The sequence below is a fragment of the Sphingopyxis sp. MC1 genome (assembly GCF_000371385.1).
Taxonomy (GTDB): Bacteria; Pseudomonadota; Alphaproteobacteria; order Sphingomonadales; family Sphingomonadaceae; genus Sphingopyxis; species Sphingopyxis terrae.
This window is the reverse complement of the sequence record NZ_AOUN01000015.1, coordinates 1-99,272: the sequence shown is the minus strand read 5'-3', so window position 1 is coordinate 99,272 and position 99,272 is coordinate 1. Positions and strand designations below refer to the sequence as shown.

At 62.7% G+C, this 99,272-nt stretch carries 97 protein-coding genes and 1 tRNA gene; 40 read left to right on the top strand and 58 right to left on the bottom strand.

All coding sequences use genetic code 11. The annotated features are described in order from the left end of the window. Positions 1 to 261 precede the first annotated feature (261 nt). The 5 genes from EBMC1_RS14960 to EBMC1_RS14945 all read left to right on the top strand — a co-directional run bounded on the left by EBMC1_RS14960 (position 262) and on the right by EBMC1_RS14945 (position 3,136). Positions 262 to 708 carry a hypothetical protein gene (locus tag EBMC1_RS14960; protein WP_040590520.1) on the top strand — a complete coding sequence of 149 codons (447 nt, stop codon included), beginning with the start codon at positions 262 to 264 and terminating at the stop codon, positions 706 to 708. Positions 709 to 795: 87 nt separating this feature from the next. Then, the gene (locus EBMC1_RS18530) at positions 796 to 1,074 is read left to right on the top strand and encodes a hypothetical protein (protein WP_156001366.1); all 279 of its coding nucleotides are present in this window, start codon (positions 796 to 798) and stop codon (positions 1,072 to 1,074) included. Further along, complete coding sequence (locus EBMC1_RS14955; protein ID WP_040590517.1) at positions 1,067 to 1,435, top strand: plasmid mobilization protein; 369 nt, start codon at positions 1,067 to 1,069, stop codon at positions 1,433 to 1,435. Before EBMC1_RS18530 ends, EBMC1_RS14955 begins: the two co-directional genes overlap by 8 nt. Beyond that, positions 1,432 to 2,733, top strand: a complete 1,302-nt coding sequence (locus EBMC1_RS14950) for a relaxase/mobilization nuclease domain-containing protein (RefSeq protein WP_003049638.1) — start codon at positions 1,432 to 1,434, stop codon at positions 2,731 to 2,733. Before EBMC1_RS14955 ends, EBMC1_RS14950 begins: the two co-directional genes overlap by 4 nt. 229 nt (positions 2,734 to 2,962) lie before the next feature. Continuing rightward, positions 2,963 to 3,136: a hypothetical protein gene (locus EBMC1_RS14945; protein WP_156001363.1), complete on the top strand. Its 174-nt coding sequence runs from the start codon at positions 2,963 to 2,965 to the stop codon at positions 3,134 to 3,136. A gap of 33 nt (positions 3,137 to 3,169) precedes the next feature. Here the strand turns inward: EBMC1_RS14945 and EBMC1_RS14940 are convergent, their stop codons facing one another. The 9 genes from EBMC1_RS14940 to EBMC1_RS18520 form a co-directional block, all read right to left on the bottom strand. Further along, positions 3,170 to 3,376, bottom strand: coding sequence for a hypothetical protein (locus EBMC1_RS14940; RefSeq protein ID WP_003049633.1), 207 nt, complete (start codon positions 3,374 to 3,376; stop codon positions 3,170 to 3,172). A 288-nt stretch (positions 3,377 to 3,664) separates the two neighbouring features. After that, positions 3,665 to 4,432, bottom strand: a complete 768-nt coding sequence (locus EBMC1_RS17970) for a DUF7662 domain-containing protein (RefSeq protein WP_003049631.1) — start codon at positions 4,430 to 4,432, stop codon at positions 3,665 to 3,667. A gap of 64 nt (positions 4,433 to 4,496) precedes the next feature. Then, the gene (locus EBMC1_RS14930; protein WP_003049628.1) at positions 4,497 to 4,805 is read right to left on the bottom strand and encodes a hypothetical protein; all 309 of its coding nucleotides are present in this window, start codon (positions 4,803 to 4,805) and stop codon (positions 4,497 to 4,499) included. A gap of 251 nt (positions 4,806 to 5,056) precedes the next feature. Next, entirely contained in the window at positions 5,057 to 5,983 is a 927-nt protein-coding gene (locus tag EBMC1_RS14925) for an ArdC family protein (RefSeq protein ID WP_003049626.1), read from the bottom strand. Between the two features lie 216 nt (positions 5,984 to 6,199). Next, entirely contained in the window at positions 6,200 to 8,341 is a 2,142-nt protein-coding gene (locus EBMC1_RS18205; RefSeq protein WP_040590515.1) for an ATP-binding protein, read from the bottom strand. Beyond that, complete coding sequence (locus EBMC1_RS14915; RefSeq protein ID WP_003049622.1) at positions 8,338 to 8,763, bottom strand: hypothetical protein; 426 nt, start codon at positions 8,761 to 8,763, stop codon at positions 8,338 to 8,340. The genes EBMC1_RS18205 and EBMC1_RS14915 overlap by 4 nt, the downstream gene beginning before the upstream one ends. Continuing rightward, positions 8,760 to 11,207 carry an integrase catalytic domain-containing protein gene (locus tag EBMC1_RS17960; protein WP_196795434.1) on the bottom strand — a complete coding sequence of 816 codons (2,448 nt, stop codon included), beginning with the start codon at positions 11,205 to 11,207 and terminating at the stop codon, positions 8,760 to 8,762. The genes EBMC1_RS14915 and EBMC1_RS17960 overlap by 4 nt, the downstream gene beginning before the upstream one ends. A 167-nt stretch (positions 11,208 to 11,374) precedes the next feature. Then, the gene (locus EBMC1_RS18525; protein ID WP_156001360.1) at positions 11,375 to 12,139 is read right to left on the bottom strand and encodes a hypothetical protein; all 765 of its coding nucleotides are present in this window, start codon (positions 12,137 to 12,139) and stop codon (positions 11,375 to 11,377) included. Further along, positions 12,136 to 12,285, bottom strand: a complete 150-nt coding sequence (locus EBMC1_RS18520) for a hypothetical protein (protein WP_156001357.1) — start codon at positions 12,283 to 12,285, stop codon at positions 12,136 to 12,138. The genes EBMC1_RS18525 and EBMC1_RS18520 overlap by 4 nt, the downstream gene beginning before the upstream one ends. Positions 12,286 to 12,443: 158 nt before the next feature. On the opposite strand from EBMC1_RS18520, the gene EBMC1_RS14895 reads away from it, so the two are divergent. After that, positions 12,444 to 13,175 (top strand): DUF5131 family protein, encoded by a 732-nt coding sequence (locus EBMC1_RS14895; protein ID WP_040590509.1) that lies wholly within the window; start codon positions 12,444 to 12,446, stop codon positions 13,173 to 13,175. Then, positions 13,172 to 14,332 (top strand): three-Cys-motif partner protein TcmP, encoded by a 1,161-nt coding sequence (gene tcmP / locus EBMC1_RS14890; protein ID WP_003049609.1) that lies wholly within the window; start codon positions 13,172 to 13,174, stop codon positions 14,330 to 14,332. The genes EBMC1_RS14895 and tcmP overlap by 4 nt, the downstream gene beginning before the upstream one ends. A gap of 234 nt (positions 14,333 to 14,566) precedes the next feature. Here tcmP and EBMC1_RS14885 read toward each other — a convergent pair whose 3' ends face one another. The 12 genes from EBMC1_RS14885 to EBMC1_RS14830 form a co-directional block, all read right to left on the bottom strand. Next, positions 14,567 to 15,355: an HNH endonuclease gene (locus EBMC1_RS14885; protein WP_003049606.1), complete on the bottom strand. Its 789-nt coding sequence runs from the start codon at positions 15,353 to 15,355 to the stop codon at positions 14,567 to 14,569. Beyond that, on the bottom strand, positions 15,352 to 16,284 hold the full coding sequence (locus tag EBMC1_RS18200; protein WP_231292942.1) for a DEAD/DEAH box helicase: 933 nt from the start codon (positions 16,282 to 16,284) through the stop codon (positions 15,352 to 15,354). Before EBMC1_RS18200 ends, EBMC1_RS14885 begins: the two co-directional genes overlap by 4 nt. Before the next feature lie 224 nt (positions 16,285 to 16,508). Further along, complete coding sequence (locus tag EBMC1_RS14870) at positions 16,509 to 19,094, bottom strand: Zn-binding domain-containing protein (protein ID WP_003049597.1); 2,586 nt, start codon at positions 19,092 to 19,094, stop codon at positions 16,509 to 16,511. Between the two features lie 591 nt (positions 19,095 to 19,685). After that, positions 19,686 to 19,979, bottom strand: coding sequence for an ArsR/SmtB family transcription factor (locus tag EBMC1_RS14865; protein ID WP_003049595.1), 294 nt, complete (start codon positions 19,977 to 19,979; stop codon positions 19,686 to 19,688). A 229-nt stretch (positions 19,980 to 20,208) separates the two neighbouring features. Then, positions 20,209 to 20,922: a Pycsar system effector family protein gene (locus tag EBMC1_RS18515; protein ID WP_156001351.1), complete on the bottom strand. Its 714-nt coding sequence runs from the start codon at positions 20,920 to 20,922 to the stop codon at positions 20,209 to 20,211. Next, positions 20,919 to 22,511: an adenylate/guanylate cyclase domain-containing protein gene (locus EBMC1_RS18510; protein WP_156001348.1), complete on the bottom strand. Its 1,593-nt coding sequence runs from the start codon at positions 22,509 to 22,511 to the stop codon at positions 20,919 to 20,921. The genes EBMC1_RS18515 and EBMC1_RS18510 overlap by 4 nt, the downstream gene beginning before the upstream one ends. A 140-nt stretch (positions 22,512 to 22,651) precedes the next feature. Further along, on the bottom strand, positions 22,652 to 23,575 hold the full coding sequence (locus tag EBMC1_RS14850; RefSeq protein ID WP_003049582.1) for a TIR domain-containing protein: 924 nt from the start codon (positions 23,573 to 23,575) through the stop codon (positions 22,652 to 22,654). Further along, positions 23,572 to 24,270, bottom strand: a complete 699-nt coding sequence (locus tag EBMC1_RS14845; RefSeq protein WP_003049580.1) for an adenylate/guanylate cyclase domain-containing protein — start codon at positions 24,268 to 24,270, stop codon at positions 23,572 to 23,574. Before EBMC1_RS14845 ends, EBMC1_RS14850 begins: the two co-directional genes overlap by 4 nt. Before the next feature lie 305 nt (positions 24,271 to 24,575). Next, positions 24,576 to 25,007, bottom strand: coding sequence for a hypothetical protein (locus EBMC1_RS18195; protein ID WP_081611220.1), 432 nt, complete (start codon positions 25,005 to 25,007; stop codon positions 24,576 to 24,578). After that, positions 25,004 to 25,285 (bottom strand): hypothetical protein, encoded by a 282-nt coding sequence (locus EBMC1_RS18505; protein WP_040590502.1) that lies wholly within the window; start codon positions 25,283 to 25,285, stop codon positions 25,004 to 25,006. Before EBMC1_RS18505 ends, EBMC1_RS18195 begins: the two co-directional genes overlap by 4 nt. Before the next feature lies 1 nt (position 25,286). Continuing rightward, on the bottom strand, positions 25,287 to 25,463 hold the full coding sequence (locus EBMC1_RS18500; protein WP_156001342.1) for a hypothetical protein: 177 nt from the start codon (positions 25,461 to 25,463) through the stop codon (positions 25,287 to 25,289). Then, complete coding sequence (locus EBMC1_RS14830) at positions 25,460 to 25,834, bottom strand: hypothetical protein (protein WP_003049577.1); 375 nt, start codon at positions 25,832 to 25,834, stop codon at positions 25,460 to 25,462. The genes EBMC1_RS18500 and EBMC1_RS14830 overlap by 4 nt, the downstream gene beginning before the upstream one ends. Before the next feature lie 80 nt (positions 25,835 to 25,914). Between EBMC1_RS14830 and EBMC1_RS14825 the strand changes: the two genes are divergently transcribed. From EBMC1_RS14825 to EBMC1_RS14820, 4 genes are all read left to right on the top strand, one after another. Further along, complete coding sequence (locus EBMC1_RS14825; RefSeq protein WP_003049567.1) at positions 25,915 to 26,211, top strand: hypothetical protein; 297 nt, start codon at positions 25,915 to 25,917, stop codon at positions 26,209 to 26,211. A 139-nt stretch (positions 26,212 to 26,350) separates the two neighbouring features. Beyond that, positions 26,351 to 26,830: a hypothetical protein gene (locus EBMC1_RS18495; RefSeq protein ID WP_156001339.1), complete on the top strand. Its 480-nt coding sequence runs from the start codon at positions 26,351 to 26,353 to the stop codon at positions 26,828 to 26,830. 94 nt (positions 26,831 to 26,924) lie between these two features. After that, entirely contained in the window at positions 26,925 to 27,077 is a 153-nt protein-coding gene (locus EBMC1_RS18490) for a hypothetical protein (RefSeq protein ID WP_003049564.1), read from the top strand. After that, positions 27,074 to 27,385 (top strand): SOS response-associated peptidase family protein, encoded by a 312-nt coding sequence (locus tag EBMC1_RS14820; protein WP_081611215.1) that lies wholly within the window; start codon positions 27,074 to 27,076, stop codon positions 27,383 to 27,385. The genes EBMC1_RS18490 and EBMC1_RS14820 overlap by 4 nt, the downstream gene beginning before the upstream one ends. Before the next feature lie 185 nt (positions 27,386 to 27,570). Here EBMC1_RS14820 and EBMC1_RS18695 read toward each other — a convergent pair whose 3' ends face one another. Then, positions 27,571 to 28,440: a hypothetical protein gene (locus tag EBMC1_RS18695; protein ID WP_196795436.1), complete on the bottom strand. Its 870-nt coding sequence runs from the start codon at positions 28,438 to 28,440 to the stop codon at positions 27,571 to 27,573. Between EBMC1_RS18695 and EBMC1_RS14810 the strand changes: the two genes are divergently transcribed. The 5 genes from EBMC1_RS14810 (at position 28,424) to EBMC1_RS14790 (ending at position 33,031) form a co-directional block, all read left to right on the top strand. Next, positions 28,424 to 29,278, top strand: coding sequence for a PDZ domain-containing protein (locus tag EBMC1_RS14810; protein WP_231292941.1), 855 nt, complete (start codon positions 28,424 to 28,426; stop codon positions 29,276 to 29,278). The genes EBMC1_RS18695 and EBMC1_RS14810 overlap by 17 nt on opposite strands. Positions 29,279 to 29,508: 230 nt before the next feature. Further along, positions 29,509 to 30,264, top strand: a complete 756-nt coding sequence (locus EBMC1_RS18690; protein WP_003049552.1) for a hypothetical protein — start codon at positions 29,509 to 29,511, stop codon at positions 30,262 to 30,264. Positions 30,265 to 30,426: 162 nt separating this feature from the next. Continuing rightward, positions 30,427 to 31,344: a 3'-5' exonuclease gene (locus EBMC1_RS14800; RefSeq protein WP_003049549.1), complete on the top strand. Its 918-nt coding sequence runs from the start codon at positions 30,427 to 30,429 to the stop codon at positions 31,342 to 31,344. A 54-nt stretch (positions 31,345 to 31,398) separates the two neighbouring features. After that, positions 31,399 to 32,265 (top strand): hypothetical protein, encoded by an 867-nt coding sequence (locus EBMC1_RS14795; protein ID WP_003049546.1) that lies wholly within the window; start codon positions 31,399 to 31,401, stop codon positions 32,263 to 32,265. Beyond that, a complete protein-coding gene (locus tag EBMC1_RS14790) occupies positions 32,258 to 33,031 on the top strand; it encodes a hypothetical protein (RefSeq protein ID WP_040590548.1) in 774 nt (257 codons plus the stop codon). The genes EBMC1_RS14795 and EBMC1_RS14790 overlap by 8 nt, the downstream gene beginning before the upstream one ends. A gap of 289 nt (positions 33,032 to 33,320) precedes the next feature. Here EBMC1_RS14790 and EBMC1_RS14785 read toward each other — a convergent pair. Continuing rightward, positions 33,321 to 33,397, bottom strand: a tRNA-Arg gene (locus EBMC1_RS14785). 72 nt (positions 33,398 to 33,469) lie between these two features. Here EBMC1_RS14785 and EBMC1_RS14780 point away from each other — a divergent pair. Together EBMC1_RS14780 and EBMC1_RS14775 are read left to right on the top strand one after the other, a co-directional pair. Beyond that, positions 33,470 to 34,216 carry a queuosine precursor transporter gene (locus tag EBMC1_RS14780; RefSeq protein WP_003049541.1) on the top strand — a complete coding sequence of 249 codons (747 nt, stop codon included), beginning with the start codon at positions 33,470 to 33,472 and terminating at the stop codon, positions 34,214 to 34,216. A gap of 5 nt (positions 34,217 to 34,221) precedes the next feature. Continuing rightward, a complete protein-coding gene (locus EBMC1_RS14775; protein WP_003049537.1) occupies positions 34,222 to 34,611 on the top strand; it encodes a hypothetical protein in 390 nt (129 codons plus the stop codon). Here the strand turns inward: EBMC1_RS14775 and purQ are convergent. Together purQ and purS are read right to left on the bottom strand one after the other, a co-directional pair. Continuing rightward, positions 34,573 to 35,238, bottom strand: a complete 666-nt coding sequence (purQ, locus tag EBMC1_RS14770; RefSeq protein WP_003049534.1) for a phosphoribosylformylglycinamidine synthase subunit PurQ — start codon at positions 35,236 to 35,238, stop codon at positions 34,573 to 34,575. The two genes, EBMC1_RS14775 and purQ, sit on opposite strands and share 39 nt — an antisense overlap. Before the next feature lie 22 nt (positions 35,239 to 35,260). Further along, entirely contained in the window at positions 35,261 to 35,491 is a 231-nt protein-coding gene (gene purS / locus EBMC1_RS14765; protein ID WP_003049530.1) for a phosphoribosylformylglycinamidine synthase subunit PurS, read from the bottom strand. 198 nt (positions 35,492 to 35,689) lie between these two features. On the opposite strand from purS, the gene EBMC1_RS14760 reads away from it, so the two are divergent. From EBMC1_RS14760 to EBMC1_RS14750, 3 genes are all read left to right on the top strand, one after another. Further along, a complete protein-coding gene (locus EBMC1_RS14760; RefSeq protein ID WP_003049527.1) occupies positions 35,690 to 35,863 on the top strand; it encodes a (2Fe-2S)-binding protein in 174 nt (57 codons plus the stop codon). 99 nt (positions 35,864 to 35,962) lie between these two features. Further along, the gene (bfr, locus tag EBMC1_RS14755; protein WP_003049525.1) at positions 35,963 to 36,445 is read left to right on the top strand and encodes a bacterioferritin; all 483 of its coding nucleotides are present in this window, start codon (positions 35,963 to 35,965) and stop codon (positions 36,443 to 36,445) included. A 164-nt stretch (positions 36,446 to 36,609) separates the two neighbouring features. Next, a complete protein-coding gene (locus EBMC1_RS14750; protein ID WP_003049522.1) occupies positions 36,610 to 37,080 on the top strand; it encodes a hypothetical protein in 471 nt (156 codons plus the stop codon). Between the two features lie 63 nt (positions 37,081 to 37,143). Here the strand turns inward: EBMC1_RS14750 and EBMC1_RS14745 are convergent, their stop codons facing one another. The 7 genes from EBMC1_RS14745 to EBMC1_RS14715 are packed head-to-tail and all read right to left on the bottom strand — an operon-like array spanning position 37,144 to position 42,590. Continuing rightward, positions 37,144 to 37,737, bottom strand: a complete 594-nt coding sequence (locus EBMC1_RS14745; protein ID WP_058812516.1) for a VOC family protein — start codon at positions 37,735 to 37,737, stop codon at positions 37,144 to 37,146. 19 nt (positions 37,738 to 37,756) lie between these two features. Next, positions 37,757 to 38,380, bottom strand: a complete 624-nt coding sequence (locus tag EBMC1_RS14740; RefSeq protein ID WP_231292940.1) for a glutathione S-transferase family protein — start codon at positions 38,378 to 38,380, stop codon at positions 37,757 to 37,759. A gap of 53 nt (positions 38,381 to 38,433) precedes the next feature. After that, positions 38,434 to 39,348 carry an SMP-30/gluconolactonase/LRE family protein gene (locus EBMC1_RS14735; protein ID WP_003049514.1) on the bottom strand — a complete coding sequence of 305 codons (915 nt, stop codon included), beginning with the start codon at positions 39,346 to 39,348 and terminating at the stop codon, positions 38,434 to 38,436. After that, the gene (locus tag EBMC1_RS14730; protein WP_003049511.1) at positions 39,345 to 39,992 is read right to left on the bottom strand and encodes a carboxymuconolactone decarboxylase family protein; all 648 of its coding nucleotides are present in this window, start codon (positions 39,990 to 39,992) and stop codon (positions 39,345 to 39,347) included. Before EBMC1_RS14730 ends, EBMC1_RS14735 begins: the two co-directional genes overlap by 4 nt. Positions 39,993 to 40,004: 12 nt before the next feature. Next, complete coding sequence (locus EBMC1_RS14725; RefSeq protein ID WP_003049508.1) at positions 40,005 to 40,400, bottom strand: nuclear transport factor 2 family protein; 396 nt, start codon at positions 40,398 to 40,400, stop codon at positions 40,005 to 40,007. Positions 40,401 to 40,410: 10 nt separating this feature from the next. Further along, entirely contained in the window at positions 40,411 to 41,298 is an 888-nt protein-coding gene (locus EBMC1_RS14720) for an SDR family NAD(P)-dependent oxidoreductase (protein ID WP_003049506.1), read from the bottom strand. Then, the gene (locus EBMC1_RS14715) at positions 41,295 to 42,590 is read right to left on the bottom strand and encodes a spinster family MFS transporter (RefSeq protein WP_003049504.1); all 1,296 of its coding nucleotides are present in this window, start codon (positions 42,588 to 42,590) and stop codon (positions 41,295 to 41,297) included. Before EBMC1_RS14715 ends, EBMC1_RS14720 begins: the two co-directional genes overlap by 4 nt. Before the next feature lie 104 nt (positions 42,591 to 42,694). On the opposite strand from EBMC1_RS14715, the gene EBMC1_RS14710 reads away from it, so the two are divergent. Beyond that, the gene (locus EBMC1_RS14710) at positions 42,695 to 43,462 is read left to right on the top strand and encodes an SDR family NAD(P)-dependent oxidoreductase (protein WP_003049502.1); all 768 of its coding nucleotides are present in this window, start codon (positions 42,695 to 42,697) and stop codon (positions 43,460 to 43,462) included. Between the two features lie 60 nt (positions 43,463 to 43,522). On the opposite strand, the gene EBMC1_RS14705 is transcribed toward EBMC1_RS14710, so the two are convergent. Genes EBMC1_RS14705 through EBMC1_RS14695 form a run of 3 tightly spaced genes read right to left on the bottom strand, consistent with a single transcriptional unit; the run spans position 43,523 to position 46,984 of the window. Next, entirely contained in the window at positions 43,523 to 44,233 is a 711-nt protein-coding gene (locus EBMC1_RS14705; RefSeq protein WP_003049501.1) for a glutathione S-transferase N-terminal domain-containing protein, read from the bottom strand. Then, on the bottom strand, positions 44,230 to 44,727 hold the full coding sequence (locus tag EBMC1_RS14700; RefSeq protein WP_003049498.1) for a nuclear transport factor 2 family protein: 498 nt from the start codon (positions 44,725 to 44,727) through the stop codon (positions 44,230 to 44,232). Before EBMC1_RS14700 ends, EBMC1_RS14705 begins: the two co-directional genes overlap by 4 nt. Before the next feature lie 13 nt (positions 44,728 to 44,740). Continuing rightward, positions 44,741 to 46,984, bottom strand: coding sequence for a TonB-dependent receptor (locus EBMC1_RS14695; protein ID WP_003049496.1), 2,244 nt, complete (start codon positions 46,982 to 46,984; stop codon positions 44,741 to 44,743). 125 nt (positions 46,985 to 47,109) lie between these two features. On the opposite strand from EBMC1_RS14695, the gene EBMC1_RS14690 reads away from it, so the two are divergent. Continuing rightward, a complete protein-coding gene (locus EBMC1_RS14690; RefSeq protein ID WP_003049493.1) occupies positions 47,110 to 47,607 on the top strand; it encodes a DUF3237 domain-containing protein in 498 nt (165 codons plus the stop codon). A 7-nt stretch (positions 47,608 to 47,614) separates the two neighbouring features. Here the strand turns inward: EBMC1_RS14690 and EBMC1_RS14685 are convergent, their stop codons facing one another. Beyond that, positions 47,615 to 49,180, bottom strand: coding sequence for a long-chain-fatty-acid--CoA ligase (locus EBMC1_RS14685; RefSeq protein ID WP_003049491.1), 1,566 nt, complete (start codon positions 49,178 to 49,180; stop codon positions 47,615 to 47,617). Here EBMC1_RS14685 and EBMC1_RS14680 point away from each other — a divergent pair. Next, positions 49,161 to 50,318 (top strand): cobalamin-independent methionine synthase II family protein, encoded by a 1,158-nt coding sequence (locus tag EBMC1_RS14680; protein ID WP_081611219.1) that lies wholly within the window; start codon positions 49,161 to 49,163, stop codon positions 50,316 to 50,318. The two genes, EBMC1_RS14685 and EBMC1_RS14680, sit on opposite strands and share 20 nt — an antisense overlap. 69 nt (positions 50,319 to 50,387) lie before the next feature. Here EBMC1_RS14680 and EBMC1_RS14675 read toward each other — a convergent pair whose 3' ends face one another. The 6 genes from EBMC1_RS14675 to EBMC1_RS14650 form a co-directional block, all read right to left on the bottom strand. Next, positions 50,388 to 51,080 carry an alpha/beta fold hydrolase gene (locus EBMC1_RS14675; RefSeq protein WP_003049485.1) on the bottom strand — a complete coding sequence of 231 codons (693 nt, stop codon included), beginning with the start codon at positions 51,078 to 51,080 and terminating at the stop codon, positions 50,388 to 50,390. 111 nt (positions 51,081 to 51,191) lie between these two features. Further along, the gene (locus tag EBMC1_RS14670; protein WP_003049482.1) at positions 51,192 to 52,112 is read right to left on the bottom strand and encodes an NAD(P)-dependent oxidoreductase; all 921 of its coding nucleotides are present in this window, start codon (positions 52,110 to 52,112) and stop codon (positions 51,192 to 51,194) included. Continuing rightward, positions 52,109 to 53,407 carry a phosphopyruvate hydratase gene (eno, locus tag EBMC1_RS14665; RefSeq protein WP_003049478.1) on the bottom strand — a complete coding sequence of 433 codons (1,299 nt, stop codon included), beginning with the start codon at positions 53,405 to 53,407 and terminating at the stop codon, positions 52,109 to 52,111. Before eno ends, EBMC1_RS14670 begins: the two co-directional genes overlap by 4 nt. Continuing rightward, entirely contained in the window at positions 53,404 to 54,384 is a 981-nt protein-coding gene (locus EBMC1_RS14660) for a phosphotransferase family protein (RefSeq protein ID WP_003049474.1), read from the bottom strand. Before EBMC1_RS14660 ends, eno begins: the two co-directional genes overlap by 4 nt. Continuing rightward, the gene (locus tag EBMC1_RS14655; protein WP_003049473.1) at positions 54,385 to 55,512 is read right to left on the bottom strand and encodes an alpha/beta hydrolase; all 1,128 of its coding nucleotides are present in this window, start codon (positions 55,510 to 55,512) and stop codon (positions 54,385 to 54,387) included. It lies immediately after the preceding gene. 123 nt (positions 55,513 to 55,635) lie between these two features. Continuing rightward, entirely contained in the window at positions 55,636 to 57,270 is a 1,635-nt protein-coding gene (locus tag EBMC1_RS14650) for a long-chain-fatty-acid--CoA ligase (protein WP_003049470.1), read from the bottom strand. A 417-nt stretch (positions 57,271 to 57,687) separates the two neighbouring features. Between EBMC1_RS14650 and EBMC1_RS14645 the strand changes: the two genes are divergently transcribed. Next, positions 57,688 to 58,125, top strand: coding sequence for a MarR family winged helix-turn-helix transcriptional regulator (locus tag EBMC1_RS14645; protein WP_003049467.1), 438 nt, complete (start codon positions 57,688 to 57,690; stop codon positions 58,123 to 58,125). A gap of 2 nt (positions 58,126 to 58,127) precedes the next feature. Here EBMC1_RS14645 and EBMC1_RS14640 read toward each other — a convergent pair whose 3' ends face one another. Further along, positions 58,128 to 58,703 carry an NADPH-dependent FMN reductase gene (locus tag EBMC1_RS14640; protein WP_003049463.1) on the bottom strand — a complete coding sequence of 192 codons (576 nt, stop codon included), beginning with the start codon at positions 58,701 to 58,703 and terminating at the stop codon, positions 58,128 to 58,130. A gap of 74 nt (positions 58,704 to 58,777) precedes the next feature. Beyond that, complete coding sequence (locus tag EBMC1_RS14635) at positions 58,778 to 59,284, bottom strand: MarR family winged helix-turn-helix transcriptional regulator (protein WP_003049460.1); 507 nt, start codon at positions 59,282 to 59,284, stop codon at positions 58,778 to 58,780. 131 nt (positions 59,285 to 59,415) lie between these two features. Between EBMC1_RS14635 and leuD the strand changes: the two genes are divergently transcribed. After that, positions 59,416 to 59,994, top strand: a complete 579-nt coding sequence (gene leuD, locus EBMC1_RS14630) for a 3-isopropylmalate dehydratase small subunit (protein WP_003049457.1) — start codon at positions 59,416 to 59,418, stop codon at positions 59,992 to 59,994. Here leuD and leuC read toward each other — a convergent pair. Beyond that, positions 59,991 to 61,418 (bottom strand): 3-isopropylmalate dehydratase large subunit, encoded by a 1,428-nt coding sequence (gene leuC / locus EBMC1_RS14625; protein WP_003049454.1) that lies wholly within the window; start codon positions 61,416 to 61,418, stop codon positions 59,991 to 59,993. The two genes, leuD and leuC, sit on opposite strands and share 4 nt — an antisense overlap. 409 nt (positions 61,419 to 61,827) lie before the next feature. Between leuC and EBMC1_RS14620 the strand changes: the two genes are divergently transcribed. The 3 genes from EBMC1_RS14620 to EBMC1_RS14610 all read left to right on the top strand — a co-directional run bounded on the left by EBMC1_RS14620 (position 61,828) and on the right by EBMC1_RS14610 (position 66,796). After that, positions 61,828 to 64,101 (top strand): TonB-dependent receptor, encoded by a 2,274-nt coding sequence (locus tag EBMC1_RS14620; RefSeq protein ID WP_196795433.1) that lies wholly within the window; start codon positions 61,828 to 61,830, stop codon positions 64,099 to 64,101. 76 nt (positions 64,102 to 64,177) lie between these two features. Further along, complete coding sequence (locus tag EBMC1_RS14615; protein ID WP_003049448.1) at positions 64,178 to 65,878, top strand: sulfatase-like hydrolase/transferase; 1,701 nt, start codon at positions 64,178 to 64,180, stop codon at positions 65,876 to 65,878. Between the two features lie 9 nt (positions 65,879 to 65,887). Then, entirely contained in the window at positions 65,888 to 66,796 is a 909-nt protein-coding gene (locus EBMC1_RS14610) for an EamA family transporter (protein WP_003049445.1), read from the top strand. A 1-nt stretch (position 66,797) separates the two neighbouring features. Here EBMC1_RS14610 and EBMC1_RS14605 read toward each other — a convergent pair whose 3' ends face one another. Genes EBMC1_RS14605 through EBMC1_RS14595 form a run of 3 tightly spaced genes read right to left on the bottom strand, consistent with a single transcriptional unit; the run spans position 66,798 to position 69,976 of the window. Continuing rightward, on the bottom strand, positions 66,798 to 67,886 hold the full coding sequence (locus EBMC1_RS14605; RefSeq protein ID WP_003049442.1) for an alpha/beta fold hydrolase: 1,089 nt from the start codon (positions 67,884 to 67,886) through the stop codon (positions 66,798 to 66,800). A gap of 12 nt (positions 67,887 to 67,898) precedes the next feature. Further along, complete coding sequence (hutC, locus tag EBMC1_RS14600; RefSeq protein WP_003049438.1) at positions 67,899 to 68,603, bottom strand: histidine utilization repressor; 705 nt, start codon at positions 68,601 to 68,603, stop codon at positions 67,899 to 67,901. Further along, positions 68,600 to 69,976, bottom strand: a complete 1,377-nt coding sequence (locus EBMC1_RS14595) for a formimidoylglutamate deiminase (RefSeq protein ID WP_196795431.1) — start codon at positions 69,974 to 69,976, stop codon at positions 68,600 to 68,602. The genes hutC and EBMC1_RS14595 overlap by 4 nt, the downstream gene beginning before the upstream one ends. A 64-nt stretch (positions 69,977 to 70,040) precedes the next feature. On the opposite strand from EBMC1_RS14595, the gene hutI reads away from it, so the two are divergent. From hutI to hutU, 4 genes are read left to right on the top strand one after another with little or no spacing between them, the layout of a single operon-like run. Next, positions 70,041 to 71,246 (top strand): imidazolonepropionase, encoded by a 1,206-nt coding sequence (hutI, locus tag EBMC1_RS14590; RefSeq protein ID WP_003049432.1) that lies wholly within the window; start codon positions 70,041 to 70,043, stop codon positions 71,244 to 71,246. Further along, a complete protein-coding gene (hutH, locus tag EBMC1_RS14585; RefSeq protein ID WP_081611213.1) occupies positions 71,225 to 72,772 on the top strand; it encodes a histidine ammonia-lyase in 1,548 nt (515 codons plus the stop codon). The genes hutI and hutH overlap by 22 nt, the downstream gene beginning before the upstream one ends. Beyond that, positions 72,772 to 73,575 carry an N-formylglutamate deformylase gene (gene hutG, locus EBMC1_RS14580; RefSeq protein ID WP_003049424.1) on the top strand — a complete coding sequence of 268 codons (804 nt, stop codon included), beginning with the start codon at positions 72,772 to 72,774 and terminating at the stop codon, positions 73,573 to 73,575. The genes hutH and hutG overlap by 1 nt, the downstream gene beginning before the upstream one ends. Continuing rightward, positions 73,572 to 75,236, top strand: a complete 1,665-nt coding sequence (gene hutU / locus EBMC1_RS14575) for a urocanate hydratase (RefSeq protein WP_003049422.1) — start codon at positions 73,572 to 73,574, stop codon at positions 75,234 to 75,236. The genes hutG and hutU overlap by 4 nt, the downstream gene beginning before the upstream one ends. Here hutU and EBMC1_RS14570 read toward each other — a convergent pair. The 5 genes from EBMC1_RS14570 to EBMC1_RS14550 all read right to left on the bottom strand — a co-directional run bounded on the left by EBMC1_RS14570 (position 75,233) and on the right by EBMC1_RS14550 (position 85,891). Continuing rightward, complete coding sequence (locus EBMC1_RS14570) at positions 75,233 to 76,480, bottom strand: MFS transporter (RefSeq protein WP_003049419.1); 1,248 nt, start codon at positions 76,478 to 76,480, stop codon at positions 75,233 to 75,235. The genes hutU and EBMC1_RS14570 overlap by 4 nt on opposite strands. Positions 76,481 to 76,545: 65 nt before the next feature. Further along, positions 76,546 to 78,915 (bottom strand): TonB-dependent siderophore receptor, encoded by a 2,370-nt coding sequence (locus EBMC1_RS14565; RefSeq protein ID WP_003049417.1) that lies wholly within the window; start codon positions 78,913 to 78,915, stop codon positions 76,546 to 76,548. Positions 78,916 to 78,929: 14 nt separating this feature from the next. Further along, positions 78,930 to 81,842, bottom strand: a complete 2,913-nt coding sequence (gene pgmB / locus EBMC1_RS14560; RefSeq protein ID WP_156001336.1) for a beta-phosphoglucomutase — start codon at positions 81,840 to 81,842, stop codon at positions 78,930 to 78,932. Between the two features lie 171 nt (positions 81,843 to 82,013). Continuing rightward, positions 82,014 to 83,018, bottom strand: coding sequence for a LacI family DNA-binding transcriptional regulator (locus EBMC1_RS14555; protein ID WP_003049410.1), 1,005 nt, complete (start codon positions 83,016 to 83,018; stop codon positions 82,014 to 82,016). 86 nt (positions 83,019 to 83,104) lie between these two features. Beyond that, on the bottom strand, positions 83,105 to 85,891 hold the full coding sequence (locus tag EBMC1_RS14550; RefSeq protein WP_003049407.1) for a TonB-dependent receptor plug domain-containing protein: 2,787 nt from the start codon (positions 85,889 to 85,891) through the stop codon (positions 83,105 to 83,107). 184 nt (positions 85,892 to 86,075) lie between these two features. Here EBMC1_RS14550 and EBMC1_RS14545 point away from each other — a divergent pair, with 184 nt between their 5' ends. Together EBMC1_RS14545 and EBMC1_RS14540 are read left to right on the top strand one after the other, a co-directional pair. Then, a complete protein-coding gene (locus EBMC1_RS14545) occupies positions 86,076 to 88,010 on the top strand; it encodes an isoaspartyl peptidase/L-asparaginase (RefSeq protein ID WP_040590526.1) in 1,935 nt (644 codons plus the stop codon). Then, on the top strand, positions 88,010 to 88,456 hold the full coding sequence (locus tag EBMC1_RS14540) for an Lrp/AsnC family transcriptional regulator (protein ID WP_040590524.1): 447 nt from the start codon (positions 88,010 to 88,012) through the stop codon (positions 88,454 to 88,456). The genes EBMC1_RS14545 and EBMC1_RS14540 overlap by 1 nt, the downstream gene beginning before the upstream one ends. Positions 88,457 to 88,485: 29 nt before the next feature. Here the strand turns inward: EBMC1_RS14540 and EBMC1_RS14535 are convergent, their stop codons facing one another. Further along, positions 88,486 to 90,132, bottom strand: a complete 1,647-nt coding sequence (locus EBMC1_RS14535) for a sulfatase-like hydrolase/transferase (protein ID WP_003049396.1) — start codon at positions 90,130 to 90,132, stop codon at positions 88,486 to 88,488. Between the two features lie 19 nt (positions 90,133 to 90,151). Further along, complete coding sequence (locus tag EBMC1_RS14530; RefSeq protein WP_003049393.1) at positions 90,152 to 90,799, bottom strand: hypothetical protein; 648 nt, start codon at positions 90,797 to 90,799, stop codon at positions 90,152 to 90,154. A gap of 122 nt (positions 90,800 to 90,921) precedes the next feature. Here EBMC1_RS14530 and EBMC1_RS14525 point away from each other — a divergent pair, with 122 nt between their 5' ends. Continuing rightward, on the top strand, positions 90,922 to 91,566 hold the full coding sequence (locus EBMC1_RS14525) for a TetR/AcrR family transcriptional regulator (protein ID WP_003049391.1): 645 nt from the start codon (positions 90,922 to 90,924) through the stop codon (positions 91,564 to 91,566). Further along, positions 91,563 to 92,501 (top strand): formylglycine-generating enzyme family protein, encoded by a 939-nt coding sequence (locus EBMC1_RS14520; protein WP_003049388.1) that lies wholly within the window; start codon positions 91,563 to 91,565, stop codon positions 92,499 to 92,501. The genes EBMC1_RS14525 and EBMC1_RS14520 overlap by 4 nt, the downstream gene beginning before the upstream one ends. Here EBMC1_RS14520 and EBMC1_RS14515 read toward each other — a convergent pair. From EBMC1_RS14515 to EBMC1_RS17945, 3 genes are all read right to left on the bottom strand, one after another. Then, a complete protein-coding gene (locus EBMC1_RS14515; RefSeq protein ID WP_003049385.1) occupies positions 92,421 to 94,253 on the bottom strand; it encodes a sulfatase-like hydrolase/transferase in 1,833 nt (610 codons plus the stop codon). The genes EBMC1_RS14520 and EBMC1_RS14515 overlap by 81 nt on opposite strands. Next, on the bottom strand, positions 94,250 to 95,263 hold the full coding sequence (locus EBMC1_RS14510; protein WP_003049382.1) for a glutathione S-transferase N-terminal domain-containing protein: 1,014 nt from the start codon (positions 95,261 to 95,263) through the stop codon (positions 94,250 to 94,252). The genes EBMC1_RS14515 and EBMC1_RS14510 overlap by 4 nt, the downstream gene beginning before the upstream one ends. Before the next feature lie 110 nt (positions 95,264 to 95,373). Beyond that, positions 95,374 to 96,501, bottom strand: a complete 1,128-nt coding sequence (locus tag EBMC1_RS17945) for a hypothetical protein (protein ID WP_003049375.1) — start codon at positions 96,499 to 96,501, stop codon at positions 95,374 to 95,376. A gap of 140 nt (positions 96,502 to 96,641) precedes the next feature. On the opposite strand from EBMC1_RS17945, the gene dcm reads away from it, so the two are divergent. From dcm to EBMC1_RS14485, 3 genes are read left to right on the top strand one after another with little or no spacing between them, the layout of a single operon-like run. After that, on the top strand, positions 96,642 to 97,904 hold the full coding sequence (dcm, locus tag EBMC1_RS14495) for a DNA (cytosine-5-)-methyltransferase (protein ID WP_003049372.1): 1,263 nt from the start codon (positions 96,642 to 96,644) through the stop codon (positions 97,902 to 97,904). Then, positions 97,897 to 98,340 (top strand): very short patch repair endonuclease, encoded by a 444-nt coding sequence (locus tag EBMC1_RS14490; protein WP_003049369.1) that lies wholly within the window; start codon positions 97,897 to 97,899, stop codon positions 98,338 to 98,340. Before dcm ends, EBMC1_RS14490 begins: the two co-directional genes overlap by 8 nt. A gap of 4 nt (positions 98,341 to 98,344) precedes the next feature. Beyond that, positions 98,345 to 99,256 carry a type II restriction endonuclease gene (locus EBMC1_RS14485; protein WP_003049366.1) on the top strand — a complete coding sequence of 304 codons (912 nt, stop codon included), beginning with the start codon at positions 98,345 to 98,347 and terminating at the stop codon, positions 99,254 to 99,256. Positions 99,257 to 99,272 lie beyond the last annotated feature (16 nt).

Genomic DNA, 99,272 nt, shown 5'->3' with positions numbered 1-99,272 from the left:
TTCAACAGAATAGGGTGGGAAGCTGCCATTCGAATCCTCCCTGTCGCGAAGCGATGGGGAGGGGGACCGTCGCCGTAGGCGATGGTGGAGGGGCTGTGAAGGCGCGCCATTAGCCCCTCCGTCAGCGCTTCGCGCTGCCACCTCCCCATGGCCTGCGGCCACAGGGAGGATTTGATGTCCGCAATCGGTCGTTGTCAGTCATTCGACCCAGATCGGCGGTGAACGATTGCCTCATCCGCCCGCTCGTGCGACTTGCTCGCGATGAACAGTTCGCCAGCCATCAGAGCCGCCAAACACTTCTTAAGCGTCGTATGGGATGGCGATCGGCCGGACGACGAAACGCTCCTCGCTGCGCTGGACAGCTTAGTCGCAGCTTATCACGTAACCCCAGTTGGAGATGTGTCAGATGCTGACGTGGACGCGCCGAGGCAAAACGGCGCATATCTCTACGCCGAAGTGGCGGCACGTTTTCCAACTTATGGCGCTTATCCGGTAGCGGACCCCACTGGATCTTTAGACGACGCGCTGATGGTCGCTGACGCAATCGATGACTTGGCTGACCTTACGTTAGACATGCGCGAGGTCTTATGGTTTGCTGAGCATGTCAGCCTCAACGACGCGCATTTCGCCTTCCGGCTTCATTTCTTCCATTGGGGGCAGCATGCTCGCGAACTGTCGCTGTATCTGTGCGGCCGGTTGTTTGGCTGAACGTCCGCAACCGGTCGTTTCCGGTCGGAACGAAAATGTCGTAGCCGACCGCGAGCGGCAATGTCGCACCATAAAGAGCAACGGAAAATGGCGCACCTAGGAGGAGAAAGTTCGAAACTCCTCTTTGATACGCTAGCCCAGTGGAACCACGCTTTAAGCCAAACATCAATCGCCGGAATCTTGCCAGCCGCTAACAGCAACGATGCTGCTGGCGATGATGATTCATCACCGATAGTCGGTGCGGTTTCGCTCGATACAAATGTGATCGGCGTCGATCTCTCGGCACGTCGTCCGCAACGTCCAACCTATCGCGGACCGAAGAAGCGTCGTTCGGATGACGAGGGAATGGAGGTCGGCCATGGGTAGCCGTCGTCCACCTCCCTTCTCGCTTCGCCTCACTTTCGAAGAACGAGCAAAGATCGAAGCCGATGCGGCTGGTATGTCGCTCGGCGGATACATTCGCTCGCGTCTCCTTGATCCCGATTGGATCGCTCCGCGTCGTCGGGGCAAGTTTCCGGTGAAGGATCATCGCGCGCTCGCGCAGCTCTTGGCGATGCTTGGTCAGTCGCGGTTGGCGAACAATGTGAACCAACTCGCGAAGGCCGCGAACACGGGCAGCCTTCCTGTCACACCAGAGACAGAGGAAGCGCTGCTCACGGCTGTTCAGGAAGTCACGCGGATGCGGCAGCTTCTGATCGAAGCGCTCGACCTGGATGCGCGCCTATGATCTTCAAAGCCTCCAAGCGCAGCGGTGGTCGTCAGCTTGGGAGCCATCTCCTCAAGACGGAAGAGAATGAGCATGTCGAGATTCATGAAGTGTCGGGCTTCATCTCCGACACAGTCATGGGCGCGATGAACGAAGCTTATGCGGCAGCGCGCGGCACGAAGTGCAAGCAGTATCTCTTTTCGATGTCACTCAGCCCTCCCGCACATGAATCCGTGCGCATCGAAGTGTTCGAGAAAGTGATCGGCGATATCGAAGAGCGGCTCGGCCTCACCGGTCAGCCGCGTGTGATCGTCTTTCACGAAAAAGAAGGCCGCAGACATTGTCATGCCGTCTGGTCGCGCATCAACGCTGAGACCATGACGGCAATCGATATGCCGTTCTTCAAGAACAAGCTCCAGGCCTTGGCGAAAGAAGTTTATCTCGAAAACGGGTGGAAGATGCCACGCGGTTTCGAGAATCCGCAGCTCCGCGATCATCGCAATTTCTCCTTGGACGAATGGCAGCAAGCCAAGCGTGCATGCATCGATCCACGCGAGCTGCGCGGTGCAGTTATCGAATGCTACCGCCAAGCGGACAATGCCAAGAGCTTTGCGGCGGCGCTCGAAGAGCGCGGCCTCTTTCTCGCGCGCGGTGACAGACGGGGCTTCGTCGCCGTCACCACTGACGGCGATGTCTATTCACTCTCGCGCATCATCCCCGACAAGAAAGCGGACATCGCAGCACGGCTCGGCGATTCATCAAAGCTCATGTCCGTCGCGGAAACACGCGAACGCATCGCGACAGAGATCGCACCCCGCCTCTCGACATACATTGCAGAGGCAAAACGCATCGCACATCGCAACATGGAACCGCTGATAGCGAAGCGCGAAGCGCTCAAGGTTCAGCATCAGGCTGAACGCCAAGCCTTCGATAAATCCATCACAGCACGCTGGAACGAGGAGCAGCGTATTCGCGCATCACGTCTGCGCAAAGGCATTGCCGGTGCATGGGACTTCCTGACGGGGAGGTATTTCAAAATCCGCAAGCAGAATGACATGGAAGCCAAATTTGCGCGCGAGCGCGATAGCCATGAGCGGCACGCTATGATCCATGCGCAGCACAAGGATCGCCAAGCCCTGCAAGAGTTGATCAAAGAGAGCCGACGCAGGGAAGCTGAACGCATCCTCGGTCTCTATCGGGACGCTGCCAAGTTCCGCCGGATGCGCGAGGGCGAAGCCGAGCGCGACCGCAATGGTCGCACGCGTGATGGGCGCTCACCTTCTCCAAAGCCACGTGATCGGGGTTTGGATTTGGGATGATCCTTTGCGGGTCATTGCCGTTCGCCTTCCTCCTCTTCTACACCACCACATGATCCGCTGATTGATCGAACCTATCCGCACTCGGTTGAGCATGATGCAAGGCGGGATCGTGATCCCTGATCTTCTCCACATTCGTTGCGATCACAGGTGATGCATCGGCAATCGATGTGCGGATGCACGTCCTCCAACGCGGCCCATGGTGGGCGGCGCAAACGAAATGGAGGATGTCATGAACTTCAATCTCAACCGCAACGATCTTGCGACCAAATCCACCGCTCAACTCGCGGCCTTGTTCCAAGATGCATCGCGCGCCGTCACGGCGAGCAACGCGGTAATCGCATCGGCGCAATCGCTTCTCGCGATGATCGCGCAAGAACTTGGCCGCCGTGGTCCAGCGCCATAGCGACGCTGGCTCACGAAGCCCCGAAGGGGAGCGTTAGCTCCCCTTCTTGTTGGCTGGCTTTTCCTCGTTGATCCGCATGACGATCCGGCCATTCACCGGGATCGCATTGAGCGCGAGCGTGAAACCTTTGCCGTCCTTGGTTGCCCACGCGACGCCGATGTCAGTCCAGCGTGCGTTGTCGCCGTCACCCATGACGTTGAACAGGCGGTGGCTCGGGCGGTTTGAGTTTGTGTCAGACATTTCAGTTCTCCTTGGTTTCCACCGAAGGACAATTCCTCGGCTTCATGGGGAGACTCGTGACCTGGCGATGGAGGCGAGGATCAAAGGCTGAGCGAAGCGAACAATCGCGCGGAGCTACACAAGACGAAGTCGCGGAAGCGAGCGGCCTTGATCCGAGATGCGGCTGGTCAAAAACCCATGAATGAATGCCGATGGGAATGTCCGCTGCTCGGTGGCAATTTTAGGAGAGCATGATCTGACACGACAAACTGCCCGCGCCACATTTCACTTTGGGTGACGGCGGATCGCCTATCGGTTGGCGATCTCGATATCCGTGCCACCTGTGGCAACAATCGCCGCGTGCTCAATCATCCGCCGCATGGCCTTGTCGGTGAGATCAACGGAAACTTGGACGCCATTGATTGTGAGCTTCACCCCTTCGGTGACGATATCGACCGCGATGATTGCACCTGCGGCAATCGCCTCTTTGAGAAGTGCATTGATGCGAAGACTGGTTTGCTGTGTTGGGCCTGGGCCACGGTAATTTCCAAAGCGGCGGCGCAGATTCACCGACTCGCCAACATACACTTGCGATCTGCCGACACCATCGAGACGAAGGCGATAAAGTCCCGCGCCGCCCGTCACGCTCGGGAATACAACGCTGCCGTTTGCATCGAGATTAACATTGCCCAGCATTTTCCATTCGAAGACCAATGCAATGTCGTGCGCGGCTGCGGTCGGCGCAGCTTTCAATACCGTCACCCGCTCGCCATCGGCGCTGACACGTCGTCCGGCCTTTGCCCGCAAAGGCTTTTCGCGTGTTGTTGGCAATGTGCTGCGAACGAATTTTACGGTGCGTGCTTTGCGATTGAGGTCTGCGGTCGCCCATCCGCGCTTCAACCATGCTTCGTTATGACGTCCCTCGACTGGCGAATTGCTCCACCACGCATCATAGGTGTGGGCACTCTGTGGCAAATTGCGATGGATGATCTGCTCGATCTGATCGAAGCTCAAAGCGATGCAATCACTTGTCTGATCGTCGAGAAAATCTCCGAGCGGCTGATATACTTTACTCATCGAAGCATTGAGCCATAATTATTCTATCGCTGCAATGCACGTGATCAACGCACGTGTCTCGCGCTCAAAAGAGCGCGAGTTGGCGTGATGCGGATGTGGTTTCGCGCCATGCGTGGGTGCGTGACATCTCGTCGATCCATGCTTCAACGTAAGCCTCGGGACCGCCCATGTGATCGACATTGCTACGATTGATGAAGTGCGAGCGATAGCCGGTTTCGGTGATCGGCAGCGGTGCGTGTTTTGGCTTTACGCTTTCGACCTCAAGATGCGCCATTGATTGTCCGTCGTCGAATGAGACGTAATCGGCGATCCAGCGAATTTCGATTTCGATCCCGTTCCAGTTTTTGTGAATGATTGCGTAGTCGGTTTTCATGTCTGCCTCCTTTGGCGTTTGGGTTCGTCCAGTGGACGGGGAGGCAAAGGGCAGGGTTCGAAGGGGCAGCGTCACCGAAGGGAAACGGCCAACACGGGAGCGCAGCGAATGGAGCGGGCAAGCCGTTGACGATGCACCGGCCCTGCCAACATTCCCGTCATCATCACCGGATGATCACAGACGCGCGGCAGACAATGAAAAGGGCCGACAAGCGGCCCCACTTTAGAACGGCATTGGAATTGAAGGGCGGCCTAAGCCGCCTCTCGATGTTCGATCTGAGCAATGCTCTTGAGGTATTCAGCAGCCTTGTTCGCAGCACTCGCCGCCGTGAAGATTGCTTTGCGGTCGCCTTTCAGAATGCGCAGCCAGTGGCCGATATAGTCGGCATGATCGGCGCGTGGTTCTGCCGTGATACCAAGATCACTACAAAGGAACGCCGCGCCAAGTTCGGCAACCATTTCTTCCATCGCATAGGCATCATCGCCAAAGCGTTCACCGAAGGTGCGCGCGCAACGCTGCTCTGCGCCTGACCAATGGGTCAGCTCGTGCAGCAACGTGGAATACCATCCTTCGGTCGCGGTGCTGGTTTTCGTACCAACGAAACGATGACGATCTGGCATCGTGATGCTGTCGGTTGTGCGATTGTAGAAAGCACGTTCACCAGCAACGGTGATGTTCGCACCTGTGGATGCGATGAATGCCTCGGCGGCAACGCATGGATCGATGCGATCAATGGCAGGTTCGATTGCAGGAAGCTCGAAGCCATCGACTTGTGCGACGTTGAACACGCGTGATGCACGGGCAACGAAGAAGCGACTTCCGCGATCATCATCATCGCCGGATGATTGCGTGTCACGCTCATGCGGCTGTAGGTCGCGATAGAAAATGATGATGGACGATTTCTCGCCCTTGCGGACTTGTGCGCCCTTTTCTTGCCACTGGCGATATGTGCCCCAAAGGCCATGATCGAACTGCTGGCAATATGCCGATGCCCAGAGGGCGACGGTGTTGACGCCGCGATAGGCGTTCTTGCTTTCGATATTGGTGGGACGTTCGATTGATCCGCCTGCACGATGCCAAGGCATTTGCGGATGCTCGGCTCCGGCTTCGATTGCGGCAATGATTTGATCGGTGATAGCTCCGTAAACGTCGAAGCGTTCTTTTGATGAAGTGGTCATGTCCTGATCTCCTTTCGCTGTATCCTGAGGACGCGAAGGGAACAGGCTGGGGGAAAGTCGGGCTGTCAGCCGTAAGGCGAAACGGGCAACACGGGAGCGCAGCGAATGGATCGGGCCGCCCGTTGACGGGACGATGACGACAGCCACATTCGCGGCTCAGTCTCAGGGTGCAGTGGAAGGAAGGTCTGGCAGCAGTTGGATTGGCAAATGACTGCGTTAGCCGGTAGCGTCGGGGCTTACGTTTTCCCAGCTCGTCGCAATGTCCGCCCAATTGGGTACCGAACCGGCTGTACCTAGCCAAGTATCCCAAAACTTGGGGTCATGCGAGCGAGGACGCTGAGCCTTGGGCAAGTCGCGCACTTTCAGCAGCACTGGCGTCGGGACCGCCCAACCAAGAAGTATGGCTTGCTGAGAAGGTAGGGTCGGTAGCTCACCAAGCAAACCGCCCAATGCGTCCGGCACGAGACGGCGCACGAGATTTTGGTCAACGTCGTTCACAATCCGATGGAGTAGAAATGAATTGCATTGGGCGAGAACCGTTGGAGAAAGCTCTGATGGGCGTTGCGAGGCAAGGAGCAACCCCAATCCAAACTTACGACCTTCCCGTGCGATCCTCTCGAAGGCCTGCCGACAAAGGTCGGTGGCCTGCGCGTTCGCTCCTGCGTCCGTATCACGTCGAACGAAGTTGTGGGCTTCCTCCAACACGAGAACGGTTGGAAGTGCTTGACCTGTCGCGTTAATGTGCCGCTGAAGTGCCTCAAAGACTAGCCGTGCAATTACGGCCACAGCGATGTGCACGACATCGGAAGGGATTAGGGACAGGTCGAGAATTGCGACGGATTCAGGAAAGTCTTCACTTGGTCCTAAAAATGCCGAAAGCCATTTGGTAAGGGATTCCGCGCCATCTGTGGCTATAACTGGCTTCAGTCCTGAATCGCCAAGATTGATCTGAATCCGATTTATCAGCGGCTCGACGTTGTTCAGGGCTTGCCCGCCCGTCGCCATGGCGACCTCGCGAATGCAGTCTGGAAGCGCATCGACGTCGAAACGGACAGGGGCATCCTCGCTAATTTCTCCATGGGTAGCGGTAATGGGGAATGCGTTGGTAAGGGAACGAAGTGCCTCTAAAACTTTCTGCAAATCGGCAGGCTGGAAATCGTTGTACCCTGAGGAATTTTGGGTCGTCCAGTGACGCTGCGCTCTGACCGTCTCGATCGGATCGCGAATGCTGGCGATGGCAGCAGCGAGACCAGCGACGTCGTCTCCATAGTTGGCAAGCGTCTCTTCGTCCGATTCCGTCAAACCTTTCAGCCCTTCCAGAAGAGAGCCGAAGTCTCGATTTCGGGGAAAGCCCGCAACGCTTTGTGGTAAGTCAGCATAGAGCTGCTCAAGCTGGCGGACGTAGCCACTATATCTGCGGAGCGCTTGCGCCTTGGCAGTCGCAACGGAAGAACCCGCATTGCGCAGCTGCCGAAGTGCCCGAAGTAAGATTGGCCTTTGAACACCTGGCTGGGCAGCGGTAAAAGCTGCCCATTCTTGACCGTTCCACAGCCAACCTGGGACTGTCAGCGCGTTCGCGCCATCCTTCCCACCTACAGCAAAGCGGCGAACAGGTAACAATCCGTCCGAAAATGCCTGAGAATATTCTCCGTTAGGATCAAGAATGATGAATCGAGCATTGGGCGGCAGTGGCGGATCTGATTCCGCGGGAGTAGGCTCACCATCTGCGGAATCCACCTTCTTGTCGGGAACGCTTTCAAGCGCCCAACGGATGATGCCCGCTACGGAACACGATTTGCCGCTCCCTGTATTCCCGAGCACTGCTAAATGACGACCGAAAAGTTTATCAGGATGAACCCAAACACGGGCGTTGCCCGCAAACGGAGCAGTCCCCACTTGAATCAGGCGATCATCCGATTTGGCCTCGACGATCGATCGCAATTGAGTGGCGGTTGGCAACAAGACAGGATCGCCAACTGACGGAAGCACTGGAACGCCTCGTTCTAAAGAGAATTGGGGCTGGCCGTCTTCATCATTCTTCTCGCGAAGCAAGGTACCAAATGGGATCGCGGCAAGCGTGCGAGCGGGGTACGGCAAGTCAACCAAACCCTCCGCCTTTTGCCCTGCGACAGGTTTGGCGCGCACGATAGAAATTTCTTTAATGACGGCAACAACTGCCCCCGTCTCATTGGGTATGAGGATATAAGCATTGACGCGGGGAAAGCCCGACGGCGAACCAGTGTTTAGTGCAATTGCTTGGGGCGTTTCGTTGAACAGAGATATTTGCAACGCTTCCGCTGACACTGTTTCGACGCGCCCAACGGCTAGTGTCCCGATCCGTTCAACAAGAGTCGTCATGCGCCCTCGACGCCAACATCGGCTTCCTGTTTCTTGGCCTTGCCGCGTCGTTCAACAAGTTCTCCCATCCTAATAGTAAGTGGGTCGATTGCAGGTTTCGGGAGATAGTTCTCAACGAGCTGACGAAAATCCCCGAAGTGCTTTCCGAGAAGAAGCGTAAGCTGCTGCGGGCGACCAACGCGCTTTATGAACGAAGCAATCCGGTCATGCGGCTTCTCGCTCCAAGCGAGAACAACGAGATGTGTTGATGGTATTGTCAGCATGTCGGCGATGACCCTGTTCACATGGTCGTCTCCGAAGCCATATCCATAGGTGACAAGCACATGGTTCGGCTGACAGATTGAGGAAGAAAAGTCGCGAAAAAGGTCAGCATAGGGATAGGAAGCGGTCTCAACGTCTTTGACCGCGTTCGGATAGATCATGACGGAATCGCGCGGACTCGCCGGAATGGCGGGGTGTGCTGCATCCGCTCCGAACGGCAGTCCCGTTCGAAACAGACGAGGCTTTTCGTATCGCCAATCCAGTGATCCGTGGAGCTTGGTGAAGTGAACGACACCCTCAAGGTGACGTGGTTCGCGGTTGCCGACGTATTCTGGTCAAACGGAACTTCGGACTTGCGCGGTGCGCCGAGCGCGCGCCGGTCCCCCTTCCCTGTGCGAGGCCGCGCGGCAGAAACACCGGGGCGTGGCGCCAAGATTTCTTGATCGAGCATCGTTAGTGCTGAGACATCATGGGCTATAAAGTCGTCGGTAGTGGCCGATCGCGCAAAATCGGTGTCGAGATGGACAATATTGCCGGTAATCGCGCGAACCCGCGGAATATCGTAGAGTCGAGCCAGCGTTAATCGTTCGCGATGCTTGGCACCCGGTTTGATCGCTCGAATGGCCGCAATCCGACGTGCGCGAGATTCTAGCCGCTCTGCCTCGGTATTAAAGCCCTTGGGGGTGATTTCGTCGTCCTCGGTCTCGGCGATGCGTTTGAGTTCGGCATCTGCCTTTTGAGGCGTGGATTTGCGGCGAGAAACTGCGGATGATTTGGGGGCGCCAGTGGCATCCGCTTTGGCCAGTTCCACCAGTTCTTTGTGAAACCAGAGAGGCATGCCATCGGCATAGGTCTCGTCAGCGCATTTGAGGTCTACGTAGGTTTTTGTCGTCTTGTCCCACACGTGGATGACGGCAATGTTATCTGGATCGAACTTAATCTTGGTATGGATCGTTGCATCGACGCGTTTTTGGCGTCGAGGTTCAAAGCGCAGACAGTTGTTGATCAGGCGCGGCACGCCAATGGCGCAGTGATACCGAAGGCCATTAAATACGCGCACCCCGCTTTTCGTGACCTTTACGTTCGACTTGGTCTCGAAGGTTTCAAGGCGGAATCGGCGAAGATCAGCCATCACGTCGATGCCGTGGCGGTTTGCTGACCGCTGCCATAAAAGAGCAGGCTGCAGATTGTTGATGCCCTCGTGCGGGTCAACGTGAAATTCCGCCGCCGTCTTGTTTGCGAGCGCTTCCAACTCATTCATGGTGGCCACCGCCTTGTCTGCGGCATCGTGACCAGAGCGGTCTGTCTCAGCGATAGGTCGGGTCGCGCCCGGCAGGTGCTCGAGCATGCGACGCTGGAAAGTGCCGATCGCCCGCTCGCCGATTGCGCGGTAGCGAGGCTTCTTTATCGGACAGAAACGCACGGAGAATGATCCGCACTTCGCTGCGTCCTCGAGGCCATGACCGGTGAACTCTCTTGCGTTATCAAGGATCAGCTCTGTCGGTTTCCCACAAATACGTTTGAGAATGGGATATCTAGCGGCATCCGCAGCTGGAGGCCGTTTCGGAAGGTTCATGCGGCGAAGGCACTCACATACCGTCCAGTAGCTGGGTGGGCGAAAGGTTATGACCCAAGCAACGATAGCTCGGCTATAAACATCGATTGCCAATGTCAGCCAAGGACGGCCGGCGACAACATCGCGCTCTAGGTCAACGACGACGAACGCGTCCAAAGGAGTGTGATCGATGATCACTTTTTCAAGAATTCGGCTCGCCCTGAGCGGCTTCCCGCCCCCGCGCATCGCGCTTTCCACCATCTGCTTGCCATCGCGCTCTGCAACGAATTCTGACCCATCGATTGCAATGCAGTCGCGACGAAAAGTAGCATAGCTGAAAAGCGGGTATGGAGTTTCGGGCTTCCCATACAGCGCGCTGCGCCCCTCATTCACCTCTATCAACTCTGCTTGGGCGAGCGAAAATGCCGCTTTCATGTTGATTCTGTCGTTGGCTGCCATCGCAACCATTGCGTGTTTGTTGCGGATCTCTTTTGGTATCTCGGCGTCGTGGGGCCTGCGCGCAACGTTACCACTGAGGCGGACAAGCAAGCGCAAATCGCGGGCACCTGGTTTGCCGCTCTTCATCCGCCAGCGCTTTATGTTCTCGGGACGATCGGGGTCGCCAAACTGCTCCTGCAGTTCCTCCCTCCAGTGTTCAGCCAGACCTTTCGCAATGGCGAGCACACCGTTTTTTACGCCTTTAGAGTCGAGCAATTCGACCTGTGCAATAACCTTGCGAATGCCCGGATCGAACACTTCTAGATCCGACAGGTCCCATTCGGCTCTCGTGGCGAGCGCCCTCGACGCGAGGACATTCTGCGCGAACTTGACCTCGATACGATCGTCGATGAGAAGGCGATCGAAATCGTCATGAGTGGGCATCATAGTGCCGCCGTTGCCATCTGGCACAAGGAACGGCTGGCCGGTGTGACAATCGATGATTGTAAGTCGGCCAGGTATATGCTGGACGGGCGGTCGATGTGGGCGGCCGTCAATCTCAATGATTGTGCCGACGGGATAATTATACTCGGGCAAAGGCAGATCGTTCACGCTATTTCTCCTCGTGAGGAGAGCGTGCGTCAGCATGTCGCCGACCGCAGGCACGATCTCGAATGAACCGAGCCTGCAAACCCGGAACGGGACGCCAAATGACGCCACGATTTCTGAGGGTCGCCACCCACGGGTGGCATCGGGATCAAGTCACACAGTGAATCCGATCAATGGATGCAGAGCGGTGTTCGGTTTGTGAGTAATGGGCGCAGGTCTATTTCGACCCGGCGCAGGACCGTGAGTCCCTGGATTATGGCGGCGCCCCGGGTGGGACATTGCGGATCGATGACCCGGGCAAGCTCGCCATATGTTGTGCTTGGGCCATTCTGAATGCCAAATGCCTCGAAGCGGCGCATGTGCTCTGGCCGAATGTTCACGAACCGGCGTGCTGCGAAGAGTTCGAGGTTATCCCGGTGAAAGCGATCGGCAACGATCTCGTGCGCCATGACAAGGCGAATTGGAATATGAAACCACATACGACCAACCACGATGCGAGGAGGCCCCGCCGCTGGCGCCGCTGTTCCAGCTCGAGCGGCCTTTATGTAGTTATTGATTGTCGATCGAGCTGGCGGTGAGATACCTGCTTCAGCGCATCGCTTTTCGATTTGGGGAGCAATCAGCGCAAGACTTGCAGTCGGACCAGCCTCGGCCAGCAGTTCTTGGGCAATCGAGACGGCGCGCTGATCGACATTATACTTTCGGTTAGCCGGACCGCGCTTCCCTACGACCAGCAGGCTGGCGTCCTGATGGTCCCGCCATACTCGCGCTAAGCGACAAAACTGGCTTCGGCTGAGACCGATCGAAGCCGCGATACGCAAGGTATCATTTGACGACGGGTTGGGAAGGCTCAGGTATTCGTTCAGAGCAGCAACACGGCGGCGAGCTTCAGGAACGCGCAGCGGGTCGATCCCCGAGAAGTCGGGTGTATTCATTTTTTCATGTCCTTTTTTGGATTTATTCGAATTTTGCGAAACGTCTTCGCGGTCAATGCACTGACGCCGACGATCGCCGTCCAGATTGCGCCGATGCGGCAAGTGCAGTTGGCACCTGTGGGTGTTTGACCATGCGCCAGCTGCATGGCGGACGGAGGCAGAGCACTAGATCGGGCCACCAAATATCCATGTAGTGACCCAACCGGCACAGAATGCTGTCAGATATTGGGGCGATCCCGCATGGTGTTCGTTGCAAGCCGATTCCTACTGTGGCATCGTTCTTCATGTGTTCTGAGGGAGTGCTATGGCGGACGGCAGTGCCATCGAATGGACGGATGCGACGTGGAACCCAGTGACAGGTTGCACGCAGATCTCTGCTGGGTGCGACAATTGTTATGCCAAGCGCTTCTCGGAGAGGTTCCGAGGAGTCCCCAATCATCCGTTCGAAGCAGGATTTGACCTTACCATAAGGCCAGAACGAATTGCTCAGCCGTTGGCGTGGCGTCGGCCGCGTATGATCTTCGTGAATTCGATGAGCGACCTATTTCATAAGCAAGTGCCCCGTGCCTTTATCGACAAGGTCTTCGACACGATGGAAAGAGCCGACTGGCACACGTTCCAGGTCCTAACGAAGCGTAGTTCGTTGATGCGGGATTATCTGAAGGCTCGTTACGGGGAACGGCTGGCGCCCGAGCACATTTGGCTCGGCACCTCCGTGGAGGATGCGAAGGCTAAATCGCGGATCGCGCAAATTCGCCAGGCGCCTGCATCCGTTCGCTTTCTATCGATAGAACCGCTGATCGCGCCTGTCGGCAGAATGGACCTTTCGGGCATTCATTGGGTAATCGTCGGCGGCGAGAGCGGGCCTGGCGCGCGACCGATGAATCCTGAGTGGGTTCGGGCGGTTCGGCGACAGTGCGAAGAGCAGGATGTCGCCTTCTTCTTCAAGCAATGGGGCGGCATCAGACCGAAGACCGGAGGGCGCGAGCTCGATGGCAGGGAATGGAACGAGATGCCGAGCCTGGTGGCGGCATGATCGATATCGAGGTCCCGCCGCACTATGTCGGTCGCGAGCAGGCCTTCGTCAAACATCATTTCCTGCGCAACTATCTCGAGCGCTTGGTTCATAAGATCGCCAGCGCCTACGACGAGGTCGTCTATGTTGATGGCTATTCCGGCCCGTGGAAGAGCGGAGGCGAGGCTTACACCGATACTTCGTTCGGCATCGCGCTGCAGAGCATGACTGATGCTCGTCAATCTTGGCTGGATATGCCCCAGCATCGGCGCAACGTCAGGATGACGGCTCATTTGGTCGAGAAGCAGACACAGCCATTTGCTGAACTTGAAACGATTGGAACCCTTTTCCCTCAAGTCACTGTCCACCCGCACCGCGGCGATTTCCTCAATGTGGCCCCAACTATCGCGGCGCGCATTCCAAGTCGGGCGTTCACGTTTTCGCTCATAGATCCCAAGGGCTTCAAACTCGACCTCGAAGAGCTTCGCCCGTTGCTGGCCCGGCCCCAGAGCGAGGTCGTGTTCAATTTCATGTTTGACTTCGCCAACAGGTTCACGACGCTTGAAAGCTTGGGTGACACCTACGACCGTCTTCTCCCCGGTATCGATTGGAGGCCACGCATCGCATCCGCTGACGCCGCGGGGCCGACCGAGCGTAAGGCTGCCTTCCTTGCATGCTTCAAAGAGGCGGTGAAATCGGTGGGCGGCTATAAATATGTCGCTGATGTCGACATCCGCTACCCTGGCACCAACCGCACTTTCTACTTCCTAGTGTATGGCACGCGTGAACCGCCGGGCATCGCCGTCTTTCGGGACTGTCAGATCAAGGCGTTGGAAGCGCAGTCGATGATTTCGGGACAGCGGTCGCTTCAAAAGCGGGAGACGGCCGGCCAAGGCTCGCTATTCGACAGTAGCTGGGAAACCGCGCCGGTGTCCCATCGCCAATTCCTCGACGAACAACGGGCGGCAGCAAGAATTTCCCTGATGGATATTGCCTCCGCTGAAGCCGGTATCCAGTGGGGCAAAGTCTGGCCAAGGCTTCTCGCCGACCATGCGATCCGGAAAAAGGACGCTGGGTCCATGGCTGCTGCCCTCAGGAAATCAGGCGAAATTGCCTTCAGCGGATGGGAGCCGAATAAGCGGGTTCCGTCAGATGGCTATGAATTGCGTAGTGCGTAATTTCTCGCTGTGACGTTCTCAGTGGTCAGGAAACGGGCAGGAGAAGCGTCGCCGTTATCTGGTAATTCGGAAAGCCTTCGCATCCGTCTACGTGGCCTTTTGCCTTTACCTGGTCCAGAGGCCATAACAATCTGGACTGCACCGCCTATCCGGATAGATGAGAGACGTTTTTCGCCGGAGCCGAACATGCTGCCAATGGTTGCCAGCGCACCAAGAGCGAGCCATTCGATCACGTCATGCTACCATTTTCCCCCGGAACAGGTTCCGCCTATGCCAGATTAGGCGCTCCTGCGTGGCATCGACCAGCACCAACGGGCTCGCTTCCTCGATGCGCAGTCCGGCGCGGGCGGCGCGGCTGAGCTCGCGGGCGGCGAGGACGCGGCCGCTTTCGTCGAAGGTAATCAGGCCGGCGTCAAAGGCTGCGTCCCACAGCGAGGAAAGCAGCAGGCCGTTATGGACGTTCAGGCGCTCCTCATCATTCGGGCAGTCGGCCCAGCGGATGATGTGCGATGCGCGCAGAAGTTCGGGGTCGGTGATGCCGGTCATCGGGCAGGTGCCGCGCCAGTAGGTCATCAGAGCGTCGCGGAAGATGTCCTGGCCCACGCGCTGGCGGATCAGGGCGTCCCGCTCGGTGGCGCCAATTTTGGCGAGCTCGTCCTTGAAACGCTCAAGCGGTAGCGTGGGGAGCGATAGGGCGAGTTCGTAGGCTCGCCGCACGCCTTCGTAGAGGTCATCGCGGCTGGGAAACGCGAAGGCGGCAACGTGGCCGCGAGCGCATGGATCCGCCTTTTCCGCATTCAACTCCCTCGCGACGCCGCTGTGCTGGACGGAGAGGAACCACGGTCCTTCGCTACCTGCGCTCGCAAGAGCGATTTCACCGGGGGCGCTGGCCGATTGCCAGAACTGCCAACCGTTGGATTCGCCCATGGCCACACGGTAGCCTTGCCCATTGGCAGCGCCTTGCAGTTCACTGCTGACGGCGAACGGAATGCTGGTCGCACGGAGGGCGGTCGACGCGGTCACTGTTGTCGATACCCTTCCGTGCGGGGGCGCATGCCCTGACGCATCAGTTCGTCATAGGCGGCGAGGACGAGCCGCTGAGTGCGGTATTCGCCATACTTGGCGATCTCGTTCTTCTGCAGCACGCGAAAAGTCTCACTGGGATAGTCGGCGCCCATGACGTCCTTTGGATCAAGGACGTAGCGCAGTTCTTCGCGATCCAGCCCGTAAGCCAGCGCATACCAAGCATCAATTTCGGCACGCAAATCGGCGCGACGACCTTCGTCCCATGTAAACGGTTCTGGACCCAGTGCGAAGTCGGGATGGATGAGGCCGAGCAGTCGGTCGTATGCGTCCTCATCACCCGAGTGGGGCGTCGCTGTCAGGAACAGCATGTGCCTTTCTTCGTCGGCTGCGAGACTTTGGAGCAATTCATAGCGCTGGTGCTTGCTTTTGCCCTGGTCGCCACCGACGCAACTGTGCGCCTCGTCCACGATTACCATTCCGGGGCAAGCGCGCGCGAACTCGTCCCTCCGGTTGTCGGCCTTGATGTAGTCAAGGCTGACGATAGTATAGGGGTAGGCTTCAAAAAGGCTCTGCGAGGCTGGAAGGCCCCGCTCAAGGGATCGAGCATTGGATGCGGTGACCTCGACTGCATCAAGATCGAACTTGGTCGCGAGTTCCTCGCGCCATTGCGATACGAGGTGGGGCGGACAAATCACGGCGAAACGATCGATCTGCCCGCGGTCGAACATCTCTCGCACGATCATGCCGGCTTCGATCGTTTTACCAATGCCAACGTCATCCGCGATCAGCAGGCGCTTCACCTCGAGCTTCAGTGCCATGAGAAGCGGCACAAGCTGATAGGCGCGCGGCTCGACGCCCAGCTGGGCAGCACTTCTGAACGGACCGGCACCGCGGCGCATGGCAAGGCGCAACGCATCTGCGAGCAGTCGGGCACCGTCCTGGTTATCGATGGCATCAGCGCGCGGCGGCGCGAATGTCGATGCTCTTACCGGCGATCGCTCGAGCGCAGGAACCAGCGAAATGACGTCCGCTTCAGCGCCGGACAAAGGGCGCAGGCGCATGATTGAGGGCATTTGGGACGGAAGGACCACCCATTCACGTCCTCGCGCAGTGACCAGAGTTCCTGGCCGGTAGTCGATTGCTTCCATTGTCACTTTCCGAAATATTGCGCGAGGTTGGCAGGGATGGTTGCCGGCGGGTCTGCCGGAAGATCAAGCACGTCGATACCGCGCGCGGTGCACGACGCGATCAGGTTTTCCGAAGCGCCACCTGGCACGGCCAGCAGAAGCTGGCCAGGCCAATACAGGTCGTGCTTGTGGCCATCGACGGTAGTTGCCGATGGGGCAGGCAATTCCCAGTCGTTTATCCGGCTGATCCATGGCCCGCTTCCACCGTCACGAGGTGGAGATGCGCGGTTGGCCTTCACGGTATCCGAGGCAGCCATGGCTAGGAGGAAATCGATAACCTTCCGGTTGGTCCTGTCGAGGTTCTCGTGATCCGGCTGGTTATAGTAGGACATCAGACACCGATAGCAGGCCTCGACGCAGGGATTGTTTCCATCTACAAATTCGCCCTTATCGTCGAACGTGTAGTGCATGAGTTCAAGCGCGCTGCGGGCCAGCGATTGCCAGCGGCCGGGAGTGTTCATCAGACGGCTGAGAACGCCGGCACCACCTTCGGTCGCTTCGTAGAGAAGCAATGCCCTGCGATCGTCTCTGTTGGGCATAGGTTCGCCGAGCATCTCTCCCTCCTCGAGCGACTCGCTGATCTCAATAGCGCGCACAAGAGCATGCTGGAGCGTCGCCATCTCAGGCAGATTAAATCCGAATGAAGGGTCGGGAATCAGCAGGAGAGAGTTTTTGTGGTCCTCGACAACCGGCACGATGCGCTGCTGACGCGACTTGCCTGGCTCGGCCCCCGTTCCGTCATCGTTGTTCTTGTCTGCCAGCCAGCGGCCCGTGAGTGGGTCGATGACAAAGCCGCAGATTGCCTTTTCAGCTCGGCGCTTCAGCCCCTTGTTGAGACGGGTGATTTTGGCGCGCCGGCCGAATGACAAAGCAGCGAGCGACGCCCCACCATGCTTCAGTCGTATGGTCTGGACATCACCCGGATCACCCGTCCATGCGAACACGGTCTGGATCTCGAAACCGCGCCTCTGGCGATCCTCATCGTTGGCGGTGATGCGAGCGGTTGGATAGGTTTCGACGTTCTCGATACGAAAGACAGAGTCAAGCCGCTCAGCCTCGCCGAGCGAACTCCCGCACGCTTGGCAGCGCTCGGCGACTGCCGAAGTTTCCGCCGCGCCGCATTGTCCGCATAGAAGCAGCGTCTCTGTCGCGAGATTGCCGTCATCGCTGCGGCGACCGGCCGGCAGTTTGGCCTTGGTAATGCGAAACGCGCGCCCCTCGTGGTAGACGAGGCTATTAGGTCCAAATTCCGAGATAGCGAGGAAACGCGGCCGCTGCAGCACCGCCGTGCCGCGCATCGCTGGGATGAAGGCGTAAAGAGGCAGCCGCGGGAAATTGTATCCAGGAAGGAAACCCTCGGTCGCCAGGTAGCGATAGGTGTAAAAGTCCGATCCGTTAGTTGCTCGTCCGTGCACTAACATCTCGAGCTCGTCAGCTGCCAATTTATAACGATTGGCCGCAGCCTTGCGCTCGCCGGGGGCGACATTGGTCTTGTTACGAACCTGATCGGCATCCCCCTGCTCGCGCAGCGCTCCGCGATACAGATCCCGCCATCTCTCGAAGGTCGTATCGAAGTCACCGCTTGCTGCAGCGATCACGCTCTCGATCAGTGTTTCCGGATCGGCCAGATCCGGGAATGCCTCGAGCTCGACATAGGGCGTAACCGTGTCGATGATGGCCTTGAGATCGAGTGGCAGCTGAGTGTTCTGCTTGGCCCGCTCGAAGGCGCGCAGATGCTCTTCCGCGACCGGAAAACCATCCGTGTTGTCCATATCAAGGTTCTGCGGGATCGATGCAGCTAGTGGCACACGTGCGGTTGCCAGCCATTCGGCATGGATGTGACTGGCGAGGAGGTCTCGGTTCGCGAGATCGAGCGCAGGGGGCTTAACCTGCCCCGCCACAAGCTGCTTGCGGTCGTTGAAATAATACTGATCGTGCGGCGACTGCGCTGCGCAGTAGGTTACGACGAGCGCTGCCTGGCCGCTTCTCCCCGCACGGCCTGCGCGCTGCGCGTAGTTGGCTGGCGTAGGGGGCGCGTTGCGCAGATAGACTGTGCTGAGCGCGCTAATGTCGACGCCGAGCTCCATGGTTGGCGAGCAGAACATCATCGGCAGGAAGCTGTCCGGTTCTTCCTTGTCCTTCATCAGTTCCTTGTTGGACAAAATGCGCTGGCGATCGGCCTCCTCGAAGCGGAAGCGGTCTTCGCGCCACTGCCTGACGTCATTTTCGACCTGCGCCGTGTGCTCTCGCGCCTCAAATGAGAACGTGAGCGCACCCGGCTCGCCGAGCGATGTGGCTACCGAAGTGTAGAGATCACGAAAGAAGGCATTGGCTTTCGCATCCTCTGACGATGGCATGGCGACGTGGAGCCGAAGGGCTGCCGGAGAGAGACGCCAGGCATCACCGCCGCCAATCGGGATCTTGCGCAGGATCTCGTGGGCTTCGGCGGCCTTGATCAACGTCGAGATGAAGTCGGCATAATGCTTTCGCTTCGGACCGTCCGCGCCCCACAGCCGGGAGTGGCATAGCGCTTTGCCAATCGCTGACATGTACCCTTGGCAAATATGCTAGCAAGCGCGGGGTCGAGATCGCCGCTTGCAACGAGATCAGTCACCTTGGGTCCTGATAGGTATCGCGGGTTGATCCCGAGCAAGGGCTCGGGCCAGAAAACCCCATCTTCGTAAATTTTCGACACCTGCGTGAGCAGGTCCGGAGCGCGGATATTCGCAAACGACCGAGAAAATGATTCGTAGGTTGCGATGACCTCCTTATCCAGATCGAAGACGTTCACTTGGAATCCTCCGATTCTTGTCCAACGCCGCACATGCTCGCACCGTTTTGAGAGGACCAAACGCCACACCCATCATCGTTGGCGCCGCTCCGAACAAAGGCGGCGAGCGTGGCGCTCTGACTGTTGTTTCTATTCGACATGCAATATTCCCTGTTTCCGCAGAGCGTGCAGACAATTTGTTCTAGGATGAAGTGCCTGTTTCCCAAAGTGATATTGGGAAAGGCAGTTTGTATTTCGCCTTTACGGCAACCAATCTCATCGCGTGCCCCCCACGGTTGCGCTCGGTGGCAGAGAGGCGCCAGAGAAACGAAGCGCGCCCGACGCTAAAAGAAATCAAAGTTTCCGATTATCAGGAGCGTGCATCGGACTTGCAGAGATTTCTAAGAAAGTCCGCCAGCTCATGTGCAACCTTGGGTATCGCACGATAAATCACGCTACGACCGATTTTTTTGGATTTCACCAGTCCTGCCTGCGACAATATTGCAAGATGCGCGCTCATTGCCGTGGGCGAAGTCTTTGTCGTTTCCGAAATTATGCCCGCAGGCATACCCGCATCGCCTGCGTCGATCAGCAGCATGAACACTGCGAGCCGCGTTTCCTGGCTCAAAGCACTCATCGCCATCCGGGCCTTTTTCTTTTCCATTCCGCCTCCTCAAACGAAAGCGTAGATCCGACAAGTGTGCGGGATTTACGTTCCATAGTTAAGAAGCATTAACTTACAACACTTCGCGAAGCATTGGAATATTAAAGTGGTCGCCATCTTGGCAGACATCGTCATGATCCGTCGGCACGGTGGCGCCGCTCTCCGCTTTCAGGCGATGTGGAGCAGGGTTTAAAACCCCTATGTATCTCAATCATTGAATCGCGATTGATCAACCTTTGAAAAATGGGATGCGGCCATGGATGGTCGCCGTGGCCGCCAGAAAAATGAACAATGGCACGAGAGAGATGGTTGTGGCGATGATCGCCTTTTTCACGCCTTCGTATTTCGCACACAGAATGTCGGCGTTTCGCCAAGTTTGTCCGATCAGATCATCGCGGTATTTTTCATCGCTGCACGCGATGACTTCGTCGCGATATCCAACTTCCGTTCGCTTTCGAATTTCGCCAAAGTAAACGAGACTACCTTCGCCTCCTCTGACATCGGGAAAGTTGGCTTTGAACAGGAAGATGTAAGAGGCGCCGAGTAAGGCAATGAAGGCCGCTCCCGGCACACTTACATACCAAAGCTTCAAATCTTCTGCCGAAACATTGAGAGCACATATCGCGAGGATCAGCGTGTTCACGCCAAACAATCCGGTTATGCGCGCTTCTTCGGCGCAGCGCACATCGATATAACGCAGGCCGAGACAGAATGTCTGATCGCCTTGGATATGCCGCTCGGGACAACGGATCGGCAGATCGGTGCCTGGAACCTCTTCGCGTGCTTTCGGCTTTGGATTGCCAAAGATATGCAGGCGAAGTCCATTCTTCTCCCACGGGGTCTTACTAACACGTGCGGAGCCTAGCAGCGCATCGCTGCTAAGCTTATCAACGAAAAACCAAATTGGAGCGGCATCAGCCAAATAGCGAAGAGCGGATTTCACCTGTAATCATGCGCTCGCATCGGGGGTGCCGCATCGGGCTCATGAGCCCGCATGGGATCTGGCTCCGCTCCGGTATTGATATACGGCGAAGGCATCATTCCCAGCAAAATCTCGGCAGTGTTCGCGTCCAAATTCTGGATTTTGCGCTGGACAGAAAAAGCCTCACGAATGTTTGCGGGTGAAGCCTGATATGCGCTCTCGCCCAGCGCAGTTTCGATGCCGCTGCAATCCCGTTGCTCTGCCTCGGAAACACAAGTGGCCCGGCTTGCAGCGACACGGACGCTTGCCTCACCACGCATTCCGAGCCGGCAAATGGGTGTGGTGCCATAGTCGATCCCTATTGCGAGACCGAGGTTATCAATGCCCGGCAGCATGTCGCGGCAGAGGTCGAAAGACGACCGCAAACCAGCAGCTGCTCCGACTGCTGTTTTCATGGTCGCCATCTGGTCAGTCTCGACTCTGTTGCCTTCCGCGACCAGACCATGAATGCAGTCGCCAATGTAGCGAACCTTTCGCCCCCCGAAATCGTCGCGGAGGACTGCTCCCAATTCTGCGCGGATAACATGAAGGTTGGCAACGGCCTGAGCGATCTGACCCGTCGCGATCGCGTTATCGATGTAGGCGGTGAAGTTATCGACATCGGCAAAAATCGAAGCCAGATCCATCCGTATCGCATTGCTTGGCGGATGGTCGGCGTAGATCACGTCTTTCAATGGCGGTTCTTTGTGGTGGAAGCGGAATACCGCTTCACCGCCGTCATCGTTCTTTCGAGCGTCGAGACTTTCCAATACCGCAGTATAGGCTTTCTCAAGCCGCTCGTTTCCGCTCCGTTGCACGTTCGCGGTCATGACATTGTCACGCAGATAGCCGTATTCGGCATCTTCCGTGATCATCACGCTCTTGGCGAGCGGGCTCGGATTTTGTCCCATAGCAGCCGCTGCCCGTGGACTGAGATTCAGACCCTCTTGATCGCCATCCGCAAGTTTGGCCGCGTGATTGGCCGGACTGCCTACAAAGAGCGGCTCGCGTTCGTCGCTTCGACCGGAATCGATTGCAACGGCGGGGCCACTGTCGATGCCGATACATACACGGGTTTGGAAGTTGGGATGATCTTCGCCAAGGCGCTCCACCATCTCGCGAAATGCCGCCGCGAAGGTCACCGCAACCCTTACACGCTCGCCCTCGTTTTCAGCCCCATCTGGAGCAAGGACCACGGCATGGAGGCGGGATCCGTGAAAATCGACTCGCTGCATTTCAAACTCGTCGATGAGTTCGTCGCAGCCACGGTAATGGGCGTGGAGAAATTCTAGGGCGCGGCGGTGACTTGCCTCAGTTTCCCGGCCCGCATCGACCAGCACATCATTGAAGTCGATAAGGTTGGCATAAACATGAACAGCGTTGGTGGTGATCGCCCGGTTTTGAGGGATGTCGATCAATGCAGCTCTTGCGGACGCGTCCAGAGCGGCTCCCTTTTGCACTCGAGCCTCGGTCAGAAAGGACCTGAAGTCCTCGACCTTAATGTCGCCCTCTGGAACGCTCGCCTTGAAATCGGAAATCCTTTTCCGGGCGCGGTCTTCACTCCATGCCATCGCTTGCAGCTCCCTGTTGACCGCGAATCGTTGCTCGACAGCGGCTGGATTATAATTAGAACATTACCAGAACGGATGCAGCATGACTAGGTCGCTCCACGAAAGATCATGCCGAAATGGATGTTTCGGCCGATACAGTTCTAGCCGTTGAACGGGCCCCACTCGTTGATATGGTCGCGCAAGATGTTGCATGCAGGAGCCATAAGGGCGGCAGCGTCCTTGCCCGGTTCATAGGTGTAAGGAATCGTGGTGATCCCGCTTAAATCGCTCGGCAATTTAATCTTGTCTTCGCGAGGCTCCATGAGAATTGCTCGCTTGCGTCCAAGCCTCCCCATGAAGAGACCGAGCTCGAAAACGACGTTGTCCCGCGGGGTGGGCCAGTCTTGGTTACGGAAAAGCGTCATATCGTCACTGTGTGCAACGGCGATGGCGAAGTCGGACTCATCTACCGCGCTCTCAAGCGATTCCAGCGGGTAGCTTGCGACCTTGAACACGCCATCGGTCCAGAGTGTCACCAGGAAGCCATCATGTGCCATTGCATTCTGAATGATCCGCGCGACTTCCAGCGCTTCGGCGGAGGAAATGACGAAGACCCTGATTTTCTCGCGATGGTTTCCGACCAGTTTGTTTCGTTCGAGTAAGCGTCGGGCGAGCGATCTGGCGATCACACGATAGATGTCGGAATATCGCGAGGCGAGTTCGGTCGTGTCGGCATGGCTTAGTCTGGCTACTAAGGAGGCCTCCGCAGCGACAACGTCTGCAGATCGAAGCTGAGTTGGTTCGACCACGACCATTTCACCGACGTTGTCTCCTCGGCCCCTAATCGCGACTTCACGGCCGTTGACGATAATTTTGAATGAACCCGCAATGATCAGGAACAGATCGTTATCATCAGCTCCTTGGGTGATGATCGCAGCGCCTTCAGGGACATCTACAAGCTCGGCCTTCGCAGCGATCTCAGCGGCCAGTTCGCGATTGCCGCAAACGATCGCCTGCTGCATCATTGCGTCAAATAGGTTTTCTCGTCCGGCGTCTCCGCGGAAACGGTCGATGAGTGTCGTCACGAGATTTCCTTCCAGTAGGTCGATGAATAGATCGGCTGGCCATCATGCTCGGTCCAGCTCCATTGTCGCCAGATGCCTTCTCCCTCCGGGCCGAGCTTCTGCTTATCGTGCAAAGAATCAAATACCCTCTTTGTTATCCAAGTCGGGTGCCCCTCATCGAGGGCTGTCAGCTTGGCGGCCAAATTTGCTGCGTTCCCAATCCAGACCAAATCATTGTCGCCGCGGACACCGGTTCTTGCAGCGCGGATTTCAGATGTGTCGATTCCTACGATATGACCAAGTTCATAATCGGTTTTCCAATTTGTTTTTAGCTTAGGCTGAATGATGTTTTTCACCGCATAGTTGATCTCGAGAGCACAGTTGACTGCACTGTTGCGCTGCGCGTCGCCTATGAAGACACCCATAACGCGGTCTCCGTCATACGACACGATCGACCCACCACGGTTTCGGATGAGGCGCGACGCCGCGTAGAGGAAAGTCTTGTAAACCTCGCCTGCGAAGTCCCACCGATGGCCCTCTACCAAGGCCGTCGACTTATCGAGATCGGCATAGAGCACCGTAGCAGTTTCGAAGCGGACGGCATCATTCGTCAGTTTTAGGTCTGCAGCGCTCGGGACAACAGTGCCGTTCCGCACAGTCCAAGTCGAACCGAACGTATCTTTGGCATTCTTTTTGATATCGTCGGCAACGCTCATACAGCATGTGTTCCTTCGTTAGCGAATTATGTCTCATGACCACGGAATTCACGCCACTAGGTCCGCTCCCGACCGCACTCACAGCCTTATTGTTGCCCAAAGAAAGGCGATAATGCTCCTTCGATTTATCATTATACCGGTAAATATGGTCGATTCTTTGTTCTTCATGCAGAATAGCTCAAGTTGAGCGACGCGTCTAAACTTAAAGTTTAGCGAAATCGCATCCACATTTTGGATCGGCAAAAATCGCCTTGAAGCCTTTGGCCTTGAGGCGCCCTTCGGCACGGAGCGTCAAATGCCCGATGTCAGTTGCAACGATGATCTCGCCAATAACGATCCCATTTCGCCGCAAAGCCGTCTCGCACCATTGCGCAGGAAATATCTCCCGATCGGGGCGAAGTGCAAAATGCGGCCGTGCGATTACCGCCCGCCGAACCAGCTGACCTGCATCGCATAACCGGCCCGACCACAATGACGTGACCTGTGGGGCGCACACCGCCACGGTCACCGAGCAATCGGACAAGATGATCTCGTGCCGCGATGGGATCGGCAGCGGGACAAGGATGCCCTGGACGACATGTCCCGTCCATCTCGCGAGTGGCGATACCGGAGAGTCGTATGTGCGGACCTTCCGCGCACCAGATTGGTCCATCGCCGTCCCACACCGCGGTTGGGGTGCAATCGAAGGTCTGCCCTGCGGGCACGATGGCAGCGGCAAGCAGAAGTGAGAACATCATCGCGGCTTGATACCATCGGGCCACGGCTCGTCGATCCCGAATTTCCTCGTCGAGCAGGATGGGACGAATGCGATGTCAGTGGGGTCGGGTCCGGCGCGACAAACGAACGTGCTGTCGTTGTCCACCTGGTTCAGCACGACGCTTACCAGCTTCTGCACATTCCAGTCATCCCGCAATTCGGGGACTGGATGTTTTCCTTTTCCATTCTTCCCGGCACGCATCGTTTTGATGGCTACATAGATACAGGTGCTGAGATAATCGCGATCAACACGGTGCATGTCAGTCGTCAAACAGTCGCGCCCGAATGTCTGACGCGGCTGCATTCAGCGTCGAGGCGCGAGTGCGTAAATCAACGTCGCCCGTTCGTCCTGCGCGATCCTTGAACCGCTCTGCCTTGCCTTCCAGGTAATCGGCGATGCGGTCCGCCTCTGGCTTACCGTTGTGACCCGGTGTCATAACTTGGTCGGATCCGTATCGTGGGTCTGCCATTCGCTTAGCGCCCATTCCGCAACGCCGAGCATAAGATAGGGTTCGGCGCGATTCGGCGCGAGCCGCTCAATCACTCGGCGAGCAGCGCCTTCAGCTTCTCGGCAAGCATTTAGATGCGCCATATTGAGGCCGAAGTCCGACGGATCAGCGCGGTCGAGGACGCCCTTGTCATCCATCGCTTCCAGCGTGAACTGCGCAACGCGAGCTTGCAGAGGCGACACGCCTTCTAGATCGAGCACCGCTAGCGCGGCAGCGGTCGCTTCGTCTCTGATCTCCGGTGCAACGTCATCGACATCCCATATCTCGAGGCCGCGATATTTGCGGTCGATCGTATCCATTTTTCCATACTCCGACTCGAATCTCTCTTGCCCATTGTTCCTCTTTTGTTCTCTTTTGTCGAGTCATGAGTCGGCAACTAGTGAACCCCATCAGCGACCTTTTCGACGTCGCGTGCAGGCATCATACCGTCCAAGTGTCCTGCAAGTGTGGGAACGTCGGCATCTTCGATCCGCACGCGCTCTGGTATCTGTTCGAGCGCAAGGGCTGGAACGACCGGCTACCCGAGGTGCGCAAGCGCATGCGGTGCCTTCAGTGCTATTTTGCGAAGCGAAAGCGAACGCTCGCAACGCTCGAACTGGTGAACATTGACCATACGCGGCAGTTGCCGATGCCTGACATCATTGAATGGAAGCGCCAACTACGGCGCCGCCGATAGGAACAGAGCGGCCGAGAGGTAAAGTTGCGCCTTCCCCAGATTACCAATCATTAGGGCGTGGATAATATGGCGATCCGACGATGGCGAAAGCAGAGGTCGCACTACCTTGGAAGTGAACTATGACAGGATCAGCGCTTCATTGGGATCGCTGCTGTTGGTATGGTCAAGGCTGGAAAAGTCTTTGCGCGACGAAGTCATTCGCTTTCATGGCTCCCTGCCGCCACGGGCTCACGGCATTGCAGCCGTCGTGCGAACTTGGGAAAGCGCAGTGATCGCGGCGCATCCAGGCACCTCACTGTGCCCTTCGTTGGCCAAGGTCGTGCGATGTCAGCTGCAAGGCTCCCTCGATATGCGAAATGGCTTATGCCACGGCCTGGTCGGCATCTCGGCGGAAAATGGGCAGGAGCCAGCCCAACTGCATTGGGAACTTAACGGCGAAAAGCATTCCATCACATGGGAGGATCTGCAGAAGTGCTTTCGGTGGTTGTCGGGACTGCGCCGGGCAATCAGCATAATATCCAACCCAACTTTGGATCGCCCGGGAAGCCGCGGAACAAACACGCCCGAGAACCGAGAATGGTGGCGGTCAGAGTTTGACCTCAAACTGCCAGAACCATGAAGGCGACACGCTGTAACTCGGAAGGTTGGAAACTTCCGTCGTCTTCCCACATCGAAACAGTTGACAGACCTCGACCTGGCGCCAGTCTATTCGCATGTGCAATCTCTACACCAACAAATCGACGGTGCAGGAAATGGCTTCGCTTTTCGCGACACCTGCGACCTACGGTTTCAATGCGCCCGCCGACGTCTATCCGCAGTATCCCGGCATTGTCGTTCGCGAAGATCACGGGGAGCGGGTAAGATGACCCGAACCTGGATCAGCGTTGCAGACCAGCCGGTTGCAGCATGGGCCGGACTTTGGCGACCCACTGTTGAATGGGGCAACGCATATACCGGCGTAATGGTCGATGCGACCAAAGAGCTTTGGGACATTCACGATCGAATGCCGGTGATCTTGCACCCTGACGCGCACGAGACATGGCTCCGCGCTGACGCGAAGGAGGCAATGAACGTCGTGACGCAATATCCGGCGGCGAAGCTGACGGTGGAGCGCACCAATGATCCATGGTTCGCCCGTAAACCGAAAGCGACGGAACGCCTGCCGTTGATTTGATGACCCGAAATTCAGTCGAGGAGTGTCGCGGCACTTCAAACTGAATCGGTCGGGGCCTCGCGAAAGGAGTTAGACACGGCAGACGACACGATGTCCGGTGTAGCTTTAAAACTCACCGATCTGGTGACGGTATAACAAGGATGCGGGCGACGCGCGTTCTTCAACCAATACCCACCAAGCTGTCATTACGCAGTTGCGACCGAAGCCTGTTCATGGCCCACAATGCGCATCGACTTGTGCATGAAACGCGCCTCGGGAATGAGCAACTCTTCTTCCTTTCGGTCGTTTAGAAATGCAGCGACGTCTTCCAGCTCGATTGTCATCGACAAGATCAATGGCTGCCCCATATTTCCCCATGATTCGGGCCAGGTGTTTGCATAGAATGACGCAATCTCGAAGCTTGAGGTCCAACTTACTCCGTCCGCGAGCTCCTCGAATTTACCTACGCCGCCGCGATAGACGGTTAGCGGAAACTCCATCGCGTTGAGCTGATCATTTTCGTCCGGCGTCATCAGATCCGGACCCCAGTCTTCTACGAACTCCTGCATCGTCCATTCTTCCCCGCCCGGAGAACGTGCAACAGCGCTAACATAAGATCCACGTCGGCCGACGCCTATGTAAGGCTCGCTGTCCCAAGCATGGCGCAGCGCACCGCTGATCATGGGCCTGTTCAAGGGCAGATCGCATGCCCAGGCTTCGATCATTGAAGCGACAAGTTCCAAACGCTCTCGATCGTTCAGCCGCAGGAAGATCGCCGCACCTTCTTTACGATCTCGGGCACAACCTTCGTCATCTAGACTATGAAGGCGGGAGAATTTTTTCGCTTGTTCGGCGAGGAATTCAGACGACATGATCAAGCTCTCTCCCGTTGGTGTATCTGGTCGATGCATCAACAATCTTGAGAAATGGTTGTCGTATTCCACGCGGTGAGTTTGAGATATGCGGGCAAAAGCCTGTGCGGAATTTTGGGGGATATAGGATATGAAATTTGGGCGGCTACTTTTTGTCGTAGCTTTGGCGCATGCGTCGGCGCCGGCGTTGGCGGACGAATTCATGGCTGTGACGCCTTCCGGCGCCGCGGAGATGCTATTTTCTGATCACGCCGCTGAAGTTGTCGGAAAGCTATCAAACAAGTGCATCGACGCCCGCTGGACGGTCATATCTTCGACCGCCACAGAACTTGTCTGCGAGGCCCCCCTGAACATGGGGCAGTCGGTGTTGGGGCAGATGCTCATGGGCAACAGCTACTCCACTCCACCGCGTCGCTTCTTCCGTTTCAATGTCGCGGAGATCAGCGGCGTGTCCCGAGTGCAGGCATCGGGATGGATGGAATTGCAGATGGCCTTCGGACAGATGAAGCGCACCGATTTTTCCGGACCCGAGTTTCAGAACGGTATTTTCTCGTTCATGAGCGCCGCCGGCGGAACATTCCCCGTCGGGACAAGGTTTCCGAACCACGTCATGATGGGATTCAAATCAGACGATTACCCGATGGGGAAAAATGCGGCGCTGAGAGTTACCGATGTTGATCCGGGAAGCCCTGCGGAAGTGGCCGGCATAAAGCCGAACGATATCGTGTTCTCAGTGGCCGGGAAGAAGTTCAAGCAATACGACGATTATTTGGACGCCACCGCCAAGGCCGCGCAGACCCCCACTTACGTTGTGGAACTGATGCGCGACGGTAAGCCAATGAAAGTGACTGTTGCACGGGCGTTCCGTCCTGACTGGACCGAGGTTGCTAAGCCAGCGCCAGATACAACCCCGGCGGCGGCTAAAGAGGTGGCAGCACCGTCGGTAGCCGACGAATTGGCTAAGCTCGCCAAGCTCCGCGATGACGGCGTTCTAACAGACGCCGAATTTGACGCGCAGAAGAAGAAACTGTTGGGCCTGTAGGGCGGTCATCGAAGCAGAGCTCTCGGCCCACCGGACATTCGTTTCTGCGATGTGCCCTTCGGAAAGCTCTTAAAATGAGGGTTCTCGCAATCCTGGTTAACCGATTTTAACATGCAATACTTCACGAACTATTGAAATATAAATTGAAGTTTCCATATGGTCATTCGTCAGCGGTGTCGCCCCGCTTTTGCATAAGAGGAAATGCCACTTCGGCGATCAGGAGACTTTCAATGGATCTCATGACCATTGCCCCGCAAACCATGCCCGGCAGCGCTACACCTATCGAAGTAGAGCCGATCGTTCTCGATCCACTTGCCGAAGACTGTCCATCTGATGACACCGCCATCATCACCACGCGGCGCGCAATTACACGCGTTGCTCTGGTTGCGGTAGAAACGGGAGGCCGCTTCCAGCGCGAGGGCATCGAGCATGACCCTATGTCATGGATGCTGGCTCCGCGGCGGCTGTTTGACGGCAGGGCGGCTATCGACGCGTGCCTCGAGCGCGAGCATTGTCTGCGCAGCATTCTCGTCCATGGCCTGTCACTTGGGCTCGACCTCGCTCCCACGGCTGTTGATAATCTTCTTTCAGACGATGAAGAGGACAAGCGCCGACGATCACGGCAATACATGTCGTCCAAACGAAAGTCGGGAAAAAAGGATCACCGCTCCGGTCGCCGGCCTTTGGCAGCACCCCGCTTGTTCACAGCGACCATCATCTATTCTAGCCGAAAGCTGATGCTTCAGGCGTTCCATGCCTCCATCGCACATGAGCCTTCCGAGATCTCGGCCCGATTGTGTGAACGCTTTGGACATTCGGCCGCAAATGTTGCCGACATTCGCGAAGGTTTCCACCAATCGACTCCAGTGGCGATGGCATTGGTGCAGGAGCCCGTCGCGGAACTTATCCGCCGCGTGGCACCTGAAGCAGATCATCCATTACACAATGATTTTGCAGTGACCATCGAGCAGCGCATCGACGTCTGATCCAAAATGAGGATGGTCGACGTCGAGCCTATGTCGTCGCGCGTCTTTTAAACGTCAGCATCCGGCAGCGCATCGCGGCCTGACAATATTCCTGGCCACGCCCGCCGTCCAACATGGGGGCGTTCGGCCCAGGCAAAGTTCCTTCAACGATCGGAGACACCCATGCAGGACGAGGTTCCTGATCCGGCTGCGCCGTGCGTGCCGAACGGCGATGACGATGTGCGCCTGCTGCGCCGGCTCGATGTCCGCGAGGGAGAAACCGGCGTCGGCGGCCGGGTCGATACCTTTATCGGCGTTGCCGTCGACTGCGAGACAACCGGTATCGGTGATGAGGACGCGATCATCGAACTCGCATTGCGGCGCTTCCGCGTCGACCCCGCTGGCGTGATCGTCAAGATCGACCGGCCATACTCGTGGTTAGAGGATCCGGGATGCGAACTGCCCGAGGACATTGTGCGCCTGACTGGCATTACCAACGTCGACGTGGCCGGTAAATCCATCGACGACGGGATAGCCCTGCGACTTCTCAAATCCGCTACATTTGTCTGCGCGCACAATGCCTCCTTCGACCGTCGTCATGTGGAACGCCGGCTACCAGAGGCTGCGGGGCTCGCGTGGTGCTGCAGTTGCAATGACATCGACTGGCGCGCCAATGGTTTCGACGGCCGGTCGCTGGGGTGGCTTCTTGCGCAGAGCGGATATTTCCACGGTGCGCACCGCGCCGTGGACGATGTCGACGCTGTGATCCAAATTTTACGACAGAATATGCCTGATGGCACGACTGCGCTCGCGCAGATGCTCACCACCGCCCGCGCGCCCAGCTGGCGATTCCGCGCGGTCGGCGCCTCCTTCGAGGTGAAGGACTTGCTTCGATTGCGGGGCTACCGCTGGGACGCTGCGAGCAATCCGAAATGCTGGTGGCGAGAAGTGCCCGACGCCCGTCGCGCCGAGGAGGAATGGTGGCTCGCCAGTCATATCTACTCGATGGAGGCCAATCCCCGAGCTCTTGGACCGATCATCGAGCGGCTGACGTGGCGGGAACGCTACGCACCGACAGCGCCGTCGAACCGACCGCCATGACGCTCAACCCGAACCAATGCGCATCGATACCCCTAATCAGACTGGAGAAGAGGCATGACCAAAAAGTCCACCAAGTCCACCGCGCTCGTCCCGACCGGAAAGCATAAGACGCCCGTCAAACGAAAGGCTGCCGCGCTTGCTGTCGTGCCCGCCACGAACGACACGCTGCTGTCGATCGTCGACTCCGAACTCGCTCTGGCAAAACTAATCGGCGTTGGAGGCGAAGTCGCGCGAGAAGGCGGCGTCGGTCTCGTCAGCGGCCGCGCCTATGCAACCCGCGAATGCGTCGTTCCCGCGGAAGAAATATTCTACGATCAGGCCGCGCGGCCCGGCGGCAAGGGGCCGTGGCTTGGTGAGGCGGACAAGGTGAGCTGGCGCGATGCGGCGAGCGGATACGACTGCATCATGTTGCGCGACACAGAGGACGGCTTTCTGTCAGGATACGTCGGCGTCCCGCGCGATCACCCTCTCTGGGGCTGGGATGCCGACGCAGTTCCGCCGGACATCGGGATCGAGGTGCATGGCGGTTTGACCTATTCACGACTGTGCGAGGAAGGCCCGAGTCCGGCGCGTCGGTTAGCCGTTGAGGCGCGACGCATCTGCCACGTGACAATACGACCGGCGGTCTACCATCCGGTAGAACACGCAACCGACTACCGGGTCGAAGATTCGCATGCGTGGTGGTTCGGCTTCAGTTGCGATCATGCCTACGATCTTATTCCGAACGCTAGGCCGAATTCGTCCGGATCGAAGTCGTCGGAGCTTGCACGGATATATCGCGACGACGCATATGTTGTCAGGGAAACGATCGCCCTCGCGGCTCAGCTGCAAGCAATCGCCGAAGGAGGCGCGGCGCCCGTGCGCGATGGCGCGCCGCCGCCGCTCAGCCTCGATCCTGGTCGCGGGGGTCGCCGTGGCTGACTTTGAGCGTCACGTCGGCGAACTCCCGTGGGGCTGGTGGCTTCGAGCCAATCCGCGCGGCTTCGAGGATGAGGCTGGGCGAAATTGGGCAAGCGTCAGGGACGCCTTCTGGGAAGGTGAACTTGGCTTCCCGCCGGTCCACTTCGTGCCCGAGCAGCATGAACTGATGCTGAGGGTGATGACCGCGATAAAATCGATGTGGTGCGGCGAGGAGCGTCAGCACGACATTTTTGGCGGGGACATGATGTTCTGGCGTTTCTATCAGTGCTGGCTCGCCAGCATCGGAATGGTCGGGAAATCGAACGAGAGGAATTTTTTCGACGGGGGACTGACCTCTTTGGGGAATTCGGTCCTCATGATGCTGCAGGCCACGCGCGAGCCGGAATTCGAGCGCTTGCCAATGTCGGCGGTTGTCGCCGCGGTAAGTGCGAGCAAGAGGCTGGACGCCGAGGCACGAGAGCGTGCGCTGATCACCTTTGAGCAGCAGGTTGGATTTCGTCGCCATCTGTTCGCGCGCGAAGATTTCGGAAGTCGATACCTGGTGACGTTGACCGGACTTAAGGTTGGCGCGCGGATGCCGACGCGCAATATCGCGTGGTCGCAGTCATTCGCCGATGCAAAATCACGTGATGACCTCTTCGCCTGGCTCGCCGAGCGAGTGCACCGTTGGGATGATTGGGGTGAAATCGCTTACCGAAAGGGCGCGTCTGCGCTTACAAGCCGTTTGTTGTCGATCATCGTCGGAGCGGGCGGTCTGGCTCGATGACCGATCAACTCTCGGAGAGTGCAATTTAGGAATCCTCAATCCGCCGAAGCTCGGCGCTGAGCTCTGAGGCGGCCGCCGTCGAAGCGTCGCAACAGGTAACCTCTAGTCGCCTTCTTCAAGTGCACAAATCAAGGAAATTTCGCGTAATCGGTGGACCTTCGCATGTTGCGCCGGACACGATCGCCCCTCCGAAAATTTCGCATTGCCTCAATGCTTGTCGTTCAATCGAACAAGCCGGTCCATTCTTGTGCACCGTAGGTGCATCTCAAATGAAACCGGACAATGGAAATGGCGCGCCCGGCAGGATTCGAACCTGCGACCACCCGCTTAGAAGGCGGGTGCTCTATCCAGCTGAGCTACGGGCGCGTGCACCAAGGCTGTGGATCGCGCGAATAGCGTGGTTTGCGGGGGCTGCAAAGCGGGTTAAGCAATGCGGCGATGACCGAGTCTCCGCCGCCCGCCCATCCCGTGCACGTCCGCGCCGCCAGCGTGCACCAGTTCCGCTATTATGATCTGATGATGGCGGCGTTCGTCGCGATCCTGTTGCTCAGCAACATCATCGGGGCATCGAAGCCGAGTTATGTCACCCTGCCCTGGGGTACCGAATGGGCGTTCGGCGCGGGCGTGCTCTTCTTTCCGATCAGCTATATCATCGGCGACGTCCTGACCGAGGTTTATGGCTATGCGCGCGCGCGGCGGGTGATCTGGACCGGGTTCGCCGCGCTCGTCTTCATGGCGTTCATGGCATGGGTCGTCGTCGCGCTGCCGCCGGCGCGCGACTGGCCGGGGCAAGCGGCCTATGAGTTCGTGTTCGGCAACAGCTGGCGCATTGTGATCGCCTCGATGACCGCCTTCTGGGTCGGCGAATTCGCCAACAGCTATGTCCTCGCGCGCATGAAGCTGTGGACCGAAGGCCGGCATCTGTGGATGCGCACCATCGGGTCGACGATCGTCGGCCAGGGGCTCGACAGCCTGATCTTCTACCCGCTCGCCTTTTACGGGCTCGCCGGCTGGCCGCCCGAGCAGCTTTATCAGGTCGTGCTGTCGCAATGGTTCATCAAGACCGCCTGGGAGGCGGCGCTGACCCCCGTCACCTATCTGGTGGTCGGCACGCTCAAGCGCCGCGAGGGCGTCGACGTGTTTGACGAGGGAACCGATTTCACCCCCTTCCGCGCCAAGGTCTGATCCGCGTGACGCTGACCCTGCTCGCCGCGCTGTTCGAGGAGCGCAAGCTGTCGATCGTCTCCTCGGTCGGGCTCGGCAAGGATGCGCTGCATATCTATTTCGGGCTGGCGCTGTTTCTGGCGGTGCGGCTGGTCTGGCGGCGGCGCGGTGGCGGACTGATCGCCTGGGGCGCGGTACTTGTCATGGCGTGCGGCGGCGAATGGCTCGACCTTCAGGCCGAGATCGGCCGCTCGGCGATCCAGCCCGACGCGGCGCACTGGCACGATATCTGGAACACGATGTTCTGGCCGACGATGCTGCTGATCGTCGGCCGCTGGCTGGAGCCGCGCGCCGACGCGCCAGCGCAAGCGGTCATATCAGGCGAGAACGCCGAGCGCGGCCTCGAACAGGCGTAGCCCGTCGGTGCCGCCATGCGCGCGGTCGATCGCGCGTTCGGGGTGCGGCATCATGCCGAGCACATTGCCCGCATCGTTGAGCACGCCGGCGATGGCGCGCGCCGAACCGTTGACGCTGTCGGCATAGCGAAAAGCCACGCGCCCCTCGCCCTCGATCCGGTCGAGCGTATCGGCGTCGGCGAAATAATTGCCGTCATGATGGGCGACGGGGATATGGATCGTCTCGTCCGCGCCATAGGCAGCGGTGAACAGCGACTGGCTGTTCGCGACCGTCAGCGGCACCGTGCGGCAGACGAAATTGAGGCCCGCGTTGCGCATCAGCGCGCCGGGCAGCAACTGTGCCTCGGTCAACACCTGAAAGCCGTTGCACACGCCCAGCACCGGCACGCCGCGCGCCGCGGCATCGGCGACGGCGCGCAGGATCGGCGAGCGCGCCGCCATCGCGCCCGAGCGCAGATAATCGCCATAGGAAAAGCCGCCAGGCAGCGCGATGAAATCGGTGCCGTCCGGAAGCGCCGTCTCGCGGTGCCAAACCATCGCGGGCTTGACGCCGGTCACGGTTTCGAGCGCGACGGCCATGTCGCGATCGCAGTTGGAGCCGGGAAAGACGATGACGGCGGTCTTCATGAGCAAGGCTCCTTCGCGGCGGTCAGGCGCGTTCGATGCGGTAGTTTTCGATCACCGTGTTGGCGAGCAGCTTTGCGCACATCGCGTCGAGATCGGCATCGGTGGTGCCGTCGGCCACGTCGAGTTCGATGAAGCGTCCGGCGCGCACATCGGCCACGCCGCCGAAGCCCAGCCCTTCGAGCGCATGATGGATCGCCTTGCCCTGCGGGTCGAGCACCCCGGGTTTGAGCGTCACATAGACATTCACTTTCATGGGCGCGTACCTTCATGTTTCGGCCGGGCGGGTTTCGGGCCGGCGAGGATGGGCGCGCCTATGCCCGCGAATCGTCGCGCGAGCAAGGGGCCAGCGCGGCAAATCGGCCGCACCAGGGAAATGCGAACCGCTCGCAACTTTCCTGTTGCGAATCCCTCGCACTATCCCTAGATCGGCCTTGTTGAGAAGGATTCGCACATGGTCGTCTGTGTCTGCAACGCAATAAGGGAACGCGATTTGCGCGACGTCGCAAAGGACGGGCAGTTGCGCTGCGCCAAGGCCGCCTATGCGCAATTGGGTCGCAAACCCAAATGCGGCCAATGCCTGCCTTTCGCTCGCAATATCATCAGCGACATTACGGCGACCGCCTGAATTTTTCCAAGATTTCCGCCACTTTTCGGCTTGGCCTGAACGGGTCCGGGCGCCTATAATCCTGTCTTCTTACCCCACCCGACAAGGACAGGACGGACAATGAAGGGCGACCCCAAGGTCATCGATTTTCTCAACGAAGCGCTCAAGAACGAGCTGACGGCGATCAACCAATATTGGCTGCACTATCGCATGCTCGACAATTGGGGCGTTGCGCGCCTTGCGCATTTCGAGCGCGAGGAATCGATCGACGAGATGAAGCACGCCGACAAGCTGGCCGACCGCATCCTGTTTCTGGGCGGCCTGCCCAATTTTCAGCTGCTCGGACGGCTGCGCGTCGGCGAAACGGTCGAAGAGATCCTCAAGGCCGACCTCGCGCTCGAGGAAGAAGCGATCCCGCTGCTCAAGGACGCGATCGCGCATAGCGAAAGCGTGCGCGACTATGTCAGCCGCGATCTGTTCGCCGACATTCTGGAAAGCGAAGAGCATCATGTCGACGAGCTGGAAAAGCAGTTCGAGATGATCGAGCGCATGGGAATGGAAAATTACGTCCAGCTCCAGTCGAAGCCCGCCGGCGACGACTGACGCCGGACCGGCCAAAATCCGCGGATTTTTGGGGGCGCCTGCGGGCGCCTCATTTTTCGCTTGTTTTTGCGACTGATTATCAATGGCACTGTTTACGCAGTCCCCTCCTGCCGGCTGCTGCGGCCCTGCGGCAGCCGGCATCTTTTTCGGAGGAACCGGGCTGCATGCCGATGCGCCGCGGATTTGGGCCGTCGATGGGAGGAATGATGGAAACCAGCACGCTCGTCCGCCGCCTGACCGAACAGCCGTTCGTGCGCGACCTGCCGGTCGATGCGGCGCAGGCGGTCCTCGCGCTGCGCTATTGCGTGCTGTGCCATCGCAGCGAGCGCGACCCGATGCCCGAACTCGAACGGCGCTGGGGCAACATCCTCGCGGCGCGCCGCTACCGTCTCGTCGTGGAGGCGATCGGTCATTGCTGGCCCGACCCCTTCGCGGTCGCCCCGCCCTGCTGTCCGCGCGCCAGCTTCGACGAAGCGTTGCTCGCGGCGCTGGTCGGTGTCGCCGGTCGCGACGACCGCGCAGCGTTCGACTGGCTCAGCGCCGAAATGCTGGGCGGCGACGCGCGCGAAATGCTATTCGTCGCGCTCGGCAATTTCCTCCGCGCCAAGGCGCCGCGCCGCGCGCCGAATGATTAGCGCTCGGGCACAAAATGGGCCCGGCACAGCGGCCGGGCCCGAGGAGTGTTTCGCTATTTCGGCTTATTCGGCGGGAACCGGCTTGCGTGCGGTGATCATGCCTTCGACCTTCGTTCCGTCCGCACGGACCGGGTCGTGCGCGACGTCGCTGTCGTCGAACACCTTCGTCCAAGCCGCAAATTCGAGGCACACGCCGTCGGGGTCGAAGAAATAGACCGAACGGACGAACACATCGTCGTTCATCTCGTCCGACGATTGCGTCGGCGAATTGTCGTGGTTCAGGATCTTGGTGACCTTGACGCCCTTTTCGACGAGGCGGTCGTAATATTCATCAAAGCGCTCGGCGGGCACGTTGATCGCGATATGGTTCATCGATCCGTGCGCCGACATGAAATTGCCCTGCGTCGGCAGCGCTTCGGGCGCCGAAATTCCCGGCACCGCTTCGGGCGCACCGTCGAACCAGAAGAAGGCCAGGCTGTCGCCGTTGCCGATATCGAAGAAGAAATGCTGGCCGCGATTGCCCGGCAGGTCGATCGTCTTGGTCAGCGGCATGCCCAGGATGTCGCGGTAGAATTCGACCGTCCTGGCCATGTCCTTGCACACAAGCGCGAGGTGGTTGACCCCGCAAAATTCGAATTCCTTGTTTGCTTCTGCCATCATCCGTCTCCTTTGCGTCTCAGTTCGAATTGGCGCCGGGCCGGGCCTTCATGCCCTGGTACCAGCGCAGGATATTCTTGTTTTCGGGGTCGAGCGGCTGACCGACACTTGCGCCGAAATCGAGGAAAGCGAAGAGCATGATGTCGGCGAGCGTCAGCCGGTCGCCGGCGATGAACGCGCGATCGGCGATGAGCGGATCGAGCCATTTGAGCCCGTCCTGCGCCATCGCCTTCAGCCCCGCCGCGGCTTCGGGCAGACAACGCATGCGCGGCTCGAACAGCGGCAGTCCCTCCGCAAAGCGAAAGCCGTTGGTCAGTGGTTCACAAATCTTGAGGTCGACGCGCCGCGTCCACATCCGCGTCACCGCGCGCTCTTCGGCCGTCGTGCCGATCAGCGCCGGATCGGGAAAGCGCTCCTCAAGATATTCGCAGATCGCGGTAATCTCGGTCAGCACCGTGCCGTCGTCGAGCTCGAGTGCGGGGGTCTGCCCCGCCGGGTTCACGCTGCTGTTATAGGGCGGCCGCCGGTTTTCACCGCCGCGCAGATCGACCTCGACCTCGGGCAGGCTGATCCCCTTTTCCGCCATGAACAGTTTCACGACACGGGGATTGGGGCCGACGCTATTGTAGAATTTCATGGCCATCCTCTCAAGATCCTTCTAGCAGCTTCCCGCATAACCGTCAACTTAATTGACGGTTATGCGGGAGCCAGTCCGGGGCGCGGCCAGCGGACGCGGTAGAGCGCCCCGGTGGTCGAGGCGGTGATATAGGCGTCGCGCCGATCGGCCCCGCCAAACGCGATGTTGGTCACGCCGATATCGGGAAGCGGCAGAAACTCCGACCCGCCGCCATCGGGATCGAAGATGGTGATGCCGCCTTCGACCATTGTGCCGACGCAGATGCGGCCGCCTTCCTCGACCGCAAGGCTGTCGAGCAGGCGGAAGGCGGGCGGCGTACCGACGAACCGCCCCGGCGCCCACGGCGGCGGCGGCGCAAGCTGGCCCGGTGCCACCACGTCCATCGCCCAGACGCGCGCGGTCATGGTTTCGCTGACATAGAGCGTCTTGCCGTCGGGGGAGAGGCCGATGCCGTTCGGACCGATCATCTCGGCGCGCTGGCGCGTGATCGAGGAGCCGTCGATGCCGGCGTAGTAGATGGCGCCATGATCGCGCCCGCTGCCGCGCACCTGACCATGGTCGGTAAACCAGAAGCCGCCCTCGCGGTCGAAGACGATGTCGTTCGGCCCCTTCAGCCGCTCACCGTCGAAGCTGTCGTAGAGCGTCGTCACCGCCCCGCTGGCGAGGTCGACCCGCTGGATCGCACCGCAGGCGGCGTCGTGCGCGGCATGACCGGGAAAAAGCAGCGCCCCCGCCCGGGTCCACTGGAACCCGCCATTGTTGCAGACATAGGCGGCGCCATCGGGACCGATCGCCACCCCATTGGGCCCGCCGCCGAGCTCGGCCACGACCGACAGGCTTCCGTCCGGGGCGACGCGGGTCAGCGTGCCGCGCGCAATCTCGACGAGCAGCACCGACCCGTCGGGCATCGGCACCGGCCCTTCGGGAAAGTGCAGGCCGGTGGCGACGACCTCGGGCGCGCCGAAGTCGCTCATTCGGGTTTCGACCGCGGCGCGCTCAGGAAGTCGGCGGCATCGAAGCCTTCGGGGGCCGCGACCTCAACGATCGGATCTTCACGCGCGTCAAACTCCATGCGCAGCGCGCGGGTGATGACCGCGTGCATATCATAGAGGCAGGTGATGTAGGTGAATTCGAAAATCTGCTCGTCGTTCCAGAAGGTCTTGAGCTTGTCGAACACCGCCGTCGGGACGCGGCCGTTCGCCTGGCTGAGGCAATCGGCATAGGCAAGGACGGCGCGTTCCTGATCATTATAGCAATCGGCGACCTGCCAATGGGCGATCGATGCGATCTTCTCTTCGCTAACCCCCAGGCCGCGCAGCGACTTGCAATGCTGCGAAAAGACAAACTGGCTGCCCTTCACCCAGCCCGCGCGCGTCTGCCCAAGCTCGCGCAGCACCGGGTCGATCGAACGCGCCGGATTGCGATAGACCGCGAAACCGTCGACCGCATGTTTGAAGATGTCGGGCGACAGCGCATAGACGGTCCACCAATCGCCCGGCGTGCCGGTCGCGGTGCCGGGTTCGGCCACCGGGTCGCGGTCGCCGAACAGGCGCTGATAATAAGCGAGAACGGTCTCGTCGGTCACTTCGGACCGGGGCACCTGGCGCAAGACGGGCATGAAACGGACTCCTCAGGCGTTGGCAAATTTGCGGAATTCGGCGACGTGCGCGCTGTCGAAATATTCGTCGAGGCGCGTGATCCGGCCGTTTTCCACCTTGCAGATAATGGCGCACGGCAGGCGCACCGGGCCGTCGTCGTGAATGCGGCGCCCCTTCAGCACATGCTGCTGGACGAATCCCCCCGGAAAGGTGGTCAGACGGCGGTCGGCATATTCGCGGTCCTTGATGCGCGCGACCATCCCGGCCAGCGTCTGCGCCGTCTGCGCCGGCGTCACGATCAGTTCGTCGGTATTGTGCCAGATCGCGGCATCAGGCGTGAAACTGTTCTGCATCGTTTCGATATCGCCCTGCTCAATCGCGTCGAAAAAGCGCGTCGCCATGGCGCGAATGTCGTCCTGTTCGCTCATCAGTCTCTCCTCAAATCCGCGCGCCGAACATCCGGCCGCCATTGGCCGCGATCAGCCCGTCGATATCGTCGCCCTTGTAATCCGGATCGGCGGATTCGCCGAAGGCGGTCAGCATGTCGCGCGTCACCTGTTCGGCCATCGCCTTCCATTCGGGATGGGTGAAAATCCAATAGTCGCCATGCTCGATCGCCCGGACAACCCGCGCGCCGATCTTTGCCGGGTCCATCCCGCCCGCGAGCACGCCCTGCATGGCCTGGCTGGTCGCCGCCGCGCGGCCGACCTCGACCTGCGCCGGGCGCAGATCGCGCGTCGTTTCGACAATGCGCGTCGCCGACATCCCCGGCATCAGGACCGAAATATCGACGCAGGTGCCCGCAAGCTCGTTGCGCAGCGCCATCGCGATGCCGAGCGTGGCATATTTCGAACTGATATAGGCGACCGAGATCGGCGGCGGCACGATCGCGACCATCGACGATGTGATGATAAGGTGGCTCGCCTCGCCCGATGCCTTCATCGCACCGAGGAAGGTGCGGCAGGCATAAAGATGCGCATGGGCGTTGACGGCATAGTTCCAGCGCCAGACGTCGGTGTCATAATCCTCGAACGGACCCGAACCGCCGCCCACGCCGGCATTGCTGAACAAAATGCGCACCGGGCCGAAAGCCTGCGCGGCGGCACCGGCATCGGCCCAGCTTGCCTCGTCGGTCACATCGAGCTGCAACCCCATCGCCTCGGCCCCCGCGGCGCGCAGGCTTTCCGCCGCCGCTTCCGCGCCCGCTCCGTCGATGTCGGCGAGAATCAGCCGCGCCCCCCTGTCCGCCAGCGCCCGCGCCGTCGCCAGACCAAGCCCGCTCGCGCCGCCGGTGACGAACGCCGTCTTGCCTACAACATCGGTCATTCGGCAAAATCCTGATCGAGGTGGCGCGTCATCGCGAACTGGGCCAGCCCTGCGGCGACCGCAAAGGGAAGGATGGCAAGCAAGGCCCAGCGCAGACTCTCGTCGCCATAGGCCGGCTTGAGGTGATCGCTCACCACGCCGATGAACAGCGGACCGAGGCCGAGGCCGACGATATTGAACATCAGCATCAGCACCGCGGCGGCCGTCGCGCGGCTGCGCGGCGGGGTCAGATTCTGCACCAGCGCCAGCGCCGGCGCGACATAGGCGGTGCAGGCCGCCATCGGGATCAGCATCAGCGCAAGCGACACTTGCCAGCTATCGACGAGGAGCGCCGCGGCGAAGCTGGGTATCAGGACGGCGGTGGCCAAAGCGGGGATCGATCCATAGGCGCGCGGCGATCGCTTCGCGACGTGGCTGACCAGCCAGCCGCCGCCGAGGATGCCGATCCCGAAGGTGATGCCCGCGGCGGGCGCGAACCAGGTCGCCATCGCATCGAGCGGCATGCCTTGCGTCCGCATCAGGAAGGCGGGAATCCAGTTGAGCATGCCATAGCTGACGAAGGCGGCAAGGCCGCTGCCGACCATCACCATGCGCAGCGACCGGCGGCGCACGAACATCGCAAGGCTCTGCCGAAAGGGCAGCGCTTCGTCGGCCGTCTGCTGCTTGTCCATGGCGCCGCGCGCGGGTTCGCGGACCAGCCAGATCAAGAGCGGCGCGACAAGGACGCCAACGACGCCGATGACCAGAAAGGCGTTGCGCCAGCCGATGTTGGCCGCCGCCCAGGCGCCGAAGGCGGCGCCGACGAACACGCCGAACGGACCGTTCAGCGTGAACAGGCCGATCGCCAGCGGCCGGCGATCGGGCGGGTAATAATCGGCGATGACCGACAGCGACGGGGCGGTGCCCCCCGCCTCGCCCGCGCCGACGCCGAAGCGCATCAGCGCCAGTTGCCAGAAGTTCGACACCATACCGCACGCGGCGGTGAAGCCGCTCCACACCACGCAGGCGATACCGATCAGCTTCACCCGGTTCCAGCGATCGGCGATCATCGCGACCGGGACGCCCATCGCCGCATAGAAGAGCGCGAAGGCAAGGCCGGTGAGCAAGCCGAATTGCGTATCGCTGAACTGCATATCGGCGCGGATCGGTTCGACGAGCACCGACAGCAGTTGACGGTCGACGAAGTTGATCGTGCCAACCAGGAACAGCATCGCGAGCGCAAAATTGCGGCGGACGGCGATCGAACGGTCGGCCGGCGCGGCGCCCGCATCAAGGGCGGTGGCTTGCGTCATGGCTCTCCCCAAACATGTGATTCTTGTCGGGTCAAAATACTTAGGTATTTAAGTTTATCTGTCAATGTGCTTTACGGTAAGGCGACATCGAACGGGAGAGAGCAATGGATATCAAGGATAAAACCGCCATCGTTACCGGGGCCGCGAGCGGCATCGGCCGCGCCACCGCTGTCGCGCTTGCCGAGCGCGGTGCCGCCGCGATCGCACTTGTCGACGTCAACGATATCGACCTGCGCGAAACGGCGGGTCGCGTCGAGGCGGCGGGCGCGCGGGCGACGGTCCACCGCCTCGACCTGTCCGACATCGCCGCGACCGAAGCCTGGTTCGCGGCGCATGGCGACGTCGACATTCTCCACAACAATGCCGGGGTCGTATCGGGACTGCCGCAATTTCCCGACGTCGACGCGGCGCGCATCCGCTGGATCATCGACGTCAATGTGACCTCGCTGATCGCCGCGACGCAGATCGCCGTGCAGGCGATGCGCCGCCGCCGCGGCGGGGTGATCGTCAACACCGTGTCGACCGTCGCGCTCGGCACCGGATTCTACGATGCGATGTATGCGACGACCAAAGCGGCAGTGATGATGTTCACCCGCTGCTGCGCGCCGCTGAAGGCCGAATGCAACGTCCGCGTCGCGGGGATGCTGCCGGGCCTTGTCGATACACCCATCCACGACACCACGGGCGCGGGCGGCAAATCGGAGTGGATGGAGCAAGTGCTCGCCAATAATGAAGCGTGCGAACCCAAGGATATCGCGGGCGGCGTCATCGCGCTGATCGAGGACGACGGCCTGGCCGGGGGCGACTGGCTCGCGGTGCGGCGGCTCGCCGGAAAGATCGAATATCAGTGGGGTCATGCCGATACGGTCTGATCCACGCTCGTCATTGCGGGCGAAGCCGCGTCGCTTCGCTCCTCGCAATGGCGCAGGGGGTCAGCGCGTCGGCGCGGCGAGCATATTCTTGCCGAACAGGTTCGACCATTGCTCCTCGGTCAGCACGGGCCGCGCGCTCGCTAGGTTGGCGGCATTCTTGACGTCGGTTCCGGCAATCACCGCCGGCCGCTCGCCCACGCGCGCGAACCAGTCGGCAACGGCAGGATAATCGTCGAGCGTCAGTCCGATCAACTGCACCGCGCGCGCCCAGGGCCAGGCCGCCATGTCGGCGATGCTATATTCCTCGGCCAGATAGTCTGCCTCGGACAGGCGTCCGTTCAGAACATGCAGCAGGCGAACCGTCTCGTTCCGGTAGCGCTCGGTCGGGTAGGTCTGGCCTTCGGGTGCGTAGCGGATGAAATGATGCGCCTGCCCCTGCATCGGCCCGAAGCTGGCCATCTGCCACATCAGCCATTGCTGCGCCTGGCTGCGACGGCGCGGATTTTCGGGCAGGAACTTGCCGCTCTTTTCGGCAAGATAAAGCAGGATCGCGCCGCTTTCGAAGACAGGCAGCGGCGCCCCGCCGCCGATCGGTTCATGGTCGACGATCGCGGGCAGGCGTCCATTGGGGTTGATGCGCCGAAAGTCGGGGGTCAGATGATCGCCCGCGAGCACATCCATCTTGAGCAGGCGGTGCGGCAAGCCCGTCTCTTCGAGCATGATCGAAACCTTGTGCCCGTTGGGCGTGGGGGTGAAATAAACCTCGATCATGCAATTCCTCTTTCGGCAAAACGGGCGCGGGCGGCGGCAAATGCGGCTTCGAAGGCGGGCTTCCCCGCGGGGTAGCCCGCAACGGTGAGCGTGACACCCGCGATCCGCCACCGCCCGTCGCGGATCAGATGGTGGGTGTAATGACCGACAAGGTCGCCCATCAGCGCGGCGCCATCGACGGCAATGAAGTGGGCGGCATCGACGATGCCCGTCACCACGGCGCGATCGCCCTCGATCTCGGCGCGCAGATTGTGCAGCCGGTGCGCGGTCGCGTCGAAACCCTCGAGCGCGCGGCAGCGGCGCGTCCATTCATCGGCATCGATCGTCGCGACGATCGACCCGATCGCGCCATAGTCGATCGCGATCCGGTCGGCGAACAGCGCGCGATACGCGCCCCAGTCGCGCGCATCGAGCGCGGCGGCATAAGCGGTCACGACCGCCACCGCCGCTTCCCGGTCAAGGAAAGCGTCGATAGCGGTCGCGTCCGTCGGCATTCTAGTGGGACTGCTAGAATTTGAAGCCGGCTTCGATCGACAGGTTGCGCGGCGGTTCGAGGTAGAGAATCGCGCGCGGAACCGCAGTGATCGGCGCCGGCAGGTTGAACGCGCTGCCCGTCGTCAGCTCGTTGGTCAGATTCTTGCCGACGAAGGCCAGGAACCAGCGCTCGTCCGCATCCGAAAGCTGCACACGCAGGTCGAGCTTCACATAGCCCTTCTGAATGCCGAAAATCGGGCTCTGATTGTCCGAGTCGAAATATTTCGAGCGGCCCGCGGCGACGCCCGTAATGTCGAGCTTCAGATCGTCGCCCAGCGGCACGCGGCCGTGCGCCGAAACATTGCCGGTCCATTTCGACGTGTAGGCAAGGCGATAGCCGGCGAGATTGTTGGTCGCCGGCGTGCAGGTGCTCGGCTGCGACGCAAGGCAGGCAGCCCCCGGATAATCGTCGTATTTGATGTCCTGATACGCACCCGATGCGGTGATATCGAGGTTGGGCGACAGATAGAGCGCAAGCGATCCTTCGATGCCCTTCGACGTCGCGCTCGCGGCGTTGCCGGTCAGATAGCTGGAGCTTGCCGGCTGATAGACCGAAACCTGCAGATTCTTGAACTGGGTGTCATAGACCGAGACGTTGGCGACGACCTTGCCGTCGAACAGCGTCGATTTGACGCCCGCTTCATAGTTGGTCGAGCGCTCGGGCTTGAATGCGAACGTCGCGTCCGTTGTGCCCAAGGTATTCGACACAAAGCCGCCCGACTTCGAACCGCGGCCATAGGTCGCATAGAGCATGATGCGCGGCGCGACGTCGAACTGCACCGTGACCGACGGATCGACATTGCCTTCGCTGAGCGAACCGTCCGCGCTCGAGATCGGGCGGATCGCGAACGGGCCATAGACCAGCCGCGAAGCGAAATCGGCGTCCTTGCTCGTGTGGCTGTAGCGCAGGCTGCCGATCACGCGGAAGGTGTCGGCAAGGTTCAGCGTACCCTGTCCGAAGAGCGACCAGCTTTCCGAGGTCTGGTTGAAGCGGCTGTCGATGCGGCCGAAATAGGGCGAACCGAACAGGTCGGCGATATTGAATCCCTGCAGCTGGTCGAGCCGGTATTTGCCATGGTCATAATAAGCGCCGACGATGAAGTCGAAGGTGCGGCCGGTCGGCGACAGCAGGCGGATTTCCTGCGAGAATTGCTCGAAGCGCTCGGGGAAGCTGTTGTAGACCGAATTGTTGGTAAACGCGCCGCCGCCGCCCGGGATCGTCTGATCGAAACCGTTGACGATATTGGCGTTGAACCAGCTGTAACCCGTCACCGACGTCAGCGTATAGTCGCCGATCGCGATGTTGCCGGTTCCCGATATCATGACCGACTTGGTCTTGGTCCCTTCATCGCCGAGCGCCGACTTGTCGAGATAGCGGGTAAGGTGCGGATCCTGCGCGCTGGTCAGCGGGCTCGACACGGTAATGCCGCCCACGACATCGCGGTTCGCATATTCGACCTTCGCGGTGTAATCGAAATTGGCCGACGGTTCCCATTTCATCGTCAGGCGGAGAAGCTGCTGCTTGATCTCCGGATCGTCATGATCGGTCGCGAGATTGCGGATATAGCCCTGCTGGTTGAGCACCTTCATCGCGAGGCGCGCGCTCAGCGTGTCGGTCAGCGGCCCCGACAGATAGCCCGAGAAATCGGTGCCCTTGAAATCGAAGTTATAATTGGCGGTCAGCTTGCCTTCGAAGCGGTCCGTCGGCCCCGCCGACACGACGCTGACCGCGCCCGCCGCGGTGTTCTTGCCGAACAGGGCGCCCTGCGGACCGCGCAGCACCTCGACGCGCGCGAGGTCGAAGAAGGGTGCCTGCGCCTGACGCGACCGGCCGGCGTAGACGCCGTCGACATAGAGCGAAACCGACTGGTCGAAGGCGAAGTTCGCGGGCGGCGAACCGAAGCCGCGAATGTAGATCACGTCATTGCCCGCGGTCGACTGGACGAAGACGTTCGGGGTGTAATTCATCACCGCCTTGATATCGTTCGAGTTGAAATCGTCGAGCCGCTGGCCGCTGACGACCTCCATCGAGATCGGAACATCCTGGATGTTCTGGGCGCGCTTTTGCGCGGTCACGATGATTTCATTGCCGCTGCCGCTTGCCCCGGCGGCCGTTTCGGCGCCATCGTCGGCGGTTTGTGCCATCGCCGGCGCGGCGGTGGCCAGCATCGCAAGCGTCGCGACGCCGGCGAGCAGATTCGAATGTCGAGCCTTCATCTTCACCCTCCCATAGAGCCTAGTGCAACGGTACCGGTTTCTTCGTCCGATCCGTCAATCTGATTGACCCTTAGTATACTAATGGTTTTATACTTGTCCAGAGTTTCAAGAGAGGATTCCCGATTATGCCCGACGAAAATCGCCAGAGCGCGCTTGCGAGCCGCCCCTTGTGCACCGTGGAGTTCGAGGTGGGGGGCGGCCTGATCGGGATCGGCGCCTCGCCTTTCGGCGACCAGCGGCTCGGCTATATCACCGGCGGCCGATTTTTCGGACCGCGAATCAACGGCATCGTTCTGCCGGGTGGCGGCAATTGGTCGCGCAGCGGGCGGCTGGGCGAGGCGGCGTCGGTCGGCACCTTCGACGCGCGCGCGGTGTGGCAGACCGACGACGGCGCGCTCATCTACCTCAGCTATACGGGGCGCAGCCTGATCCCCGACGACGTCCGCGCCGCCTTCGCCGACCCTGCCGCGCCCGATGTCGATCCCGCACTTTATTATCTGCGAATCGCGCCTGTGTTCGAGACCGCGAGTCCCCGATACGACTGGCTCAACGGCCTGCTCGCCGTCGGCGTGGGCGAGCGCACCGACTTCGGCGTGCGCCATGTAATCCACGAGATATTATAGGGCGCCCCTAACCCACAGCGCGGTCGCGGCCTTCCCAATAAGGCGCGCGCAGTTCGCGGCGCAGCACCTTGCCCGACGGGTTGCGCGGCAGCGCGTCGATCGTCTCGACGCTCTTCGGCGCCTTGTAGGCAGCGATGCGCTCGCGCGCCCACGCGATGACATCGGCGGGATCGACCGTGGCGCCGGGCGCGGGGACGATCAGCGCCTTGACCGCCTCGCCCCATTTGTCGTCGGGCACGCCGATGACCGCGACATCGGCGACACCGGGGCAACCCATGATCGCGCTTTCGACCTCGGCCGGATAGACATTCTCGCCACCCGACACGATCATGTCCTTGATCCGGTCGTGGACGAAGTAAAAGCCGTCGGCGTCGCGATAGCCGACGTCGCCGGTGTGCAGCCAGCCGCCGATCACGGTTTCGGCGGTCGCCACGGTGCGGTTCCAATATTCCTTCATCACAATGTCGCCGCGGATCGCGATCTCGCCGATCTCACCGTCGCCGAGCGGCCGCCCCTCGCCATCGAGGATCGCCATCTCGGTCTGCGGCCATGGCTGACCACACGAGGTAAGTTTGCCGGGCAGGTCGTGCGCGGCGGGCGAGAGGTAGGAGCCGCCGCCCGAGCTTTCGGTCATGCCGTAGAATTGTACGAAATCGCAGCCGAAGGTCGTGCGCGCGCGGCGCAGCACATCCTCCGCGATCGGCGAGGCGCCATAGGCGATCGACCGCAACGCCGAATAGTCGCCTGTCGCTGCGGCGGGCTGTTGCAGCATCATCTGGATCATCGCGGGCGCGAGGAAGGCGTGCGCAACGCGTTCCTCGGTCAGCATCCGCACCGCATCGTCCGCGGCGAAATCCTTGACCAGCACCAGCCGCCCGCCCTGCGCCAGCCCCGAAAAGCTGACATTGGTCCCGGCAACATGGAACAGCGGCATCACGATCATCACCGTTTCGTCCTCGCCATAGGCGAAGCCGTCGACCTCGGTCGCCATTTCGAGGAAGCGGCGGTAATTCTTGTTGGCGAGCACTACGCCCTTTGGCCGCCCGGTGGTGCCGCTCGTATAGAGCTGCAACACATCGTCGGCGAGTTGCGGCGCGTCGGCGGGCGGGGTCGCGGCCGCATCGCCGAGCCAGGCGTCGAAGCCTTCAAAGTCCGGGTGCGCGCCATAAAGCGCCACCAACCGCGGCTTGTCGGCGAGCCCGGCGACCGCGGCCAGCGCGGTGTCGAAGAAATCCTCGCCCACGAAGAGCAGCTTCGGGGCGGCGTCGCCCAAAATGAAACCAATCTCGCCCGCGGCGAGGCGGCAGTTGATCGGCGCGAGGCAGGCGCGCGCACGCGCGGTGCCGAAGAAGAGCGGATACCAGGCGTCGTGGTTCTTGGTCAGCACCGAAACCCGGTCGCCGGGCGCGGCCCCCGACGCCAGCAGCGCGTTCGCGACCCGGTTCGACTGCGCATCAAGCTCGGCAAAGCTCGTTTCGCGATCTCCATATTTGACCGCGACCGCCTGCCCACGCGCGCGCGCCTGCGCCGCCGGAATATCGGCCAGCGTCCGAATGGCCTCCAGATCGATCATTTCGCTCTCCCATCGTCACTTTGATCTTGAATTAGATAGAATACTAAGCAAATACTTGGCCAGCAAAAAAGCGAGAGGATCCGCCTTGTTCGATCACCCCATCCTGCCGACAACGATCGTCGGAAGCTACCCCCAACCCGATTGGCTGATCGACCGCGAACGATTGAAGGCCAGCCTGCCGCCGCGCGTGCGTGCCGAGACTTTGTGGCGCATCCCCGAACCCTGGCTGGCGGATGCGCAGGAGGCCGCGACCTTGATGGCAATCCGCGATCAGGAAGAGCTGGGCATCGACATCGTCGGCGATGGCGAAATGCGCCGCGAAAGCTATTCGAACCGGCTCGCGACGGCGCTGTCGGGGATCGATACCGAACAGCATGGCACCGCGATCGACCGCACCGGCAACGCCAATCCGGTGCCGCTCGTCTCGGGCCCGATCCGCCGCGTGGCGCCGATCGAGGCGCAGGACGCCGCCTTTCTCCGTCGCCATTCAACCAAGCCGGTCAAGCTGACCCTGCCCGGCCCCTTCACCATGACCCAGCAGGCCGAGAACGCCTATTATCCCGACCTCAGATCGCTCGCGATGGATTATGCCGATGCGGTCAATGCCGAGGTGAAGGATCTGTTCGCCGCCGGCGTCGATGTCGTCCAGCTCGACGAACCCTATCTGCAGGCGCGCGCCGCCGAGGCGAACGCCTATGCGATCGAGGCGATCAACCGCGCGCTCGATGGCGTCGGCGGCACGACCGCGCTGCATATCTGCTTCGGCTATGCGATGGTGCACCACAGCGCGGGGGCAACGGGGCCGAAGCCCAAAGCTTATGATTTCCTCGCCGAACTCGAAGCGTCGGCGATCGACGTGATTTCGATCGAGGCGGCGCAGCCGGGGCTCGACCCCGCGATCCTCGCCGAACTGCCGACCAAGACGATCATGTATGGGGTGCTCGATCTGTCGATCCCCGAGGTCGAGACCCCCGAGGTGGTCGCAGGACGCATCCGCGAGGCGCTGCGCTATGTCGACGCCGAACGGCTGTGGGTCGCGCCTGATTGCGGGATGAAATATCACAGCCGCGACCATAGCCAGGCCAAGCTAAAGGCGATGGTCGACGGGGCGGCGCTGGTTAGGGCGGAGCTGAAATAATATCGTCATCCCGGCGAAGGCCGGGATCTCGACGGTGAGATCCCGGCCTTCGCCGGGATGACGAATTAGTCACGCGTCCATAAATTCCGTCAACAACGGCACCACTAGTTCCGGCGCCTCGACCATCGGCAGATGCCCCGCCCCCGCGATTACCTCCAGCCGCGCGCCCGGAATCGCGTCCAATATCTCCTCATGGTGCGCGCGGCTCGTGATGCCGTCCTTGTCGCCCCAGATCAGCAAGGTCGGCACCGCAATCTCGCGGAGGCGCGGCCGGCTGTCGATGCGCGCCATGATCGCGCGCTGCTGGGCGAGGAAGGTGTCGGCGCCGGTGTCCGCCGCCATCTTTCGCGCAATGCCGAGCAGGCGCGCGTCGCTGCGCTTTTCTTCGGGAAACAGGATCGGGATGCGCTCCTCGACCACCTGATCGAACTGCCCATTCTCGACGAGATCGATATAGCCCTGCCGCCGCGCCGTCTGCGCGGGGCCGTCGGCCGAGGCGAGCGTGGAAATCAGCGCCAGCTTCGCAACCCGCTCGGGCGCGCGACGCATCACCTCGAAGGCGACGAAGCCGCCCATCGCGTGTGCGACCAGCGCAAATTTCGGCGGCGCATTATCGAGCAGCCGCTGCGCGAAACCCGCGATCGTATCGTCGCTGCGGTTGTCCGCGACGATCACCTCGCGGTCGGTCCAGGCATCAAGGAGCGGCTGCCATACCGCGTCGGTCAACAGCTGGCCGGTGATGAGGACGATCGGAAGCGTCATGGGGTCAATCCTAAAGCGTCGTCATTGCGAGGAGCCGAAGGCGACGCGGCAATCCATAGCAGGCGTAAACCGCGCCGGATTGCTTCGCTTCGCTCGCAATGACGAAATATTTCATACCACCTGATGCAGCAGCGCTTCGCCCGCCCCCAGCCGGCGGCAATTCTCATGCGCCACCGTCAGGCTGCGCACGAGCGTCTCGGGGGTCAGCCAAGCGATATGCGGCGCGAGCACCGCATTGGGCAGGCCGAGCAGCGGATTCCCGCGCGGCAACGGCTCCTCCGCAAACACGTCGAGCCCCGCGCCGCGCAGATGGCCCGCGGTCAGCGCCGCGACCAGCCGCTCCTCATCGACCAGTTCGCCGCGCGCGGTGTTCACCAGGACCGCACCCTGCTTCATCGCGAACGGGTCGATGCTGGCGCGCGTCTCTTCGGTCAGCGGCATGTGCAGCGAGACGATATCGCTCTCCGCGAGCAACTGACCAAGCGGCAGAAATTCATAAGGCCCGTCGCGCTCGCTCCGCGCCGTATAGACGACCCGCGCCCCCAGCGCGGCGAGCAGGGGCGCGAGCAGCTGCGCCGAATTGCCGAAGCCGACAAGGCCCACGGTGCGCCCGCCGACCTCGCCCACCGAATCGAGTTCGGACGGATCGGCGGTCCATCCTTCTCCCGCGCGCGTTCGCGCATCGAAGAAACAGGTGCGGCGCAGCACCGCCATCATCAGCGACAGCGCCATTTCGGCGACTGCCTGGCTGTTGGTGCCGGGCATGTTGCACACCGCGACGCCATGCTCGCGCGCCGCGTCGAGCGCAATCGTGTTGACCCCGACGCCGAGCTTCTGGATCAGCTTGAGCCTGGGCGCCGAGGCGATGAAGTCGGCCGTAACTGGCGTCAGCACATGGAGCAGCGCGGTGATCTCGCCAGCCACCGCGTCGAGCGGTGCGGCTTCATCGACATGGGTAACAACGCCCGCGCCGAAGATGGCATCGACCGCCGCGCGGAAGCCGGGGCTTGGGCGGGCGTGGAGAACGATCATGCCGCGACCCGCCCGATCGACCCCGCAAAGGCCGAAAAGCCGGCAAATTCGGCATCGGCGCCCATCGCTTCCTCGATCCGCAGCATCTCGTTCCACTTCGCCATCCGTTCGGAGCGGGTAAAGCTGCCGACCTTCAATTGCCCCGCGTCCCAGCCGGTGGCGAGATGCGCGATCGTGACATCCTCGCTCTCGCCCGAGCGTGCCGAGACGATCGCGCCCCAGCCGCGCGCGACCGCGGCGTCGAGTGCGGCCTTCGCTTCGGTGACGGTGCCGACCTGGTTCACCTTGATCAGCGCCGCATTGCACACCGCCGCATCGCCCGCGCGCTCGACGCGCGCCGCATCGGTGACAAGCACATCGTCGCCGATGATCTGCACCCGGTCGCCGATGGCGGCGGTCACCGCCGCCATCGCGGTCCAGTCATCCTGCCCCGCCGGGTCTTCGATCGACAGGATCGGATAGCGCCCCGCCCATTCGACGATGCGCGCCGCCATCGCCTCGCTCGTCAACCGCCCCTCGTCGAGCGCGAGGCTGTAGCCCGAGGCATCGCCGAGTTCGTTCGCGGCAATGTCGAGCGAGATGAACACGTCTTCGCCCGCGCGGTGCCCGCTCGCCTCGATCGCCTTGGTCAGCGTATCGAGCGCATCCTCGTTCGAGGCGAAATTCGGCCACCAGCCGCCTTCGTCGGCGACCCCCGACAGCGGCCCCTTGGCTTCCATCAGCCTACCCGCGGTGCGATACACATCGTCGGTGATTTCGAGTGCGCGACGAAAGCTGCCCGCCGCGGGGCACATGATCATGAAATCCTGCACGTCGGTGCGCCGCCCGGCGTGGGCGCCGCCGCCGAAAATCTGGATCTCGGGCAGTGGTATTCGCACTTTGCGTTCCCCGGCGAGGTAGCGCCACATCGGCAGCCGCGCATCGGCGGCGGCCGCGTGAAGCACCGCCATCGACACCGCAACGACGGCGTTCGCGCCCAGCCGCGCCTTGTTCGGGGTGCCGTCCAGAGCGCACAGCGCCTTGTCGACCGCCGCCTGATCGCCCGCATCCATGCCGATCAGCGCGGGCGCGATCTCGGCCCCGATCCCGGCAACCGCGCCATTGACGCCATAGCCGCCGAAGGCCGGGCCGCCGTCGCGCAGGTCGATCGCCTCATGCGCGCCGCGCGAGGCCCCGGCTGGCGCGATGGCGCGACCAACCGCGCCCGATTCGAGGGTAACTTCGGCCTCGACCGTGGGGCGGCCACGCGAATCCCAAAGCTGGCGCCCGGTAACCGAAGCGATAGGCGACGTCATTCCTTGGTCCTTTTCCAGTTTGCGACGAGCGCATCGATGGGCGTCGGCGCGAGCAGCAACGCGCGCGCCTGATCGCGCACGATTTGTTTGTGATGGGGATCGGTCAGATAGGGCGCCGGGGATTTGCCCTCGACCCGCGCGAGCAGCAACGCCGCGGTCAGTTTGCCGGCGCGCAGCGCCAGCGCGTCGGCGTCTTCCCAATCGATGCCGGCGCGATAGGCCTCGACCAGTGCCGCCGCGGCCTCGCCGAGCCGTTCGTGCCCCAGCCACACCGCCTTCAGCAGCAGGTGCGTGGTGCAAAAGGCAAGATCGAACGCAGGGTCGCCATAGACCGCGCATTCGGCGTCGAGGAAAACCGGCCCGTCTGCACCGACGAGAATATTCTTGGGGCTGACGTCGCCGTGAACAAGCGCCACCTTGCGCGACGAGAGGTCGTCGGCGAGCGCGTAGAGCGCCGACGCAAGCTCGGCATCCTTTTGCGCAACGAACAGCAGAAAGGGATCGACGCGCAGCGCGCGGAACATCGCATCGGTCGGAAAGGCGTCGCGGTCGGCGGCGCTGTTCGCGGTCGCGGCGTGGACCGCCACGATGCCGCGACCGACAGCCGCCGCGAACGCCGGATCGACACGGCCCGCGATCAATTCATCCTTCCACACCGGACAATCCGGCAGGAAGCGCATCGCGAAGCCGTGGCCGGGCAATTCGGCCAGCACCTCGGGCACCAGATGCGGATCGACACCGCGCGCCCGGCGCAGCCAGCGCACTTCGCTCGCGCCGCGCTCAACCGGCGCGTGCCATTCGGCGGCGACACGCAATTGCTCGAGCGGCCGCTTGACCACGATCGGCCCCGCCGGGCCGTCGACCCGCCACACGTCGCAGGACACGCCGCCGGTCAATGGCTCGAGGACGACCTCCCCCTCGCCCGTCAGCCCGGCCGCGCGCAGTCCTGCAATGATATCGGCGGTCGCCGTGTCCACTTACAGCTTCTCCCGGATCCAGCCGCTGACCAGATCGGCGGCATTTTGCCGTTCTTCGATCGAATCCTCGAAATAATGCGCGCCGGGGATCAGTTCGAGCCTTTTGTCCGCGGTGCCGAGGAAGTCGAAAATCTTGCGCGCATCGCTGGGGAAAACGCCGGTGTCGGCGAGCCCCTGCACCACCAGCGCGGGGGTGTCGTGCTTGGCGAGGTGCGGCTGCCCCTGGCACGGCGATGTTTCGAGGCTCCACATGTTGAGCCAGGTCTTGATCGTATTGGCGCGGCCGATGCTGGGGGTGCGGTTGGCGATTGCCGGGTCGCCGCGATAGCACCAGTTGGGCTTGCGGTCCGACGGGTCGATCGCCGGATCGACGCAGCGAATATCGCCCCAGCAGCGGAACATCGGAAAGATGCGGTCGGGGATTCCCGCCGCGTTTAGCCGCGCGAGTTCGGCCTTTGCCCAGTCGGTGATGCGCTGGTTGCGCGCGCGCTGGCCGGCGCGATATTTTTCGATGAAGGCGTCCGAATAGGGCGGGCCATTGTCGGGATTGAACGGGTCGAGCTCGGGATCGGTCAGCGTCGGATCATTCTCGTCGATCACCGACGCGTCCATCCAGTCGGTCAGCACTTCGGGACGTCCCTGGTGGGCGTTGAAGCTGATATAGAGATCGCCCTTGATGAGCTGCGCCAGCGCATCCTGGCCGGCGGGCGGCAGCCGGTCGGTCAAGGTCGGCGCGATTGCTTCCGCCTGATAGGCGCCCATCAGCGAGCCGCCGCCCGAATTGCCGAGGATCACGATCTGTTCGACCCCGGCCTCTTCTTTCAGCCACTTCATCCCGACCCCGATGTCGAGGATGGCATGTTCGAGCAGGAACTGGTCCTCGAACCCGCGATAGCGCGTATTCCAGCCGAGAAAGCCGAAACCGGCGCGGGCAAAATAGGGCGCGATATAATGTTCGGAAAAATCGACATTATAATGGGTGGCGATGATCGCGACCTTGGGCCGCTTGCCCGCCTCGGTCCAATAGATGCCCTGACAGGGATGGCCGCCCGCCTGAATCCGCGGCGCGGTCGGCGACGTGCGGCCGATGAATTGTGCGTCCAGTCCTGCAATCCCGTTCGGGTCCATCAGTCTCTCTCCTGCCTGTTATATCTCATAATCGTCATCCCGGACTTGATCCGGGATCCATTTAACCAGCGTCGAGAGAATGGATCCCGGATCAAGTCCGGGATGACGAGCGTGGGAAACATATTAACGGCTCACCTCGAAGGGCAGTTCATACCCCTCCAGCCCGGCGCGGATGGCCTTCTTGTCGATCTTGCCCGTCGGGCCGAGCGGGATGGCGTCGACGAACACTATGTCGTCGGGCATCCACCATCTGGCGATCTTGCCATCCAGATAGCTGCGAATATCGTCGGCGCGCGCCTGCACGCCCGGCTTGAGCTCGCAGAGCAGGATCGGCCGCTCGTCCCATTTGGGATGCGCGATGCCGACGACCGCGGCGATGGCAACCGCGGGATGGCCGGTCGCGATATTCTCTATCTCGATCGAACTGATCCACTCACCGCCCGATTTGACCACATCCTTCGCGCGGTCGGTAATCTGCATATAGCCTTCGCCGTCGATCGTGCTGACATCGCCGGTATCGAAAAAGCCCTCATCGTCGAGCACATCGCCGCCTTCCCCGCCGAAATAGCCGCGCGCGATCGTCGGCCCCTTGATCATCAGCCGCCCCGGCGTCTTGCCATCGTGCGGCAGGCGGTGGCCGGCATCATCGACCAGCTTCATCTCCAGCCCGCACAGAAGACGCCCCTGCTTGAGCTTGTACGCCATCTGCGCGTCGTCCCCCTTCGCCGCGACCGAGGCATTGGGGACCGACACGGTGCCGAGCGGCGACGTTTCGGTCATCCCCCACCCCTGGATGACATCGACGCCATAATCGTCGCGGAAGGTGCGGATCAGCGATTCGGGGCACGCCGACCCGCCGATCGTGACGCGTTCCAGCGTCGTGAAGCGCTTGCCATTTTCCTGCATATATTGGAGCAGCATCTGCCACACGGTCGGCACCGCGGCCGAATAGGTCACGCCCTCCTCCTCGATCAGATTATAGATGGATTCGCCGTCCATCCGCTGTCCGGGCAGCACCAGCTTCGCGCCGACCGCGGGCGCCGAATAGACGACGCCCCACGCATTGGCATGATACATCGGAACGACGAGCAGCACGGTGTCTCGCGCCGACAAGGCCAGCGCATCGCGCTGCAGCGTCATCAGCATGTGGATATAGTTGGAGCGATGCGAATAGAGCACGCCCTTGGGATTGCCCGTCGTCCCGCTGGTGTAGCACAGGCCGCAGGCGCTGTTTTCGTCGAACCCGCCCCAGTCATGTTCGGCGGGATAGCCCGCGATCCAGTCGTCGAACGCCAGCGCGGGATAGGGTGTTTGCGGCAGCGCAGCGCGATCGCAGAAAAAGATCACCTGCTCGATCGACGGCACCTGTGCCAGCAATTCGCCGACCAGGTCGGCCACCGCCGGATCGGCGATCAGCAACCTGTCGGCGGCATGATTGGCGATATAGGCGATCTGCTCCATGAACAGCCGTGGATTGAGCGTGTGAAGCACCGCCCCGATCCCCGCGGCGCCATACCAGGCGGCGAGGTGCCGCGCGCCATTCCACCCCATCGTCGCGACGCGGTCGCCCGGCTTGATCCCGGCGGCCACCAGCGCGTTCGACACCCGCTTTGCATCGGCGTGGATCGCGGCATAGGTCGACCGGGTGACGCGCCCTTCGACGTCGCGTGACACGACTTCGCGCGCGCCGTGCCAGGCCGCCGCATGGTCGAAAATCCGGTCGACCGTCAGCGGGACATTCTGCATCAATCCGTCCATCGGCGGCGCCTCTTCCTCGCTCATCCCAAAAACATAGTATACTAAGTATTTTGTCTTTACACGCTCAGCCACGCCTTGCCTAGCCCCCGCGCTTCTTCTAGGGTCAGGACCCATTAATTCCGCGTTCGAGGTTTGAAGCGATTTTGCTCAGGGCGAGGAGAAAAGGCGAAGGAATATGAATATATTTCAAGTCTTTTCGACGACGCCATGGGCAAAATCGGTCAAATCCCGCAGGGACGCCGAAATGGCTTCGATCTCAGGCCCGCGCGGCCTTGCGAGTAGCGATGCTACCCGCTGCACCCGCCCGAACCCGATATCTTCGCCATTTCGATGCCTCGATCGTGGAATTAATGGGTCCTGACCCTAGCGTGCGCGCCATCGGCGTGCCGCCGAAAACGGGGAATATCGCGTCACTCCATGCGCACCAACCAGCTTATCATCGCTCTTTTCCAACGCTTCTGCTGGCTCGACGAAGGACTGCAGGCGCGGCTGCACGATCGCGGCTGGCCCGACATCAGCCGCCCGCAATCGATGGTGATGACGAATATCGTCAGCGGCATCGTGCGCCCGTCGGACATCGCGCGCAATCTGGGCGTCTCGCGGCAGGCGATTCACAGCACGATCAACCAGATGGTCAAGCTGGGCATGGTCGAACTGGCGCCCGATCCCGACGACCGGCGGCACATGATCGTCTCGCTCACCGAAACGGGCGCCCGGATGCGTCAGGACGCGCAGCGCGCGATGGATCAGCTCGCCGATCAGCTGGCCGATCGGCTTGGCCATGATCGCTTCGACGCCTTGCTCGCGACGCTCGAGGCCGACTGGGGCGACAACAAGGAACGCCGCCCGGCCTAGGGTCAGGCGGCGAGCGCGGCCGCCACCTTGGCGAGTCGCATCGCCGTCATGTCGACCAGCGATGCGGGCAGCGCGTCCTTCAACGCGCCGCTCTCGTCGAAAGCGGCATGCGCGTTGGGGATCAGCACCTGTTCGGGAATCACGAGCGCCTGCACCGTCGACAGGATCTGGCGCAGATGGATCAGGCCGCGCAACCCGCCGAACGGGCTGACCGAGGCCGACATGATCGCCGCCGCCTTGCCGCGATAGGCGACGAGCGCGACAAGCCCCTCGTCGCCGGTCGGCCGCGACGCCCAGTCGATCGCATTTTTGAGCAGCGGCGATACCGAGCCATTATATTCGGGCGAGACGAACAACAGCCCGTCTTGCGCCGCAAAGACCCGTTTCAGCCGCTCGGCATCGGCGGGAAAGGCGCCGGACTCGATCGCGGCCGAATAGAGCGGCAGGTCGTAGCCGGCGAGATCGACGTCGGTGACCTCAGCCCCTTGCGCCTCGAGCGCGCGAATGGCGAGCCTGCCCAGCGCCCGGTTGAACGATCCTTCGCGCGTGCTTCCGACGACAACCGCAATTTTCGGCAATTTACCCTCCCCGCGATAATAATTAGAATACTAACCTATTATCGCGGACGTCCGCAAGCCCGTTGCGAAAGGGGTCAGGCCTTGATGTCGGACAGCGTCGACAGCTTGGCGGTTTCGTCGGCCAGATTCTCGATCACGCGGCGCATGAGCGCCTGCAGCGTTTCGACCTCTTCATCGGTCATGCCGCGGGTCGCGATTTCATGGACCTCGGCATTCATCGGCGCGAGGATCAGCTCGAGCTTGCGGGCGTGCGGGGTCAGATGGATGAAGGTCTTGCGCCGGTCGTCCGACGTCTTCTTGCGGGTGATGAAGCCCGCCTTCTCCAGCCCCTTGAGCGCGACCACCGTCGTCGGTTCGCGCATGCCGACACGCTCGCTGAGCTCGCGCTGGGTAATGCCGTCCTCGCGCCACAGCTGGCGCAGGAACCGCCATTGCCCCGCCGACACATCATAGGTCAGCGTCCCGCGCTCGAGCAGCCGCGAAAAGGAGCGGAAGACGATGCGCGCCAGATAGCCGATGCTGTTTTCGGGATTGGTGTAATATTCAGCCGGATGCCGAAACGTCTGGGTCTTCTTCGCCAATTCTCTTCCCCTTTTCCCGAACCTTAGGGGCCTATGATTTGCCCGGCAATATGCTTCGATGTACCAATATCGGTGGACAGGGAGGGGCAACCCATATACTTAGTGTTCTAAGTTATGGAAAGGATAATCGGATGTTCGACCGGCTGACCGCCGTGGCGGCGCCGCTGCCGATCGCCAACCTCGATACCGACATGGTCATTCCGGCGCGCTTCATGAAAGCCTTGTCGCGAACCGGACTGGGGCGGCATCTGTTCCAGGAATTGCGCTACGCGCCCGATGGCGTGGAGCGTGAGGATTTCGTGCTGAACCGCGGCGCAACCCGCGGCGCGCAGATATTGATCGCCGACCGCAATTTCGGCTGCGGCTCGTCGCGCGAACATGCGGTGTGGGCACTCCGCGACTTCGGCATCCGCTGCGTGATCGCGCCGAGCTTCGGCGATATTTTTTCGAACAATGCGCGCAAAAACGGCCTGCTGCTGATCCGGCTGCCCGCCGCAATCTGCGACCGGCTCCGCGACGAGGTCGCGCTCGCGCAATTCGCGCCGATGACCGTCGACCTCGTCGAGCAGCGCCTCACGCTGGCGTCGGGTGAAGGCATCGATTTTGCCATCGACCCCGACGATCGCCGCACGCTGCTGGACGGACGCGACGACATCGCGCGCACCTTGCGGCACGAGGCCGCGATCACCCGCTTCGAAACGGCGGCCTAGCCCGATCCTTCATCGGTCAGGATCGCCGGATCGGCGATGCAACCGGCAATCGCGCTCGCCGCCGCGAGCGCGGGGCTCATCAGATGGGTGCGGCCGCCGCGCCCCTGCCTATTCTCGAAATTGCGGTTCGACGTCGCGGCGCAGCGTTCGCCGGGCAAAAGGCGGTCCGCGTTCATCCCGACGCACATCGAACAGCCGGGCTCGCGCCAGTCGAAGCCCGCCGCGCGCAAGATGCGGTCGATCCATTCCGCCTCGGCCTGTCGTTTGACCAGCCCCGACCCCGGCACGACCATGGCGCGCACATGGTCCGCGACCCGGCGCCCCTCGACCACCGCCGCGACGACGCGCAGATCTTCGATGCGGCTGTTGGTACAGCTTCCGATGAAGACGCGATCGATCGGGGTCCCGGCGATCGGGCGGCCCGGCGTCAGGCCCATATAGGCGAGCGCGCGCTCGGCAACCGCGCGCGCGTCGGGATCGGCCAGGCAAGCGGGATCGGGGACGACGCCGTCGATCGCAATCACCTGCGACGGATTGGTGCCCCAGCTGACCATCGGCGCGACCGCGCCGGCATCGATCCGCAATTCGCGGTCGAAGGCGGCCCCGGCGTCGGTCGGCAAGGCGCGCCAGCGCGCCAGCGCCGCGGTCCAGGCATCGCCCTTCGGCACCGCCGGCCGATCCGCGAGATAGGCGAAGGTCGTGTCGTCGGGCGCGATCAGTCCGGCGCGCGCGCCCATTTCGATGCTGAGATTGCACAGCGTCATCCGCGCTTCCATCGACAGCGCCCCGATCGCGCTGCCCGCATATTCGATGACATGACCCGTCGCCCCGTCGACGCCGATCGCCGCGAGCAGATGCAGCGCCAGATCCTTTGCCTGGACATGCGGACGCAGCACGCCATCGACGGTGATCCGCATGTTGCGCGAACGGCGCTGGCGGATCGTCTGCGTCGCCAGCACATGTTCGACTTCGGAGGTGCCGATGCCGAAGGCGAGCGCGCCGAACGCGCCGTGCGTCGATGTGTGGCTGTCGCCGCACACGATCGTCATGCCGGGCTGCGAGCGCCCCTGTTCGGGGCCGACGACATGGACGATGCCACCGCGCGGGTCTCCCATGGCGAAATTCTCGATGCCGTGCCGCGCCGTGTTGCTGACCAGCGCCTCGAGCTGCGCGCGCGCTTCGATATCGGCCACTCCGGCGGGCCCGGCGGCCTGTCCTTCGGTCGGGACATTATGATCCGACAGCGCGAGCGCCCGCTCGGGCCGGCGGACCCCCCGCCCCGCCTCCTCGAGCGCGGAGAAGGCCTGCGGCGACGTCACTTCGTGCAACAGGTGCAGATCGACATAGAGCAGGGTTTCACCATCGTCCTCGGCAACGGCGTGCGCGTCCCATATCTTGTCGTAGAGCGTGCGCGGGCCGGTCATCGATTCGGCGCCTGCACCGCGCCCGGATTTTCGAAAGACGTCACCCTGTCCTTGCTCCCCGCCGAGCAGATTCTCACTGCTGCCATTTACTTAGGATTCTAACTTATATGGCGAGCAAGCATGTCGAATCAAGCGGTTTTGCGTGGGGCCAGCCTGTCACAAAATCACAATACTTAGTAGTTGAAGTATTTTTCAGTCCTGCTAAGCATGCGGTGGGAACGGAGGATAGAGTCGCTCCACCGGCACGATAATCGGGCACAAGACGATGCCCGGCGCCGGCGGCAAAATGGGCAGCCTGCCACAGCATCACCCCGTTTCATGGACTGACAAGGCCGGATGCGAACCCGCATTTCCGCCGCGCTGGCGCGTGCGGGAGCGGATCGATGCGGCCATCATGTGGGAGGATATGATGACGACGCGCTTGTTCCTGCTTTCGACCGCCATGGTCGCGCTTGGCACCGCACCAACGGCGGCGCATGCCCAGACCGGCGAAACCGCCGCGGCGGAGGAAGTCGCCACCGGCGCCGAAGACAATAGCTATGGCGACATCGTCGTCACCGCGCAGCGCCGCAGCGAAAGCGTGCAGAATGTCCCGATCGCGATTTCGGCTTTCAATGCCGAGATGGTCGAAGCGAGCGGCAGCACCAACATCACCAGCCTCAACGGCCTGGCGCCCAATGTGGTTCTGCAGACGCAGGGCCTCGTCGCCAATGTGCCGATGATCTCGATCCGCGGCATGAGCACCGCCGATCCCGATCCCAACGCCGATCCGAAGGTCAGCACGATCATCGACGGCGTCTATATTCCCTTCGTGTCGAGCACGATGCTCGACCTGTTCGACGTCGAACGGATCGAGGTGCTCAAGGGGCCGCAGGGCGTGCTGTTCGGCAAGAACAACCTCGCCGGCACGATCAACGTCATTACCGCGCGCCCTACCGACGATTTCGGCGGCGAAGCGCGCGTCAGCCTGGGATCCTACGGGCTCAAGCAGTTCCGCGGCAAGCTCAACAGCGGCCGCTTCGCCGATGGCGCGCTGGCCGCCAAAATCTCGGTCAATTTCCGCGACTATGACGGCTACAGCCGCAACGTCATCACCGGCAACCGCCTCAACGGCGCCAATGTGAAGGCGGTGCGCGGCGCGCTCAACTATGACCATGGCGGGCCGTTCGATTCGACGCTGGTCGTCGATTGGCTGAAGCAAAAGACGACCGGTCCGGCGCCGCACGTCCTCGACAATGGCGATCCCAATTGGGATCTGCTGCCCGACGCGGTGAAGACCGACGTGCGCAAAGCGGCGGTGCTGTTCGATCCCTATGCAAATACCGAAAGCTATGGCGGATCCTGGTCGTCGAACCTCGACGTGGGCTGGGGCACGATCAGTTCGGTTCTGGGCTATCGTCACCTCACCTATATCACCCGCGGCGACTTCGACGGGCTGATCAATCCCGCCCCGCAGCTCGACGTGACCCGCGACTTTTCGGGCGAATCCAAAAGCGCAGAGCTGCGCTACGTGTCGCCGGCCGGCGAGCCCGTCGATTTCGTCGTCGGCCTCTATTATCAGGCCGACAAATGGCGTCAGTTCAACACGGTGCTCGCCACCCCGACCACGACGACGCTCGCCCAGCTTCATCAGGACACGCAGAGCTATGCGATGTTCGCGCTCGTCAACGCGCATCCGGTCGAGGGGCTGACGCTGTCGCTTGGCGGGCGCTACAGCCACGACCGCAAGAAATATGACATCGCCTCGCAGGTGTTCGTCAACGGCAACCAGGCTTCGTCCTTCACGAGCAGCCTGAAGGCGTCATGGGCCGAATTCACGCCGCGCCTGACCGCCGAATATCGCTTCTCGCCCGCCGCCATGGTCTACGCCAACTATTCGCAGGGGTATAAATCGGGCGGTTTCAACTCGCGCGGGACGATCCCCGAAAATATCGGTCCCTATAACCCCGAACGCGTCAACGCGTTCGAAATCGGCGCCAAGACCGACTTGTTCGACCGGTTGCTACGCTTCAACGTGTCGGGCTTCATCAACAAGTATCGCGATCTGCAAAGCTCGGTGACGAAGATGGGCGCGGTACGGGCGGAGAATATCACGACCAACATCGCGGCCGCCAAAATATCGGGCTTCGAAATCGAAACGCTGCTGCGCCCCGCCGCCAATTTCACCATCGGCGCGAACCTTGCCTATCTGCATGCGCGCTACACCGATTTCTGCGCGGATACGAACGGGGTCTTCACCAACGGCGCACCCGAACCCGGCCAGTGCGGACCGGCGGTGCCGATCCTGATCAACGGGGTGCCGAACGGCACCTTCGCCGTCCCGACCGATTCGAGCGGCCTCGACCTCGCCAATGCGCCCAAATGGAGCGGCAGCCTGTCGGTCGATTACACCATTCCGATGGCGTTCGGCGAGATCAAGCTGCACAGCGACGCGCGCTATTCGTCGCGCTTCAACACCTGGGGCCGCAGCAACCTTGACGGCTATTACCGTGACGAGGTGGTGCTGCTCAACGCCAGCATCGCGGTCGCGGGACAGGACGACAAATGGAAGGTGACGCTCTACGGCACCAACCTGACCGATCAGGAAGTGATTTCGGGCGCCACCAACGCCGGCGCGACCCCGATCTCGCAATTCTATCAGCCGCCGCGCGAATTCGGGGTGGACCTGTCGTTCAAATTCTGACGCAATCCGTCCGCGGCGCTTCCTTGCCGAAGCGCCGCGGATCGCGTTTCGGGACTGCTGGCCAAGGGAGATTGAGATGGCTTGGGATGTGAACCGCCGCACGTTCGTCGGGGGAATGGGGGCGCTCGCCGCCGCAGGCCTCGCAATGCCGACCTATGCGAAGAACGGCAAGAAGCTCAACGTCCTGATGATCGTCACCGATCAGGAACAGAGCGTCGCCAGCTATCCCGAGGGTCTGCTCGAAAAGCTCCCCGCGCACCGCGAACTGATGGAACGCGGGATGCTCGTCGAAAATTATCATGTGCACACGACCCCCTGCACCCCGTCGCGCTCGACGATCTTTCAGGCGCACCATACGCAGCAGACGGGCCTGTTCCTCAACAGCGACAACGCCCCCTATCCGGTGGCGGCGGAAACCATGCCGACGCTCGGCCACATGATGCAGGCGGCGGGCTATTACACCAGCTACAAGGGCAAATGGCACCTCAGCCGGATCAATTACGAGCGCAACTGGACTCGGATTCCAGGCGGCATCTATCCGACGACCGAAAATGCCATGGAGAAATACGGCTTCCACGATTACGGCTTCGATGGCGAGGAAGTCGGGCTGACATGGGACGGCTACAGGGCCGACATGTATGTTGCGGGCGACGCGGCGCGCGCGATCTTCGATTATGCACGCAACGACAAGGCTGGCGGCAAGCCGTGGTTCCAGGTCGTCGGTCTGGTCAATCCGCACGACATCATGTTCTATGACGCGACGGGCAAGCAGGCCGAAAGCCGCCCCGATCCGAACATATTGGGGCCGCTGCGCCGCGAACCCGGCGATCCGATCTACGAGGTCGACAACAAGTTCGACCTGCCCGAAAGCTTCAGCAGGGACGATCTGTCGACGAAGCCCGAGGCGCATCGCGCGATCGTCCGGCTGAACGACGTTTTCTACGGCAAGATGGCGCACGACGATCTCGCCTCGTGGCACCGCTTCAACAATTATTACTATAACTGCCTGCGCGACGTCGATCGGCGGCTCGGCCAGTTGCTCTGGGCGCTCAAGGAAAGCGGCCAGATCGACAATACGATCATCATCTATACCAGCGACCATGGCGAGCGCGCCGCCGCGCACGGGATGCGCCAGAAGGGCGCGACCATGTACCGCGAGGAAACCAATATCCCGATGATCATCGCCCACCCCGATTTCCCCGGCGGGCGGTCGACCAAGGGACTGATGGGCGCGATCGATATCGCCCCGACGCTGATGACGCTCGCCGGCCTGTCCACCGACGAACAGCAGAACCGTTTCCCCGGCCTGCCGGGAGTGGATGTGTCGGCGCTGCTCGGATCGCCGACGCTGCCGACGCAGCGCGACAAGACGGGCCACCTCTTCAACTACGCGGTCGTCCATTATTGGGAGCCGACCAAGGACCGCGCCGCCAAGCTGCCAAGCGGCGAACCCGATTACAGCAAGCAATATGATCTGTCGAAGCGCCGCCTGCACCGCGGCGTCCATGACGGCCGCTACAAATTCGCGCGCTATTTCGCGCCGGCGCATCATCACACGCCGACCGACTGGAAGACGCTGGCCGCGATAAACGATCTCGAGCTATACGACACCCACGCCGACCCGGGCGAGATCGTCAATCTGGCGTACGATCCCAAGCAGAAGGCGAATGTGCTGCGGCTCAACAAGATGGTCAACGCGCTGGTCGCACGCGAGGTGGGCGAAGATGACGGCCGCGAATATCCGGGGCCGACGGAGATGTATAATCAGCCCGCCTGACGCCGCTGCATGAACCCCATCTGGCTTCCCGCCTCGCTGTTCGGCGGGCTCTTTCAGGCGTGGCGCACTGCGCTGCAGCAGCGGCTGCGCGCCGAACTGAGCGTCAGCGGCGCGGGGCTGGTCCGCTATCTCTACGGCCTGCCCTTCGCGCTCGCCTTTGCGGTCGCCTGGCTCGGCGCGCGCCATGCGGCGCTGCCACCGCTCGGCCTCGCCTTCGCCGGCCTGTCGGCGGTCGGCGCGGTGACCCAGATGGCGGGGACCATCCTGCTCATCACCGCCTTCGGCCATCGCGGCTTCGTCGTCGGCACCGCCTTTTCCAAGACCGAAGCGGTGCAGGCGGCGCTCGTCACCGCATTGTTCCTCGGCGAACAGCTGCCGCTGCTTGCCTGGGCGGGTATCGTTGCAGGGGTCGCCGGGGTACTGATCCTCGCGCTTGCGGGACGCGGGCTGACGCTGCGCGAAATTGCGGGCTCGCTCGGTCAGCCGGCCGCGTTGTTCGGGCTCGGCGCGGGGTCGATGTTCGCCTGCGCCGCGGTCGCGATAAAGCTTGCCACCGCCGAGCTGCAGGGCGTCGATACGGTGGGATCGGCGCTCGTCACCCTCGTCGTGGTGATGGCGATGCAAAGCGCGCTGCATCTTGCGTGGATCATCGCGCGCGACCGCGAAACGCTCGCCGCGGTCGGCCGGACGTGGCGCTCCTCGGCGCAGGTCGGGCTGCTATCGGCGCTCGGATCGGCGTGCTGGTACACCGGCTTCGCCGCCGCCCCCGCGGCACTGGTCCGCGTCGTCGGGCAAGTCGAGGTGGTGTTCACCATCGCCTTTGCGCATTTCTATCTGCGCGAGCCCGTCCGCTGGCACGAGACGCTGGGGCTGCTGCTGGTTGTGGGCGGCGTCATCCTCGCGCTGCTGTCGACATAATTCAGCGCAGCGGCGGCAATCCGTCCATGATCGCGGTCAGCGCGAGCGCATTTTCGCGCTCCATCGCGCTGTGTCCCGCATTGGTGACGACGTAAGTGGCGGGCTCGCGCCCCGCGTCGCGCAGCGCCGCGACCAGCCGCGACGCCTGTGTCAGCGGACACACCTCATCGAAGCGGCCGTGGACGATATGCACGGGGATGGACGCAAGCGTAGACGCGCCGCCGATCAGATGACCGGGTTCCAGAAACAGGTCGTTTGCAAAGAAATGCGCCTCGATCTGCGCAAAGCATAGCGCGAAGTCGGCATCGCCGAACTTGCCGGTCGCGCCATGTTCGGGAATCAGGTTGGAGATCGTCCCTTCCCACAGCGACCAGACGAGCGCGGCATGCAGCTGCCGCTCGCGTTCGGCGTCGGTCTGCGGCACCATGTCGAAGATCGCCTTGTACGACGCCATCACATCGCGCCGTTCGGCGACCGACAGCACGCCGAGCAGTTCGGCCCATTCGTCAGGATAGTTGATATAGGCGCCGGGCGCGGTCAGCGCATAGGGCGCCTCGTGCCAGGTCGCAGCATTGCCCTGATACAGATAGTCGAGATCCTCGGCCGATCCCAGAAAGATGCCGCGCAGGATCAGGCTGGCGCAATGCTGCGGAAAGGCGATGGCATAGGCCATGGCGAGCGTGCTGCCCCAGCTGCCCCCGAACACATGCATCGGCCCCGCGATGTCCAGCGCATCGCGCAGCCGGTTGATGTCGTCGATCAGGTGCGGCGTATCATTGTGTCGCAGCGCCGCGGCGGGGCCAGCGGCGGCGACATTGGGCTCGCTCTTGCCGCAGCCGCGCTGGTCGAACAGGATGATGCGATAGCGCGCCGGATCGAAAAAGCGCGCCATCTCGGGCGAGCAGGCGCCGCCCGGCCCGCCGTGAAGAACCATCACCGGCTCGCCGCCCGCGGCGCCATATTCCTCCCAATAGATGCGGTGCCCCGCCTCGGCATCGACGTCCAGCCAGCCGCTGCGCCGCGGCTCCGCCGCCGGATAACGCCAGCCGTCGCCGATCTTGCTGCTGGTTTCGAGACGCGAAAAATCCATGACCATTCCTCTTCAGGGCCGAAAATGCGCGACGAGCGCGTAGCGGTCGCCCGGATAGACCTGCCGCGCATAGGTGATGCGCTCGGCGCCGCGCCACGTCCAGCGTTCGAGCGCCATGCAGGCCGCGCCCGCCGCGATGCCGAGCGCGACCAGTTCCTTCGCCCCGGCATTGACCGCGGTGATGCGATGCTCGGCCTCGGTCCAGGGAACATGCGCGAGCAGCCACGATCCCGGCGGCTCGACCGCGAAATCGACGTCGGCCGCGCCGGGCACCGCCGCCAGATTGATGAGGCGCCTCTCGAGCGCATAGGGCCGCCCGCCGGCATGGTGGCGGCACTCGATCGCGAGCACCGACCCGCCGTCGATCTGAAGCAGGCGCCGATCCTCCTCGTTCGCTGCGCGAATTTCGCGGCGGTCGAGGTCGAGCCGATAATCCTCGCCCTGCTGCGCCACCTCGTCGCGGATATCGGGAATTTCGAGCGCGGCGCGATGAATACGCGGGTGCGAAACGAAGGTGCCAGCGCGCTTGCGGCTTTCGATCAGCCCCGCCTCGACCAAGGCGCGCAGCGCCCGGTTCACGGTCATCCGCGAACAGCCATAGGTCGCCATCAATTGATGTTCATAGGGGATGCGGTCGCCGGGCTTCCATTCGCCCGACATGATCCGCGCCTCGATATCGCGGCGGATCTGCGCATGGAGAGCGCCGCTTAGCTTCATGCGAGCAGCGCCTGCATCGCGTCCCGATAGCGCGCGTCGATCGCCGCGCGCGCAACATGGCGGCCGCCCGCGACGCATTGGACGCCGCGGCGCCAGACGCAGTCGACCAGGCGGCCGCCTCGCCCGAAGATCCAGCTGTCGAGGATCGCATCGCCGCGCCGCCCGGCGAGCGCGGGGTCGGCCGCAGTCAGGCTGACAAGATCGGCCGCCGCGCCGGTCGCAATGCCGTGCCCCGCCTGCCCCAGTGCCTGTCCCCCGCCCGCCTGCGCCGCCTGGTGGAGCGCGGCGCCGGTCGAACGCCCCGCACCGCCCGCGAGCAGATTGCGGCCGCGATGCGCCAGCCGCTGACCATATTCGAGCAGGCGCAGTTCGGCCGCCGCGTCGATCTCGACATTGGAATCCGAGCCGACCCCGAAGCGGCCACCGCCCGCCAGAAACTCGCGTGCCGGGAACACACCGTCGCCAAGATTGGCCTCGGTGATCGGGCACAGCCCGACGACGGCCCCGCTCTGCGCGATCGCGCGCCATTCGGCTTCGGTGACATGCGTCGCGTGAACGAGGCACCAGTCGGCGCCGACCTCGGCGTTCGCCATCAGCCATTCGACAGGCCGGGCGCCGCTCCAGGCTTGGCACGCCTCGACCTCGGCCATCTGTTCGGCGATATGGATATGCACCGGCGCGCCGGCCGCCATTGCTGCAACAGCGGTCAGTTCGCTGGCGGTCGCCGCGCGCAGGCTGTGCGGCGCGACGCCGACGATGGCATCACCCAGTCCCGCAACCGCGGCACGCGACGCGTCGAGCAACGCGGCATAGCTGTCGAGGTCGCTGACGAAGCGTCGCTGCGCCGCGGTCGGGGCCGCGCCGCCGAACCCCGAATGAGCATAGAAGACGGGAAGCAGGGTCAGACCAATCCCCGTTTCATCGGCCGCCGCCGCAATCGCCTGCGCCATCGCCGCGACATCGCCATAGGGCCGGCCGTCAGGCGATTGATGCAGATAATGAAATTCGCCGACGCGGGTAAAACCGCTCTCCAGCATTTCGGCATAGGCGAGCGCGGCGATCGCGCGCATGCCGTCTGGATCGAGCCGGTCGACGAAGCGATACATGACTTCGCGCCACGTCCAGAAACTGTCGTCGCCTTCGCCCGCGCGCTCGGCGAGGCCCGCCATGCCGCGCTGAAAGGCATGGCTGTGCAGATCGGGCAGGCCGGGGATCAGGATAGCGTGCCGGTCGTCGCCCGGCTGCGGCGGCGCCGCCACCTCGATCGCACCGATATGGCCATCGACGATCGTCAGCCGGACATTTTCCGCCCAGCCCTCCGCCAGCCACGCCTGTTCGCACCAAAGCGCCATCGCTTCATCCCGTCTGGACATTCTTCCGCGTTCGGATTTATGTATATACATTATTGAGTCGATGCCACAAGCCGGAGGAGAGGGCATGCGCTGCGATCGCCTGTGGACCAACGCCCGTCTCGCCACGATGCGCCCCGACCTGCCCGGTCTCGGTGTGGTTAGGGGCGGCGCGATCGGCATGCGCGACGGCCGGATCGCCTTCGCCGGCCCCGCAGCCGACGCCCCCGATGCCGCCGATGTCATCGACTGCGACGGCCGCTGGATCACCCCCGGGCTGATCGACGCGCACACCCATCTGGTCTTCGCGGGCGACCGCATCGCCGAGTTCGAACTGCGCCAGAAGGGCGCGTCCTATGAAGAGATTGCGCGCGCGGGCGGGGGTATCGCGTCGACGGTGGCGGCGACGCGCGCGGCGAGCGAGGCGGCGCTGGTCCGCAGCGCACTGCCGCGCCTCGACGCACTGATCGCGGAGGGCGTCACGACGATCGAGATCAAGTCGGGCTATGGCCTGACCCTGACCGACGAAGCAAAGATGCTCCGCGCGGCGCGGGCGCTGGGCGACGCGCGCCCGGTCACGGTGCGGACGACCTTTCTCGGCGCCCATGCACTGCCGAGCGAATTTGTGGGCGACGCCGACGGCTATATCGACTTGCTGTGCGAGCAGATATTGCCCGCGATCGCGGCCGAAGGACTCGCCGATGCCGTCGACGCCTTTTGCGAAAATATCGGCTTCACGCCCGCGCAGACCGAACGGATGTTCGCCGCCGCCGCCGCACATGGCCTGCCGGTCAAGCTCCACGCCGAACAGCTTTCCAACCAGCATGGCGCGGCACTCGCCGCGCGGCATGGCGCGCTGTCGGCCGATCATCTCGAATATCTCGACAAGGCGGGAATTGCCGCGATGCGCGATGCCGGGACGGTCGCGATGCTGCTGCCCGGCGCCTTTTACTTCCTTCGCGAAACGAAGCTGCCGCCGGTGGCGGCGCTGCGCGCGGCGGGCGTGCCGATCGCCCTCGCAACCGATTGCAATCCCGGCACCTCGCCGCTCACCTCGCTGCTGCTGACGATGAACATGGGCGCGGTGCTGTTCGGGCTCACCACCGACGAATGCCTGCTCGGCGTCACGCGCCATGCGGCGCAGGCGCTCGGCCTGTCGGACAGCATCGGCACGATCGAGGCGGGCAAGCGCTGCGACCTTGCGATCTGGGATATCGAACGGCCGTCCGATCTGGTCGGCCGCATGGGACTCAACCCGCTGCACCAGCGGATATGGATGGGACAGACGACGTGACGCAGATTGCCATCACGCCGGGCAGCATGACGCTGGCCGACTGGCGGGCCATTTACGAAGGCGCGGCGGCGCGGCTCGCTGCGCGGGCCTGGGACGCGATCGACGCCAGCGCCGCGGCGGTCGCGCGCATCGTCGCGCGCGGCGCCCCGGTCTATGGCATCAACACCGGCTTCGGAAAGCTGGCGAGCGTCCGGATCGCCGACGACGAGCTGTCGATCCTGCAACGCAACATCGTGCTCAGCCACGCCGCCGGCACCGGCGTCGCTTCGCCCACGCCCGTCATCCGCCTGATGATGGCGCTCAAGCTCGCCAGCTTCGGCGTCGGCGCCTCGGGGGTACGGCGCGAAACGGTCGGACTGCTCGAAGCGATGCTGGCCAAGGGCCTGACCCCCGTCGTCCCGTCGCAGGGTTCGGTCGGCGCAAGCGGCGACCTCGCCCCGCTGTCGCATATGGCGGCCGCGATGATCGGCGTCGGCGCGATCGCGGTCGGCGGCAAGATATTGCCCGCGGCCGAGGCCCTTGCCGCCGCCGATCTGGCACCGCTCGAGCTTGGCCCCAAAGAGGGCCTGGCGCTGCTCAACGGCACGCAATTTTCGGCCGCCAACGCCCTCGCCGGGCTGTTCCGCGCCGAAACGCTGTTCCAGTCGGCGCTGATCACCGGCGCGCTCTCGACCGAAGCCGCCAAAGGCTCCGACGCGCCGTTCGACGCGCGCATCCATGCGCTGCGCGGTCATGCGGGGCAGCGCGAGGTCGGCGATGCGCTGCGCGGCCTGATGGCGGGTTCGGCGATCCGCGCCTCGCACGCCGAAGACGATCCGCGCGTGCAGGACCCCTATTGCCTCCGCTGTCAGCCGCAGGTGATGGGTGCGGCGCTCGATCTGCTGCGGCAGGCCGGCACGACGCTGCGCATCGAGGCCAATGGCGTTTCGGACAATCCGCTGATCTTCGCCGATAGCGACGAGGCGGTGTCCGGCGGCAATTTCCACGCCGAGCCCGTCGCCTTCGCCGCCGACATGATCGCGCTGGCGCTGTGCGAGATCGGGTCGATCGCCGAACGGCGCATCGCGATGCTCGTCGACCCTGCGCTGTCGGGCCTGCCCGCCTTCCTCACCCCGCGGCCGGGCCTCAATTCGGGCTTCATGATCCCGCAGGTCACCGCCGCCGCGCTGGTCAGCGAGAACAAGCAGCGCGCCTATCCCGCCAGCGTCGATTCGATCCCGACCTCGGCCAATCAGGAGGATCATGTCTCGATGGCGGCGCACGGCGCGCGGCGCCTGCTCGACATGGCCGACAATGTCAGCGCAGTGATCGGCATCGAATTGCTCGCGGCCTGTCAGGGCATCGACTTCCACGCCCCGCTGACATCGAGCGCCGCGCTCGAGGCGGCGCGCGGGCATCTGCGCGCGGTCGTCCCCACGCTCGACGACGACCGGCATTTCCATCCCGATATGGAAGCCGCGACCGCGCTGATCCGCACCGGCAGCCTCGCCGCCGCGGTGGCCGCGGAGCTGCCGGGGATCGGCTGATGGACTGGCTGCGCATCCACCGCGGCGACGCCCCGCTGATCGTCGCCTTCCCGCACGGCGGCACCGATCTTGCGGGCCTCGATGATCAGTTCGTCTCGCCATGGCGCGCGCAGTTCGATACCGACTGGTGGATCGCCGATCTTTACGCCTTCGCGCGCGATCTGGGCGCGACGACGATCGCGACCGCGATCTCGCGCAGCGTGATCGACATGAACCGCGATCCGTCGGGCGCCTCGCTCTATCCGGGGCAAGCGACGACCGAGCTCTGCCCGACGACGACCTTCGACGGCGACCCGCTCTATCGCTTCGGCGCGGCCGACGAGACCGAAGTCGTCCGCCGGCTGGGCCTCTATCACCGCCCGTATCACGATGCGATCGCGGCAGAGATCGAGCGACTGAAGGCGCAGCATCGCAAGGTCATTCTTTACGACGCCCATTCGATCCGCAGCCATGTGCCGCGCCTGTTCGACGGCGAATTGCCGCAATTCAACATCGGCACCAACGGCGGCGCGACCTGTGCGCCCGAGCTGGAAACCGTGGTTGCAAGCATCTGCGCCGCGAGCGGCCACAGCCATGTCGTCAATGGCCGCTTCAAGGGCGGCTGGACAACGCGCCATTATGGCCACCCCGACGCGGGCATCCACGCGATCCAGATGGAGCTCGCCCAGCGCGGCTATATGGTCGAACCGGCGTCTTTCGACCCCGGCAACTGGCCAAGCCCGCTCCACGCCGATCCCGCGATCCTGCCGACGCTGCAGCAAGTGATCGCCGCGACCCTCGATTTTGCGAAAGGATATCCATGACCCGCCTCGACAACAGCCGCGTCATCAAGGCACCGACCGGCGACCGGCTCAACGCCAAGAGCTGGCTGACCGAAGCGCCGCTGCGCATGCTGATGAACAATCTTCATCCCGACGTTGCCGAACGCCCCGAGGAATTGGTCGTCTATGGCGGCATCGGCCGCGCCGCGCGCGACTGGGAAAGCTATGACCGCATCGTCGAGACGCTGAAGCGCCTCGAAGGCGACGAAACGCTGCTCGTCCAGTCGGGCAAGCCGGTCGGGGTCTTTCGCACCCACCCCGACGCGCCGCGCGTGCTGATCGCGAACAGCAACCTCGTCCCGCATTGGGCGAATTGGGAGCATTTCGGCGAACTCGATAAGCGCGGGCTCGCCATGTACGGCCAGATGACCGCGGGATCGTGGATCTATATCGGCACACAGGGCATCGTGCAGGGGACGTACGAAACCTTCGTCGAAATGGGGCGCCAGCATTATGGCGGCGACCTCGCGGGCAAATGGCTGCTCACCGCCGGGCTTGGCGGCATGGGCGGTGCACAGCCGCTCGCGGCGGTGATGGCCGGCGCATCGTGCCTCGCGATCGAGTGCCAGCCGAGCCGGATCGAGATGCGGCTGCGCACCGGCTATCTCGACGTCGCGGCGCAGACGATCGAGGAAGCGATGGCGATCATCGAAAAGAGCTGCGCCGACAAAAAGCCGGTGTCGGTCGGCCTGCTCGGCAACGCTGCCGAAATCCTGCCCGACCTGTTCGCCCGCGGCATCCGCCCCGACCTTCTGACCGACCAGACGAGCGCGCACGACCCGGTGAACGGCTATCTCCCCATTGGCTGGAGCGTCGCCGAGTGGATGGAGAAGCGCGAAAGCGACCCGCAGGCGGTCGCGAAGGCGGCCAAGGCGTCGATGGCGGTGCACGTCCGCGCGATGCTCGATTTTCAGGCCGCGGGCGTGCCGACGACCGATTATGGCAACAATATCCGGCAGGTCGCGAAGGACGAGGGCGTCGAGAATGCTTTCGATTTCCCCGGCTTCGTTCCCGCCTATATCCGCCCGCTCTTCTGCCGCGGCATCGGTCCGTTCCGCTGGGCGGCGCTGTCGGGCGATCCCGAGGACATCTACAAGACCGATGCCAAGGTGAAGGAACTGCTGCCCGACGACGCGCATCTGCACAACTGGCTCGACATGGCGCGTGAGAAAATTCACTTCCAGGGCCTGCCCGCGCGCATCTGCTGGGTCGGGCTCGGCGATCGTCACCGGCTTGGGCTCGCATTCAACGAGATGGTGGCGTCGGGCGAACTCAAGGCGCCCGTGGTCATCGGCCGCGATCATCTCGACTCGGGATCGGTCGCCTCGCCCAACAGGGAAACCGAAGCGATGCGCGATGGGTCGGACGCGGTTAGCGACTGGCCGCTGCTCAACGCGCTCCTCAACACCGCGAGCGGCGCGACATGGGTGTCGCTGCACCACGGCGGCGGCGTCGGCATGGGCTTTTCGCAGCACAGCGGCATGGTGATCGTCGCCGACGGCACCCCCGAAGCGGCCAGGCGGCTCGAACGCGTGCTGTGGAACGACCCCGGCACCGGCGTCATGCGCCACGCCGACGCGGGCTATGACATCGCGATCGACTGCGCGCGCGAAAAGGGACTCGACCTGCCCTCGCTCGGTTAGGCGGGCTGCGCTGTCGCCGTTTCGCTGGCACGGATGCGGCGGCGGAGCAGGAACAGGCCGGCGGCGAGCAGGGCCGTCGGCACCAGCATCAGCGTGAATGCGGTGCGCCCGTCGAGATGCGCGAACAGCGCGCCGGTAATCAGCGACCCCGTCGTGCCGCCAAGCGCCGAAAAGACGACGACCAGCCCCATCAGCGACGGGTGATGCCGGTTCGGCATCGCGCTCAGCATCACCGAAATGATCGTCGGATAAATGGGCGCGAGCGCGAAGCCGATCATCGGGAAGAGGAAGGCCGCGATCGGCGCGTCGCGCCAGCTTTCGATCGGCACCGGACGCAGGCCATCGGCGAGCGGCAGCACGAGGATGATCAGCGCCGCGAGCACGGCCAGGCAGACATTCAGGACCGGATACCAGTCGAAGCGCGCCATCACCGCGCCGGCGCCGAAACGGCCGAGCGCGATGCACGCCGCGAACAGGCTCGCGGCCTGGACGCTCATCTGCGCCGGCAGGTGCAGCACCTCGTTGTTGAAGGTCGGCAGCCAGGTGCCGATCCCCTGCTCGATCAGGACAAAGACAAAGGCGCAGACGATGAAGACGAGCACCAGCGGCAGCGCCGCGAGCCGCAGCATCGCGACGAGCGGCGGCCCCTGTTCATCGGCGGCCTCCTCCCCCGCATGGGTGCGGCGCTCGTCGAGCGATGCGGACAGGATCAAGGCGAGCGCCAGCGCCGGGATCACCGCCAGCACCCAATAGGCGTTGAGCCAGCGCAGGCCCTCCGGGTCGATGAAGGCGCTGAACACCCAATAGGACGACAGCACGCCGACCATGAACATGCCTTCGATCAGGCTGGTCAGGCTGGCGTGGTGCCGCGCGTCGTCGGTGACGAGGCCGATCATCGAATAGACAACGACTTTGGCGACCGCGAAGGCCGCGCCGACCATCGCGAAATGCAATTGCGCCGCGCCAAAGCTTCCCGCAAGCGGCATGACCGTACAGGCCGCGATCGCGAGCAGCAGCGCCCCGATCAGCGCGTTGCGGAGGCCGATGCGCGGCAGATAGCTCGCGGTCAGGAAGGAAACGATCGCAATCGTGATATCCTTGAAACCTTCGAGCGTGCTCGCCTCGGGCTTCGTGACATGAAAGCTGGAAATCGACTGCAGGATCACCGTCCCGACGCTGTTGAGCAGCATCGCGAAGGCGACATAGGTCAGAATCATTGCGGCAATCAAACGCGTGCGGGCCATGCCAAGTCCTTTGCCGCAAAGAGGGGTGGTCGCGAAGAGGCCGCGACCACCCAGGGAGGGATGACCTAGAATTTATAGGCGGCGCTGAAGCGGAACGACCGGCCCAGAATCGGACGGGCGTTCAGCACTTCAGCCGTATTCTGGCCCAGCGTGCGTGGATCGCCTTCGGTCAGACCGATCTCGTTGGTCAGATTGTCGGCGGTGACCGCAAAGCTGAGCGCACGGTTGACGTCGACCGTCACGCCGGCATCGATCTTGAAATAATGCGGCAGCGACTGGGTGTTGCCGGTGTCCGAGAAACGATCGCCGATATAGGTGAAGGTCGAATAGACGCCGACCTTGCCGTCGTTGCCGAACGGCAGTTCATAGGCCGGGGTCACGCGCCATTGCCACTTCGGCTGCCGCTGGACGCGGTTGCCGCTGAGGTCGGTCGCACCATTGTTGGTGAAGAAGTCCCGATATTTGGCGTTGAGCCACGTGCCCGAGAAGGCGAGCGTGAAATTGTCGACCGGCCGAAGCTGTCCTTCCAGCTCGACACCCGTGCTGCGCGCGCCGCCGATCGACGCCTGCGGAGCGCCATTCTGGATGACGGTGGTGACAAGGCCTTCGAACTTGGTGTGGAACAAGGTGGCATAGAGCGACAGCATGTCGGTCCGCACCTTCACCCCGCCTTCGAAATTGTCGACGCGCGGCGAGACGCGGATGCCGTCGCGCAGATTGTCGAAGAAGGGATTGGTGTTGCCACGATTGTAACGGACATAGGCGCCGACCGACGACGAGAAGTCGTAGTTCAGGCCCGCCGTCCACGACCAGGCGCCCTTGCTGTACGAAATATTGCGGAAGGTGCCGTCGAGCACCGCGACATTCTGGTCGTAAAGCGTGTTCGGGTCGCCATCGGCGTCGAGCACGGTCGCATTGTTTTCCAGCGTGCCCGTTGCCTTGTAATGCTGATAGCGCAGGCCCGCGTCGAAGCGCAGTTCGGGCGTGATCTGGAACTCGTCGACCGCATAAAAGGCATATTCGCGGCCGTCATAGGCGGCGTTGACGTTGAAGAAGCTGCCCTGCGTGAAGCCGCGATCGGTGACCACCTGGCCGTTGGCGAGCGTCAGGTTGAGCAGCCGCGCGTTGTTTTCGGCGGTCAGCAGCTGGATGTTGCCGAGGTTCCACTGGTCCTTCGACGAAAAGTCGGAGAAATAGGCGCCCAGCGTGAACTTGTTGTTGCCGCTGTCCCATTCGACGTTGAGGTCGTTGGTGAAATCCTCGATCTGCTTGCGCACGATCCAGGTGCCGGCGCGGATCACCTGCTGGCTGCCCGCATTGGCGACCGCATCGCCGCCATTGACATAGGTCAGGCTGCCGATCGTGCTGCCGAGGCTCGCCGCATAGTCGGCGGCCGACATCGCGGTGCTCGCCGGAACCAACCCGGTCGTATCGGCATCGCCCTTCAGGTAGCTCGCGCGATACCGCAGCTGGAGCCCGTCGCCGATCTCGTAATCGAAATTGGTGCCAAGGTTGATCAGCTTGGCACCGCGGCCGTCGCCAAGGTCGGCGCGCGTGCCGTCGGGAAGCACCGACAGGCGCGTTTCGGGGCCGGCGATCACGCCGGTGCCGGGGTCGATATTGCCGAACTGGCGCACCTTGTCGCCGTCGCGGATCACCGGAATCGGCAGCAGCCACTGGCCATGATCGTTGAGGTAGCGCGCGAAGACGAGGATCGAACCCTTGTCGAGGTCATGGCGGATATTGGCAGTAATCTGCCCGCCCTTTTCGGCGGTGAAGCCCGGATTGCGGATGCCGTGGCCGCTCGAATAATAGCCGCCGACCATGAAGGTCGTGTTGTCGCCGAGCGGACCCGACAGGCGCAGGTCGCCGCGCACGTCGCCGAAATCGGTGACACTGGCCTTCACCAGCCCTTCGAATTCGGGGCCGCCCTCTTTCTGGACGAAGTTGACGGTCAGGCCGGGCTGGCCGTTGGCGAACAGCGCGCCGGTGCCGCCGCGTACCGCCTCGACCCGCGCGATCGTTTCGTCGATGCGGATAAGCTGCGTGTTTTCGAGGAACGACAGCGTCGGCGGCGAGAAGAAGGGCACGCCTTGCGTCGTCAGCGTGACGAATTCGGCGTCGCCGCCCGACGGATAGCCGCGCACGAAGATGTTGGCGCCGTTCTGGCCGCCCGAGCTTTCGGCCATGACGCCCGGCACGACCTTCAGCAGGTCGGCGGTGCTGTTCGGCGCGGCCTGTTCGATGGCATCGGCCGAAATGCTGGTGATCGCAAAGGCCGCGGCCTGGCGGCTGACCCCGCCGCCGGCGGTGCCGGTGACGACGATTTCATTGCCTGCCGCATCGTCGGCGGGCTGAGGCGCTTCCTGGGCATGGGCCGCCGCCGGCAGCGCGATGAGCGCGATCGACGAGAGCAGATAGGTCCGTTTCAACATGGCTGTTCCTCCACTTATCCTGTTTTCTTTGAAAGGTTGCCTGCGCTCGCCGCTTCCCGTTCTGCTGACAGGATCTGGTCGACCGAAAGCGCCCCGATGGCGGGGACATGCACGTCGGCGTCGGGCAGCGCCTCTTCAGACCCGATGCCAATCGCCACCATGCCCGCCGCATGGATGGCCGAAATTCCGGCCTGCGCATCTTCGATACCGATGCAGCGTTCCGGGGGGAGGCCCATGCCGTGGGCACAGGCCAGGAATATGTCGGGCGCGGGCTTGTTCGCCGCGATCGCGCCCGCGTCGGCAATGAAATCGAACTGGTCGGCGATGCCGAGCAACCGAACGACGTCGCCGGCATTGCGGCTCGCCGAGGCGAGACCGATCTTGATGCCCGCCCCGCGCAGCGCCGCGAAAAGCGCGCGCACGCCGTCGAACAGATTGGCGGGCGAATAGGCGGTCAGCCGCGCGCGGTAGAGCGCATTCTTCTCTGCAAGCATCGCCTCGAAGCGCGCGTCGTCGACCGACGCGCCCGCGCCGTCCAGGATAAGGCGCAGCGATCCCGCGCGATCGACGCCCTTCAGCCGATCGTTGGCGGCGCGGTCGAAGGCATAGCCATATTGGTCGGCCAATGCCTGCCACGCATGATAATGATCCTCGGCCGTGTCGGTCAGCACGCCGTCAAGGTCGAAGATCACGCCCTGCACCGCCGGGCGCGCCATCCGGACCGCCGCGTCGGCAAGACGAACCGGGCGGCCGTGATCGACAATCTCGACCGGCGCGCCCGACAGGCGGCGATAGGTCGCCCCTTCGGCATCGACCGCAACCTCGATCACGCTGCCGCGCCACATCAGGCGGAAATGATAGCGCGTCCACCCGGCCGGGATGCGCGGCGCGAAGGCGGGGCTATCGCCGCCGAGCCGCAGGCCGCCCCAACCGTGCGCAAGCACCAGCCAGCTCCCCGCCAGCGCCGCCATATGCAGGCCGTGGGAGGTGTTGCCGTGGCGATTTTCCAGATCGACGAAGGCGGCTTCGCGATGGAAATCGAGCGCCTCCGCATCTTCGCCGAGCCGCGCCGCCACGATCGCGAAGGCGACCGACGACAATGTCGAGTCATGCGCGGTGACGCGGCTGTAATAGTCGAAATTGCGCCGCTGCAGCGCGAGCGGCAACGACACGAGATCCATCGCCATCGCCTGCAGCACATTGCCCTGCTTGGCGATCTGGTGCCGGAACAGGATCATCGGGTGATAGCGCATCAGCAGCGGCCCGCGCTCGTCGAGCGGTGCCAGATCAGCCAGCTTCGGGCGTCTCAGAAAGGCGTCGTCCTGCGGGCTTACCCCGGCCTCTGCATCGACCGGCAACCACATCGCCTCGGCCGCGCGGCGCCACATCGCGACTTCTTCGCCATCGAGGCCGATGGCCTGCGCCAGCGCCGCGAAGGCCTCGGGGGCGGTGTGCGCCAGCCAGTCGGCGGTGTCGGCAGCATAGGCAAGGTGGCGCGCCGCGATCGCGTTGGTGTAATAATCATTGTCGACCAGCGCCGAATATTCGTCGGGCCCGGTCACGCCATAGATGCAAAAGGCACCGCCGCGGCGCGGGTCGAAGGCGCCGATCTCGGGCCAGATCCGCGCGGTTTCGAACAGCATTTCGGCCGCGGCACGGCGGAAGTCGCTATCGCCCGTCGCTGCGACATACAAAGCGACGCCATGCGCGATGTCGCCGTTGATATGATATTGCGCCGATCCCGTCGGATAGTGCGACGAACATTCGGCCCCGCCGATCGTCCGCCACGGATAGAGCGCGCCGCGCGCATGGCCGATGCCGCGCGCATGCGCCCGCGCCGCCGCAAGCTTGCCGATACGATATTGCAGCAGGGTGCGCGCCCGGTCGGGCATCTGGAGCGCCAGCACCGGGAGCATGAAGGATTCGGCGTCCCAGAAATAATGGCCCTCATAGCCTTCGCCCGACAGCCCTTTGGCCGCGATGCTGTGTTCGGGGTCGCGGCTGGCCGACTGGTGGAGCTGGAACAGGTTGAAACGCAGCGCCTGCGTCAGCGCGTCGTCGCCCGCGATCGCAAAATCGGCATGCGCCCACAATTGGTCGACCGCGCGCTGCTGCGCCGCCGCAATGGCGTCGAACGGCTGCGGTTCGGGCAGCGCAGCGATGTCGACCGGGCGGCCGCGGGTGCAGGTCATGGCGACCACCCGGTCGACGCTCAGCGTGCCGCCGGCGACCAACGCGCCGCGCACCATATGGCCGCCGTCGATGCGCACCACCGGCGCATCGATGCTGGCGACCCGCTGGCGATAGGCGAGTTCGGCGGCACCCTGGGCAAACCGGACCACGGAAGGGGTGTCGCCCGGTTCGGAAGGCTGAACGGTCCAGACCGGCCGTAGCCGCCCGGAAATACGCGGATCGTCGGCCGCATCGGCATTGCCGCGATCGGCATCGGTGCCGAAGATCAGATCGATCTCGATCGTCGCGGCGAAATCCACCGGCGAGACCGACAGGCGCGTTGCGACGCAGGCATCGCCGTCCAGCGGAACGATGCGAACGGCCGCAATCTCGATCGTCCGGCCATCGGCGAGACACCAGCGGGTGCGGCGGCGAAGCTGTCCCGAGGCAAGATCGAGCAGGCTCTCGGATTCGAGGCGCTCGGCAGCAGCAAAATCGACCGGCGCGCCGTCGATCCGCAGGCGCAGGGCCACCGGGCTCGGGCATTTGATCCGCGTGTCGGTCGCGGTCGCGTAGCCGGGAAAACTTTCATGATAATCGATCGGGCGGCTGACATAGGCGCCGGGAAGATAGGCGCAGGGCGCGGCGGCGCATTCGTCGGCGACGCCCTCGACGCCGACCAGGCCGTTGGCGAGCGCGAACAGCGCGGCCGCCTGATCGCCGACGGCGTCGCCGCCGTGCCGGACAAGCCGCATCGTATCGGAAGCTGCGCTGGAAATTGCCACTGTCATCCTCACCCGCGGCGCACGCTCGGCCGGCGCGCGCTCCATCGAAGCCGCCTTCTGATCCAAAAATGGTATCGATGTCAAGTTATCGATACCATTAGGGGAAAGGTCGCGCGAACTACGGCGCATTCGCGCAGTGATTCAGCTTTCGCGTGCGACCAGTTCCACGCTCATGGCGCGCGAATCGGCGCCCTTGCCCGCTACGAGATCGAGCACCTTCTTGGCGAGCAATTCGCCGCCGACCGCCCAGTCCTGCCGGATGGTGGTGAGTTTCGGCGATACGATCGCTGCGCCGGGGGAATCGTCGAAGCCGACGACCGATACGTCGCCGGGTACGGACAGGCCGCGCGCCTGCAACGCTTCGATCGCGCCCATCGCAATGGCATCGCTCGCCGCGAAGACGCCGTCGAAGGCAGTGCCCTCGGCCAGAAGCCGATCGACCGCCTCGCGCCCCGCTGCGGCGGTGAAGGCGCAGGCGATCCGGTCGATCACCGCGGCGTCGCTGCCCTTCAGCGCGTCGGCAAAGCCCTGGAGCCGATCCTCGACCTCGCCATGCTGGGTTTCACCAAGGAACAGCAGCGCGCGGCGCCCGCGCGCGCGCAGATAGTCGGCGGCGAGCCGGCCGCCCGCGCGATTGTCGCTGCCGACGACGACGCGTCCGGGCGGCCCGTGCGCCGCGCCCCAGACCACATACGGCAGCCCGGTCGCCTCGATCGCCGCGGCGGCGTCGTCATGCACACCCTGCCCCAGCAGGATGACCCCGTCGGCCGACGGCGGATGCTGTGCGAACAGTTCGATCGTCGTCAGCACCATATTCTGTCCGGCCGCGGTCAGTTCCTGCATGATCCCGCCGAGCAGCGAGAGCGGATAAGGCTCGCTCATCAGGCGGTCGTGCGAGGGGGCCATTTCGATGACGACGGCGATGGTCCGGGTGCGCTGCTGCCGCAGATTGCGCGCCGAAATATTGAGCCGGTAGCCCATGCGTTCGGCGGTATCGCGGATCAGCCGGCGCGTGCTTTCCTTGACCGTCGGGCTGTCCGAAAGCGCGCGCGAAACGGTGATCTTCGCGACGCCCAGCTCGCGCGCGATGTCGGCCATCGTCGGGCGCGCATTGCCGCCGCCAAGGGGACCGGTGCCATTAGCCATGGTCCCCCTTAACGCGCGTCCGCCTTGTTTCACAAGCGCCTAAGCGGAGGGCGGCGGGGACGGAAGCCCGCCCCCGCCGCGACCGGTCAGAGCGCCGATCCTCCCAATTTGTAGGTGAGCTGCAGGAACACGCTGCGTCCGATGCTGTCGAACCAGCTGGTGTTGTAATAGGGATAGCTCGACCAGGTCGGGTCCTTGACGGGGTTCGTGTCGAACAGGTTGCGCACCGTCAGCGAGCCGCGCAGATGATCGGTAAAATCATATTGCATGGTCGCGTTGAAGAGGTAGCTCGCCTTGATGAAGGCATCCTCGTCATAATTGGGCAGCTTGCCGAGGCGGGTGCCCGAGAAGGTCAGCTGAAAACCCTCATTTTCATATGAAATGCTGCCGTTCGACTTGTCTCGGGGCAGATAATAGCCGCTATCGACCGCGAGCTTGTCGACGAACGGATCGCCGGGATATTGCTGGAAACTGTGCTTGAACACATGGCTGTGTGCGAGCGACAGGGTGAAGGTGCCGATACCGGTCGGCAGGCTGCCACGGAAGGCGATATCGATCCCGCTCGTCTTTTCGCGCGCGATGTTGATCGGATTGACGCGGATCGACGAGATCTGCCCGGCATTGCCGCCGCTGGCAAAGCGCGTGATGCGCGCGAAGGCGTCCTGACAGGTCGGCGAATTGGGATCGAGCTTGGGCGTGCCGCCCTCGGTCAGCACGCTGCAATCCGCCTCGGTCCGGGCCAGCGTATCGATGCTGAGATCGTCGACCTGATTGTCGAGCGTCACGCGGAAATAATCGACCGAAACATGCAGGCGGCTCGACGGCGAAAAGACGATGCCGCCCGTCAACGTGCGTCCGGTTTCGGCGTCGAGGTTGCGGTTGCCGGTCCGGTTCACGACGACGCCGGTCCCCGAATAGCTGCAATCGCCGATATCCTCGTCGGGCTCTTCGACCGCGCAGAGATAATAGTCATCGACGCTGCTCTGCACATTGCCCGGCCCGGTAAAGACATAGTGGAGGTCGGGCGCGCGGAAGGCGGTGCCATAGGCGGCGCGCAGCAGCAGGCTGCTCGTCGGTCGGACTTCGACCCCGCCATTATAGGTGAATTTGCCGACATCGCGGCCGGCAAAGCCGAAGGTGTCATAACGGCCGGCACCCGTCAGCGTCACGAAATCGAGCACCGGCACGCGCACTTCGCCGCCGATCGCGGCATGACTGCGCTTGCCCGCGCCGTCGCTGTCCTTCCAGCTGTAATAATAGTCGGTGAGCGCCAGCGGATCGGGGCGCAGATTATAGCCTTGCTTGCCATATTCGGCGACCACCGCGACCCCGACCGGACCGGCCGGAAGCTGGAACAGCTCGCCATTGGTTAGCGTCGCCTGCAAATTGCTGGTCCAGCTATACGGACGATAGACCGTATCGGCCGAAATGCTGTCATATTCGGCTGGCGTCAGCGCGGTGTAGAGCCGCGCGGGATCGGCGTTGAAGATCGGATAGCCGCTGTCCTCGTCGACCCCCAGCTGTTCGCCCAGAAAGAAAGCGATCGCCTTGGAATTGACGATCTGGGGCCAGCGGACGACCGACTGGTAGCGGCTGTAATTGAACGATGCCTCGTAATTCCAGGCATTGCCGAAATTGCCGCGGATACCAGGCGTGATGCTGTAGGTCGTCTGCTTGCTGCGCTGCATTTCCAGCCCGCCGGTTTCTTCCGGGGCAAACTGGCGCGACCAGTCGTCGATCGTATCGTCGAACGCGTTGTAAAAACTGTTGTCCGAACTCGACGACGAGCTTTCGAACGCCCAGCTCGTGACATCGTACATCAGCCGGACCTTGCTGATTCCGAACTGAAAGTCGGCGAACAATTTGGCATTGTCCGACAGCTCGTACGACATCGTGCCGAAGCTGTTGAAGCCCTTGCGACCCGAAACGATCGTGCCGTAGCCGATCGACGTCTTGCTGCCGCAGTAATAGCCGGGGCCATAATCGTCGATCGCCGGATCATAATCGCCGTAGCGCGGACGCGACGTATAGATGGTCGAACCGCCGTTGAGGTTCGCAACCCCGGCGCAGGCCGCCGGACCCGGATCGATATAGCTGTCGTTTTCAATGCTGTAGCGCAGGAAGGTGCGGCGCGCGATCGTGCTGCCGGGACTGTCGTCGGTGCTGTCCTGGATCGAACGATCATAAGCCCACAGCGGACGCTGATCGAGATATTCGATCCCGGCCGCGATGCTGAAGCGGTCGGTCGACCAGCCGCCGGTCGCGGTGAAGCGATGCGACATGCCGCCGCCATGCTGGGTGCGGCCGTGGCGATAGTCGAGCGTCAGGCCGTCCAGATTTTCCTTCATCTTGAAGTTGATGACGCCCGCAATCGCGTCCGAACCATAGATGGCCGAGGCTGCACCCGACAATATCTCGACCTTGTCGATCAGCCCCACCGGGATGTTCGAAATGTCGGTGAAGTTGCTGCGGCCGATATAGGGCAGCGGGAAATCGGCGATGCGGCGGCCGTTGACGAGCACGAGCGTGTGGTTGGGGCCAAGCCCGCGCAGGTCGACCTGCTGCGCGCCGGGGGTGAAGTCGGCGCTGCTGCCCGACTGCGGGCTTTGCGTCTCGCCGCTGTTCTGCGTCATCGCCGCGAGCAGTTCGGGGACGCTGGTATAGCCGTTGGCGCGGATCGCATCCGAATCGATGGTCGTGACCGCCGACGGCCCCTGATCCTTGATCGTGGGAATGCGCGAACCGGTGACGATGATCTCCTGCACCGCGCCCTCGTCCGACGCGTCCTGCGCCAGCGCCGGCGTGGCGAGCGCGGGAAGGCAGACGCCCAGCCCGAGAATGATGCGAAGCGACCGTCGGCCGAGATGTTCCATCGAAAAGCCCCTATCCTGTCTGCGGCGCGAATCGGCGCCCCCAATGCCCTGTCACGAGACGCGCCCTATCAGCCAGAACGGACCGAAAATTTCAATCATTATGACTAAAACAGGAATCATATTGTCATTTTTCGTGTCGATTATGTAACATCCATCGATCAGAGTTGCCGAAGGAGATATGCCGATGCCGCCGATCAGACTGTTCAAATGGATCGCCGCACTGCTGTCCGCGCTCCTTCTCGCCGCACCGCTTGCGGCGGCGGCGAAGGATCAGCCCTACGAACATTATGTCTATGGCGCGCTGAACACGCCGACGCCGGGTCCGGTATCGGGCGGACTGCTGCTGATGGGCGGAGGCGATCGGAATATCGACGCGATGAAATGGTTCTTCGGCAAGGCCGGCAAGGGCCACATCGTCGTCCTCAGCGCGTCTTACGGCAAGGAAATCGGCGAGGAATTCTATCGCGACATCGGCGGCATCCAGTCGGTCGAAATCTTCGTTTTCCACGCGCGTTCGCAAGCGACCGACAAGAAGATTCTCGACCGGCTGCGCAAGGCCGACGGCATCTTCATCGCCGGCGGCGATCAGTCGCGCTATGTGCGCTTCTGGCGCGGCACGCCGGTCAACGAGATCATCGACGCGCATGTCGCGGCGGGCAAGCCGCTCGCCGGGACCAGCGCCGGCCTCGCGATGCAGGGCGAAAAACTCTATGGCGCGATGGACGACGGCAGCATCAAGAGCCCCGAAGCGCTCGCCGATCCGCTCGGCCCCGCGAACACCATCGAAGGCGATTTCCTGCACCTGGCGCTGCTCAAGGGCGTCGTCACCGATACGCATTTCAAGGAACGCGACCGGCTCGGCCGCCTTTTCGCCTTCGTAGCCAAAGCGCAGGTCGGACGCGCTGCCGACGCGCCCGCGATGATCGGGCTCGGCGTCGATGAAAGCGCCGCGCTCGCGGTCGAACCCGACGGGTCGGGGCGCATCTATGCGACCGCACCCGACGGCTATGCCTGGGTCGTCGACGGATCGGGGCTGCGCAACGTCAGCGACCGCAGGCCGCTCGATGCGCCGCGGGTCAAGGTGACGGGGGTCGGGCCGGGCTCGGTCGTTCACCTGCCCTCGGGCCGCGTCGATGCGCCGGTGTTCGTGCGCAACTACGCCGCGCGCGCGGGCGAACTGGTCGAGGTGCCGCGCTGGTCGCTCGCGATCCATGGCGGCGCCGGGGTCATCAAGCCCGGCTCGCTTACCCCCGACAAGGAAGCCGCCTATCGCGCCGGCCTCGACGCCGCGCTGCGCGCCGGATCGGCGGTGCTCGACAGGGGCGGCCCGGCGCTCGACGCGGTCGCGGCGGCGGTGCGCGTGCTCGAGGATAATCCGCTGTTCAACGCTGGCCGCGGCGCCGTGTTCACCGCCGAGGGCACCAACGAGCTCGATTCCGCGATCATGGACGGCGCGACGCTCAAGGCCGGTGCCGTCGCGGGCGTCACGCGCACCCGTCACCCGATCGACCTCGCCCGCGCGGTGATGGACAAGAGCCCGCACGTCCTCTTGGCGCGCGACGGCGCCGACCGCTTCTCGGTCGAACAGGGGCTCGAACAGGTCGACCCCGCCTGGTTCCGGACCGATCAGCGGTGGCAGCAGCTGCTCGCCTGGCGCAAGAAGCATCAGGCCGCGCTCGACCCGACGCACCTGTTCGGCACCGTCGGCGCGGTTGCGATCGATGCCGACGGCAATCTCGCCGCCGCAACCTCGACCGGCGGCATGACGGGCAAGCGCTGGGGCCGCATCGGCGATTCGCCGCTCATCGGCGCGGGCACCTATGCCAGCAACGACCAATGCGCGGTTTCGGCGACGGGATCGGGCGAATATTTCATCCGCGAAAGCGCGGCGCGGCAGGTCTGCGACCGCGTCGCGTGGAAAGGCGAAAGCCTGAACGACGCGGCGCAGGCGACCATCGCGGCGGTCGGTGCGATCGGCGGCGACGGCGGTCTGATCGCGATGGGCCCCGACGGCCGTCCGGTCTTTGCGCTCAACGACCTTGGCATGTATCGTGGCCGGATGACGGCCGGGGCGGAACCACAGACGGCGATCTTCGCTGACGAGGCATGGGCGGACTGATGGCGCCGATGACCGTCAGTCTCGACGAGATCGACGATCGCCTGCTCACCCTGCTGCGCGACGATGCGCGCCAGACCATCGCACAGCTTGCGAAGGAACTCGGCATCTCGCGCGGCCAGGTCTATTCGCGGCTCGCGCGGCTGGAAGAGGATAATATCGTCGCGGGCTATACGGTGCGGCTGGGGCAAGCCTTTGCCGCCGGCCGCGTCCGCGCCCATATGATGATCAAGACGCTGCCGCGCTATCATCGCGAGGTCGAGGCCGCCCTCGCCGGCTTCACCCAGGTTCAGGCGATCCACGCGATCAGCGGCGAATATGACATCATCGCGATGCTGGAGGCGGAGGACAGCGCCCTGCTCAACGAACTGATCGACGAGATCGGCCTGCTCGACGGGGTCGAACGCACGACGACGTCGGTCATATTGGTGACCAAGATCGAACGCTAACCCCTTCCCTCCGGCCGGGGCCGGACGGTTCAATTGGTCCAGTAGATATAATCCTGCCCGTCCTTCCACGGCGCGTTGAGCGGCACGTCGATCCGCACCGGCCCCTCGATCAGCCCCGGCCAGATCGGCTTGGCCATCCCCTTGTTCTGCGCCTCGATCATCGCGCGAAGCTGCGCGACGCGCTGCGGCTCCTGCGCCGACACGTCATGCTGTTCGGTCGGATCGACGGCGAGATTATAGAGGCGAACCTTTTCGGGCCGCTTCGTCACCTGCAATTTCCAGTCGCCCGCGCGCACGACGCGATAATCGCCCGAACGCCAGTACATCGCCTGGCGATGCGCCGGCCCGGCCAGGATATTCTGGCTGTCGACGATGCGATCGGTCGGCACCTTCGCCCCCGCCGCGGCGGCGATCGTCGAATAGATGTCGATATGCCCGGTCACGTCGGCACGGGCAGACCCCGGCGCGATATGGCCCGGCCAGCGCATGAAGAAAGGCGTGCGGATGCCGCCCTCGAAGAAGGTCGCCTTCCATCCACGATAGGGCGCATTGAGGTGCGGGATGCCATTGTACCAGGCCCCGCCATTGTCGCTGGTGAAGATGACGAGCGTATTGTCGTCGATCCCCGCCTGCTTGAGCTTCGCCATGACATCGCCGATGCGGCGGTCGAGCTGCGCGATCATCGCTCCGTAAACGCGCGTCTTGTGGTCCTTGATCTGCGGCAGCCGGTCATATTCCTCGCGCGTTGCCTGCAACGGCGTGTGCGGCGCATTGAACGCCAGATACATGAAGAAGGGCCGGTTCTTGTTCGCGTCGATCGCCTTTTCGGCTTCGGCGGCGAAATAGTCGGTCATATGCCCTTGGGGATGAAAGCGCTTGCCGCCGTTGAAAGTCACGGCATGGCGCAAATTGGCCCAGATGAAACGGTCGATCGGATCCCACGGCAGCTTGGCGTTGACCGTATCGGGATCGTCGTCGGGCAGGAATTTCGCGCCCCCCGCCAGAATCGCGAGGCTTTCGTCGAAACCCTGCGCATTGGGCTGCAAGCGCGGCGCTTCGCCCAGATGCCATTTGCCGATGTGGATGGTGTGATATCCCGCCGCCTTCACCGCCTCGGCGATGGTGATCTCGCTCGGCGGGACGCCCATGTCGGGATAGTCGGGGATATCGTCGGTGATCAGTTCCTTGTGGAATACGGCCTTCAGCGGACCAAGGCCGCCGCCATGCGCCAGATTCTCGGCAAAGGCGGTCGGCACCGCGGTAAATTCGAAACCGAAGCGCGTCGGATAGCGGCCGGTCATCATCGCCGCGCGCGACGGCGAACAGGTGGCGTTCGCGGCATAGGCGGTGGTGAAGTTCAGCCCCTGACGTGCCAGCGCGTCGATGTTGGGCGTCTTGACGATCCCGCCTGCAACGCCGCCGCCGTTCAGGCTGATGTCGTTCCAGCCCAGATCGTCGGCGACGATCAGGATGATATTGGGCGGACGCTTGGTCCCCGGCGCGGTGACGGGGGCCGCACCCGGCCCCTGCTGCCAGACTACGGCGTGGTTCGGCTGCACCGGGTCGCGCCAGTCCTGGATCATCCCGGGCAGACGATATTTATTCTCCTGAAAGCCCCAATAGCCGCCCGCGCCGATCAGCGCGACGACGCCCAATGCAATCCAGCGTTTCTTCATCGGTCCCCTCCGGCCCCCTCTAAGCCCATGTCAAAAGCGCGATATGCGCAAGCGCCGCAGCGAGTGCGAGCCCCAGCCCCACCGTGACCCGCGGGCTGGCATAAAAGGCGATCTGTCGCTGCGTCGGGAAAGAGAAGGTCGTCTCGATCCCCAGCGTCTTGTTCGGATGCACGGCGCGAAAGGCCGGATCGGCCGCCATGCGGATCAGGTCGCGGCGGCTGCGGTATCGCATCGTGCCGACCAGCGACCAGCCGGGGTCGGCGGGTGTGTTCCACGCGTCGATATAGCCGCCGACCTTGGCGCCGACATAGAGCGGATGCCCGCCGCGCGCGATCAGCCCGCGCACGAAGGGGTCCGAATAGCGGCGCAGCCATTCGCTGCCCGCGCGCGTCTCGCCGCTGGCGGGATCGGTGACCTGGCCGGGCCGCGTGCGGACAAGATTGACCATGACGAATTCGCGTCCGTCGTCGTCCTCCAGAAAGGCGCGCAGGCGGGCGCTGTCGTTGCCCGTTTCCTCCATGCGATCGCCGAGCGTATCCAGAAAGGCGTCGATCTCGGCGCGCGTCAGCGGCCGGCGGAACCCGTCGTAGAACAGCAGGAAGGCGAGCCAGAGCAGCAACGCGCCCGCCCAAATCGCGCCGACAAGAACAGCCTGCTCCCCCATCATCCCCCCGACTCTTCGGTTGCCCCGAAACTATTGGCACTATATGTGTCATTATATCGGGCGCGGCGCAAGATGCTTCGAAGCGGGCATTGACCACGGCGCCAAGCTGCGCCAGCGGGGAGGACATGACGACAACGGCGAAAGCGGAGGGCGAGGCAAAGGCGAATCCGGCAAGCGTGACGCCCCGGATCGATGGTCGGCGCGAACGCAGCCGGTCGAGCCACAAGCGCATCGTCAAGGCGATGATGGAACTGATCGCCGGCGGCGACCTGATGCCCAGCGCGGCGCGCGTCGCCGACGAAGCCGGGATCGGCATTCGTACCGTCTTCCGCCATTTCGACGATATGGATTCGCTCTATAGCGAGATTTCGGCGACGATCGCCGAACGGGTGATGCCGATCGTCACCGCCCCCTATCTCGACAACGACTGGCGTGCGAACATGCGCGACCTCGCCCGCCGCCGCGTCCGCGTGTTCGAAACGATGCTGCCGTTCCGGCTCGCCGCCAATATCAAACGCTACCAGTCGCCCTTTCTGATGGCCGAATATGGCCGCGTCATCACGGTCGAGCGCGAACTGGTGATGCGCCTGCTACCCGCGCCTGTCCTTGCGAACAAGGTGGCGGCGGAGGCGCTATGTGCCACCCTCTCCTTCCAGAACTGGCGCGCGCTGCGGCACGACCAGGGCCTGCCGGCCGAAGAAGCGGGGACCGTCACCGCGCATATGGTCGAAGCGCTGCTTGCCGCGCTTCCGCAAGGCGGCGATCGGTGAAGCGCGGCGCGGCGCTGATCGCTTTCGCCGCGCTGGGCGCCCTGGCCGCATGCGGCGCCAAAAAGACCGAACAGCATGCCGAGGCGCAGACTCCGACGTGCCCGCCGATGCCGGCGCGCGACTATGTCTGGATTCCCGGCGCGACCTTCACCATGGGCGCCGACGCGACGCTGCCCGAAGAGGCACCGGCGCGCGAGGTTACGGTCAAGGGCTTCTGGATGGCGACGCACGAGGTGACGAACGCCGAATTCGCCGAATTCGTGAAGGCGACCGGCTACAAGACGCTTGCCGAGAAAGACCCGCCGAAACTGCCCGGCGCGCCGCCCGACATGCTGATCCCCGGATCGGCGGTGTTTACCGCGCCGACCGACGGCAATCCCAACTGGTGGCGCTGGGTCGTCGGGGCCGAATGGCGGCATCCCGAAGGGCCGAAGACCGGTATCGCCGGCCGCGACCGCGATCCGGTGGTCCAGGTCGGCTACGACGACGCGCTCGCCTATGCGCGCTGGAAGGGCAAGGCGCTGCCCGACGAGGCGCAATGGGAGCTTGCCGCCGCAACCGGCGGCGCGCGCCGCGATGTTCCCGTCGATGCAAACGGCAAGCCGACCGCCAACTATTATCAGGGCGTATTCCCGGTCCGCGACCTCGGCACCGACGGCTTCAAGAGCCGCGCGCCCGTCGCCTGCTTCCCCGCCGACAAGCACGGCGTCCACGACCTGATCGGCAATGTTTGGGAATGGACGGCAAGCGCGATCGACCCCGACCGCAATGTCATCAAGGGCGGCAGCTTTCTGTGCGCGGCAAATTATTGCGCGCGCTATCGCGCCGCCGCGCGCCAGTTTCAGGAACGCTCGCTAGGTACCGATCATGTCGGCATTCGCCTGATCGACACGGCGCGCCCGCCGCCGCCGGACGAAAAGCCACACGAGGGCTGACAGCGCGACGATCGCCCCGCCGAGAATCAGTCCGGCCTGAATCGCCCGCTTGCGGCCCTGTTGCCGCCACGCATAAAGGTTGATCTGTTCGTCGGCGGTGTAGCCCGCCGGCATTTCGAGCACCTGGTTGGTCTTGGCGAACGCCGCATAATCGGCCTTCATCGCCGCAAAACGATCGGGCATCGCGGCGGCCAGATCGTGCGTTTCGCCGGGATCGCCGGCGATGTCGAACAGCCGCCATTGACCATCGCCCGTCGGCGGCAGATTGCGCACCAGCTTGTAATCGCCCCGGAACAGCGCGGCATTGCCCGACAGTTCATAACCGATCGGCGCGTCGCCATGAACGCTGCCTGCGCCGCCCGCCAGCATCGGCACCAGACTGCGCCCGGCGATCGGCTCGACCGTCCGCCCGCCCCAGCTGCCGCCGTGACCCGGCACGCCGGCGAGGTCGGTCAGCGTCGGGACGATGTCGGTGACATGCGCGAGCCCGTTCGAGATCGCGCCCGCGCGCACCTGCGGATGGCCGGGCCAGGCGATGATCAGCGGTACGCGCAGCCCGCCCTCGGTCGCGCTGAACTTGTATCCCGACAGCGGCGCCGCCGCGGCGCTCGCCCAGCCCGGACCGATGGCGCTGAAGCTGTGGCGGCGGCCGATGTTGCCGATCGAGGTGTCATACTCCATCCCCAGGAACAGCCGGTTGCGCAGCCGGTTATAGGGGTTGGTCGGTTCGGGGCCATTGTCCGACAGAAAGACGAAGATCGTATTGTCGTAATCGCCCGTCGCCTTCAGATGCGCGACAAGGCGCCCGATCTCGCGGTCGGCGGCGGTCGCCATCCCGGCATAGGCCTGCATGACGCGGATCGCCGCCTTGCGTTCGTCGCCGTCCAGCTTTTGCCAGTCGGGCGTCGTCGCCATCGTCACCATCGGCGCGCCCGCGGGCATGATGCCGAGCGCCGCGGCGCGCTTGGCCCGTGCGGCGCGCAGTGCGGTCCAGCCTTCGCGGTACATCGCCTGATAGCGCGCGATATCGCTGTCGGGCGCCTGCACCGGAATATGGTTGGCAAGGAAATTGACCGACGCGAAAAACGGCTTTCCGCTCGCGCGGTCGGCGTCGATATAATCGATCATCTTCTGGACGACGAAGCGCGACGAATAATAATCCTTGGGCAGCACCCCCGGTTTGCCATTGTCGGTCCAGTTCGCCTTGTCATACAGGCCCTTGATCGGCTCCTGATCGAAATTGTCGGCGCCCGCATCGGCCAGGCTGAAGGCGCGGTCATAGCCGCGCGCTTCGGGAAGCCGCGTCGGATCGCTGCCCAGATGCCATTTGCCGGTCAGATAGGTGCGATAGCCCGCCGCCTTCAGCATTTCCGCGATCGTGACGACGCTGTGGTTCATCACCGTGTCGTACCCCGGCTTGCCGCGGTGCGCGTCGGGGATCGTTTCGGGCATATTGCCCAGCCCGGCGCGGTGGTTCATCACCCCCGTCTGCAGCATCGCGCGCGTCGGCGAGCAGGACCCCGACACATGGAAATTGGAAAAGCGCATCCCGGCATGGGCCAGCGCGTCGATGTTCGGGGTCGCGAATTCGGCCCCGAAGGCGCCGACATCCGAAAAGCCCCAGTCGTCGGCCAGCAGGATGACGATATTAGGATGGCGCGGCGACGCGGGCGCGGTCGGCGCCGCGGTCTGCGCGGCCAGCGGCGCCGCGACCAGCGCGGCGGCGACCCCGGCGGCGAGCGCGCGCCTCATGCCGACACCAGCGCGGGCAGGCAGCCCGTCCGCTCGAGCAGCGGATCGACCGCGCCGCGCGCCGCGTCGTTCAGCGCCGCGTAGCGCATGCGCAGGTCGGCAAGGCATTTCGCCTGATATTTGAACACCCCCTGGTCATAGCCATGCCCCATCGCCTCGAACCGCATCATCGCCTCCCCCTTTTCCAATGCCGCCGCATTCGCCCGCAAGAAGGGCAGATAGACCGCGCCCGCCACCGCCAGCAGCGCCTCGACCACGGGCGGCAGCGGCGCATCGGCCGCGTCCCATTCGCCGTCGATCCCCGACATGTCGTCGATGTGCGAAAGCCAACGATAGGCAAAGGGATAGTCGGCGCGCATCATCGCCTGTGCCGTCGGATCGACGCCGAGCTGCGACAATTGGCCGAACAGGCCGAATTCGGCGAGCGACGGCCGCGTGCCGAACAGGCAGTGCCGGTCCTGGACATGCGTCTCCAGCGCCGCGAGCACCGCGCGGGTCGACGCTTCGATCAGCGGGAAATTCGCGGGCGTGCAGCCGACGATCGCCATGCGCCCCACCTGCCGCTCGCGAAAGCTCGCCGCAAAGCGCTCGCGCTGTTCCGCCCCGCCGCCCTTGAACGCATCGAAGGCCAGCCAGCGGCTCATCTGCAGCTGGTCGACCTCGGCCAGCCAGCGATAGCCGAACATCGCCTTGGTCAGCCATTCGTCGGCGAAATCCTCGATCAGATGCGCCAGAAAGGCGCGCGCGGGATCGGGCGGCACCACCGAACGGCTGCCCGGATGGCGATCCTCGAGCAGATAGAGGAGCGGGGTCGAATCATTGTGCCAGCTATCGTCGGGAAAGCGCACTACCGGGATCACCGGCGCGCGGACATGCGCCAGCGCCCCGCCCTGCGTCGCGGCGCCATGGACCCAGATATGCGGCAGGCGGCGATAGCGCATCGCCGCGCGAATCTTCATCGAATAGGGCGAACCCAGCGCGCCATGCACCTCATAAGGCCGTTCGCTCACCCGTCCCTCCCATGTTTTGGCATATGCTATGCCAATATATCGGCGAGCGCAATGGGCGGCATCTCCTCCCGCCGCACGGACGGATCAGCGGGCGCGGCGAGCGCGGCCCCTCATTCGCGCGCCGCCGCCTCCGCCGCCCGCGCTTCGCGGGCCTTGCGCGCCTTGCGCCACGACGGGCGCGTCTTTACCGCGGCCACCCCGTCCGCCGCCTGCGCCGGCACCGCGCCGGTCAGCGGCACCGCGGGCGTCAGCGGCACCGCCGGCGTCGGCCGCCCCGCCGCCTCCTCGGCCGCGATCCACGCCAGATAGGCTTCGGGGATCGTGTCGCCCGCCGCGATCCAGTCGGCCTCGCCGGCAAAGCGCTGCGCTGGCTCGCCATCGACCGGCGGCCCGTCGAACATCTGCATCGGCCCGTGATAGGGCGCGTCATGGTCGCGCAGCGACACCATCGCGGTGCCCGGATCGTCCAGCTGCGCCGCGATCGCGTCGACCCCGCCCGCGTCGGCGGCGGCGATCAGCGCGCGCTGCCGCTCGGCCAGCGCGAGCAGCGCCGCGTCGATCTCTGCCTGCGCCTGCGCGTCGAGCGCCACCCCGTCGAACCCCTCGATCAGCGCCGCGGCATCATCCTGAGCCGCGACCCCATCCCCGTTCGTCCCGAGCGAAGTCGAGGGACCGTGAATCACCGTCCGCACCGTCGTCGTCGAAGCCTCCGCCACCGCACCCGCGGCGTCCCCGACCTCCGCTCGTCCTGAGGAGCCGCGCAGCGGCGCCTCCAAGGACCCGGCTCCCGCGCTCGCCCGCGTCGAGAAATAGTTGATCGTCGTCCGCTTGCCGCCCGCATCCTGCCCATAGTGGCGCAGGCAGAACATCAGCAGCGCGTCATTATGCTTGCGCCGAAACCCCATCAGCTTGCCGCCGACGAAGACGGGCACCAGATAGCCGTCGATCGCGCGCTCGAACGCAATATCCTTCAGCCGCGCGACCCCGAAATCAAGCGCCGCCTCCCACGCCCGCCGAAAGCTCTCCGCGCCGGGCGCGCGCCGCAGCGTATAACAATTCGCCTGCGCCATATTGACCATGGCGGCGGCACGGCTGACCGACCCCGTATCGGCGAGCGCCGCGATAAACGCCCGCTGCCGCTCGGGCGTCCACCCATCGTGCCGGTACTTGCGCGGCACCGGCGTAAAGTCGGGAAGCGGCGGCCGCGCCTCCTTCGCGATGGGGGTGCGGTTCTGCATGATGCGTCCTCCTGTTAGCCAAACAGGACAGGATATGACGCGGCGGAGGAATGTAGGAAAGCGATTTTGTTTACATTTTGTTCTTGCGTTCTGGGACTCTTCTTGGCATTTTGCCAAAAATCGACCCAGAGGAGCATAATATGACCGAAAGCCTGTCCTTCCACGAGCTTCGGCAGCGCCTCGGCATGTCGGTCGATGAAGTGGCCCGAGAGCTGGAATGCGATCTAAGCACGGTGTACCGTTGGGAGCGCGGCGAAACTGCACCCAAGGCGCACATCTACCGCTCGCTGGAATTGATCGGCAGCCTCAAACCCAAGCCTGTTCAGGACGCACCTGCGGGGGATCTCTCATTTCGCTTTGTCGATCTTTTTGCAGGTATTGGCGGGCTGAGAATCGGATTCCAGAGCATTGGCGGTCACTGCGTTTTCACGTCCGAATGGGACAAGAATGCGCAAGAAACCTATCGTAAGAATTTCCGGGACAATCACGAACTTCACGGCGACGTTCGACAGTATTCGGAGAACCCGGACCTGATCCCCGATCATGACGTCTTGCTCGCCGGCTTCCCTTGCCAGCCATTTTCTATTGCCGGTGTGTCGAAGAAGAATGCCCTTGGCCGACCTCACGGCTTCCTGTGCGACACACAAGGCACGTTGTTTTTCGATACCGCGCAAATCATTGCCCATCACCGGCCAGCGGCATTCGTGCTGGAGAATGTGAAGAATCTCGAAAGCCATGATGGAGGCAAGACGTTCGCGACGATAATGAACGTGCTCGAGAACGAGTTGAAGTATAATGTGCAGGCAAGGGTTATCAGTTCAGCGCCATGGGTTCCGCAGAAACGCGAGCGCATTTTTATCGTTGGATTTCGCGAGAAGACCGACTTCAACCTGAAAACGCTCGAAATCCCTGATGCATCGAAGGGACCAAAGCTTGGCAGCATCCTGGAAAGACACGAGGATGTCGACCCGAAGTACACGCTTACGCCACGTCTTTGGGAATACCTGCAGAAGTACAAGGAAAAACATAGCTCGAAGGGAAACGGGTTCGGGTACAGCCTGTTCGGCCCCGACGACGTCGCCCGAACCTTGTCGGCCCGCTATTACAAGGACGGCTCCGAAATCCTCATTGATCAGCCCGGCGAACGTCCGCGGAGGTTGACCCCAATGGAATGTGCCCGGCTGATGGGCTTCGATCGCGGTGAACGGCGGTGGAAGATCGGTGTATCAGACACTCAAGCCTATCGGCAATTCGGGAATGCCGTCGTTGTTCCGGTAGTCGAATTTCTCGCCAACGCCATGAAGCCATATCTGGCGACAGCGCTGTCTAATGATGCACATCTCCCGGAAGAAGCCGCTCCTGACGTGGTTCAGGTCCGACCGATGGCAGAAGTCGATGGCTGATGTCGTAACCCCGGAGGTGCGTAGCCGAATGATGGCTGGGATCCGGGGTAAGAATACCAAGCCGGAAATGCTGATCCGACGAGGGCTTCATCGCTTGGGCCTTCGCTTCCTGGTCCATGACAAACGCCTGCCAGGGAAACCGGATATGGTTTTTCCGAAGTGGCAGGCGGCAATATTCGTGAATGGCTGCTTCTGGCACGGGCACGATTGCCGCCTTTTCAAACTGCCCTCCACGCGAACAGAGTTTTGGCGGGACAAGATCTGCGCGAACAAGGAACGTGACCGTATGGTCATCAAGAGGCTCGAAGACACCGGGTGGCGGACCCTGACAATCTGGGAATGTCAAATCAAAGGGCGCTCTACCGAAGAAATCGAGTCCGTTTTAGTGAACTGCAGGAATTGGTTGACCGACGAACCTGTTTCGGCTCACCAATAGAATTATGAAGCGGGGGCATCTTTCCGAGTATTTTTCAGGTATCGCGGTCAAGCGCCTGAGTGCTGTTGAAACGCGCCCTGCCGCTTCGAATCAGCATGAATTCAATGCGTCCGCCGAATTGAAAAAACTGCTCGGCAACGACGATCAGAAGGATATTCCGACAAAATTTCTCTGGATCGGGCATGAGCAGGAAACCGTCGAAACCGAGGGCTTTGTAACCTGGTATGACGCACGGCGTCGACATCCGACCCGCTCGGAATACCGACTCTATTATCCGAGTAACGACGTTACGGCGATGATGGATGAAGGTGACGCCTTCTTCTTGGCCAAGCGGAAGAGCGATGACTGCCTTGTCATCATCACACCCAGCGACAGCACGATGTACAACCAGCTTCTCTGGTTATTCGGGATCGATGTGCAATCGCAGTTCCATTTCAACTATCAGAAAGTCGGCGGGAATTCGGACGCCGAGTTGGATTTTGTCAGCCGTTTCATTCTTGAAGCGCTGGAAATCGATCCCGAGGAGCCGGAGGGCGCAGATCTCGACCGACTTATCGAGCCTTTCGGTCTTTCTATGCCCAAGGCACGCCATCTTTCAGAGCTTGCACGCAATTCCCTTAATCTCCCTAATGTCCCTGAGGAACCCGATTTAGCCCTGATGGCCTGGATGGAGCGGGAGGATCAGCTATTCCGGCGTCTTGAACGGAAAATCGTTGCCGAGCGTTTGCGTGCGGGTTTCAAGACAAAGAACGGCGAAGACGTCGATGGCTTTATCTCGTTTTCGCTGAGCGTTCAGAACCGTCGCAAGTCACGGGCTGGCTTGGCTCTTGAAAGTCATATCGAAGCGTTGTTGAACGCTTTCGAGATCAACTATTCTCGCGGCGCGATAACCGAGAACGGCAACAAGCCCGACTGACGTGCTCCCCTGATTG

Bases quoted from the DNA above. Each gene is read 5' to 3' on its own strand.
- EBMC1_RS14960 (WP_040590520.1), top strand. From the start codon at position 262: ATGAACAGTTCGCCAGCCATCAGAGCCGCCAAACACTTCTTAAGCGTC.
- EBMC1_RS18530 (WP_156001366.1), top strand. From the start codon at position 796: ATGGCGCACCTAGGAGGAGAAAGTTCGAAACTCCTCTTTGATACGCTA.
- EBMC1_RS14955 (WP_040590517.1), top strand. From the start codon at position 1,067: ATGGGTAGCCGTCGTCCACCTCCCTTCTCGCTTCGCCTCACTTTCGAA.
- EBMC1_RS14950 (WP_003049638.1), top strand. From the start codon at position 1,432: ATGATCTTCAAAGCCTCCAAGCGCAGCGGTGGTCGTCAGCTTGGGAGC.
- EBMC1_RS14945 (WP_156001363.1), top strand. From the start codon at position 2,963: ATGAACTTCAATCTCAACCGCAACGATCTTGCGACCAAATCCACCGCT.
- EBMC1_RS14940 (WP_003049633.1), bottom strand. From the start codon at position 3,376: ATGTCTGACACAAACTCAAACCGCCCGAGCCACCGCCTGTTCAACGTC.
- EBMC1_RS17970 (WP_003049631.1), bottom strand. From the start codon at position 4,432: ATGAGTAAAGTATATCAGCCGCTCGGAGATTTTCTCGACGATCAGACA.
- EBMC1_RS14930 (WP_003049628.1), bottom strand. From the start codon at position 4,805: ATGAAAACCGACTACGCAATCATTCACAAAAACTGGAACGGGATCGAA.
- EBMC1_RS14925 (WP_003049626.1), bottom strand. From the start codon at position 5,983: ATGACCACTTCATCAAAAGAACGCTTCGACGTTTACGGAGCTATCACC.
- EBMC1_RS18205 (WP_040590515.1), bottom strand. From the start codon at position 8,341: ATGACGACTCTTGTTGAACGGATCGGGACACTAGCCGTTGGGCGCGTC.
- EBMC1_RS14915 (WP_003049622.1), bottom strand. From the start codon at position 8,763: ATGATCTATCCGAACGCGGTCAAAGACGTTGAGACCGCTTCCTATCCC.
- EBMC1_RS18525 (WP_156001360.1), bottom strand. From the start codon at position 12,139: ATGAATACACCCGACTTCTCGGGGATCGACCCGCTGCGCGTTCCTGAA.
- EBMC1_RS18520 (WP_156001357.1), bottom strand. From the start codon at position 12,285: ATGCAGCTGGCGCATGGTCAAACACCCACAGGTGCCAACTGCACTTGC.
- EBMC1_RS14895 (WP_040590509.1), top strand. From the start codon at position 12,444: ATGGCGGACGGCAGTGCCATCGAATGGACGGATGCGACGTGGAACCCA.
- tcmP (WP_003049609.1), top strand. From the start codon at position 13,172: ATGATCGATATCGAGGTCCCGCCGCACTATGTCGGTCGCGAGCAGGCC.
- EBMC1_RS14870 (WP_003049597.1), bottom strand. From the start codon at position 19,094: ATGTCAGCGATTGGCAAAGCGCTATGCCACTCCCGGCTGTGGGGCGCG.
- EBMC1_RS14865 (WP_003049595.1), bottom strand. From the start codon at position 19,979: ATGGAAAAGAAAAAGGCCCGGATGGCGATGAGTGCTTTGAGCCAGGAA.
- EBMC1_RS18510 (WP_156001348.1), bottom strand. From the start codon at position 22,511: ATGGCATGGAGTGAAGACCGCGCCCGGAAAAGGATTTCCGATTTCAAG.
- EBMC1_RS14845 (WP_003049580.1), bottom strand. From the start codon at position 24,270: ATGAGCGTTGCCGACGATATCAAAAAGAATGCCAAAGATACGTTCGGT.
- EBMC1_RS18195 (WP_081611220.1), bottom strand. From the start codon at position 25,007: ATGATGTTCTCACTTCTGCTTGCCGCTGCCATCGTGCCCGCAGGGCAG.
- EBMC1_RS18505 (WP_040590502.1), bottom strand. From the start codon at position 25,285: ATGCACCGTGTTGATCGCGATTATCTCAGCACCTGTATCTATGTAGCC.
- EBMC1_RS18500 (WP_156001342.1), bottom strand. From the start codon at position 25,463: ATGACACCGGGTCACAACGGTAAGCCAGAGGCGGACCGCATCGCCGAT.
- EBMC1_RS14830 (WP_003049577.1), bottom strand. From the start codon at position 25,834: ATGGATACGATCGACCGCAAATATCGCGGCCTCGAGATATGGGATGTC.
- EBMC1_RS18490 (WP_003049564.1), top strand. From the start codon at position 26,925: ATGTGCAATCTCTACACCAACAAATCGACGGTGCAGGAAATGGCTTCG.
- EBMC1_RS14820 (WP_081611215.1), top strand. From the start codon at position 27,074: ATGACCCGAACCTGGATCAGCGTTGCAGACCAGCCGGTTGCAGCATGG.
- EBMC1_RS18695 (WP_196795436.1), bottom strand. From the start codon at position 28,440: ATGAATTCGTCCGCCAACGCCGGCGCCGACGCATGCGCCAAAGCTACG.
- EBMC1_RS18690 (WP_003049552.1), top strand. From the start codon at position 29,509: ATGGATCTCATGACCATTGCCCCGCAAACCATGCCCGGCAGCGCTACA.
- EBMC1_RS14800 (WP_003049549.1), top strand. From the start codon at position 30,427: ATGCAGGACGAGGTTCCTGATCCGGCTGCGCCGTGCGTGCCGAACGGC.
- EBMC1_RS14795 (WP_003049546.1), top strand. From the start codon at position 31,399: ATGACCAAAAAGTCCACCAAGTCCACCGCGCTCGTCCCGACCGGAAAG.
- EBMC1_RS14780 (WP_003049541.1), top strand. From the start codon at position 33,470: ATGACCGAGTCTCCGCCGCCCGCCCATCCCGTGCACGTCCGCGCCGCC.
- purQ (WP_003049534.1), bottom strand. From the start codon at position 35,238: ATGAAGACCGCCGTCATCGTCTTTCCCGGCTCCAACTGCGATCGCGAC.
- purS (WP_003049530.1), bottom strand. From the start codon at position 35,491: ATGAAAGTGAATGTCTATGTGACGCTCAAACCCGGGGTGCTCGACCCG.
- EBMC1_RS14760 (WP_003049527.1), top strand. From the start codon at position 35,690: ATGGTCGTCTGTGTCTGCAACGCAATAAGGGAACGCGATTTGCGCGAC.
- bfr (WP_003049525.1), top strand. From the start codon at position 35,963: ATGAAGGGCGACCCCAAGGTCATCGATTTTCTCAACGAAGCGCTCAAG.
- EBMC1_RS14750 (WP_003049522.1), top strand. From the start codon at position 36,610: ATGCCGATGCGCCGCGGATTTGGGCCGTCGATGGGAGGAATGATGGAA.
- EBMC1_RS14745 (WP_058812516.1), bottom strand. From the start codon at position 37,737: ATGGCAGAAGCAAACAAGGAATTCGAATTTTGCGGGGTCAACCACCTC.
- EBMC1_RS14740 (WP_231292940.1), bottom strand. From the start codon at position 38,380: ATGGCCATGAAATTCTACAATAGCGTCGGCCCCAATCCCCGTGTCGTG.
- EBMC1_RS14735 (WP_003049514.1), bottom strand. From the start codon at position 39,348: ATGAGCGACTTCGGCGCGCCCGAGGTCGTCGCCACCGGCCTGCACTTT.
- EBMC1_RS14730 (WP_003049511.1), bottom strand. From the start codon at position 39,992: ATGCCCGTCTTGCGCCAGGTGCCCCGGTCCGAAGTGACCGACGAGACC.
- EBMC1_RS14725 (WP_003049508.1), bottom strand. From the start codon at position 40,400: ATGAGCGAACAGGACGACATTCGCGCCATGGCGACGCGCTTTTTCGAC.
- EBMC1_RS14720 (WP_003049506.1), bottom strand. From the start codon at position 41,298: ATGACCGATGTTGTAGGCAAGACGGCGTTCGTCACCGGCGGCGCGAGC.
- EBMC1_RS14715 (WP_003049504.1), bottom strand. From the start codon at position 42,590: ATGACGCAAGCCACCGCCCTTGATGCGGGCGCCGCGCCGGCCGACCGT.
- EBMC1_RS14710 (WP_003049502.1), top strand. From the start codon at position 42,695: ATGGATATCAAGGATAAAACCGCCATCGTTACCGGGGCCGCGAGCGGC.
- EBMC1_RS14705 (WP_003049501.1), bottom strand. From the start codon at position 44,233: ATGATCGAGGTTTATTTCACCCCCACGCCCAACGGGCACAAGGTTTCG.
- EBMC1_RS14700 (WP_003049498.1), bottom strand. From the start codon at position 44,727: ATGCCGACGGACGCGACCGCTATCGACGCTTTCCTTGACCGGGAAGCG.
- EBMC1_RS14695 (WP_003049496.1), bottom strand. From the start codon at position 46,984: ATGAAGGCTCGACATTCGAATCTGCTCGCCGGCGTCGCGACGCTTGCG.
- EBMC1_RS14690 (WP_003049493.1), top strand. From the start codon at position 47,110: ATGCCCGACGAAAATCGCCAGAGCGCGCTTGCGAGCCGCCCCTTGTGC.
- EBMC1_RS14680 (WP_081611219.1), top strand. From the start codon at position 49,161: ATGGCCTCCAGATCGATCATTTCGCTCTCCCATCGTCACTTTGATCTT.
- EBMC1_RS14685 (WP_003049491.1), bottom strand. From the start codon at position 49,180: ATGATCGATCTGGAGGCCATTCGGACGCTGGCCGATATTCCGGCGGCG.
- EBMC1_RS14675 (WP_003049485.1), bottom strand. From the start codon at position 51,080: ATGACGCTTCCGATCGTCCTCATCACCGGCCAGCTGTTGACCGACGCG.
- EBMC1_RS14670 (WP_003049482.1), bottom strand. From the start codon at position 52,112: ATGATCGTTCTCCACGCCCGCCCAAGCCCCGGCTTCCGCGCGGCGGTC.
- eno (WP_003049478.1), bottom strand. From the start codon at position 53,407: ATGACGTCGCCTATCGCTTCGGTTACCGGGCGCCAGCTTTGGGATTCG.
- EBMC1_RS14655 (WP_003049473.1), bottom strand. From the start codon at position 55,512: ATGGACCCGAACGGGATTGCAGGACTGGACGCACAATTCATCGGCCGC.
- EBMC1_RS14650 (WP_003049470.1), bottom strand. From the start codon at position 57,270: ATGGACGGATTGATGCAGAATGTCCCGCTGACGGTCGACCGGATTTTC.
- EBMC1_RS14645 (WP_003049467.1), top strand. From the start codon at position 57,688: ATGCGCACCAACCAGCTTATCATCGCTCTTTTCCAACGCTTCTGCTGG.
- leuD (WP_003049457.1), top strand. From the start codon at position 59,416: ATGTTCGACCGGCTGACCGCCGTGGCGGCGCCGCTGCCGATCGCCAAC.
- leuC (WP_003049454.1), bottom strand. From the start codon at position 61,418: ATGACCGGCCCGCGCACGCTCTACGACAAGATATGGGACGCGCACGCC.
- EBMC1_RS14620 (WP_196795433.1), top strand. From the start codon at position 61,828: ATGACGACGCGCTTGTTCCTGCTTTCGACCGCCATGGTCGCGCTTGGC.
- EBMC1_RS14615 (WP_003049448.1), top strand. From the start codon at position 64,178: ATGGCTTGGGATGTGAACCGCCGCACGTTCGTCGGGGGAATGGGGGCG.
- EBMC1_RS14610 (WP_003049445.1), top strand. From the start codon at position 65,888: ATGAACCCCATCTGGCTTCCCGCCTCGCTGTTCGGCGGGCTCTTTCAG.
- EBMC1_RS14605 (WP_003049442.1), bottom strand. From the start codon at position 67,886: ATGGATTTTTCGCGTCTCGAAACCAGCAGCAAGATCGGCGACGGCTGG.
- hutC (WP_003049438.1), bottom strand. From the start codon at position 68,603: ATGAAGCTAAGCGGCGCTCTCCATGCGCAGATCCGCCGCGATATCGAG.
- EBMC1_RS14595 (WP_196795431.1), bottom strand. From the start codon at position 69,976: ATGTCCAGACGGGATGAAGCGATGGCGCTTTGGTGCGAACAGGCGTGG.
- hutI (WP_003049432.1), top strand. From the start codon at position 70,041: ATGCGCTGCGATCGCCTGTGGACCAACGCCCGTCTCGCCACGATGCGC.
- hutH (WP_081611213.1), top strand. From the start codon at position 71,225: ATGGATGGGACAGACGACGTGACGCAGATTGCCATCACGCCGGGCAGC.
- hutG (WP_003049424.1), top strand. From the start codon at position 72,772: ATGGACTGGCTGCGCATCCACCGCGGCGACGCCCCGCTGATCGTCGCC.
- hutU (WP_003049422.1), top strand. From the start codon at position 73,572: ATGACCCGCCTCGACAACAGCCGCGTCATCAAGGCACCGACCGGCGAC.
- EBMC1_RS14570 (WP_003049419.1), bottom strand. From the start codon at position 76,480: ATGGCCCGCACGCGTTTGATTGCCGCAATGATTCTGACCTATGTCGCC.
- EBMC1_RS14565 (WP_003049417.1), bottom strand. From the start codon at position 78,915: ATGTTGAAACGGACCTATCTGCTCTCGTCGATCGCGCTCATCGCGCTG.
- pgmB (WP_156001336.1), bottom strand. From the start codon at position 81,842: ATGCGGCTTGTCCGGCACGGCGGCGACGCCGTCGGCGATCAGGCGGCC.
- EBMC1_RS14555 (WP_003049410.1), bottom strand. From the start codon at position 83,018: ATGGCTAATGGCACCGGTCCCCTTGGCGGCGGCAATGCGCGCCCGACG.
- EBMC1_RS14550 (WP_003049407.1), bottom strand. From the start codon at position 85,891: ATGGAACATCTCGGCCGACGGTCGCTTCGCATCATTCTCGGGCTGGGC.
- EBMC1_RS14545 (WP_040590526.1), top strand. From the start codon at position 86,076: ATGCCGCCGATCAGACTGTTCAAATGGATCGCCGCACTGCTGTCCGCG.
- EBMC1_RS14540 (WP_040590524.1), top strand. From the start codon at position 88,010: ATGGCGCCGATGACCGTCAGTCTCGACGAGATCGACGATCGCCTGCTC.
- EBMC1_RS14535 (WP_003049396.1), bottom strand. From the start codon at position 90,132: ATGAAGAAACGCTGGATTGCATTGGGCGTCGTCGCGCTGATCGGCGCG.
- EBMC1_RS14530 (WP_003049393.1), bottom strand. From the start codon at position 90,799: ATGATGGGGGAGCAGGCTGTTCTTGTCGGCGCGATTTGGGCGGGCGCG.
- EBMC1_RS14525 (WP_003049391.1), top strand. From the start codon at position 90,922: ATGACGACAACGGCGAAAGCGGAGGGCGAGGCAAAGGCGAATCCGGCA.
- EBMC1_RS14515 (WP_003049385.1), bottom strand. From the start codon at position 94,253: ATGAGGCGCGCGCTCGCCGCCGGGGTCGCCGCCGCGCTGGTCGCGGCG.
- EBMC1_RS17945 (WP_003049375.1), bottom strand. From the start codon at position 96,501: ATGCAGAACCGCACCCCCATCGCGAAGGAGGCGCGGCCGCCGCTTCCC.
- dcm (WP_003049372.1), top strand. From the start codon at position 96,642: ATGACCGAAAGCCTGTCCTTCCACGAGCTTCGGCAGCGCCTCGGCATG.
- EBMC1_RS14490 (WP_003049369.1), top strand. From the start codon at position 97,897: ATGGCTGATGTCGTAACCCCGGAGGTGCGTAGCCGAATGATGGCTGGG.
- EBMC1_RS14485 (WP_003049366.1), top strand. From the start codon at position 98,345: ATGAAGCGGGGGCATCTTTCCGAGTATTTTTCAGGTATCGCGGTCAAG.